This is a genomic window from Magnetococcales bacterium, assembly GCA_015231175.1.
In the GTDB taxonomy this organism is placed as follows: domain Bacteria; phylum Pseudomonadota; class Magnetococcia; order Magnetococcales; family DC0425bin3; genus HA3dbin3.
On the sequence record JADGBZ010000009.1, the window covers coordinates 1 to 85,326 of the forward strand.

General features: G+C 59.0%; 70 protein-coding genes and 5 tRNA genes. 35 read left to right on the forward strand and 40 right to left on the reverse strand.

The features are described from left to right. Window positions 1-553 precede the first annotated feature (553 nt). Window positions 554-1,237 carry a hypothetical protein gene (locus HQL63_03380; protein ID MBF0175879.1) on the forward strand — a complete coding sequence of 228 codons (684 nt, stop codon included), beginning with the start codon at window positions 554-556 and terminating at the stop codon, window positions 1,235-1,237. Here the strand turns inward: HQL63_03380 and HQL63_03385 are convergent. Genes HQL63_03385 through HQL63_03395 form a run of 3 tightly spaced genes read right to left on the reverse strand, consistent with a single transcriptional unit; the run spans window position 1,119 to window position 4,861 of the window. Beyond that, window positions 1,119-1,742, reverse strand: a complete 624-nt coding sequence (locus HQL63_03385) for a septation protein IspZ (protein MBF0175880.1) — start codon at window positions 1,740-1,742, stop codon at window positions 1,119-1,121. The genes HQL63_03380 and HQL63_03385 overlap by 119 nt on opposite strands. A gap of 12 nt (window positions 1,743-1,754) precedes the next feature. Then, window positions 1,755-3,677, reverse strand: coding sequence for a tetratricopeptide repeat protein (locus HQL63_03390; GenBank protein MBF0175881.1), 1,923 nt, complete (start codon window positions 3,675-3,677; stop codon window positions 1,755-1,757). 32 nt (window positions 3,678-3,709) lie between these two features. Next, window positions 3,710-4,861 (reverse strand): hypothetical protein, encoded by a 1,152-nt coding sequence (locus HQL63_03395; protein ID MBF0175882.1) that lies wholly within the window; start codon window positions 4,859-4,861, stop codon window positions 3,710-3,712. Between the two features lie 321 nt (window positions 4,862-5,182). On the opposite strand from HQL63_03395, the gene HQL63_03400 reads away from it, so the two are divergent. Beyond that, complete coding sequence (locus HQL63_03400; protein MBF0175883.1) at window positions 5,183-5,860, forward strand: PilZ domain-containing protein; 678 nt, start codon at window positions 5,183-5,185, stop codon at window positions 5,858-5,860. On the opposite strand, the gene HQL63_03405 is transcribed toward HQL63_03400, so the two are convergent. From HQL63_03405 to HQL63_03465, 13 genes are all read right to left on the reverse strand, one after another. After that, window positions 5,844-6,239 (reverse strand): hypothetical protein, encoded by a 396-nt coding sequence (locus HQL63_03405; protein ID MBF0175884.1) that lies wholly within the window; start codon window positions 6,237-6,239, stop codon window positions 5,844-5,846. The genes HQL63_03400 and HQL63_03405 overlap by 17 nt on opposite strands. Before the next feature lie 162 nt (window positions 6,240-6,401). Further along, window positions 6,402-6,833, reverse strand: coding sequence for a type II toxin-antitoxin system HicB family antitoxin (locus tag HQL63_03410; GenBank protein ID MBF0175885.1), 432 nt, complete (start codon window positions 6,831-6,833; stop codon window positions 6,402-6,404). Between the two features lie 12 nt (window positions 6,834-6,845). After that, window positions 6,846-7,007 (reverse strand): hypothetical protein, encoded by a 162-nt coding sequence (locus tag HQL63_03415; protein ID MBF0175886.1) that lies wholly within the window; start codon window positions 7,005-7,007, stop codon window positions 6,846-6,848. A gap of 231 nt (window positions 7,008-7,238) precedes the next feature. Next, window positions 7,239-7,314, reverse strand: a tRNA-Val gene (locus tag HQL63_03420). Between the two features lie 40 nt (window positions 7,315-7,354). Then, window positions 7,355-7,633, reverse strand: a complete 279-nt coding sequence (locus HQL63_03425) for an HU family DNA-binding protein (protein ID MBF0175887.1) — start codon at window positions 7,631-7,633, stop codon at window positions 7,355-7,357. 139 nt (window positions 7,634-7,772) lie between these two features. Then, on the reverse strand, window positions 7,773-10,253 hold the full coding sequence (lon, locus tag HQL63_03430) for an endopeptidase La (protein MBF0175888.1): 2,481 nt from the start codon (window positions 10,251-10,253) through the stop codon (window positions 7,773-7,775). Window positions 10,254-10,283: 30 nt separating this feature from the next. Beyond that, window positions 10,284-11,552 (reverse strand): ATP-dependent Clp protease ATP-binding subunit ClpX, encoded by a 1,269-nt coding sequence (gene clpX, locus HQL63_03435; protein ID MBF0175889.1) that lies wholly within the window; start codon window positions 11,550-11,552, stop codon window positions 10,284-10,286. Between the two features lie 97 nt (window positions 11,553-11,649). Next, the gene (gene clpP / locus HQL63_03440) at window positions 11,650-12,255 is read right to left on the reverse strand and encodes an ATP-dependent Clp endopeptidase proteolytic subunit ClpP (protein ID MBF0175890.1); all 606 of its coding nucleotides are present in this window, start codon (window positions 12,253-12,255) and stop codon (window positions 11,650-11,652) included. 199 nt (window positions 12,256-12,454) lie between these two features. Beyond that, window positions 12,455-13,774 (reverse strand): trigger factor, encoded by a 1,320-nt coding sequence (gene tig, locus HQL63_03445; protein ID MBF0175891.1) that lies wholly within the window; start codon window positions 13,772-13,774, stop codon window positions 12,455-12,457. A gap of 43 nt (window positions 13,775-13,817) precedes the next feature. Then, window positions 13,818-13,902: transfer RNA gene (locus HQL63_03450), tRNA-Leu, on the reverse strand. 93 nt (window positions 13,903-13,995) lie between these two features. Next, a tRNA-His gene (locus HQL63_03455) sits at window positions 13,996-14,071 on the reverse strand. A gap of 60 nt (window positions 14,072-14,131) precedes the next feature. Continuing rightward, a tRNA-Arg gene (locus tag HQL63_03460) sits at window positions 14,132-14,207 on the reverse strand. Window positions 14,208-14,283: 76 nt separating this feature from the next. Beyond that, window positions 14,284-14,360, reverse strand: a tRNA-Pro gene (locus HQL63_03465). Window positions 14,361-14,752: 392 nt separating this feature from the next. Between HQL63_03465 and HQL63_03470 the strand changes: the two genes are divergently transcribed. Together HQL63_03470 and HQL63_03475 are read left to right on the forward strand one after the other, a co-directional pair. Continuing rightward, window positions 14,753-15,442 (forward strand): hypothetical protein, encoded by a 690-nt coding sequence (locus tag HQL63_03470; GenBank protein MBF0175892.1) that lies wholly within the window; start codon window positions 14,753-14,755, stop codon window positions 15,440-15,442. 34 nt (window positions 15,443-15,476) lie between these two features. Beyond that, entirely contained in the window at window positions 15,477-15,761 is a 285-nt protein-coding gene (locus HQL63_03475) for a hypothetical protein (protein ID MBF0175893.1), read from the forward strand. A gap of 90 nt (window positions 15,762-15,851) precedes the next feature. On the opposite strand, the gene HQL63_03480 is transcribed toward HQL63_03475, so the two are convergent. Beyond that, complete coding sequence (locus HQL63_03480) at window positions 15,852-17,627, reverse strand: glycosyltransferase family protein (GenBank protein ID MBF0175894.1); 1,776 nt, start codon at window positions 17,625-17,627, stop codon at window positions 15,852-15,854. A 154-nt stretch (window positions 17,628-17,781) separates the two neighbouring features. Between HQL63_03480 and HQL63_03485 the strand changes: the two genes are divergently transcribed. After that, the gene (locus tag HQL63_03485) at window positions 17,782-17,982 is read left to right on the forward strand and encodes a hypothetical protein (GenBank protein MBF0175895.1); all 201 of its coding nucleotides are present in this window, start codon (window positions 17,782-17,784) and stop codon (window positions 17,980-17,982) included. Then, the gene (locus tag HQL63_03490; protein MBF0175896.1) at window positions 17,979-18,191 is read left to right on the forward strand and encodes a helix-turn-helix transcriptional regulator; all 213 of its coding nucleotides are present in this window, start codon (window positions 17,979-17,981) and stop codon (window positions 18,189-18,191) included. The genes HQL63_03485 and HQL63_03490 overlap by 4 nt, the downstream gene beginning before the upstream one ends. Window positions 18,192-18,508: 317 nt before the next feature. Here the strand turns inward: HQL63_03490 and HQL63_03495 are convergent, their stop codons facing one another. After that, window positions 18,509-20,440, reverse strand: coding sequence for a tetratricopeptide repeat protein (locus tag HQL63_03495; GenBank protein ID MBF0175897.1), 1,932 nt, complete (start codon window positions 20,438-20,440; stop codon window positions 18,509-18,511). A gap of 369 nt (window positions 20,441-20,809) precedes the next feature. Beyond that, window positions 20,810-21,709, reverse strand: coding sequence for a PstS family phosphate ABC transporter substrate-binding protein (locus tag HQL63_03500; GenBank protein ID MBF0175898.1), 900 nt, complete (start codon window positions 21,707-21,709; stop codon window positions 20,810-20,812). 102 nt (window positions 21,710-21,811) lie between these two features. On the opposite strand from HQL63_03500, the gene HQL63_03505 reads away from it, so the two are divergent. From HQL63_03505 to HQL63_03525, 5 genes are all read left to right on the forward strand, one after another. After that, entirely contained in the window at window positions 21,812-23,608 is a 1,797-nt protein-coding gene (locus tag HQL63_03505) for a hypothetical protein (GenBank protein ID MBF0175899.1), read from the forward strand. Between the two features lie 112 nt (window positions 23,609-23,720). Continuing rightward, entirely contained in the window at window positions 23,721-24,206 is a 486-nt protein-coding gene (locus HQL63_03510; GenBank protein MBF0175900.1) for a GNAT family N-acetyltransferase, read from the forward strand. 4 nt (window positions 24,207-24,210) lie between these two features. Continuing rightward, window positions 24,211-25,719: a RimK family protein gene (locus HQL63_03515; GenBank protein ID MBF0175901.1), complete on the forward strand. Its 1,509-nt coding sequence runs from the start codon at window positions 24,211-24,213 to the stop codon at window positions 25,717-25,719. Between the two features lie 46 nt (window positions 25,720-25,765). Further along, window positions 25,766-28,219 carry a tetratricopeptide repeat protein gene (locus tag HQL63_03520; GenBank protein MBF0175902.1) on the forward strand — a complete coding sequence of 818 codons (2,454 nt, stop codon included), beginning with the start codon at window positions 25,766-25,768 and terminating at the stop codon, window positions 28,217-28,219. 20 nt (window positions 28,220-28,239) lie between these two features. Then, entirely contained in the window at window positions 28,240-30,105 is a 1,866-nt protein-coding gene (locus HQL63_03525; protein MBF0175903.1) for a pyruvate kinase, read from the forward strand. On the opposite strand, the gene HQL63_03530 is transcribed toward HQL63_03525, so the two are convergent. From HQL63_03530 to HQL63_03580, 11 genes are all read right to left on the reverse strand, one after another. After that, on the reverse strand, window positions 30,071-31,573 hold the full coding sequence (locus tag HQL63_03530; protein MBF0175904.1) for an urea transporter: 1,503 nt from the start codon (window positions 31,571-31,573) through the stop codon (window positions 30,071-30,073). The two genes, HQL63_03525 and HQL63_03530, sit on opposite strands and share 35 nt — an antisense overlap. Before the next feature lie 237 nt (window positions 31,574-31,810). Further along, window positions 31,811-33,310: an asparagine synthetase B gene (locus tag HQL63_03535; protein ID MBF0175905.1), complete on the reverse strand. Its 1,500-nt coding sequence runs from the start codon at window positions 33,308-33,310 to the stop codon at window positions 31,811-31,813. A gap of 158 nt (window positions 33,311-33,468) precedes the next feature. After that, window positions 33,469-35,658: an urea transporter gene (locus HQL63_03540; protein MBF0175906.1), complete on the reverse strand. Its 2,190-nt coding sequence runs from the start codon at window positions 35,656-35,658 to the stop codon at window positions 33,469-33,471. Further along, window positions 35,655-37,028, reverse strand: coding sequence for an alanine racemase (locus tag HQL63_03545; protein MBF0175907.1), 1,374 nt, complete (start codon window positions 37,026-37,028; stop codon window positions 35,655-35,657). The genes HQL63_03540 and HQL63_03545 overlap by 4 nt, the downstream gene beginning before the upstream one ends. 204 nt (window positions 37,029-37,232) lie before the next feature. Next, window positions 37,233-38,339 (reverse strand): ATP-grasp domain-containing protein, encoded by a 1,107-nt coding sequence (locus HQL63_03550; protein MBF0175908.1) that lies wholly within the window; start codon window positions 38,337-38,339, stop codon window positions 37,233-37,235. After that, on the reverse strand, window positions 38,336-38,611 hold the full coding sequence (locus tag HQL63_03555; GenBank protein MBF0175909.1) for a PqqD family protein: 276 nt from the start codon (window positions 38,609-38,611) through the stop codon (window positions 38,336-38,338). The genes HQL63_03550 and HQL63_03555 overlap by 4 nt, the downstream gene beginning before the upstream one ends. Before the next feature lie 299 nt (window positions 38,612-38,910). Continuing rightward, window positions 38,911-40,947 carry a FecR domain-containing protein gene (locus HQL63_03560; GenBank protein MBF0175910.1) on the reverse strand — a complete coding sequence of 679 codons (2,037 nt, stop codon included), beginning with the start codon at window positions 40,945-40,947 and terminating at the stop codon, window positions 38,911-38,913. Beyond that, a complete protein-coding gene (locus HQL63_03565) occupies window positions 40,944-42,302 on the reverse strand; it encodes a DUF560 domain-containing protein (GenBank protein MBF0175911.1) in 1,359 nt (452 codons plus the stop codon). The genes HQL63_03560 and HQL63_03565 overlap by 4 nt, the downstream gene beginning before the upstream one ends. A gap of 243 nt (window positions 42,303-42,545) precedes the next feature. Continuing rightward, complete coding sequence (locus HQL63_03570; GenBank protein ID MBF0175912.1) at window positions 42,546-42,872, reverse strand: STAS domain-containing protein; 327 nt, start codon at window positions 42,870-42,872, stop codon at window positions 42,546-42,548. Between the two features lie 15 nt (window positions 42,873-42,887). Further along, window positions 42,888-44,432, reverse strand: coding sequence for an SDR family NAD(P)-dependent oxidoreductase (locus HQL63_03575; protein MBF0175913.1), 1,545 nt, complete (start codon window positions 44,430-44,432; stop codon window positions 42,888-42,890). Between the two features lie 254 nt (window positions 44,433-44,686). Beyond that, window positions 44,687-45,448 (reverse strand): methyltransferase, encoded by a 762-nt coding sequence (locus tag HQL63_03580; protein ID MBF0175914.1) that lies wholly within the window; start codon window positions 45,446-45,448, stop codon window positions 44,687-44,689. Window positions 45,449-45,756: 308 nt separating this feature from the next. Between HQL63_03580 and HQL63_03585 the strand changes: the two genes are divergently transcribed. The 3 genes from HQL63_03585 (at window position 45,757) to bluB (ending at window position 48,875) form a co-directional block, all read left to right on the forward strand. After that, complete coding sequence (locus tag HQL63_03585) at window positions 45,757-46,578, forward strand: 3'(2'),5'-bisphosphate nucleotidase CysQ (protein ID MBF0175915.1); 822 nt, start codon at window positions 45,757-45,759, stop codon at window positions 46,576-46,578. Between the two features lie 41 nt (window positions 46,579-46,619). Next, window positions 46,620-47,600, forward strand: a complete 981-nt coding sequence (locus tag HQL63_03590) for an adenosine kinase (protein MBF0175916.1) — start codon at window positions 46,620-46,622, stop codon at window positions 47,598-47,600. Window positions 47,601-48,089: 489 nt separating this feature from the next. Beyond that, complete coding sequence (bluB, locus tag HQL63_03595) at window positions 48,090-48,875, forward strand: 5,6-dimethylbenzimidazole synthase (GenBank protein MBF0175917.1); 786 nt, start codon at window positions 48,090-48,092, stop codon at window positions 48,873-48,875. A 222-nt stretch (window positions 48,876-49,097) separates the two neighbouring features. Here bluB and HQL63_03600 read toward each other — a convergent pair whose 3' ends face one another. The 7 genes from HQL63_03600 to HQL63_03630 form a co-directional block, all read right to left on the reverse strand. Next, the gene (locus HQL63_03600) at window positions 49,098-50,231 is read right to left on the reverse strand and encodes a SpoIIE family protein phosphatase (protein ID MBF0175918.1); all 1,134 of its coding nucleotides are present in this window, start codon (window positions 50,229-50,231) and stop codon (window positions 49,098-49,100) included. Further along, complete coding sequence (locus tag HQL63_03605; GenBank protein ID MBF0175919.1) at window positions 50,224-53,577, reverse strand: response regulator; 3,354 nt, start codon at window positions 53,575-53,577, stop codon at window positions 50,224-50,226. Before HQL63_03605 ends, HQL63_03600 begins: the two co-directional genes overlap by 8 nt. After that, window positions 53,574-55,730 (reverse strand): DctP family TRAP transporter solute-binding subunit, encoded by a 2,157-nt coding sequence (locus tag HQL63_03610; protein ID MBF0175920.1) that lies wholly within the window; start codon window positions 55,728-55,730, stop codon window positions 53,574-53,576. Before HQL63_03610 ends, HQL63_03605 begins: the two co-directional genes overlap by 4 nt. A gap of 45 nt (window positions 55,731-55,775) precedes the next feature. Continuing rightward, window positions 55,776-56,834 carry a cytochrome b/b6 domain-containing protein gene (locus HQL63_03615; GenBank protein MBF0175921.1) on the reverse strand — a complete coding sequence of 353 codons (1,059 nt, stop codon included), beginning with the start codon at window positions 56,832-56,834 and terminating at the stop codon, window positions 55,776-55,778. Between the two features lie 3 nt (window positions 56,835-56,837). Further along, complete coding sequence (locus tag HQL63_03620) at window positions 56,838-58,478, reverse strand: tetrathionate reductase family octaheme c-type cytochrome (protein MBF0175922.1); 1,641 nt, start codon at window positions 58,476-58,478, stop codon at window positions 56,838-56,840. A gap of 329 nt (window positions 58,479-58,807) precedes the next feature. Further along, window positions 58,808-59,452, reverse strand: coding sequence for a hypothetical protein (locus tag HQL63_03625; protein ID MBF0175923.1), 645 nt, complete (start codon window positions 59,450-59,452; stop codon window positions 58,808-58,810). A gap of 250 nt (window positions 59,453-59,702) precedes the next feature. Next, window positions 59,703-61,244, reverse strand: a complete 1,542-nt coding sequence (locus HQL63_03630; protein ID MBF0175924.1) for a hypothetical protein — start codon at window positions 61,242-61,244, stop codon at window positions 59,703-59,705. 577 nt (window positions 61,245-61,821) lie between these two features. On the opposite strand from HQL63_03630, the gene HQL63_03635 reads away from it, so the two are divergent. The 4 genes from HQL63_03635 to HQL63_03650 all read left to right on the forward strand — a co-directional run bounded on the left by HQL63_03635 (window position 61,822) and on the right by HQL63_03650 (window position 65,358). Continuing rightward, on the forward strand, window positions 61,822-62,127 hold the full coding sequence (locus tag HQL63_03635; protein MBF0175925.1) for an acyl carrier protein: 306 nt from the start codon (window positions 61,822-61,824) through the stop codon (window positions 62,125-62,127). 3 nt (window positions 62,128-62,130) lie between these two features. Next, window positions 62,131-63,807 (forward strand): HAD-IIIC family phosphatase, encoded by a 1,677-nt coding sequence (locus HQL63_03640; protein ID MBF0175926.1) that lies wholly within the window; start codon window positions 62,131-62,133, stop codon window positions 63,805-63,807. Further along, window positions 63,804-64,829 (forward strand): hypothetical protein, encoded by a 1,026-nt coding sequence (locus tag HQL63_03645; GenBank protein ID MBF0175927.1) that lies wholly within the window; start codon window positions 63,804-63,806, stop codon window positions 64,827-64,829. The genes HQL63_03640 and HQL63_03645 overlap by 4 nt, the downstream gene beginning before the upstream one ends. A gap of 235 nt (window positions 64,830-65,064) precedes the next feature. Then, entirely contained in the window at window positions 65,065-65,358 is a 294-nt protein-coding gene (locus HQL63_03650; GenBank protein MBF0175928.1) for a hypothetical protein, read from the forward strand. On the opposite strand, the gene HQL63_03655 is transcribed toward HQL63_03650, so the two are convergent. Both HQL63_03655 and HQL63_03660 read right to left on the reverse strand, forming a co-directional pair. Continuing rightward, window positions 65,348-65,902, reverse strand: coding sequence for a L,D-transpeptidase family protein (locus HQL63_03655; GenBank protein ID MBF0175929.1), 555 nt, complete (start codon window positions 65,900-65,902; stop codon window positions 65,348-65,350). The genes HQL63_03650 and HQL63_03655 overlap by 11 nt on opposite strands. Before the next feature lie 102 nt (window positions 65,903-66,004). After that, window positions 66,005-67,858, reverse strand: a complete 1,854-nt coding sequence (locus HQL63_03660; GenBank protein ID MBF0175930.1) for a SulP family inorganic anion transporter — start codon at window positions 67,856-67,858, stop codon at window positions 66,005-66,007. Window positions 67,859-68,003: 145 nt separating this feature from the next. Here HQL63_03660 and ruvB point away from each other — a divergent pair, with 145 nt between their 5' ends. From ruvB to tolR, 4 genes are all read left to right on the forward strand, one after another. After that, window positions 68,004-69,023: a Holliday junction branch migration DNA helicase RuvB gene (gene ruvB / locus HQL63_03665; GenBank protein ID MBF0175931.1), complete on the forward strand. Its 1,020-nt coding sequence runs from the start codon at window positions 68,004-68,006 to the stop codon at window positions 69,021-69,023. Further along, the gene (ybgC, locus tag HQL63_03670) at window positions 69,024-69,464 is read left to right on the forward strand and encodes a tol-pal system-associated acyl-CoA thioesterase (GenBank protein ID MBF0175932.1); all 441 of its coding nucleotides are present in this window, start codon (window positions 69,024-69,026) and stop codon (window positions 69,462-69,464) included. A gap of 209 nt (window positions 69,465-69,673) precedes the next feature. Then, complete coding sequence (tolQ, locus tag HQL63_03675; GenBank protein MBF0175933.1) at window positions 69,674-70,399, forward strand: protein TolQ; 726 nt, start codon at window positions 69,674-69,676, stop codon at window positions 70,397-70,399. Further along, a complete protein-coding gene (tolR, locus tag HQL63_03680; GenBank protein MBF0175934.1) occupies window positions 70,399-70,812 on the forward strand; it encodes a protein TolR in 414 nt (137 codons plus the stop codon). The genes tolQ and tolR overlap by 1 nt, the downstream gene beginning before the upstream one ends. 274 nt (window positions 70,813-71,086) lie before the next feature. On the opposite strand, the gene HQL63_03685 is transcribed toward tolR, so the two are convergent. After that, entirely contained in the window at window positions 71,087-71,671 is a 585-nt protein-coding gene (locus HQL63_03685; GenBank protein MBF0175935.1) for a hypothetical protein, read from the reverse strand. A 55-nt stretch (window positions 71,672-71,726) separates the two neighbouring features. Here HQL63_03685 and HQL63_03690 point away from each other — a divergent pair, with 55 nt between their 5' ends. From HQL63_03690 to pheS, 13 genes are all read left to right on the forward strand, one after another. After that, window positions 71,727-72,113 (forward strand): TonB C-terminal domain-containing protein, encoded by a 387-nt coding sequence (locus HQL63_03690; GenBank protein MBF0175936.1) that lies wholly within the window; start codon window positions 71,727-71,729, stop codon window positions 72,111-72,113. Window positions 72,114-72,374: 261 nt separating this feature from the next. Further along, complete coding sequence (tolB, locus tag HQL63_03695) at window positions 72,375-73,754, forward strand: Tol-Pal system protein TolB (protein MBF0175937.1); 1,380 nt, start codon at window positions 72,375-72,377, stop codon at window positions 73,752-73,754. Between the two features lie 46 nt (window positions 73,755-73,800). Then, complete coding sequence (gene pal / locus HQL63_03700) at window positions 73,801-74,403, forward strand: peptidoglycan-associated lipoprotein Pal (protein ID MBF0175938.1); 603 nt, start codon at window positions 73,801-73,803, stop codon at window positions 74,401-74,403. A gap of 54 nt (window positions 74,404-74,457) precedes the next feature. After that, complete coding sequence (gene ybgF, locus HQL63_03705) at window positions 74,458-75,408, forward strand: tol-pal system protein YbgF (protein MBF0175939.1); 951 nt, start codon at window positions 74,458-74,460, stop codon at window positions 75,406-75,408. 39 nt (window positions 75,409-75,447) lie between these two features. Beyond that, window positions 75,448-76,152 carry a 7-cyano-7-deazaguanine synthase QueC gene (gene queC / locus HQL63_03710; GenBank protein ID MBF0175940.1) on the forward strand — a complete coding sequence of 235 codons (705 nt, stop codon included), beginning with the start codon at window positions 75,448-75,450 and terminating at the stop codon, window positions 76,150-76,152. Continuing rightward, window positions 76,065-77,153, forward strand: coding sequence for a tRNA lysidine(34) synthetase TilS (gene tilS, locus HQL63_03715; GenBank protein ID MBF0175941.1), 1,089 nt, complete (start codon window positions 76,065-76,067; stop codon window positions 77,151-77,153). Before queC ends, tilS begins: the two co-directional genes overlap by 88 nt. 257 nt (window positions 77,154-77,410) lie before the next feature. Then, window positions 77,411-79,552 (forward strand): ATP-dependent zinc metalloprotease FtsH, encoded by a 2,142-nt coding sequence (gene ftsH, locus HQL63_03720; GenBank protein MBF0175942.1) that lies wholly within the window; start codon window positions 77,411-77,413, stop codon window positions 79,550-79,552. 185 nt (window positions 79,553-79,737) lie between these two features. Next, window positions 79,738-80,715, forward strand: coding sequence for a dihydropteroate synthase (gene folP / locus HQL63_03725; protein ID MBF0175943.1), 978 nt, complete (start codon window positions 79,738-79,740; stop codon window positions 80,713-80,715). Between the two features lie 235 nt (window positions 80,716-80,950). Then, window positions 80,951-82,333, forward strand: coding sequence for a phosphoglucosamine mutase (locus HQL63_03730; GenBank protein ID MBF0175944.1), 1,383 nt, complete (start codon window positions 80,951-80,953; stop codon window positions 82,331-82,333). A gap of 78 nt (window positions 82,334-82,411) precedes the next feature. After that, window positions 82,412-83,104: a translation initiation factor IF-3 gene (gene infC / locus HQL63_03735; protein ID MBF0175945.1), complete on the forward strand. Its 693-nt coding sequence runs from the start codon at window positions 82,412-82,414 to the stop codon at window positions 83,102-83,104. Window positions 83,105-83,137: 33 nt separating this feature from the next. Then, a complete protein-coding gene (gene rpmI, locus HQL63_03740) occupies window positions 83,138-83,338 on the forward strand; it encodes a 50S ribosomal protein L35 (protein MBF0175946.1) in 201 nt (66 codons plus the stop codon). 214 nt (window positions 83,339-83,552) lie between these two features. Continuing rightward, window positions 83,553-83,906, forward strand: coding sequence for a 50S ribosomal protein L20 (gene rplT, locus HQL63_03745; protein MBF0175947.1), 354 nt, complete (start codon window positions 83,553-83,555; stop codon window positions 83,904-83,906). Between the two features lie 235 nt (window positions 83,907-84,141). Next, on the forward strand, window positions 84,142-85,182 hold the full coding sequence (pheS, locus tag HQL63_03750; GenBank protein MBF0175948.1) for a phenylalanine--tRNA ligase subunit alpha: 1,041 nt from the start codon (window positions 84,142-84,144) through the stop codon (window positions 85,180-85,182). The last annotated feature ends 144 nt before the right edge of the window (window positions 85,183-85,326 follow it).

The window sequence follows — 85,326 nt, forward strand, 5'->3', positions numbered from 1 at the left end:
GTCAGCTCTACGGTCAACACCTCATTCGTTGAACGTCACAATGGGACAGATCGTCATCAGAATGCCCGTAAAGCTCGAAAAACATTAAAATTTTCTAAAGATTGGGATGTTCACAACGCATTGACGTATTTTGTCGGGTACAGCTACAATTTTTGCTGGCCGGTCCGAACACTGCGTGTCAAGGAACTGGGACGGTGGAAAGCCCGGACACCAGCTATGGCAGCAGGTTTTGCGGATCATGTATGGTCAACTGAAGAGTGGGTTTTGTTCCCGGCTAGACCAGTTAGGTCAACGTAGGACACCACCAAAAAAAAGCCTGGACAGGAAAGCCTTTGTCAGGGCTGCGCCTCGAACCCCACCAGGGCGCTGCCCTGGACCAAGACAGGGAGCCAGCCCCCTGGACCCCGATGCGTGGTCGGGTGTTGAATAGTGACTGATAGCCTTTGTCAGGACTTCGCCCCGAACCCCACCAGGGCGGCGTCCAAGGCCCTGACAAGAGGCCAGCCCCTGGATCCCGATTTGTTTTGCCCCGGCCAACGAGAGAACCCGACATATGCAACACACTTCATCCGGTCACACAACCCATCGCGCCCTGGCCGCCCTGCTGGGCGGCGGCTTCCTGCTGGGATGGGCGCTGGTCATGCACCTGATCGACGCCGCCGACCACCCGGGTGCGGAAGAAATCGCCTACCTTGCGCAGTTCGCCGTCACCGGGCTCGGCCTGGGCGGCGCCTGGCTCGTGTACCGCTGGATCCGGCACCTGGATCCGGAGGACGACCTCCACCACCCCGGCTGGCCGGATCTGGCCGCCCTATGGCTCCTGGAACGTTACGAACGCACCTTTCCCAAAGGGCCCGTCTACCCGGACCGGCCCCGCACCCGGCAGTATATCCATGCCGCCAACCGCGGATTTCACAGCTTCCTGACCGACTCCATCGTCGAACTCGAACGCCAACCGCCCCCCGCCAACAACGATGCAAACCCGTCTCATGACGCAACCCCCCTGAATATCCCCGGGTCTGCAACCCCCGACCCGGGAGCCCGCCCGCTCCCCCACTCCGCGACAACCACACCGCCCGACCAGCAGGATCCCCGCCCTGCACGAGCAACAGAAAACCTCAACGCCATGCGTCTGCGTCGTCGGCAGGCGATCTCTCCGGTCCAACCTGACGCGCCAGCCATATCCCCTGCACGAGCAGAAACACAAGCATCAAGCCCAACGAACCGAACATCTTGAAATGGACCCAGACCGACTCGTCATAACGCCAGGCTATCCAGAGGTTCAATCCGCCCGAAAAGATAAAAAAAACCACCCATGCCCGATTCAATACCTCCCACTGCGGGGGAAACAACGCCACCTGACCACCCAATAAACGCTGCACCAAAGGTGGCCGCCGACCCCAGGCGCTGAAAAAGAACACCAGCGCCAGAATCCAGTTCAACACGGTTGGCTTCAGCTTGATGAAATCCGGATCCCGCAAAATCAACGTGGCCCCGCCAAAGATCCACACCAGCAAAGTCATCCCACCCTGCACGGCGGATAGACGCCCCGTTTGCAACCACATGTATCCAGCATGGAACGTCATGCCGGCCATGAGAACCCCCGTGGCCGTGTAGATGCCATCCAGGCGATAGGCGACAAAAAACAACACCAGCGGCAACAGCTCCAGAATCAGCCGCAAGCCACTCCTGCGGACAGATGCCGTATGGACCACCACCCCTTGACCAACGTCAGCACCCACATCAGATCCCCTTTACCAATCTTTGGTCGCCTGGTGCATCTCCAAACCTGTCATGCCCCCATCACCGCGCAACCGGACCATGGCACGTTGTGCTGCACCCTCTTCGCTGTAAGGACCGACAAAAACACACGTCAACTGGCCACCGCGTACATGCACCCGGGTATAAAATCCTGGCAAGGCAAGCTGCTTGATCCGATCCCTGGCCTGGTGCAAAAATTCACTCTCACCAAAACAGCCCGTGGAGAGATAATACTCGTTCCGCCGTGGCATACGCCCCGAACCCTCTCCACCACCCATCCGACCCCGATCATCGTGGATCTCTCTCGACCCCTGGAGAGGCGCATGACTGCCTGGCGATCCCCTCGTATCGGGACTGTTTCTCCCTGTACCCTCCGGGATGACCCCGGAAGGGGTTGAGACGATCGACGCACGCGCTGGCCGTTCCAGGTTGGGTTTCTCGACCATGGCCGAGGTTGGGGGGGGCGCACCCCCCCCCTGATACGGCACCCCAGCCGACACCGGAAAGGCTGCCATCTGGTCGGAAACCTGTGTCACGGCAGAGATCGGCGCTTCGACCGCTGCATCGGACCCCTCCTGTAGCGGTGCATCGTCGATCTCGATATCCTCGGGCTCCCAAACGGGGTCATCCACCTCGCCGGACATCTCCTGCGCCTCTCCTGTGGGACCATCGACCCCCGATGCCGCCTCCCCCTGGACCACTTCCCGGGCGCCAGGCCTTGACGGCGCCCCCGCTGGACCCGTGGGAGAAACAGCACCGGCACCGCGTCCGGGCCTGTTCGACACGCCCGGCACCCGCATGGCGGCTCCGGAAGGCGGTGTGGAAACCGGCTTCCTCTCCCCCTCAGACCAGGTCTGAGGATCGCGTGCCGACTCCCCCTTGTGGGTGAAGACCACCCCCTTATGCAACGTTTCCAGGTTGCGCCGAATGGCCTTGATCAACCCATTGGCAGGGTCAGACCCATACTGCCTCCCGGCACTTGCCAGCGCCTCGTTCAACAGGAGCGATGCCTGGGCATAATCGCCGTTTTTGTAGTGCAGACGCCCCAGATTGCTCAACCACACAGCCAAACGGGCCGGCTCATTGCCATAAATGGCCCGGGCTTCGTTCAGGGCCTGCTCTCCAAGTTGGCGCGCCTGGGCCTCTCGACCGGTCCGCCAAAGCATGATCCCCAGCTGACCCCGGATCTGCGCCTTTTTCAAACGGCCCGCATCTCCCTCGATGCCAGGCCATTGCAAGGCACGTTCGTACCAGCTTTCGGCCTGGGCCATATCACCCCGCTCCGTGGCGATCTCCGCCAGGCCGATCATGGCATCCTCACGTTTGCCATCCGCCGGCGCATGGATGCGATCCAACAAGGCCAAAGCCTCCCGGAACAAGGTTTCCGCCCGATCCAACAACTTGAGTCGCTGGTAGAGACGGGCGCTGTTCCCCATGTAGTCGGCCAACAGGGGGTGTTCCCCTCCCAGGAGGCGCCGCCGCCCCTCCAACGTGGCCCGCAACACAGGCTCGGCGTCGTCCATCCGCTCATCGGCAATGTAAAAAGCCGCCAAGGCCTCCAACGCATCCACCGTTTTCAGGTGCTCCCGCCCATAAACCCGCTCCCGGATCGCCAACGACTCGCGCAACATCCCCTCGACCTTGTCCCACCGGTTATGAAGAAAATGAAGCTTGGCCGTCATGCTCAAAGCCTCGGCATGGTTGGGGTGGCCCTTGCCCCACTGGCGACGCGCCCAGGTCAAAAAATTTTCCGTGGCCTCCAGCACCTTGTTGACATCCTGCTCCTGGTGGAGAGCGTCGATCTCCGCCACCCGCTGATTCCAGGCCTCGCGATCCGACGCCGCCCATCCCGGAAGGGAACTTGCAGCCGTCCAGAGGGTCAACAATATGACCAACGATTTGGCTTTGACACTCATGACCACACTCCACCACCAAACCCGAATCCGGGCTAAACCGCGTTGCGGCCCAAAGATCGGCTCTCCGAGATCACCACAACCATGACCTGCACGACAAACCAGACCAACCCTACCACGGCCAGATAGACCGACCAACCCTCTCCCGCTGCCATCGCCACGCCCGACCCCAAAAAAATCAGGGTGCGCCACCGGCTGCCTCGGGCCAGAACCTGCCGATCCCGGGCATGAAAACCGGCGGAGCCATCCCCCTGCCGCAACCAGAGCGGCAGCAGATAACCCAACGCTCCCGTGACCAATGGAAACAGGAAAGCCATGAAAAACAGGGGAACCATCCGTGCCGGATCCATCCACCCCAAAGCGACGGGAAGCCCGGACAACATCAGAGAAAGATAACCCAGCAGCGCTCCGAACAAAGGAAAAAGCCCCCCCCCTTCAAACCAGATGCGTGGCCGGTGACGCAATACGGAGACCGCCAAATGTACAACAGGAATCAACCAACACGCCAAACCAACCAAGGAGAGAGGCCGAAACCACGCCGCCCCGACCGCAGCCCCCAGGGTACCCATCACAGCATATTTGTAATCCAGTTGCAAACGCCGCCCGGAATCAGCGTCGGTGTAGCCCCCAACCGTCGGCAGCAAAACCTGCAATGTACCCACCGCCGCCATCCCCAAAAATCCCAGCAAATTGCAATGCAGATGCACCCCGCGCAACACCAGCCAGCGCTCCGGCAGCTGTAAGCCAACCTCCATGGCCAACATGGCCACAACCAGAAACATGGCCGATCCCTGATACCAACGCAAACCCGGATGCACACCACCCAACGCCTGCCTGGCGCATTTATGCATCCAGGCAAGCAGGATCAACCCAATCAACAACCCCAATGGAGCCCCCACCAACCCGATGCGACGATCAAAACCCACGGTCAATACAGCCATAAGCCCCACTACCATGGCCAACACAGGCAACCAGGCCACCAAACCCTCGGCTTGCCGACTGCGCGTCAAAACAGATGTGAAATGGATCATCATGGCAGTCAAAAGCGGAAAAACGCCCACCCCAAGGACAATATGAACCACCAGCGCTACCGACCATGTCCCTGTCAAGGCGCCAACGCTCACAAAGCTCAACAAGGTCACAACCGCCAGAACCGCAAGGCGTTTGCCATGAACGACACCGTGCACCACTGCCGCACCTCCGCACCACTGGTTGTACCCACCCAGCCACCCCTGTCAAAAACCGTCGAACAGGCGAAGCTCTCCAGGCCAAAGCCTAAAACAAAGCCCTGGGCCTCAGCTCATTGACACCCATCACTTGCGCGGCAGTGGTCAGGCAAAACCTGGGCCATGTCTCCAGAGCGGCACGCATTGACTTTTCTTCCCGATTCAGGATCTTTATCGGCACGGGACATGCTAGCGAAGGCGAAGCTCCCCTGCTCCGCGCAGAGGAGCCTACCCTTCCCTCGTGGCGTTGGAAATACGTGACGGATCCAAGGCAGAATCATCATGGCGGAATCAGATGACGACGATGTCACCCTCGTGCATGCCCGGGGCGTCCACAGCCCCGATAAACAGGGTCAAGGAGAAGAAAGGCGGCGCTTTCCCCGGCCCCACTTCCGCTCCCCTTCGATCCTCAGCATGGCATCGGGCGCCATTCTGAAAGGAACAACGCAGGATGTCAGCTATCGTGGCATCCGCTTTCAGCCCGCCAGCAGCTCAAAACCCAGCCTCGCCGTAGCCAAGGGGGATCCAGGAGTTGTCCGCATCTCGCTCAACCCCCTGCTGCCCATCAACGCATGTTTCGTTGACATCCATTGCGTCGTCGTCCGTGCAGAAGAAGATTTTTTGGCCTTGCAAATCCAGCATGCCCCCGTCAAAACACCAACGGACCAATCTTTCCCGAAAGTCTTTGTGCGCCGCAGCAGCGGCACTCTTGAGCCAGGCTGGGAAATCCTCCCTCAGGACGCCACTCTCCCGGAAGATGTCCTCCGGCGCATGCGCAAACATGAGAAAAAATACGCCGAGCACGGCCCGGTCGCCGTGGTGTGCCGCAAACGCGGTGGCAAACCCGAAGATGACCTCTATAAATTGCACAATATTCAATATCTTAAGGAAATACAAGAGTTCGCCACCCGCGACCATGACCCCGCCAAGGTATACGACCCCCCTACCGGTTGGAGTTGACGGCTTCCAACAACGCCCCAACCGCCTGACGCACCCCCTCCGGCAGCCCCGCACAACCGGAACGCAGCTTCCCCAGCACACGCCCCTGGAGCATTTCCTCCTTCTCCCCTGACAAATTTTCCTCTGACAAAACCGGGGAGTGATTCCGGCTCGGATCCCTCTCCCCCTGGTCCACCACACCAAGACCTCTGCACCCCCTGTCGCGTTCCCACAGTACCAATCGCTCCGCACCCTGACGATTCCATGCCAGTTGGAGCGTCACGACCCGACCCTCCCCGTCCTCCCAGACGAACAGGTCAAAATCATCATCCTGAAACCAACGCCGCCAAAGCCCGCTCCCAGCTTCCTGCCAGCGACCCGATCTGATTTCCTGCAACATGATCCTCAGCCCACACACATCCCTTTCTGCGCCCTGACAAAGGCTTTCCTGTCCAAGCTTTTCTTGAAATGGTGGTGAATAGTTACGAAAACCCTCTATATGCCGCCAAATATACTGTCAAAAAAATAAGAGCAGTCGGACGTGAGTGACAATACCGCCCTATCACGCTGCATCCTGAATGGAAATCACCAATCGCTTGCCGAGCACAGCCAGGGCCTGCTCCAACTGATCCATCTTTGATTTGTGGCGGAGATCCAAAAGTCGAGATACCTGAGGCGGGTGCCACCCCAGCCTCCGTGCCAGTTCCGCCTGCGGCATTCCGGAGTTCTGCAAGGCCAGATACAACTCAACCTTGGCTGCACTGACCGCCGACAGGCTGACAGTCGGGCGGCGCTTCGCGGCAGATGGGTGCGGAATGGGGCGATTATCGGCCACAGCTGAGGATACCATTGTCTCCAATAGATCCTGCGCCATAATCAAGGCTTCATCTTCAGTGTCGCCGAAGGTCTCGGTGGCGTCCCAATCCGGGAAGATGGCGCGGATTGAACCGTCTTCTTCAATAAAATCAACTGGATAACTCAATCTGTTTTTCATTTCTTTCACCCCTCACAGATCTTTCGGATCGATACCGAGTCGACGGCATATCCTGCAGATAGTGCCGGTCGGAACACCTCTGTTGCCGTGCCTCGGGATGTGAGAAATTTTCCCATTCAGCATCACTTTAGCGTGCGAACCCTTACCATGGCTGACGTCGACCTCAACGCCCATTTTCTCCAGCTTCCGCAGGAGTTCGTTGCTGTTTATGCTGCAATATTAACAGAACTGTTAATGCCAGTCGACCACTTTCATTCGAAGGTATCTCCCATGGCTGCGGTGGAATGTCCCGTCAAAAGTACCGCCAAAGGATCTGGTTGCCAACAGACATCCCAGCACACGGCAGGATAAAAAAACCCCGTGTTTTTACGGGGTTTTTTTACATAGACCTGTAAAAATCATGACTGGTAGGCGGAACAGGGCTTGAACCTGTGACCTCCGGCTTGTAAGGCCGATGCTCTCCCAGCTGAGCTATCCGCCCCCTCCCCCCTCCCGGAGGAGTGAGGGCCTCGGGAAAAACCCTACTTGCCGTCCACGGCGTCCTTCAACCCCTTGCCGGGACGAAACTTGGGCAGACGTGCGGCAGCGATCTGAATTTCTGCCCCCGTGCGCGGATTACGCCCGGTCCGGGCCGCACGTTCGGAAATCGAAAACGTGCCGAAACCAATCAAGCTGACCGTCTCTCCCGCCTTCAGGCTGGAAGTAATACCACCCATCACGGCATCCACCGCCGACGCCGCATTGTCTTTGGTCAACCCAGCCGTTTTCGCCACATGGTCAATCAAATCTGTCTTGTTCAAGGTTCTCGCCTCCTCGGAAATGGATAAATCCAGTGATTTCAAACCGATTTTGCCTTATATCGGGTTACAACCCCTTCTGTCAAGCGGCAGTGCGGCCCTTCATACACTTTTCACAACGTGACACAACTCTGAGATCACTTCAATGGGTTATGGAGGGGGATTCGACAGGCGGCTCCGTTGGCTCCACCGCTGTCTGGACCACGCTCAGGGCATCGCCATCCTCCTCACCGGTCTCACCACCCTCACCCTCCGGTTCCTCCTCCGTCCCCTCCCGGGAAACATCCTTGGGCATATGAACCAAAGCCAAGGCCAAGACCTCATCCATGTGCCCCACAGGATGAATCTCCAGATCTTTCAAAATCGTCTGGGGAACCTCCTTGAGATCTTTGACATTTTCCTGGGGAATCAAGACATGACGAATCCCGCCCCGATGCGCGGCCAGAAGCTTCTCCTTCAGACCGCCGATGATCAGGACGCGCCCCTGCAACGTGATCTCCCCGGTCATGGCCACATCCTTGCGGATGGGAACGTTGGTCAGGGTACTGACAATGGCGGTACAAATGGCAATGCCCGCCGATGGGCCATCCTTGGGGGTGGCCCCTTCTGGAGCGTGGATATGAATATCCTTGGTTTGAAAGAAATTTTTCGGCAGCTTCCAATCTTTGGAGCGGGAACGTGCATAGCTCATGGCCGCCTGCACAGACTCCTGCATGACATCGCCAAGCTTGCCGGTGATGGTCAACTTCCCCTTGCCCGGCAATTGAATCCCCTCGATGGAGAGCAACTCACCGCCTACGCTGGTCCAGGCCAACCCCGTGGCCACGCCCACCAGATCCTTCTCTTCCGCCAAACCAAAACGGTAGGTCCGCACACCCAGGTATTTACCCAGATTGCTGGTTCCCACAGAAAAACGGGTCCGTTTTTTCTCGGTCAGAAGGGCTTTGGCCGCCTTGCGGCAAAGCGTGGCAATCTCCCGTTCCAGGTTCCGCACCCCTGCCTCACGGGTGTAATACCGGATGGTCTCCACCAATGCAGCATCCGAAAGGAGATACTCCCCTTTCTTCAGTCCATGCGCCTCCATCTGGCGCGGAACGAGATAACGCTTGGCAATATGGATCTTTTCATCTTCCGTGTAACCCGCCAGACGGATCACCTCCAGGCGGTCCAGCAAGGGACGCGGTACGGAAAGGCTGTTGGCCGTGGTGATGAACATGACCTTGGAGAGGTCAAACTCCACCTCCAGATAGTGGTCCGAAAAGGTGTTGTTCTGTTCCGGATCCAATACCTCCAGCAAGGCCGAGGACGGGTCACCACGAAAATCGGCACCCACCTTGTCGATCTCGTCCAACAGAAAGAGCGGATTGTTGCTGCCCGCCTTCTTCATGGATTGGATGATTTTGCCGGGCAGAGATCCGATATAAGTACGCCGATGACCACGAATCTCCGCCTCATCACGCACACCGCCCAGCGAGATCCGGACATAGTTGCGCCCGGAAGCATGGGCAATGGATTTGGCCAGAGAGGTCTTACCCACACCAGGAGGGCCCACCAGACACAGGATCGGCCCCTTGATCTTTTCAACCTTCTGTTGCACCGCCAAATGCTCGACGATACGCTCCTTGACCTTCTCCAGACCGTAGTGATCCTCCTCCAGGATGCGCTCCGCATCGCTCAGATCGTGTTTGAGCTCCGTGGTTTTGCTCCAGGGCAGACTCACCAGCCAGTCGATGTAGTTGCGCACCACCGTGGCTTCCGCCGACATTGGAGACATCTGCTTGAGTTTTTTCAGCTCCGAATCGGCCTTCTTTTTAGCCTCCTCGGACATTTGGGCCGCTTCGATCTTTTCCGCCAGATCGGTCATCTCATCCTTTTCGCCCTCATCCTCCCCCCGATCCCCCAACTCCTTCTGGATGGCCTTCATCTGCTCGTTGAGGTAATAGTCCCGGTGGCTCTTCTCCATTTGCCGCTTGACCCGGCCCCGGATACGCTTCTCCACCTGTAGGACATCGATCTCCTGCTCCAGGGCCACGAAGAGACGTTCCAGACGGGCCACTACGGAAGGCAGCTCCAGAAGCGCCTGCTTGTCCGCCACCTTGAGGTTCAGATGGGTCGCTGCGGTGTCCGCCAAACGCGAGGGATCCTCGATGGTCTGGAAGGTCATCAAGACTTCGGGAGGCACCTTCTTGTTCAGCTTGGCAAAAGCTTCGAATTGGCTGATCACCGACCGCATCAACGCTTCCGCTTCGTTCGGATTGTGAGCAGCATCCTCAAGCAACTGGGCTTCGGCGATGAAATGAGGTTCCTGCTGCAAAAGACGCTGGATCTGCACACGATGGGAACCTTCGACAAGAACCTTGATGGTTCCGTCCGGCAGTTTCAGCAACTGCAACACCGTCGCCAACACCCCGACCTGATAGATGTCCTCCTCCTCCGGATTGTCCGTGGAAGCATCCTTCTGCGATACCAGCAGGATGCGACGGTCGTCATCACGCCCCGAGACTGCCTCCAAGGCGCGGATGGACCGGTCCCGACCCACAAAAAGGGGGACGATCATGTGGGGAAAAACGACAATATCCCGCAAAGGCAGCAACGGCATGCGAAAAAGGGTGTCGAGGTCCATCTTTTTGGGATCCATTGCCAATCCTCCCTCTTATGCCTTGGCTTCCATGGGGGCATCCCCGTAAATCAAAAGGGGCTCCGCCTGATTTTCAATCGCCTCCCGATTGATGACCACCTCGGTCACACCGGTGGAAGAAGGTATGTCAAACATGACATCCAGAAGGACCGTCTCCAGGATGGCGCGCAAACCGCGTGCGCCGCTCTTGCGCTTGATGGCCTTGCTGGCCACGGAGCGCAGGGCATCATCCGTAAAGGTCAGTTTGACCCCCTCCATCTCCATGAGCTTCTGGTACTGTTTGATCAGGGCATTCTTGGGCTGTGTCAAAATGCGGACCAGGGCTTCCAGGTCCAGATCCTCCAGGGTGGCCACCACCGGCAGACGGCCTACAAACTCAGGAATCAAACCATATTGCAGCAAATCCTCCGGTTCCAACAATTTCAGCAGCTCATTGACCTTCCGGTCCGATCCACCCATCCGGACCTGCGCCCCAAAACCGATCCCATGGTAAAGGGCCGAACGACGCTCGATCACCTTCTCCAGTCCGTTGAACGCGCCACCACAAATCACCAGAATGTTGGTGGTGTCGACCTGTAGGTACTCCTGCTGGGGATGCTTGCGCCCACCCTGAGGAGGAACACTGGCAATGGTCCCTTCGATGATCTTCAACAGAGCCTGCTGCACCCCCTCCCCGGAAACATCGCGGGTGATGGATGGGTTGTCCGACTTGCGGGAGATCTTGTCGATTTCGTCAATGAAAACGATGCCGCGCTGGGCCTTCTCCACGTCGTTGTCGGCTGCCTGGAGCAGGCGCAGAATGATGTTCTCCACATCCTCGCCCACATAACCCGCCTCGGTGAGCGTGGTGGCATCGGCGATGGTGAAAGGCACTTCCAACAAGCGCGCCAAAGTCTGCGCCAGGAGCGTCTTGCCGGAACCCGTGGGACCAATCAACAAGACGTTGCTCTTGATGATCTCCACCTCGTCCTTGTCCACCTCCCGATTTTCCAGACGTTTGTAGTGGTTGTAAACCGCAACGGACAACACCCTCTTGGCATGATCCTGGCCAATGACGTACTCGTCCAACACCTTTTTGATTTGCGACGGGTTGGGAACGCCCACCCTCTTTTCGGCAAGCAGCGTCCCCTTGTCCTCGCGAATGATCTCCGTGCAAAGGTCCACGCACTCATCGCAAATGAACACGGACGGACCCGCAATCAGCTTGCGCGCCTCGTGCTGATTCTTGCCGCAGAAAGAACAGTGCAAAATGCTGCCCGACTCGGGGGGATTCTTGTTGCCCATGGATCTTTCTTCAAACCTGTGCCGATGGATGGATCCGATACCAGGCCGCCGTCATGGATGGCAGCAGCTCGCCGCCGTCATGGATGGCAGTGGCTCCTCAAGTCTCGGCGTTTTCGGGCAGCTCCCGCCGCATGATGACCCGATCCGCCAGACCGTACTGACAGCACTCCTCACTGGTCATGAAATAATCCCGCTCCACATCCTGAGCAATGCGCTCCAGAGGCTGGCCCGTATGGTCGGCCAGGATATGGTTCAGACGCTCCCGCATGCGCAACATCTCCCGGGCGTGGATCTCCACGTCCGTGGCCTGCCCCTGATACCCGCCCGAGGGTTGATGAATCATGACGCGGGAGTTCGACAAAACAAGACGCTTCCCCTTGGCGCCAGCCGCCAACAACAAGGCACCCATGCTGGCCGCCTGGCCAATGCACAGGGTACTGACATCGGGGCGAATGAACTGCATGGTGTCGTAGATGGCCATCCCCGCCGTGACGACGCCGCCAGGGCTGTTGATGTAGAGGTGGATATCCTTCTCCGGGTTCTCCGACTCCAAAAACAGCAGCTGCGCGACCACCAGATTGGCACTGGCGTCGTCAATCCCTCCGACGATGAAAACGACCCGCTCCTTCAACAACCGGGAGTAGATGTCGTAAGCCCGCTCGCCCCGGTTGGTGGTCTCTATGACCATGGGAACCAAATTCATCGGTGTGTCCCTTTCCTTGTGTCGCACCGCGTCCCTGAAACATCTCTAGCCGGTACAGTACGCTACACCCCCCGCAAGTTCAATGCCATGCTTGTCACACGCCAGCCCAAGCCCACCACAGCCGGCCTCCACATGTCAGAAACCATCGCCCAGGTGCAAACACTCAAACCAGCCAGGAACCATTAAGCATGTTCGGAATTCAATTGGCAACAGCTTTCTGCCGTTCCTTCAACTCCTCCAGGGTGCAAGGCTCCTCGGTGACCTCCCCATGTTCCACAAGCCAATCCAGAACCTTGTGTTCCAGCACGATGCCGACAATCTCCTCGCGCCGCTCCCGATTTTCTTCAAAATACTTGCGCATCTGCTGCGCATGCTCACCAAACTGGAGCACCATCTTGTCCAGATAGGCAGAGATGGAAGCTTCGTCGGCCTGGATGGACTCCTTCCGGGAGATGGCGCCCAACAACAGCCCCAGGGTAACCCGCCTCTCGGCGTCCGGGCGTTGCTGCTGGCGAACTTCCGCCTCGATGACCGCATCCCGTTCCGGCGACTGCCCGGTCTTGGCGCGTTGCACCAAACCCTCCAACTCCCGATCCACCAACTGGCTGGGCAACTCAATCTGGTTTTCGCGCACAAGGACATCCAAAACCTGCCGCCGAACGACCTGCTCCACCAGATCACGGGCAGATTCTTCCAGCTGGTTGCGCACATTCTGCCGCAACTGCGCCAACCCACCTTCCTTGACGCCGGCCTTGACGGCGATGTCGTCGTCCATGGGTGGCAGCTCCGGTCGCCGGACCTCCCGCACCTTGCAGGCAAACCTGGCTTCCTTCCCGGCCAGCTCGTGGTGGTGATACGTTTCGGGAAAAGTCACCGCAACCACCCGCTCCTCGTCCGCCACTGCGCCCAGCAACTGCTCCTCAAACCCCGGAATAAACCGGCCACTTCCCAGAACAAGGCTGAATCCTTCGGCTTGTCCCCCTGAAAACGGCTGGCCATCCACGCTGCCATCAAAGTCGAGCAAAAGCTGATCCCCGTCAACAGCCTGACGACCCGCCTCTGCATGATAAGTGGCAAGGCTCTCGCGCATCTGTTCCAGAATCCGGTCGACATCTGCGTCGGCCAATGTCACCCGAGGCCGTTGCACAGAAATCCGCTGATAATTTTTGGGTTCCACTTGGGGATAAACCTGCAACGTGGCGGTATAGACAAACGCCTCGCCGCGCTGAATGTTCCCCAGGTTGACTTTCGGCATATCCACCGGCAACAGCGACTCCTGCTCCAGGACTTTCAGGTAGGAGCCTTTGAAAAGCTGTTCAGCCACACCAGCCTTGACCTCCTGGCCAAAACGCGCCTCCAAAAGGTGCCGAGGAATCCGGCCAGGACGAAAGCCCGGCATGCGCACCGAGTGGGACAGACGGCCAAACTCGGCATCCAGCAAAGAAGTCACTTCGCTGTCTGGTATGCGAACAACAACCTGCCGATCAAAAACACCGCATTTCTCAACCGTAACTTCCATGTTCTCTCTCGCCGCAATGGTGAATGGTTGTGGCCGCAGGTGATGGTGCGAAAGGGGGGAGTTGAACCCCCACGCCTTACGGCACTGGATCCTAAGTCCAGCGCGTCTGCCAGTTCCGCCACTTTCGCAAGCCGGCGGGCAACACGGGAGTGGGCGCGGCCAAACAGAAAAAAACAGCCCGGTCCTGCCAAAAACGACCGGGCTTGCGCCTCAGAAAAACTTGGGGCGAACGACGAGGCTCGAACTCGCGACCGCCGGAGCCACAATCCGGAGCTCTACCAACTGAGCTACGTCCGCCATAATGCACAATCAAGGCCAAACCACACCATCCACCCGGTCTCGAACCACGATCCGCCGTGGCGCGCCCGGCAGGACTCGAACCTGCAACCTACGGCTTAGAAGGCCGTTGCTCTATCCGTTGAGCTACGAGCGCCTGGACCGCCGGATACCCCATCGCAACCCATGACCCGGGACCGAATCCCGCCGCACAAACGTCCATCGTCAAGCAATGGTCGGGGTGAGAGGATTCGAACCTCCGGCCCTCGGTTCCCAAAACCGATGCGCTACCAGACTGCGCTACACCCCGGGCAAACCCGCAAAGCCGATGCCTGTCCAGCCAAACGGGGAGGCAGCATACGCCATTTCCCCATCCCAGGCAAGGTGGCAGTCGGAAAATTGCTCATCGGATGTATGCAACCTCCTTGCCGTTTGGCCGCACCACCCCCGGCAACTCTTGCTCCATGGCGACCATGCAGCTCCCTTCCACCTCGATCACCCATCCGATCGACACCATTCCCGCAACTGGCATGTATATTGCGATCAAAAAAACAAATGCGGTGGAGAAGGTCACTCTCGCCAATCATCGACCACTCCCCCTTGCGCACGCCCGCGCCATGGACAACAAAAAAAATGGGGTCTGCCACCATGAAAAGCTCCGCCTCACGCCTACCTTCCGCTTCCCCCCCTGCATCCGCGGGCATGTCGCGCTACCTGAGAATGGTGGATACCGCCGACGACATGTCAGCCAAACCGTCCATCCGGGAAATCCTGCCGGACTGGACCATCGGCCATCTCCACTCCCGCAACATCCCGGACGCCGAGGTCGAACTGTTCGCCGATCTGATCCACCGCGCACGCACCAACACCACCCACAACAGCGCCCTGGGCTTTCTTGCGACCCTCTCCCGGCGGGAACTCCTCATCCTGACCAGGGTTCATGACCTGACCCAGCCTCTCCGAATCGAAACCCTGGACGAGGCCCAGGCCATGCACCTGCTGAACCCGTTCGCCGTGGCCCCGGGACAACTTCCCGCCACCACCTTCCCCCCTCCCAACGCCCCCGCTCCGGTCCATCGTGCCTGGTCCGAAGCCACAACGGGTCAAAACAGTCTGGAACTGCTCGACAGTATGGCCCCTTTCCTGGCGCAAAGCGCTGCCAACAACACCCTCTACGATGCACAAAACAACCCCATCGGTTGCATCTCTCCAGCCGATTCGAACTACTTCGATATCTACACCGAGGAGAGCTTCTCCTACCTGGACCAGATCACCTTCCTCATGGAAGCCCTGAAATTTTGCCGGCCATTCCTGGAACCCAACACCTACCTCAAACGCAGGGGATTCCTGCTCCACTATCGCCTGGCTCTGAGCGACGGACTCTACGTTTGATCCAATACGGCGTGAAAAAAAACAGGCGATCCCGATGGATATACAAACACCCCCCTCCCCATTCCTCAACCCGTCCGCCAACAGGTCGTATCAGGCAACACACGGCGGATTCCTGCCCCCGCCCGATACCCGCATCGACACGGCAACATCCGGAACCTTTGTCCGTGACAAGGTCACCCTCCACGCAGCAGATTCGGTACGCCAGGTTGCCGACCAACTGGCGGACCAGAGCCTGGCCAAGGTGCTGTTGACCAAAATTCCATCCGATGGCCACAGCATGCCCACGGGAATGCCACTTCATATCGATGTCATGGCCTGATACAAAATGCGAAAAATGAGTCTGGTCAGTACCCTTGCAAAAAAAGCCAGTACGTGGAGACTGTTCAGCACACTTTTCGCCTTTCCTTTCTCAGGCATGCTGTCGGGCTGGCACAAATGCCTGTAACGCTGCCCTGACCTCCTCCACCACATCCCCCCACACATGGCTGCGTTCCTGCCAAAAAAGCCGCATGACCCCTGGATACCAGGGGGAGTCGGGGCGCGGCTCCAACCAACGCCAATCCGTGCCAAAACAGGGCAGCATCACCCAGGCAGGCTTGCCCAGGGCCCCCGCCAGGTGCAGTACTGCCGTATCCACCCCGATCACCAAGTCAAGTTGTGCCACAATGGCCGCCGTATCGGCAAAATCCCGCACCTGCGCTCCCAAATCCACCACAGGTTGCCCAGGCAGATGCACACGCTCCGGTCGATCCGCCAAACCAGTCTGTAGACTGATCAACACCACACCCGGCACCTGCCACAGCGGCGCCAACGTCGCCAAACCTGGCAAGGAGCGGTGAGCATCGTTCAAATGCCCCGGATTTCCCTGCCATACCAGACCGACGCGACACCCCCCCTGCGGCATCCGCTCCGCCCACCAGGCCATCCGTTCCGGCGAAGGGTGCAGATAGGGCAACGTCGCCGGAAGATTGTCCAGCGTGATGCCAAGATGCAAAGGAATGCTAAGCAACAAGGTCCAGGCGTCATGCTGCGGCATCCCGTCAACATCCAGATCATCCTGTGTCAAAACCCGATCCACTGCCAACCCTTCAGCAAACAACGGCAACAAAGGTTTTTTGCATACCACGGTCAGATACTTGACACCCAACGCCTTGAGCAGGGGCAAGAAACGACAAAACTGTATCTCGTCGCCATAACCCTGTTCCTGCAACACCAGCAAGCTCTTGCCGTTAAGATCCTCGCCACGCCATTGCGGAAAAGGAAGATCGGGCAGAAGCAGAATCGGCTCCTTTTTTCCCACGTTGTAACGATTTTCATAAAGCGGCCACCCCTCGGCAAACCGGCCCTGGCTCAGCAAGGTGAGGCTCAAGAAGAACAAAGCATCGGCATCCTGGGGCCGCCGGCGCAAGGCCTCCAGGTAAGCCGTGATGGCCTCCGGATAGCGGCGCTGTTTGTCATACAATCCCCCCAGGTTGAGATAACCAACAACCTGCTCAGGTCGCATACATACCGCCTGTAGGAAACAGGTCTCAGCCTCATCATAACACTCTAGTTTCTCAAGTAAATTCCCATAATTATTACTGGCATCGACATCATCGGACCGCAAGCGCAAAGCCTGTTGCAACGCCGCCTCGGCCTCAACCAGACGCCCCTCGCCATGCAACAAACTGCCAAGATTGCTGTACGCCTCGACAAAATCCGGACGCAAACGCAATGCCTCCCGGTAGGCCTCCTCGGCCTCCCGGTACCTTTTGCGCGTCTGCAACAGGTTACCCAAATTTAAACAAGCCTCGGGATAGTCCGGTCGCAGGCGCAACGCCGTGCGAAAAAATGCCTCGCCTTCGTCAAAACGTTGTCGATCATGCAGCAAAATCCCCAGATTGTTGTGCATATCCGCCCCATCCGGAGCAAGCACCAAGGCCCGCCGCCAATACCCCTCCGCAGCAGCCAACTCCCCGGTGCGTACCGCACAAATGGCCGCCAGATTCAACAACGGTGCATGGTCAGGCTCTTGCGCCAATCCCAACCGAGCCGCTACCAGGGCCTCGGCTGCCTCTCCTGCCGACAGCAAGGCCGATACCTGGTCGAAGAAACAAGGCACAGGTTCCCATGGCAGGTCAGGTGGCTGCGATGAAGGTAGCTGCGGTGAAGATCGTTTTTTGTGGGTTGGCTTGAGAGAACTCATCTAAATCACACCTCAACGACCGAGATACAACGCCCATCTCCACAATGACCGACTCCTGACAAGAGCATCCAGAATCGGTGCCAAACCGTAAATCGTCAATGTTATGTCGATCTTGTGTCGATCCATGGTTTACTTGACGGATTGACGATGATAAATGGATGGTTCTGCGGCAAACGAAAAGGCGATTTCGTCATCGGTCACACCGTCTTCAAAAACCAGCAAAAAAATGAACTCTGAAGACAAGGAAAGGGTGCTGCGCGTCAAGGCCGAGTATGAAGGAAGGCAGAAAATAAAAAATCCTTTCATCGTGATGCTTTCATCCTCGATACCACCGAAAACATTTGCGTCCGCATGAAAGAAAATGGCATTACCAGGGCAGAACTTGCCGATCGTCTTGGGAAGAGTGAATCCTTTGTGTCCCAGGTGCTGAGCGGCCATCGCAACATGACCCTGGAAACCTTGGCTGATATCGCCTACACCCTGGACCTGAAAGTGAAAGTTGATTTCGGACGTGACGATTGGGTGGGCACTGAACCCTTGAAACACCCCGGTCAAACACTTTGACATGAAAGCCTTTGTCAGGGCTTCGACCCGAACCCTGTGAGAAAAGCCAGGATATGAAAGCCCTTGTCAGAGCTTCGCCCCGAACCCTGTGAGAAAAGCCAGGATATGAAAGCCTTTGTCAGGGCTTCGCCCCGAACCCCACCAGGGCGCTGCCCTGGACAAAGCCAGGGAGCCAGCACCCTGGACCCCGATGCGTGGCCCAGTACTCGAAAAATCAGGATATGAAAGCCTTTGTCAGGGCTTCGCCCCGAACCCCGCCAGGGCGCTGCCCTGGACAAAGCCAGGGAGCCAGCACCCTGGACCCCGATGCGTTATCGTCACACGATTGACCGTTTCCCCACATGCACGCCCGGTTCCGGTTGCCTCCAGCTTAAACCGTGCCGACGAAACAAAGTCTCCAGACTGCGACAGGTATGCAACACGGCCAAACCATTGCGCGGCGTATAGGCCGGAAAGACCAGAGCATTGGCCTCCTCGGGGGCCGCATCCAGGGCAAGCAAAAGCGTGCCTCCGGGCGCCAGAATGGCAGTCAACTCCTTGAGAAAAACGTCGGGCCAGGGGTGACGGTGCAAAGTATCGACCAAAACAATGACCCCAAAAGGCGCCAAATGGCTGACGAAAGGCAAAAGTTCCTGGAACGGTTCCCGACACAACAACTGCCAGCCCCCTCCCTTTTCGCTGCCCTCCCAAAATTCAATTACGCTGTCGATGACCAGAATTCGGTGAGCGTCCGGGCCAGGAGCCAACCAGGTTTGTAAAATGGTCCACAAGCGTTGCCGTGGATCGGCGCGACCCGGTGCGGCCAAAGTACGCAAGGGGTCAACGGCAGATTGATGCAGACGGGCAGGTTCCCACAGGTCAAAAAAGCGGGTCATCCGGCAACCACAGCGCGGACAGTGATAATAATCCACCGGCGTCCCGGCATGGGGCAGATGCAGGCCAACAGCATCGGCCTGGCAACGGGAAAAATCCACCGCTGCCGCCCAACGAGCGTGCGCCTTGCAACACCGACAGGCCATCTCTTCCTGCAAGGGGGGCTGGGGTGGAAAAAAAATACCGGTTGGCCAACGCCATGGCGAACCCTGCCGTAAGGGATCCCAGGCAGCAGGATCACGAGCGGAATGAGCCGACTGGACGGCAACAGTCATTGGGGTTGCCGTCCAAACCTCCCACGCCGCAACAACCCGATCCATCACCTCCGACCAATCATCCGGGGTCTGCTGGCGAAACAACCGCATGCTCGGATACCAGGGTGAATCCGTGCGCTCCAGCAACCAGCGCCAATCGGGTACCCGAGGCAACAGGGTCCAGACGGGTCGGCCCAACGCTCCGGCCAAATGGGCCGTGGCCGTATCCACCGTCACAATCAGGTCCAATGCCATCATGGCGGCTGCCGTGGCGGCAAAATCCACCAATACGTCACTGACCTCCAACACACCGGACTGAAGGATCTCCGGCGACGGTTTGGGAAGTTGCAACGATACCAGAGTCGCATCCGACAACCGGCATAAGCGGGAAAAAACCGGCCAGGGTATCGAACGCCGCCGATCATGCGCATGGGTCGGGCGACCTGCCCAAACCACCCCAACGGCCCAGCGTGTCGTCACCGCCTGGCGCCGCCAGGAGCGCCACCGCTCCACTTCAGCAGGGTCGGCCCACACATAAGGAACCGGCAGCGCAGCAAGCAGGGCCAGATCCGCACCCACCAATCCGGGCAAGTCGCTGACCGGAACCTGCCAATCAAATGGCCCTGCTGCAACCGGATTGCTGACCACCGGCGCCTCACCCGGCAAACTCAGCAACAAACGCTGCAAAGGGGGCGAACACCCTACCACAATCTTCCCCTCCCCCCTTGTCCGCAGCAAAGGAATGAAGCGGGCAAACTGAAGGGTATCGCCAAACCCCTGCTCACCAAACACCAACAGGGTTTTTCCAGCCAGGTCACCCCCCTGCCAATACGGTTGGGCCATCCCGGGAAGCAATTTCCTGGCATACTCCATCCGGTAACGCCAGGCATAGCGCGCCCACCCCTCCGCAAACCGGCCCAACAACAACAACAACTGTCCCAACATAAAGTTGGCTTCAGGTTGATCCGGCGCCACGCTGAGCAGGGTGGAGAGAACCTCCCGGGCACCATGAAAGGAGCCGTTCTCCCACAGATGCGCGGCAAGATCGTAACGCAACTGCAAATCCTGGGGCGCCCTGCTCAAAGCCGCTGTCAGGCGCCGTTGCTGATCGTCGTTGGACATTCGATTGAAAAACTGGGATGGAGGTCCAGGAGGAAGGGCTGCGCCCTTCCTCCTGGTGGGGTTCGGGGCGAAGCCCCGACAAAGGCTTTCATATCCTGGCTTTTCTTAAAAGAATACGTAACTATTCACCACCCGCCAACGAATCGGGGTTCAGGGGGCTGGCTCCCTGGCTTAGTCCAGGGCAGAGCCCTGGCTTTGTCCAGGGCAGCGCCCTGGTGGGGTTCGGGGCGAAGCCCTGACAAAGGCTTTCACATCCTGGCTTTTCCTGCAAGGGGGGCAAATAGTTACAAAAATACTGAAACAGTTACGGTTTCTCTTGCAAGGACGCCGAATGGTCAAACCATTTTTTTCCGGTGGCGCCGGGCTGTTTCACGGTCGGCTGACCGGATTGGGTTGAAAGCCAGCCAACTGTAGGAGCCGCTGCCCCGTCACCCCCATGACCCACTGGATGAAGGTCGCCACATCTCCCTTGGGTTTTCCGAGGGTATAGAGGAAAAGGGGGCGTGTCAGGGGATAGGTACGGGCATTCACCGTCTCTGGACTTGGCGCCAGGCAGGAACCGCCCGTCCCCTGCATGAGGCACAACGGCTTGACCTTGCCCCCAACAAATGCCATGGCCGTAAAACCGATCGAGCAGGGGTTGGAGGCCACATGCTGGACCAGATCCCGGCTGGTCATGAAAGTACCCAGTTCCCGGCCCATGCGCCGCTTGTCCCGCATCAGTAAATCCCGCATGAAGGCGTAGGTACCAGACTTGTTTTTCAAGCTGAGCAGGCCGAGGCGCTGGCCTACGCAACCGGGCACGGTCACTCCCAGGTCGGTCCAGCGCCGAATGTGCGGGTGTATCCCGAAAATGTCACCCAACTGCTCGACATGGACCCCCTTCAGGGGGTTGTCGGGATGAACGATGAGAACCACCGCATCCCAGCCAACAATCGTCTCCACCGGCTCGTCATGGCCCCGTTTGACAGCCAATTGCTTCTCCCGGATGCGAATGGGACGGGAGGAAGCCGCAATATCCACATGGCCATTGATCAGGCTGGCAACCCCGTTATCGGCGCCCCTCCCCTCGACGGACAGAAGCACGCCGGGATACTCGGCACGAAACCCTTCGGCCCATCCATAAAGCGCCTCGGCCATGGTCTCGGAACTTCGGATGCGTACCCGGGCAACGGTCTCATCCTCCCCGGCCCAGGCCCAGCCGCCCAAGCCACCCGACCCGAACGTCAATCCGGCCAAGAGAAGCAACCAGAGGTTTTTCACATCCATCCTCCGTAACCCGCCGTGGGCATTCCAGTGGTACAGGGAGAGACTGCTGGACGAAAATTCGGGACCAAGAGCCCATCACCGCCAGAATAGCACGATCCCGGGATGCGGAGCAACACGACGATCACCCACCGAACCCTGGGCCATGCATCCCATTGCAGAAATTCCTCTGGACAAACACACCGGCTAGCACGAGAATCAGGGGTTCGTCCTGGATCACCAGCATCAGCCCTGTCAGGATGCCAGACGGTGAAATCGGAACACACGGTCAACCACTTTCGCCAAATCATTCTCTGGCCCCTGCAATTGATGCCCCTGGCAGACAACGCCGGACAGCACCACTGGGAACTGCTGGAACAAAACCGAAGCGACAGCCCATGGCGCCGGGTCGAAAACAAATTCACCGGCAACAAACGCAGCGGCGGACCGGGATTTCAGGAGAGGTATTACAAAGAGTTTGTCACCTTCCCCCCTTACGTACAGCGCTTTCTCTATGGCGAAAGCCGCAGCCTGAACATGCCCCACACCGAGGATCCCCCGGGAGACTCCGCCTTAAAAATATTCCGAAGGCACGACGTGGCAGCCTTGCGTCTGACCTTGCATACGGACGCAGCCCCCATCCTGCTGGCAGTCCCCTTCGTTGGCCTCTATTTTTTTGACGACATCGATGTCGTCTTCCTCAAAGTCGAGGTGACGGCCAGCCACCTCCCTCTCACCACCGTCCGCGACATCATGTATCGTTTTGGACGCGCCTATCCAACAGGGTGGGACGATGTTGGCCAGGGGGTCCATAACGCGGCCAAAGTCGAGTGGCTCGCGACGGATGGCCATTGCATCGCCTCGTCCGATTTCGACAACCGGGATAAATTTCTCTCCTTCACCCGTTGGCATCGTGCGCCCTGTTCGTCATCCCATTGGGCCTTTCTGCTGCGCCCCCTGGCCCTGGATCCCTCCGAAGAGGTGGGCGAGATCCGTTACCGGCAGATCGAACACCACCGCATGCCACTGATGGCCTATGTCGCCGTCGATGACCCCCGCAGCATCTCCCGGGAAGAGTGGATCCGCCTTGGTCTCATCGCCACCCTGCACCCGGAAGAGCCCATTCCCATCCACGATTCGGACGTGACGGAATTCAACATCCGCTATTGCTACGACCGCTTCTGGACCAATACCGATACCGGCTCCAACACCCGCTACCTGTGCAGCGGACGCGCCCTCATCGTGGTCGGCGATGCCCGCGAAAGCTATTTTCTCAACAGCGATCGCGGCATCCTGGCCCATTTCCGGCACCAATACTTCATTCTCTTCCTGATTGCCCACCTGCATCGAGCCGCCCTGTTGATTTTTTCCGACCGCCTGGTCGACGCCATCCACGACATGGATATCAAACAAGCCAGCTCCGTCAACAAATTCCGGCAACGGATTCATTCCAGTTTCGATGCATTCCTGCGTTTTACCCATCGCTACTGGTTTCATGAAATCTCTGAACGCCCACACATGCAAAGCCTCTTTCGCCTCTGCTCCAACTGGCTGGGCAACGACGCCCTTTATGACGAGGTCAAGGAAGAGTTGCGCGATATGAGCCAATATCTCGACAGCGACGCGCAACGCCGCCAATCCACCACCGTGGTGCGCCTGACTGTCGTCACCACCATCAGCCTGGTCGGCACAGTGGCCACCGGCTTTCTGGGCATGAACATCATCGATGAAGCGAATGCACCCATCCTGCTGCGTTGGAGTTATTTTTTCCTCACCATCCTGGGAACGGTGGCATTTGTGTTGTTTTCCATCATGAAATCCAGGCGGCTCTCCGAACTCATGGATATCCTCTCCGACAACCGCACCCCTTTGCGCACACGCTTTGCCCTGATCGCCGCATCCTCCCGCCAACCTCGCCCATAGCCCCTCCTCCCAGGCCGGTGCATTTTCCTGCATGCAAACGCAAGCTCGCCGTGGACTGTTGGTTCAGGAAGGCCTATCTTTATCGCCCGGTGTGCGATGCGTAAGTCGTGACATGCTACCCATTCCCGATGACGGATCAACCATGGTCCAATTGCGTCCTGCCTGCGTGGCGGATATCCCCAACATGGAACAGATTGAAAGGGCCTGTTTTGCGACGGATCGCCTGGCCGGGAAACACTTCCGCCACTTGTTGACGCGTGGCCATGCCATCACTCTGATCGCCCTGTTGGCGACACGAATTCAGGGCTACGGCCTGCTGCTTCTGCGCCGCAACTCCCGCTCTGCCAGACTTTATTCCCTGGCGATCCATCCCGCTGAGCGCCGGGCGGGCCTTGGCCGAATCGTGCTGTCCGGTCTGGAAGAGATCGCCATCTCCCATCAACTGACAAGTATCCACTTGGAGGTTCGTGTCGACAATGCACCAGCCATCGCCTTCTACCACGGCCTGGGCTACCGCTCATGCGCGATCCTTGCCGGCTATTATGCCGACCACCAGGATGCCTACCGCATGAAAAAAAGGCTGGATGACAAACACTGAAACCATGGGCACTCCCACCAAACACCGTTACACCATCGTCGTTGACCGAAGCCCGGACTGGAAATGGAATCCCGAGGGTTTTCATATTCTGACAGCGGATGACTTCCTGGCCCAACCCCTGGTCCAGGCCAAATCCGCCGGCCCTGGCCGCATCATCAATCTATGCCGCGACTACCACTACATGAGCGGCGGTTATTACTGCTCGCTCCTGGCCGAGGCCCGGCGGCAACTCCCCATGCCAACCATGGCAGACATTCTGGATCTCTCCGGGAAAAAGCTCTACGCCTTCGCCCTGCCGGAGCTGGAAGCATCCTTGACCCGCATCCTGAAACGTCTGGCCGACCCGCCAAGCCAGGATTTCTCTCTGCATGTCTTTTTCGGTCATGTGGACGACGCCCGGTTCCGCATCCTCGGCGACAAGCTGTTCGATACCTTCCGTTTCCCCCTCATCAAAATACGCATCCGGCGCAAAACCAAACGTTGGGCCATCACCTCGATCCGTCCCCTGGGATTGCATCAAGTCTACACGGCGCAAAGGGCCTTCTTTGAAACCAGCCTGCGCAGCTATACCCGAGCCCCCGCCCGCCCCAAAGCCAATCGGGTGCCGGAGTTGTACAATCTGGCCATTCTGCATGACCCCCACGAAGCCCTTCCCCCTTCCAATCCCAAGGCCCTGGAGAGATTTATCCGTGTCTCACGCGCCCTGCGCATGGAAGTGGAACTCATCACCCGCAAGGATTATCACCGCATCCCCGAGTTCGACGCCCTGTTCATTCGCGAAACCACTGGCCTGAATCACCACACCTTCCACTTTGCCCGTAAAGCCGAACAGGAAGGACTGCCGGTCATCGACGACACCAGCTCCATCATCCGCTGCGCCAACAAGATATTTCTCTTTGAACTGCTCTCCAGCCATGGCCTGCCCACGCCAAAATCCATGTCCCTGGACCGGTTTTTCTTCAATCTGGAACGGATCACCGCCATGGAGGAGTGGCTCGGATATCCCATGGTCCTGAAAGTGCCGGATGGCTCCTTCTCACGCGGCATCCACAAAGCCAACAATCGCACCGAACTCGAAGAACACGCCGCCCGCCTGTTCGTGGAGTCGCGCCTGATCCTGGCCCAGGAGTACATGTATACGGCTTTCGACTGGCGCATTGGCATCCTCAACGGTCGACCGCTCTTCGCCAGTCAATACCACATGTCCCGCAACCATTGGCAGATCTATCGCCACCGGCCCGACGGCTCGGTGGCGGGAGGTGGTTTCCGCACCATGCCGGTCGAAGAGGCCCCAGCCGATGTCGTCGAAACCGCGCGCCGCGCCGCCACCCTGCTGGGAACCGGATTGTACGGCGTCGATCTCAAACACAACAACCGTGGCGTCCACGTCATCGAGGTCAACGATAACCCCAATATCGACCATGGCATCGAAGACAAGGCCATCAAAGATCTCCTGTATACCCGCATCCTGAAAGAGTTCATCGAACGCATTGAGGCTGGCCGACGAGGATAGTACCTGCACACGCCGGCTAAAAGATCGCTTCCGGAGAGCCTGACCCATGTCCGATCATCGCAAAGCTCGGCAAAGACATGTTCAGCACGCATCCACTTCGTCGCCAACACCCGTCCGACAATCGGCCTTCGACCTCTATGCCGAAGGCAAGCTGGCCGCAGCCTTGGCAACGGCGGAGATCGCCCTGCGTGCGCACAGACAGGATGTCGACCTGCTGAACCTCGCCGCCTATTGCCATGGGCAGTTGGGCAACCCGCAGCAGGCCTTGGACCTTTGGCAACAGGCCCTCCGGATCAAGCCAGATTATGCCGATGCCTATTTCAATATTGGCAATTTTTTGAAACAACTCGGCCTTGTCAAAGAAGCCGAAGCAGCCCTCCGCCAGGCCCTGCACTTCAAGCCCAACCATGCGGACTTCCACAACAATCTGGGCAACCTGCTGAAAGAACAGGGGCGTCTCGACGAGGCCGAGACCATCTACCGGCAGGCCCTGCACCACCAACCAGACCACGCCGATCTGCATGCCAACCTGGGGGTACTCCTCAAAAAACAGGCTCGCTTCGAGGCGTCCGAGCTGGCCCTGCGACAGGCCCTGCGCATCCGCCCGGATCACGCCAACGCCCTCTACAACCTGGGAAATCTTTTGCAGGAACAAAACCGCCTTGCCGAGTCGGCAGAGGCCTACCAACAGGCGCTGCACCACCACCCAAACCATGTGGATGCGCTGAACAATCTGGGCAGCGTTTTGCACAAACAGCACAATTTTGCCGCAGCCGAGACCACCTACCGGCAGGCCTTGCAGATCAGGCCGGAAGATGCAGATATCTGCAACAACCTCGCCAACCTCCTGAAAGAGATGCAGGCCTGGGAGGCCGCCGAGGCCCTCTACCGGCAGGCCCTGCGCAGCAGACCCAACCAGGCCGATCTGCACTCCAACCTGGGTGTCCTCCTGAAAAAACAGGCCCGCTACGCCGAGGCGGAACACGCCTTCCGGCAAGCCCTGGCCATCAGGCCGGATTTCGCCCATATCCACTACAATCTGGGCACGCTCCTGCAAGAGACCCAACGCTTTGCCGAAGCCGAGTCCGCCTATCGGCAAACCCTCCTGCACATGCCCGATCACGCCGATGCCCACAACAATCTGGGCAATATTCTGAAAATTTTCAAACGCTACGATGAGGCCGAGGCGGCCTACCGACAGGCCATGCTCTGCCGGAACAACTTTGCCGAAGCCCTCAGCAATCTGGGCTCCCTCCTCCAGGATATGCAACGTTTCGACGAGGCCGAAGCCGCCTATCGGCAGGCCCTGCACCTGCAACCCGACAACTCCGGCGCTCACAACAATCTGGGCGTTCTCCTCCTGGATGTGGGGCAACCCGATGCAGCCATCCTCTCCTTCCGCCAGGCCATTGCCATACAGCCGAATCTTGTAGCGGCCCACCGTCACCTCGCCTTCACCAAACGGTTCAAACAAAGCGACCCGGACCTGTTGGCCATCGAAAAACTGTTGTCACAAGAGGCCCTCTCCGATGGAGAGATGGCCCAGTTGCACTATGCGATCGCCAAAGCCAAAGCGGATCTCGGCACCTTCGATGAGGCCTTCTCGCACTACCTGCAAGGCGCCCGTTTGAAACGCAGGGAGTTCGATTATCATATCACGGAAATTCAAAGTTATTTCAATGCCATCACCCTCCGTTGCACGGCCAGGTGGATCGAAACGCATGCCAGGAAAGAGCGATCCGGTCCCATTCCGGTGTTCATCGTCGGCATGCCCAGGTCCGGCACCACCCTGGTCGAGCAGATTCTTGCCAGTCACCCCCTGGTCCACGCCTCGGGTGAACTGGAATTTTTTCGGAAGATGATCGATGAACACTACCTCCGCCCCGAACAAACCTGGCCCGACTGGCTGGAGAGTCTCTCCACGGAAGAGTTGGCGCAACTGGGCCAAAAATACCTGCAAGCCTTGACGCAGCCGGCACAAGGCAAAAAGTGGATCACCGACAAAATGCCAAGCAACTTTCAATATCTTGGCTTGATAGTGGCTGCCCTGCCCCAGGCACGCATCCTTCATGTCCAGCGGGATGCCGCCGACACCTGCCTCTCCTGTTTTACCAACTATTTTACCCATGGACAGGCCTTCTCTTATGACCTGACCGAACTGGGCATGCACTATCGCGCCTATGCCGGCCTGATGGACCATTGGCGCAGCGCCTTGCCACCCAACCGGATGTGGGAGATCCGGTACGAACAGTTGATCGCGAATCCAGAACCGATGATCCGCGACCTGCTGGCTTTCTGTGGATTGACGTGGCACCCGGCCTGCCGTGAATTTTATCACACCAAAAGGCCGATCCAGACCGCCAGCGCCTTGCAGGTGCGCCAACCTCTGTATCAAACCTCCGTGCAGCGCTGGCGCGTCTATCAGCAGCAACTGGCACCTTTGTTTGCGGCCCTGGGACCATGGGCCCCGCCGGAGTGGTCTCTGGCGCGCAAAGGGTAACCGTCGACAAGGAATTGTTCATGGACAGACCGGAAACTTTGCAAAAAATCCATCGTCTGATCGAGGCTGTCTCCACTCTGCGCCAGCGGTGCCTGCTTCACGAACAGGCCCACGCAGAGGCCGTCGCGGAGATTACACCGAATGATCGTCCAAGCGCACGAAATTTGCTGCACTATCTGGCGCTGCGTCAAAATGACCTCGGCACACTACAGGAGGCGCTCTCCTCACTCGGCCTCTCATCGCTTGGCCGACTCGAAGCCCATGCCATGGCAACCCTCAATGCCGTGCTGAAAACCTTGCACCGACTGGCCGAGCAACCGCCCCCGCACATCAACCCCGATGATGCCCCGGTCGATTTCACATCGGGGCCGCGACGGCTGCGCGAACACTCCAAGCAACTCCTGGGTCCAGAACCTGTCAACCACTCCGAACGCATCATGGTCACCCTGCCGACGGAAGCTGCACACTCCATGGATCTGCTCAGAAACCTGTTGGCAGTCGGCGTCAACATTGTCAGAATCAATTGTGCCCACGACGGACCCAAAGAGTGGGTTGCCATGGTCAACAATCTGCGTGCTGCGGAGCAATCCCTCGGTCGCTCCTGCCTCGTTCTCGCCGACCTCTCCGGGCCAAAACTGCGCACCGGCGCCATCCTCCTTCCGGATCCGGTCATCAAGATCAAACCGCGCCGAACCTACGATGGCGCCCTGGTTGCACCCGCACGCATCTGGATCACCCCGGCAAACGCACCCACGCCCCCCCCCGGGGGTAACCCTGATGGACAATTGTGGGTGGAGGGCCCATTGCTGGCCAACGCCCGGCCCGGCCACTTGATCGGTATCGAGGAGCGACGAGGCCGCAAACGAACCCTGACTGTCAGCGAGTGCAACCGAGGCTCGTGTTGGGCCCTCTCTGACTATACCCTCTATGTGGCAGAAGGGGCCGCCCTCACCCTGCGAGATGCGGATGGACACATCCTGGGCATGGGCCACGTCGTTGGCGTGCCACAGGTGCAGGAACCCCTGCTGCTCCAACGCAACGACACATTGATCCTGACGCGAGGGGAGGAACCAGGTCATCCGGCACGCAGGGACAGCGATGGAGAGATCCTGGAACCCGCCCGCATCTCATGTACCCTGGATGCCGTCTTCGAGTGCATTCGACCTGGAGAACAGGTGTGGTTGGATGACGGTACCATCGGCGGCATAACCCGGGCCGTCACCGAGGATGAGATCACCGTCGAGATCACCTACGCCAAGCCCAAAGGGTCCAAACTTCGGGCCGAAAAAGGCATCAACCTCCCCGACACCGAACTCCATGTTCCCGCCATGACCGAAAAGGATTTCGCGGACCTTGACGTGGTTTTCCCCTTGATCGACATGGTGAGCCTCTCCTTCGTACAAAGACCGGAAGATATCTACACCCTGGAACGACGCATCAAAGAGATGCATGGCAAACATATCGGCATTGTCATCAAAATTGAAAATGCCTCAGCCGTGGATCGTCTCCCGGCACTGTTGCTGGCCGCTTTGCGCTCACCGCCGGTCGGCGTCATGCTGGCGCGCGGCGATCTCGCCGTCGAGGTCGGTTTCGAGCGTCTGGCCCAGGTTCAGGAGCAGATTTTATGCCTCTGCGAAGCCGCCCATGTGCCGGTCATCTGGGCCACCCAGGTGCTGGAAGAGCTGACCAGAACAGGGCGGCCTTCACGATCCGAAGTCACCGATGCCGCCATGAGCGGACGCGCCGAATGCGTGATGCTCAACAAAGGCCCCTACATCGTCGATGCCATCAAATTTCTGGATGGAGTACTCGCCTACGTGGACAAACATCAGTCGAAAAAATCGTTCCTACTCAGACGGTTGGGCGTGTTTGATGTTGCAAAATGACGCATTTTTCGGGCGAAGATATCCACCTTTCCGCCACACCCCACATCAAACCGGCAACGTTGAACGAAAGCAGTGGCAACCAGTGGCCAACATGGTGCGCGGCGACCCAGACCACCACACTGAACAACGTCACCACCACAACCGCCACCCCTTTGAACAAACCGGAAACATGCCGGGATCGGCTGCACAGCAGGGCCGTCAGGGCCACTGTCTGCACATGCAGGTCGATCCACAACAATGAACCGGGACCAGCCAGGGCGACCACGATGGCCATGCCGATCCCGGTCAACAGCAAACTGATCCCACCAGCCAGCGGCAGAGAGACAAGCACCACACCGGCAATAACGGGAATGACCCCAACCCGCCAACCCATGAACTCCGCCAGCGCCTGCCATTCGCGAGGATCGACCACAATCCGCTCCCCGTGTACCAGCATCGCCCGATGCAGATCCGCAACAGCCTGGATCGCCGCACCCCCGGCGCTCTTCTGTGCCAAAAGCTCTCCCAGCGCCCTCTGACTCTCCGGCCAGCGCTGCGCCGCGAGCAGGGCGCGACCCAACCCCTCCCGGGCCAGTGCAGAGGTGGCATCCCTGGCCAACACATCCGAAAAAATGGCGAGGGCCTCCGCAACCTGTCGGGAACGGAGTGCAAGCCAACCCAAACCACTCCGGGTATCTTCCAGGTGCAGATTGGAGCGCAACGCCTGTTGAAACCGCGTTTGGGCCTCGACATCACTCCCGTGTTGGTACAAAACCCACCCCAGGCCATCCAGGGCATGAGCGTGGCAGGGATCGCGTTGCAGCGCCTGCCGGAAGGCCCGACCAGCGGCAGAATAGTTGGCCAGCTTGAACTCCGCCCACCCCAGACCGTTCCAGAACTCTACCTGTTCCGGGGCAGCGGTGACCAGCGCAAGAAACGCCTCCCTGGCCTGTGGATAGCCCCTCTCGCCATAAAGTTGCCACGCCTTGGTCAGCCGCTCGACCTGAACGGGCCTGGCATGCAACGATCCCTGCGGGAGAGGTAACGTGGCTGCCGGCGGCGTCATCTGATGGTACAAATGATCAACCCAGGCGATCCCCCGCTGCACAGGCAACACCGCCCAGGTCAGGCCCATGGCAACGAGCAGAAAAGGAATGGTCAGGGGCGACAAACCGATGGGTGCATCTCCCCAAGGATACACCATGCCATCCAACAACCAGGCCGCCAGCCAGGCCGCCAACACCGTCAACACCACAGCGCCCACCGGATGGGAAAAGTGCCATGCCACCAAAAAACCACACAAAGCACCATTGACCCCATACCACCCGGTCACCAACAAGCGGCGGTCACGCTGGCGCCAAAAGGGCCAGAGCGTCGCCACCCATGCCCCCAGAAAAGACAAACCGCACGCCGTCAAGGAAAAAGGGGCGATGCAAAGGGTCAACAACACCCCCGCCACTCCGTGGCGGCAAAGCGCCAGCTGGGCCATGCCCGTCAAAGTGGCCGAAGCGAATAACCGAAGGCTAGTGGACCAACCGACTTGATTTGAAGTGCTCACTTTTCGTGCCTATTCCGCACTCTTTCAAGAAAAGCTTGGAAATGAAAGCCTTTGTCAGGGCTTCGCCCCGAACCCCACCAGGGCGCTGCCCTGGACTAAGCCAGGGAGCCAGCCCCCTGGACCCCGATTCATGGCTTGCCTGCACATCAAATCAACACGGTTGAGCCACTAGCGGCGAAAGAGTGCAAGCAACGGCTCCCCATGGTAACCGGTAAAGTCATGGTATCTCCCGGCATCCGACCAGATGGCCTGGTTGGGGTTGGCCAGAGGAAAACAGGTCCGCCACCAGGGGAAAAATGCCCGGCTCTCCGGGTCATCTCCCCCCCAGCCGGCTGCATCCCCACCCCCAGCCGGCTGCATCCTGGCCAGATCGAATCCCGCAACACCGCTCCCCTCGACCAGAGGAAGCTTTTGCCGCCATTGGATCGCAGGTGGCAACAAGCCAGCCGCCGCCTCCCGCAAGACCCATTTGCTCACCCACTCCCCCCGATGACGGCGCAACCTGGCCTCCATGGGCAGGTTGAGCGCCCTCTCCGCCACAGCCTGATCCAGAAAGGGCACACGCAGTTCAAGGCCATGCGCCATGGTGACCCGATCGACTCGTTGCAGTTCCGTGCGGTGCAGGTTGTTGAAACCGTACTCCATGGCCTGCGGCCACTCCCGGGGCGGCAACCGGGCCAGATAGTCATATCCGGCGAACAGCTCGTCAGCTCCATCGCCACCCAGCACCACCTTGCAGGCCTGGCTCGCAACCTGCGACAATAAATAAAGTGGAATGGCATTGCGCACCATAGTTGGATTGAAGCTCTCCAAGGCGGCGATCACATCAGGCAAAACCGTGCGCACCTTCTCTTCCGTGACCCGTAAGACCTGATGGCGGATCCCCAGATGGGCCGCCACTTCGGCTGCCGGAACCTCATCGGGAGAACCCGGCAAAACCACACTGTAGGCCACGATATCTGGCCGGATCCGAGCAGCCAGGGCCGCTATGACACTGCTGTCGAGCCCGCCACTGAGAAAAACCCCGCAAGGGTCGCTCTCCGGCAGGTGGGAAGCAACGGCCTGCTCCAAAAGTTGCCGCAGGGATGGCCGACGCCACGTCGGGAAACGCCCGGGAAACCGATACCATCGTGCACCACCCCGCGCCGTGAGAAAATGCCCGGGGGGCAAAAATTGCGGCTGGCAGGAAAAAGAGGCAAATGCCTTCAGTTCCGAAGCCAACGCGACTCCCCCCGCCAACCGGGCATGATAGAGCGGTTTGATGCCATAGGGATCCCGTACCGCCACCCAATCCCCACCGGCCAGATCGGCCAGAATAAACGCATACATGCCGCGCAGGCGCTGCAATCCCGCCAACCCGTCCCGCGCCAGCAGGGGAAAGATGACCTCTCCATCGGACCTGGTCCGGAAGGGATAATCGGCAAATTCGCGGCGTAAGGCCTGGTGGTTGTAAATCTCGCCATTGAACGCCAACACCCAACGACCCTGGCCGCACAAAGGAAGAGGATCGCCCACCCGTCCGACAATCGCCAGACGGTGCATACCGATGTGGATCCCCTCGCCCTCGGCGCTGCCGCTCTCGTCAGGTCCGCGATGTCCAAGGGCGCCAAACAGGGTCGTAAAAGTGTCGGCATCCCGGATGCCGATGGTGGCGGCTATGCCACACATGACATAAACTCCAATCACAACGATTCAAAACCATTCCAAAAAAAACTTGGATATGAAAGCCTTTGTCAGGGCTTCGCCCCGAACCCCACCAGGACTCCGTCCTCGACCTGCCAGGGAGCCAGTTCCCTGGACCCCCATGCGTGGCCGGGTGCCGTCGTTCATATCGCCTCATCCCACCCCTCGACACCATTGTCGCTCTTGAAACCGACCCGGAGCAATCGGGCATCGACCCCAACCCCTTCCCCATGCAACGAAAAACCAACAACCCCAACCCCCTCACGGATGAAAGCCTCGCTCCGGCATCGCCACAAGGTCCGTCTGGAGAAAATCAGAGCATGCTCCCCCACCTGCCGCCAAGCCTTGCTCGTGCCATCCCATCCCCGCTGATAGCGGCTCTCGGCCACCACCAACCCTGGCAACAGCCAGGCCCATGCCTGAAGGCGCCGAGGCAGAGGAAGCAACGCCGTGGGCGGAGCATCCCGCCATTCGGCCTCAACCTCGATCAAGGGTGTCAGCCCCAAGGCCAGGACAAAGGCGTCGAAGGCCGTATCCGGAGTGCCAAAACGCTCGTAAAGTGCCAGGAGGTTGTCCGTCTCGACCAACAAAACACGCGCACCACTCTCCGCCACAAAGCCAAAATGGTTTGTCGGGTCGAGATCCACTTCCAAAACCATCTCGCGCTGACCGACAACATAGACCAAGCGGCGCCCGATCTGGATGTGCAAACTGCGTTTCAGGGCTGCGCCGACATGCGGTACAGTCACCTGATCCCCTTCCGTAGGGGTGCTGTCGAGGAGAAATTGCCGACCGATGCATACACCGCTCAAATGAAACGGTCGTGTCGGACTCCCCAGGTCATGACCGGTCTGCACATGCAGATGGATGTGCGGCTGGGGAGAACGGCCCGAATTGCCACACTGACCGATGACCTGACCAGGCACAACGTGCTCATACCAGGCAACCGTGATGCTGTTCTGGCGCAGGTGACCGATCAAAACATGATCATCCCCGCCGATGGCCAGCAAAACATAATTGCCCCAACAATTGACCGGATCCACCTCTCCGGGTGGCAAATCGGGCAGATCGGAACGTTGCGCCACCACCTGACCCCAGGCCGGAGAACGCACAACCTCGCCAAAACAGTAAAAATCCTCCAGGGCTGCACCATCACCACGATAAGCCTGGCCATGCACCAGACGATGGAAATCCAGTGCATGTCGCCAAGGCCCCTGGTGCGTATGGGCGCCTTGAAATCCCTGGTAGACATGCCATCGGCCCAAAAAAGGGGCCCGCAGGGCAACGCTGTGCCGCGATACCCCCCTGGCCTCGGCCTGACGGTTTCTCTCCAGGCTGCGCTCGGGCAGGGACTCGTCCATCCAATAACGAGCCCAGAGCGCACCCCGTTCAGGACGTAACGTCAACATCACCAGCCAAGTCACCGAGAGATAGGGCAGTGCCAATGGCAGCAAATACATGTAGTAGAAAACATTGAACAGCGCCATGCTGACGACACAGGCGCAAGCAGCGGCAAACAGGGCAACCGCCACGGCCCGCATCCCGGGCATGGCAAACAACCCCCCGGTCATGATGGCCGCCATCACAGCGGCACTCCCGGCGACACTCCCGGCCAGTCCCGACACGGGAATGGCAAAACCCATCAAGATCAACTGGGAAACGAGGTGGGCCAGAAGGGCCAGCATCGTCATGGTACGCGAAGAGAGCGCCAGTGCCGCCAGGACAAAGGCCCCCCCCTCGGGAGTACGCATCAGGTAGATGCCCCCCAGAGAGCGTAAAAACTCATGCAGTGGCACCGGCAACCATGGATGCGCAACCGGCAAAGGTGGCAAAGGGGCATACGGCAGAGCCGCAGCGCGCCCCATGGCCAGAAGAAGGGTTCCCACCACAACAAACGACCCCGACAACAATGGCAGGTTGCGACGGTGCAGAATTTCACCCATCCACGCCGAAACAAGGATGGCCAGGGGTCCGGCATACAGGGCCAAGGCCAGGGTCTTCCAGCCGGGCGCAAAAAAAAGGCCGACCAACAGGCCCGACAGAATGCCATTGACCACTTCCAACCCGCCGTGCGTCACGGCAGAGAGCCCCAACAAACGGCGACACGACAAAGTGGCCACACCACCCACCATGCCAAAAATACCCACCCAGGGCCGCATCATGGTGCAGGCAACCAGAAGCAGATTGGCTGCCGGGCGGGTAAAGAGCATGAACGAGCCATAACCATAGACCAGTTCATGCAAAAAGAGGCGGTATGGGTGATTTTCCACTGTCTGGAGAACAGACGTCACCAACCGGTGGCGCTCGGGGTGTTGACCCCGTGGTACCGTCATACCGGCGTCCGCAGGTGGGGTGGCAGCCGGTCGTGCCGGCACATGTCGTCCAACCCTTCGGCCTCCCGGATCACCGACACCTCGCCGGTCGTATGGATGAGAACCACGGCGGGCCGGTATTCAATGAATTGAAGCCATTGGGTATTGTTGTAAGCCCCGGCAGGGTTGAACACAAGCCGGTCCCCCACACTCAAGGGGGGCAGGTGAACCGTATGCCGCATGACATCGATGTTCATGCACAACGGGCCGTACAACACGGTATCGACCGGCTCCCCCGGCTTGGGTCTGGTGAGCTTGACCGGGTGGTGGTACCACAACGCCGTCAGCATGGTGTTGATACCAGCATCCAGGACAGCAGCGGCGCGGCCATCAGCCAGCCGCTTGGTTCCCACCACGGTGGTGGCCAAGGAGATGGCATCGTCCACCACGGCGCGGCCACTCTCGATGATCAAGGTCGGACGCGGGGCGGCACGGTCGGCAAGAGAGGCCTCCAACGCCGCACAGATCGTTGCGCCATACTCCTCCACAGCCGGTACCGCCTGTTCCGGGGGCAGATAGATGCCCTGCAGGGCATTGCGGGAAGGCACCCCCCCACCGATATCCAGGGTATCGATGACAATCTTGCCATCGGCTTCAATCGATTTCATAAAATCACACATCAACCGGACCTGCTCGGCAAAAGCGCGTGTCTCCAGGATGAAGGTGCCGATATGGCTGTGCAGGCCAGTCAGCCGCAAATGGGAGCTGCATTTGATCCGGGTCACGGCACTGTGCGCCTGACCCGACTCCAGGTTGAAACCAAAACGACTCCAGGGATCGGTATAGCCGGTGTTGAAATTGAGACGCAGGGTGACGGGCACCACCTTACCCCGCTCGCGGGCAATCCTTTCGATCAATTCCAACTCATCGAGGTGATCGATGTGCAGCCGCGCACCCTCGCTGATGGCACGTTCCAAAATGGCACGCGGCTTGTTCGGACCGTTGAATATGATGCGCTCGCCAGGCACGCCAAGAGAGCGGGCCTTTTCGTATTCAAAGGCCGAAACCACCTCGGCCCAGGATCCCTCCTGATGCACAATATTGCAAACGGCGCTGATATAGTTGGTCTTGTAGGACCAGCCATGGATCACGGGACTGTAGTGTCGCTCAAAAGCGCCCCGCACCCGGCGCACATTGTCCCGCAACCGCCGCTCGGAGGCGATGAACAGAGGCGAGCCGAAACGCGACAGCAGGTACTCCACATCGATGCCATCGATCTGCTGCCAACAATTATCCCGGGCAGCCCGACGGCCAAACTTGCTGTTGTCGTGCCGATGGGGAGTGATATAGGGAGGTTCCCAACCACGCGGGATATCGACATCTTTGGCCATACTCAACTTGCGCTCCCTGGTCGCTTCGGTGTCCGGTAACGAATCGGGGTCCAGGGGGCTGGCTCCCTGGCAAGACCAGGACGGCGTCCTGGTGGGGTTCGGGGCAAAGCCCCGACAAAAGCTTTCATGTCCAAGCCTTTCTTGAAAAGGTGCTGAATGGTGACCCGAATCGTCACTTGCAACGAGGCGTATCCCTGAAAACTTTCAGGCAACGCGGTTTTTATCACAGGGGGTCACCAGAACACCATTCACCATCATGGCCTGGAACTGTTCCAACGATGTGATCAACTCCTCGGCGTAACGAATGAACAGGGTACCGGGACGTGGCCGGGGCATATCGGTTGGCCGGTCATCAGCGAGCAGGCGCAGCACCACCTGTGGCAGGTTGCACCCAACTCCGTGGGTCAGATAGACCCAGGCAGGGAAGCGTGGATTGATTTCGATCAGATAGAGGCGGCCATCGGTCGCACGCAAGGCCTCCACCTCCAACGGACCACGCCAACGGAGGCCGGAGATGATGGTGCGGCCCAACTCTTCCAACTCCTGGTCATCGATGGAAATGCCAGCCCAGGCCTTGCCTTTGTCGGTCAACGCCCGCTTACGCATCATCACCGGACCGAGCATCTCCCCCCGACCGTCGCCAACGGCAGTCAAGTTGATCTCGTAGCCACCCACAAACTTCTGGACAAGAAGCGGATATCCCCACTTCAGTGCAATGCGATGAAACGCAGACTTGGCCTCCTCGGGGGTATCGGCGACCACAGCGTCATAATAGACACCCTTCACCACCAGGGGATATTCCCAACCCTCATCCCGACAACGATCAAAAAAGGCGACATCGGAGACTTTCTGTGTCTCGGGGGTGTCAAGACCCAGTTTGCGGCACAGAATACCCAGGTTATCCTTGGCCCGCTCCCGCAACTGCTCCAACGTGGGAAGCAGCATGCGCATGCCCGACGCAGCCAGTAGCGCTTCGTTGTGGGCAAAGGTGCTCAATTCAGCGTCCAGACAGGGGATGACCACATCCAGGCGTTCGGCGGCATGAATTTCCAGCAGACGCTCCAACTGCCCTTCACTGCCACAGGAGGGATAAGGGAGCAGATAACCAGCATCGAAGATGGCACCACTGTAAAGGCCAGGGTCCAAAACCTCATACCCCAAGCCAACCAGCCTCCCGGTAAACCCCATCACCTCGCGCAGGCACCTTCCGACCGCCAACCCGGGCCCCGGATTGTCGGGGCGGGCGTTCATTCCGGTGATGCCGATGGTCCAGCGGCGCCAGTCGGCATGACCCTTTTTGAAAGGTATCATGCCAGGTACCGGGCCAATTGCCGAATAAACACCTCAACAGCACCCAGGACCACATCACCCGGAACATCATACCTTTTGGCCAACTCGGCAACCGTGTTCTCCACACTGCCGTTCGCCAGCAACAACTCCACGGTGTCCACACCGGTATGATTGACGGTAAAGCTCTGCCCGGAGCGGGGGTCGAAGGCAAAACCATTGGCGCTGATGGCCAAGGCCGGCAGCCTCTCCTTGCCTATCAGATCCCGCAAAATATCACCCAATTCAGCAGACATGTTTCCAAAACTCCAAGGTATTTCCCATAACCAAACCGACACCGACAGCGACTGGTCATTGACCGAAGCCCATGATGAGCCAGGCAACGCGGGAGAAGAAGCACACCGCCCCACAAACCCCGACCAGCCACAAAAGGGGATGATACGCGCCTGAATGAGCATTTTCAATACCAGCCAAACCATCCATTTCCCACCCCCACGACAGAAGAGCAGTACACCGCATCCACAACCCCGCCAAGAAAAATCGGGAGCAGGATCGCCCCTGCTCCCGATACCGGAAAAGCCTTTTCCGCCTGATACTACCGATGCGGCACGATGAACGGCATCACATTGGTTGGTGGTGGCGGCGCCGCAAAATGCGGGAGCGTCGGCGGAACGACAGGTTGGACCAACGGCATCACCCTCGTGGTCGGGGGGGGTTGCACGGGAGTCGTAGCCGGGTTTGTCACCGTGGACACGGGCGGCAATCCGCCTGTTCCCGTCGGCGCCACTGGTGCAGTCATGACTGTCGGCGAGGTTGTCCCACTCGTGGTTGGCGCCTGCGTGCCACCACTGGTTGCCGGTTGCGTGCCACCACTGGTTGCCGGTTGCGTGCCACCACTGGTTGCCGGTTGCGTGCCACCACTGGTTATTGGCTGCGTGCCACCACTGGTTATTGGCTGCGTACTGCCACTGGTCGCCGGTTGCGTGCTACCACTGGTTATTGGCTGCGTACTGCCACTGGTCGCCGGTTGCGTACCAACACTGGTTATTGGCTGCGTGCCAACACCGATCGGTGCCTGCACCCCGCTACCCGTTGGCACCTGCGCACCACTACCGATTGGCGCCACCTGCACCCCGCCACCCGTCGGCGCCTGCGTGCTACCACCGACCGGCGTCGATATCCCACCACCCAAGGTTGGCGTCTGTTGCGTCCCACCCAAGAACGGAGATATCACGCCACCTCCACCTGGAGCCGTCACGCCACCAAAGGTCGGTCCCACAGAACCTGCCCCTGGTTGCGTCCCGCCTGCTGCCGGACCTTGGCCACCCGCTGTCGGCGCCTGGCCGCCTGCCGGACCTTGGCCACCCGCTGTCGGCGCCTGGCCACCTGCCGGACCTTGGCCACCTGCCGGACTTTGGCCACCCGCTGTCGGCACTTGGCCGCCCGCCAGACCCTGGCCACCCGGCTGCAACTGAGGCGGTAACTGCTTGATCACATCGTTGTGAATCTGGTTTTGCATCTGGCCCTGAGCCGGTGGTGGTGGCGCACTTGTCGCGGGAGGCGGAGCTGTCCCCCGAACACCGATGGAGAACCCTCCACCCAAAGGAAGGCCGAAGGGTATCCCGCCCGCGCCCATGGGTGACAGATTCGGTCCAGCCCCTCCCATAGGTCCGGAAGGTCCGATCGGACCGCCCGGCCCACCCATGGGTCCGGTTGGTCCACCCGGCAGACCCGCCGCTCCGGCAGGTCCGACAGGTCCACCTGCACCGACGGCTCCCCCCTGACCACCCGGTCCACCCGGTCCACCCGGTCCACCCTGGCCACCCGGTCCACCCTGGCCACCCTGATCACCGGGTCCAGCCCGGTCACCTGGGCCAGCCGGCCCACCCTGGTCACCCGGGCCGCCTTCTCTCTGCCCACCTCTCTCTCCAGCACCACCCGACCTGGCACTTTCACTCGATGATGCAGATTTGCCGTCCGCACCTCGCTGTCCTGCCGGTTGCAAAACCGCTGCCTGGCTGGTGAACTGCGGTCTTTGGGTAAAACCTGTCACCATGGCGTTCTGCCCCGGTCGCAACTGCAAAGCACCGGCGCCATTCGCCAGGGTCACGATCCCCTCCTGCACGGAAACGTGCAACCTCTGTCCAACATTGACAGAAAAGTTGGTGCCTCGTACCCCCAAAACAGCAAACCTGGTACGCAACTGATATTTCTTCTCTCCTTCCTTGCCTATGTGCCCGGTCAACGCACGAAACTGACCCGTGATCAGCTTGAGATATGACCGGTTGCCGGGTGCATCCTGCCCCGCATAGTGGTAATCCTCGATGGCAAAGGTGGAGTTGGCGTAGACGGAGATCAGACCGCCGTCGGAAAACCGCAACTGGGCCTGTCCATCCTTGGCCTCAATGATATCCCCGGAGAAAAGTTCACTGCCCTTTTGCAAGGGTTGGGATCGGTGATCGCTCTTGCGAATGGCCAGGATCTCACCTTGTACAGCCACAACCCTGGCGGAAACACCCCCCCCATCCGCCCCCCAGGAAGGATTTGACTGGAGCAAAACCAGGATCGGAACCAACAGAAAACCGATCATGGTGGACAAAAAACGCATGGAAACCGAACGAATCTGGGTCATTGGCCAAACCCCCACTGGAGAGCCACCGATGCAGAGACCCGATCGAAGGCATTGATGGGCACATTGGAATCACTGTGTATATACGAAACCTTGGGTAGCAGACTGAAAGATTTGTCGATCGTATAGGTCGCACTCAGGGTTGCCTGCACTTGATTGTCAGTCCGGCGTTGGTAGTAGAGATTCTCCATGTCTGGATGGTAGCGATACTCGTAACCGACATTGCCGGCAAAGGACCAGGTGGGGTCAAGATACATGGCCGTCCCCAACGTGAGCCCGGCAAAACGGAACCCCGCCTCGGGGGAAAGCGTGTCCTTGGCCATCTCCCTGCCGCCCGTCAAAAGCTGGTAATACGTGAACCGGCTCTCCGGAGCCTTGTAGGTGTGGGTAAGCCCCAGGGCAAGACGATTGGTATCCGCAGGATGGTAATCAGGAAAGGTGGTATCCAGAAATTGCACATAAGAGGCCAGGGACTGTTTCTCGTTGAGAGGCTTGGCCACGTTGACCTGCGCACCCCAATAACGCTGGAAGAGCGTATCCTCCAAAAAATAGTTCTGGACATACCCCACGGGCGTGACGGTCACGTCACCGAAGGTCAGCGCCACTCCGGCATAGGCGTTACCATACCCCTCTTCCTTGTCCTTGCGCTGCCAATCCTTGGTTTGATAAAGGCTCAACCCCCCGATCAGGGTTCTGGACGGATCCAGGGTGTGAGAAATGGCCAACACCCCGCTCAGGGAGTTGACCCAATCGGGGTGCGATTCGGCTTTGCCCAGAGAGATGGGATAGGTGCTGGAAATGGCCGGAATGATATAGACCCCATCGTTGGGGCCGGAGGTGATGTTGTTGTCCCGACCTATACTGGCCTGAATACTCCCCGAGACCTTGGTCTTGCTGGGTGCAGGAGCGGCAGCAGCAGCCGGCGCAGGAGCGATCATCTCCTGCCACTCCCGCGTCAACACCGGAGAGAGGCGGTCCAGATGCAAATTGGCAGCCTCGGCCAAGGCCCGGGTCGTCTCCCCGGACCGATACAGCGACATGGCCAATAACAAACGGGCAGTCTCGTTGCCGGGTTCATACATCAGGAGCCGCTCCAAAGGAAACATCGCCGCCCCATAATCCTTGAGGTGGTATTGCACCGACCCCAACACCAGGTCAAAAGCCGGATTCCCCACATGCTTCTCCTCCAGGGGAGTCAACACAACCAGGGCCTGGGCATACTCTCCGGCGTATAGATGGTCCAGGGCCGCTTGCCAGGGCAGCCCCCCTTTCCCCCCCGCCCGAAGTTGCCCCGGAAGAGCGACCAGAAAAGCGAAAACCATGACTCTCTTCGCCATCATCGTCTTGGTAAAAATCATGACACCCCCACCATTGCATGACAAACACCGGTACCGGTCACCTGCGGGCAACCAGCATCGATCAACCGACTTCGTCCGTTTGCGATTTCCATCCTTGGCCGAATCCTGTCGGAAAAGCCACGGAACAACCAAGTCCGGAATTGGACCCGACACCTAAACCATACCCCTGCAAAACGCAAGGTTTTTTGGTCAGGAAACTCACGCAAAGCTCACGACCACCTCCATGTAATACCGCTGGCAGATTCAAGCCCCAGGCCACCAACCCGACCCTCCTCCTCCATCAATGCTGAAATAGAGCTCAAACTTGGCCGTGGCCAATATTTTCCGCACAAACGGGCCACAGTTGACCAGATGAATCCTGGCCTTCTCCTCGCCGCAATGGTTGCGCAACATGAGGAGCATGCCCAAGGCCGAACTGTCAAACAATGACACATCCTGAAAATCAATAACATAAGTCAATCCGGGATCACGCTGTTGGTAACACTCCCGAAACGCATTACTCAGCCTGAAGTTAAACTCTGCCGGCAAGCGCAGCACCACTTGCTCTTTCGACTCCTCCACCACAATCACAACATCACCCCCCCCTCATCCTGTTGACACGGCGTCCTGTAGGGTGTGAGTCGGCATCGCATGCATCGCCTCGACCACCCGCAGCATCTCCGGCAATGGCGCTGCCACCGGACGTTGGATCAATCCCACCGTCTGGTCCGTCGCCAGACGCGGCAAGCGGCACGTCAAAATGCGCAAACCCGGCATATTCCGAGCCATATGCCGGCACAAAACCTCACCGGCGGCTTTTGCGATGATATACTCGACATGTTCGCGCGGCAGTTGCTCCACAAATATGCTTGATGGGTAGAATACACTCAGATCACCGGATATTTTTTTTCGCAACATCCCTACGAGCCGGACAAAATCTGTGACAAATATTTTGTTGAAACGCGCCAGGCGAAGCGGGTCAAACGTGCCCCCCCCCCCTCCGCCAACCGTGGGAGCGGCAAAATAGTAGAGATGGGTGGGTGAGACATGGGCCAACAAGTCAGTCATGGCTGCGTCCGGTTGCTCCACATCCAGCGCCACTATCCGCCCTCTTCCACCCCAGGTCAGGATCTCCTCGACCACACGCCTGGCATCAGCAAGACCCCGCGCATGGGTGACAATCACCTCGCCACCACCTGCCGCAATGATTTTTGCGGTCATCTCGCCAAGCCCACGCGAACCCCCCACAATCAAAGCCACCTGACCAGCAAAAGATCCGGGCGGCACCTGGGCAGCGACATCCCCCATCAACGCCTGTGCCACCGGGGCCGGACGCACAAAAGCCACCAACCGACCCGCCATGCCTCCCCCCCGGACAGCCATGTGCAACGGGGCCTGCGGCACACTGTGCCGCTCCACCTGCCAGGCGATGCCAGGTGATGTCTCCGCACCATCCAGGCGTATATCCACACCGGAAAACAGCGCATGCAACCCGGGACAAAACATCCCCACCAAACGCGAAAAACCCAACAGAGTGGCCACCACGTGCATCCCCAACACCCGACACGCATCCGGAAATGCACCCTGGATATCCCCAGGCAGGGCCAACAGCGGCAAATAACCGGTCGCACCCTTCAACTCGGCGAAAGCATGTTGCTCGGGCAAAGCCCGTTCTGGCCGCGCCGGAACAAAACCAACCTCCAGAGCGGCACTCTCCCCACAGGTCAGCAGAAGAGTCATGACGGTATCGTCACCCCGCTGGACTGCCAAACGCCTCTCCTGCCCCTCCGCCGTCTCCACCCTCAGGGCAAGATGCTCCCCGGTCAAAACCGGACGCGGAAAGGCCACCGCCATGGCGACAGGAGAAACTCCACCAGCCGCACACCAGACATCCAACGCCCAGGCCAAAAGATACATGCCATGGACAATCACCTCCCCGGTCAATAACCGGCGGGCGGCGACGGCATCCACATGAATCGGGTTCCAGTCGCCGGAAGCCGCCGCAAACCACATCAAATCTTCCGGGGCAAAATGGCGATGGGCCAGTGTCCCTGGCGGACAGATCGCCACAGAACCGGAACAAGGATCCGGGAGAAAAGAGTGCGCCTCGATCCCCGACGGGGTTTGGAGCTGAGACCTGTCAAAGTCCATCGTGTCGAACCTTTTGGCCAAGGAAGCTGAACAGCCCTGACAATTCCATCCTCCATGGATGAATCTGCCAGCGCTATCCCACCAAAAATCTGAGGAAAGAGGGCGCACTCCACAAGTGAAACGATACGGCTTCCAGCTCCAGAATTCAAGATGCACATGTTACACTCCATCCTCGCCATCAGGATGCTTGGCGGCTTGATACTGTCTCATGCAATCATCGTTGTGCTATAAAGGCCTCTCCGCTCCACCGAGGATCAGAATGGGAATAACCTTGTGGTGTCGCCCAAAGGCCTCCCGGCAAAGAGCTGCTGGGAAAGAGATTCTTCCCCGGAAGCACCATCCAGGAACAGGGGAGTGTCCAACAAGGGGGGAATGGTGTGGTGCGGCGTGGTTTTGCAGGCAGTGACCAGGATCAGGGCGACTGGATGGTTCGGACGCGGATGCACCCGAAACAAACGCCATGGGGTCAGGCCGTTGTGCGCCAACGTTGCTGCCATTTCGGCCCAGCGTTCCGGGCGATGCACCACATGACACTGACCGCCCGGACAAAGCAGATCCGCAGCACAGAGCACAAAATCCTGCAAGGTGGCCGTCATCTCGCAACGGGCCTGGGAACGCACCGGATCGGGGGAGAGCCGTCCCTCACCTGGCCGGAAGTAGGGAGGATTGAAAAAAACCTGGTGGTAGCTGCCGGAGGAAATAACCGGTGGTGGGCGCCGAACGTCGCCGGCCCAGGGCTGAATGGTTGCTGCAAGGTTGTTGCGCTGAATGTTTTCCCGGGCGAGTTGCACGAGAACAGGTTGCAGTTCCAGGGCATCCACCAGAACGCCCGGGGAGCGATCCGCCACCACAAGGGATGCCGCTGCGCAACCAGCCCCCAGCTCCGCCAGGCGTTCCCCAGGTGTGGCTTGAACCAGGGCCGCCAATAAACGGCTGTCAACCGATGCCCCGGTACGTCGGCACAGGTCGCCACGTATCGTCAGACGGCGGGTCAGATTCCAAACCTTCTCTGGCATGTTTTTCCTCTTTTTCGCATGACTGATGGATGACAAAACAGACCATGGCAGGTAGAGTGGCTCGCTGGCGCTCTCCTTGAAAAGGCTTTTCTTGAAAAGGCGCTGGCCCGTTTTTCAATCGTCTTTTGTAACTACTCACCACCCGGCCACGAATCGGGGTCCAGGGGGCTGGCTCCCTGGCAGGTCCAGGACAGAGTCCTGGTGGGGTTCGGGGCGAAGCCCTGACAAAGGCTTTTATGTCCAAGCTTTTCTTGCAAGAGTGGTGAATAGTTACCGTCTTTTTGGCAACTTGATCGGAAATGTGCCCCATGTCTGTCAGCGAGACCGAATTATCGCGCATGGTTGATGCAGCCTGCCAGGCGGGGAGCGCTGCCATGCGTTACTTTCGCCTGGGACAACGGGTCTCCCAGGCCGCCGACGTGCGGGATAAGGGGTTTGACAACCCCCTGACCAACGCCGATCTGGAGGCCAACCGCATTCTGCACGACCTGCTTATCGCGGGGCGCCCCGATTGGGGGTGGCTCTCCGAAGAGACCGTCGATGATGCCTCTCGCCTGCAACATGAACGGGTCTGGGTGGTGGACCCCATCGATGGCACCAAGGAGTTCATCGCCGGCTTTCCCCAGTTTGCCGTGTCGATTGGATTGGTGGTGGCCGGTCAACCCGTGGCAGCCTGCATCTATAATCCGGCCAGTACGGAGTTGTTCACGGCCCGCCGGGGCGCCGGCGCCTGCCTCAATGGCAAACCCGTCCGCACCAGCGACCGGGACCAACTCCTGGGAGCAACCTGCCTGGCCAGCCGTTCCGAGACCCAACGGGGGGAGTGGGCGCCCTTTGAGACCGAGTTTCGTCTGACCACAATGGGCTCCATTGCCTACAAATTGGCGCTCGTTGCGGCGGGCCGTTATGATGTCACCTTTACCCTCTCACCCAAAAATGAGTGGGATTTTTGCGCCGGGCTCTTGTTGGTCGAAGAGGCCGGGGGGCGTGTCACCACGCGCGAGGGGGGCGCGTTTTCGTTCAACCAGATCAAAAGCCGTACCAACTCCCTGCTTGCCAGCAATGGCCGGCTGCATGCGTCCTTGCTGGAACGGCTGGGTTCAGTGCCATTGGTACCGGATTGGCAGTGAAGCCGCTCCATCAATTCTTTTGCTCGGAAGGGATGACCACCATGACCCAGTATCACGTTTATGGCGTCGGACATGCGTTGGTTGACATGGAACTGGAGGTGGATAACCCGTTTTTGGCCCGCATGGGTTTGGAAAAGGGTACCATGACCCTGGTGAATGAAAAAAAACAGGAGGAACTTCTGTGCGCCCTGCCCAAAGCGCCGGTGCGGCGTTCGTGTGGAGGATCCGCCGCCAATACGGTGATCGGCGTGGCGCAGTTTGGCGGACGGGCTTTTCACTCCTGTCGGGTGGCCGGGGATGAGGCGGGCGCTTTCTATGCCCAGGATCTGCATGCCAACGGCGTGGACAACACCCTGGACCACACCGGTCCGGGTGCCACGGGTCGTTGTCTGGTCTTCATCACCCCGGATGCCGAACGAACCATGTGTACGCATCTGGGTATCTCCGAACAAATCACCCCAACATCCCTGGTTCCTGAGCGCCTGGCAGCCTCCGCCTTCCTCTACGTCGAAGGCTACCTGATCTCCTCCCCAACAGCCTTGCAAACAGCTTTGGCGGCCATCGCCCTGGCACGCCAACATGCAGTGCAGGTTGCCGTGACCTTTTCCGATGTCAGCATGGTGCGCTATTTCCGTCCCGGGGTGGAGGCCCTGCTCCAGGGAGGGGTTGATCTTATTTTTTGTAACGAAAACGAGGCTCTGGAATTTTCTGCGACAAGCGATGTCAACCAGGCTGCGCGGCAGTTGCGAAGTGTGACCCACTCGTTGGTCATCACCCGGGGTAGCCAGGGCGCCCTGATCGATGACGGTGACGGGCCCGTGTCGATACCAGGACGGGTCGTGCAGCCCGTCGATACCAATGGGGCAGGAGATCTTTTTGCCGGTGCCTACCTCTATGGCATCACGCAGGGGATGGCGGCTGCCGAGGCTGCCCGCCTCGCCTGCCATGCGGCTTCGGTTTTGGTGACCCACTTCGGGGCCCGACTGGCGCCGGGGCAAGCCCAGGATATATTGCGGATGTGAAACGGGTTTTTCTGAAACACCTGGAACACCCGTGGAGAATATCAACTCGATCGATGCTGGGAGAAAAAGTGGGTAGGAACCGTACAAGATTCCGTGCGGCAGCACTCTTTATGATTCTCGTGATTGCAGGAATTCTATTTCTCTACATCGATGGAAATATGGACGACGTTCTTTCCGAGGGTGATATACATATTTTCAAGACGTTTCCTCTTGATCATATCTGTCAAAATCACGATACATTTAATAATGAAATCAATTATCTAGAATGTATTCATGACAAAATAAATCTGCACCTTAACGATGTATGCAACACAGACGCTTTGTTGCAAAATAAAAATTTGCTTATACTTTACGGCATATATTCCAGACATGGCCATTTTTATTCGTCGATATTCAATATCTCTTCGGAATTTTCATGGCGGCAAATATTGTATAATTTTTAACAAACCATCCAACTCCGCTCAAAACTCTCCCTGGAGGGGTACTGACATGAAGAGGCCTCAACCAGCAGTCCAGGAAACACCCCATCTCTCCCTGGAGGATCGTCGGGGTCTTTATCGTACCATCCTTGGGCGAAGGGACGTGCGGGGGGAGTTTCTGCCCGATCCGATTCCCGATGCCGTGCTGAGCCGGATCCTGGTAGCGGCCCACCACGCCCCCTCGGTAGGATTCATGCAGCCATGGAACTTTCTTGTTATAACAGATCCTGCGGTCAAAAATCGCGTACATGAAGCCTTTCAAACCGCCCATGCCGAGGCAGCAAAGCTCTTTGCCGGTGAAAGGGGCGATCTTTATCGTTCCCTCAAGCTGGAAGGCATCCGTGAGGCTCCCGTCAATATTTGCGTCACCTGCGACCGTGACCGGGCCGGACCGGTGGTCATCGGACGCACCAACGACCGTCGCATGGATCTCTACAGCAGCGCTTGCTGCGTGCAAAACCTCTGGCTGGCAGCCCGGTCAGAAGGAGTCGGAGTCGGTTGGGTGAGCATCGTGCATCCCGAAGCGCTGCACGCTGCCCTGGGCATTCCTCCGGCTATCGTGCCCATCGCCTATCTTTGCCTCGGCTGGGTGGCCCGATTCTTCGCACGTCCGGAGTTGGAGAGCGCCGGATGGCTGCCGCGCCTGCCCCTGGATGAACTGATCAGCTTCAACCACTGGGATCGCAAGGCTGATCCCAGTGGTCACGCCCTCCTGGAACAGGTGCGGGAAGACATGGAGGCAGTCAAGAGTGGCGCATTCGTCCCCCGACGCCTGGACGCCAACGATGAAACATGACGACCAAGAAAGGCCTTGACATGAAAGGCCTTGACATGAAAGGCCTTGACATGAAAGGCCTTTGTCAGGGCTTCGCCCCGAACCCCACCAGGGCGCTGCCCTGGACCCGCCAGGGAGCCAGCCCCCTGGACCCCGATTCGTTGCCGGGCGCTCAATGGTTACTGTCATGGGGTGTCTGAACGATTACCCTGGCCCCCGGTTCCTGCCTGGTGTCGATGCTTTTCACACCCGCGCCTCGATGATGGTGATGTCATCCTCGTGGCTTGAGGAGCCAACATGGTCATTAAGCCGGACGAGCAGGTCATGCAGGGTGTGCCGACCCTGGGCCACACCGACCAGAAAGCTTTCCAGATTGTCCATGCCGAACACGTCGTCTTGGCTGTTTCTTGCCTCGATGACGCCATCGGAGAAAACATACAGGCAATCCTCCCCGGCCAGCGGGATGCCGACCGCGCCGGAAGCGATATCCAGTTGCCTGGAGATGCCCAGCGGCGGCAAAAGAGAGGGAAAATGGGACAGGACGGAACCTTGCCGAACCATGATGACGTCCGGCAGGCCGGCATTCCAGAGGGTGGCTTGGGTACGTTCGGGGGATATTTCCAGCAGGGTGACGGCAAAAAAAATGCCCGTTGGCAACCTCAGACAAAGTTGATCGTTGATCTCGTTGAGAATTTCTGCTCCAGAAACGTTGTTCCTGGCCAGTTTGTGAAAAATGTAGGTCACCAAAGGAGAACCAATGGCTGCGGGCAAGCCGTGGCCAGTGAAGTCTCCCAGCAAGACCAATTGGCGTGCATCGGGAGTGAAGGTGGCGAGCAGCATGTCCCCGGCGGTCATGTCCACAGGGCAGGTCAGGTGTTGCAGATGGCGCGTATCAAAGGTGTCCGCATGCCGCATTTTAAGGACGATCCCCTCGATGATCTCCTTCTCCTGTTGCAACAACCGGTTTTGTTCGTCCAGTTTCAGTTTGGCGGCCCGCAGGGCGAGGTGGGTTTTGACCCTGGCCTGCACGATGGGCGTACTGAAAGGCTTGGTGATGTAATCCACGGCGCCCAGAGTCAGTCCGGTGATTTCATCATCCACCTCCGCTTTGGCCGTGACGAAAATAACCGGAATATCCCGGGTGACCGGATCGTTCTGCAACCGTCGGCACACCTCGTAACCATCCATTTCCGGCATCATGATATCCAACAGGATCAAATCCGGCATGGGTTGGATCTTGACGACCTTCAAGGCAATCTGGCCTTTGATGGCAGGGCGAACCTGGTAGTTGGCGCTCAAAGCCTCCCTGAGCACATCGATGTTTTCCGGCGTGTCATCAACCACCAGGATGACAGGCTCGTGATTGGGGTCACGCATCGTGGGCCGTCAGGTCGATGTGCAGGGCTTGGGCGCAGGCCCGCAAGGTTTTTGCAGCATCTTCAAAGTCATATTGGCCAATTTGTTTCTCCAACCGGGTCGTCCAGGTCACCATCTCCCCAGATAACGCCGATGCGCCCAGGTTGGCCAGGGTCTCTCCAACGCTGGCATCATACATTTCCAGTTGAATGGCCATTTTCCTCAGCAAGGTATCACGAATGTGGGTGGATGCCACGCTCTCTTCCCCTGTGGGTTGCGAATGCTCCCGGGGCCGCACGGCGGAGAAGGCGTGTCGCAAGGCAGCGCATACCTGTTGCAGTTCATGGCCTGCGTCGCGCAGCAAACCGTCAACCTGTTCGGGAGTACACGTTGTTTTGAGGGCGGCTTCCAAGGCCCCGGCCTGGGCCGCCAGGGCGTTGGCGCCGATGGTGGCCGAAACCCCTTTCAAGGTGTGTGCCAGACGGATGGCCGTTGCCGCATCGTTGGCCGAGAGCGCTGCCTGTATGGCGACGGGACTCCCCCCCTGGTTGGTGCAAAACTTGGTCAACAGTTTCAAATACCCCTGGACATTCCCCCCCATGCGTTGCAGGCCCGCCCCGGTATCCACACCGGGTACCGTGGGCAAAACGCATGCGCTCTCTGCCGGATGGTCCGAATGGTCAGGATGCTCCAGATGGTCCGAATGGTCAGGATGGTCCGCATGGGTGGGCAGGGCAGGTTGAGGCTTGGGTTGGGAGGATCGGGGTTTGATCCATTGGGCCAGGGTTGCGTACATCTCATCCGGATCCACCGGTTTGGCAATGTGTCCCTGCATGCCCGCTTCCAAACACCGCTCCCGATCACCGGACATGGCGTTGGCCGTCATGGCAAGGATGGGCAGGTTGGCAAAACGGGCATCCCGACGAATCTCCCGGGTGGCCGTCAGACCGTCCATGACCGGCATTTGTACGTCCATCAGGACAATGTCCAGGGATTCCTTGCAAACCAGCTCGACGGCTTTCTGGCCATTTTCAGCCAACAGCACGGTGGCCTGGGCTTGTTCCAACAACTCTTGCGCCACTTGCTGGTTGATTTCATTGTCCTCGACCAGAAGGATTCTGGTCCCGGCCAGCGAGGCTTTGGCGTAACCAGGGGCGTTGTGATGGGACGCCGTGTACCGACCGTGGGTATCGGTCTGGCCGAAGGCCTCCATGATGGTTTCAAACAACAGGCTCGGATGGATGGGTTTGACGAGGAAACCGTTCACCTGAGCCTCTTGGACAGCTCTCCTGACGACATGTTCTTCCCCATAGGCAGAGGCCATGATGACCACAGGAAATCGGCTCAAGGTCAATTCGTGACGCATTTTGGCGACGGCGGTGATGCCATCCATCCCGGGCATCATGAAATCGGTGACGATCAGATCGAAGGGCTCTCCCGTCAAGTCGGCTTCCTGAACGGCGCCAATGGCTTCCTGGGCATTCCGGGCTTTGGTGACTTTGAACGTGAAGGATGTCAAATAATCCGCCATGACGTTGCGGGCACTCTCGTTGTCATCCACAGCCAGCACCTTCAGACCGCGCAGATCAAGGGTCGGGAGCAGGGATTTTTTTGTGGCCTGTCGGGAGATGCCCAATCGAACGTCGAAGATGAAACGGGATCCCTGACCGTATACGCTTTCCACGCGAATTTTTCCATCCATCCTGTCGATCAAAAGTTTGGCGATGATCAAACCCAGACCGGTTCCGCCATATTTGCGGGTGGTGGATGTATCCGCCTGGGTAAAGGCCTGGAACAGTCTGGCCTGTTGCTCCGGCGTCATGCCGATGCCCGTATCCCGCACAGTAAACCGCAGGCGGACAAAGTCGTCGCTTTTCTCGCCAAGCTCTACAATGACCGCGACCTCGCCTGTCTCCGTAAACTTGATGGCATTGTTGGCCAGGTTGATGAGCACCTGACTGAGCCGGAGGGGGTCACCGACCAGGCTCGGGGGGATGTCAGCCGCCGTTTCCAGGAGAAATTCCAGATGTTTTTCCTGTGCCTTCAGGGAAATCATGGTGGCCATGTTTCCCAGCACTTCCTCCAGAGTGAAGTCAACGGACTCCATATCCAGTTTACCCGCCTCGATTTTGGAAAAATCCAGAATGTCGTTGATGATGCGAAGCAGGGAAGTGGCGGCGTGATACACCTTGCGGATGTAATCCTTCTGGCGAACCGTCAGTTGGGTTTGCAGGCAGAGATGGCTGAGGCCGATGATGGCGTTCATGGGGGTACGAATTTCGTGGCTCATGTTGGCCAAAAATTCGGACTTGCCTTGATTGGCGATGTCGGCAGCCTGCCGGGCCTCGACCAGTTCGCGTGTTCGTTCCGCCACCCGTTGTTCCAACTCCTCCTGATGGGTGCGCAAGGCCCTGGTTTGTTGGTCAAAGGTTTGGGCGAGCATCTCCAGCTCATCGCCCGTACCGATCGGCGAGCAGGCCTCTTTGCCGTAACTGCGCACCCTTTGGCACAGAGTGAGAATGGGATGGGCCAGATTGTTGCCCATACGCACAGCGACCAGGCCAGCCAGAAAGACAAACAGCAACCCCAGGGATCCGAAACGAAGCAGGGCCCGGTGGATGGAGGCTTGATGGATGGACACGGGAACGCTTAATGCCAACGTCACCCCCATTTTTTCCAGCCAGGGCATCTCGCTGCCATCGGCCTCGACCTGGGCGGAAATCATGTGCTCCGGGTCTGCATTCTGGAGAGTGAAGAGTGTCTGCCGTGCGTCCGCTATCCGGTAGCTGACATTTTTTTCTCTCTGCAAAAGGCGTTGCACGATGCGGTACAAGTCAAATTCCACCACCACCGCGCCCTGGATGGTCTTGTAATATTCGATGGGAACGACCGCCATCAGGGTTTTGCCGGCGGTGATGAACAGGCTGGCGCGACCCATGGCCAAGGCCTGCCGGAGTTGCGGGAAACTGTTGTAATCGGGAGGTTCCCGGGCCTGGACAAAAACCGCCCGGCCATCAAAATCCACCAGAGCAAAGGAGAGAAGATCCCGGTTTTGGGCAAAATCTTCTGCCAATCTTGGCAAATGGGTCTGGCGGTTTTCGGCGTCGATCATGCCGTTGATGATCAGGTGGCTGCTGGTCAGCGCCTGGGTGGTTTCCATGAGATAAGCAACACGCTCCTCCAGGCGTTGCAGCTCCAAAAAGGCAATTCTGTGCAGGGTGTCGCGGCTCTCCTCCTCCAGCTGGATCTTGAACAACCCACCCACCGACAGTGCAGAGAGCCCCACAACCAGGACAAAAAGCAACCCGATTTGCCAGACGAGGCGCTTTCTGAGGCTTTTTCCCGAACCTGGCGGGGATGTGGTCATGGGGGGGCTCCGGAAAGCTGGGGTACGATGTGGCCGGAGGCGTCGAAGCGGGCCATGAAATAGTCGTTCCGGTCGAGAGCATCGTGCCTGTCGGAGGTGAATGGTGGATGATAGTCCTTGATCAACCCTTTGTAGTCGGCAATGTGTTCCAGGGCATCGCGTATGGCTTGACGGTTTGTGGTGCCAGCCTGGTGTATGGCGCGGGCCAGGAGGTGAACCAGATCGTAGGCCTGGGCGAAACCGGACAAGGGGAGAGTCATATCCTGAAACCCCGCGCCAAACAGATCCCCATACGACTTCTGTAGCGCTCGAAGGCGGGCCTCCTGGGCACGGGCCGGGGAAAAGGTTTGCAGAAAGGTCAGCTCCACCTTGTCGAGCGCATGCCGGGTTTTGGCAAAAAAATCGCCCCCGATGATGCCCCAGTGGGAGACGATGGGCAGGGTGGGTTTATGGATCGCCACAGCTTGCAACCACGACACACTCTCATCGGCATTGACCACCAAAACAACCACATCGGCGCCACTGTCCCGCATGGCCTGCATATGGGTGGTGAAATCATGTTCACCCCGGTTGATCCATGCCACCAGAACCGGGGTGATGTTGCGTTGTTTGCAATGGTTTTGCAAATGGGGAAGCATGTTGCGACCCCAGGCGGTCTCCTCCAAAACCAAAGCCACACGCGACCCTTTGGCCAGAGCGGCGTCAACCAGGAACGGACCGGCCAGACGATCATTGGCGGAGATGCGGAAGGAAAATGGGGAAAGACGGTCGGTATGTTCCACCACGCCAGCCGCAGCGGCCCTGGCCACGAGGAAGGGAATCTTGAGCTCATCGGCCAGCTCCGATTGGGCCAGAACGACCGGGCTGTTCGTGCCGCCCAGAATGGCCACCACGGCATCCTGTTTGGCCAGAAAGCGGAAATGATCCACACCTCGGGTGGGGATGGCCATGTCGTCAAAAGCCAGCAAGGCCAAAGGTCGCCCCAAAACGCCACCAGCCTGGTTGATCTCGTGCATGGCCAGCCTGGCGCCCTGTTTGATGGCCAGACCGGCACGGGCCCGTGTCTGGGAAAGCGCCGTATCCAATCCGACGACGATCTCGTTTCCCTTGCCCTGACGTGACTGCCAGTTGAAAAGCAACTCCTCGGTTTTGGAAATGATGTCACTGCCGATCACCTCCTCGAATTGCAGGGAAAGATGGCGCAATTTTCGGGTAAAGACGGCGCGTTCCTGTTCGGTCAGGCGGTTGATCCTGACCCCGGCTTGCCGGATTTGCTGGAGGAACTGCTCTTCCCTTCGGGCGGTCTCTTCGCGTTGAAAGGGTGTGATGGTTTTGGCTGTCTCCAACAACAAGGTTTGCTGTACATGCGGCAGGCGCGCAAGAAGGGTCTCACTGATGGCCAGGACATAGGCAAGATAGGCATGATCACTCAAAGTCAGGTGAGATTGCACCTGATGAATGCCCATGGCCGCGATGGCAGACAGGGGGTTTTCCTGGGCCTCCACCACCCCATCGGCCAGGGCCTGGCGGATTTCGCGAAACTCGATGGGAATGGGTTTGGCGCCCAGATCGGCGTATTGATCCATGATAAGGCGGCTTTGCATGACCCGCACCTTGAGATCATGAAAATCTTCCGGGGTATGAATGGATCGATTGGCAGTGAATTGCTTGAAACCGTTGCCCCAGAAGGTGGCGCCCACAAGACCGACGGCATGCAGTTTGGACAACAGCAATTGACCAGGTTCGCCATCCAACATGCGGTAGAGCATGTCCGGCGATGAAAAATAGAACGGCAGGTCCACATATTGGAGGGCAGGTAGCAGGATACTCATCTTGGCCGTGGGAATGAGGACGATATCCAACTCGCCATCGCGGGCCATTTCGGCCATTTTCAGATCGTTGCCCAGCTGGCCTTCAGGAAAAACATCCACACGCAACGCGCCATGGGTTTGCGACCCGATGGTCTGGGCAAAGCGTTCCGCAGCCACTCCCATGGCACTGTCTTGCGGCATGTTATGCCCAAACCGCAGGGCCGGTCGGGCTGTGTGGGAACTGTCGCCCGGTGGGGATGAGGAGGGATGGAAGGCCGGCCACCACGCCCAACCGATCAGCGCAAGAATGACAGACAGAGCAACGACGTGGGCATATCTCATGGGTGGGGACAGCTCGGCGCCTGACAACACATGGTTACTTTACTTTCATTCAAGCTGTTGTGCATGAGTATGAGAGTATTGGTGTCGTTCGCTGGCAAAACGGATGGCGCGCGCCAGCTTTTTGGCGTTCAGTTCGCTTTTGCCCAAAAAGTCTTGTGCACCCTCATGGACAGCCTGGGAACCCAGGGAACTCTCCTCCAGGCCTGTCAACACCAGAATGGGAACGTCGGAGAAGGAGTCGTGAAACCTCAGGAAAGTATCCAACCCCTGACTATCGGGAAGATTGAGGTCCAACAGGATGAGATCATAATTGTCCCGGCGCAAGGAGTAGAAGGCACTGGCCAGATCGACCACACAGTTGACGGAGAGTCCTGCCGGAAGCATGAACTCTTCCGGATTGCGGCGGGCGTTGCTCAACCAAGCGCGGACCAGGTGCGAAAAGTCGACATCATCATCCACCATGAGAATTTGGAACTGGCCCATCATGTCCATGTCCTCCTTGTGAATCTCCGCATAACCGGTGAGCATGGCCTTGATCTGGGCGGTGACCGGCCTGCCGGTAAAGGACATGTAGACATGGAGAATCAGAAAGCTGAGAAGAAGGTAAGCCATGGCTTCATGGATGCCGGCGATGACCCGCAAGGATAAAAACCCCAACCCTGTCTGTTCCCACTGGAAATAGTACATGTACAACAGGCCTGTTCCCCATATCGTTGGGGTCAGCAGGACATTCAGCAGAAGATAGGTAAAACGTTGCAGGGGGTTGTGTTTCAACCGGGGCGTTGTTCTGAACGGATGACGATGTTGCGTGGGGTTGAATATGCCTTTGGAGTAATAATGCACCATGGCACGCATCTTATGCCTGGTCGGAATGTATTGCTGCCACTCTCCGGTGACCAGAAACCAGAAAATGGTAAAAATCCACAACCAGATGAGGGTACGGGCAAAGATGATGTGCCAATGAGCGGCGAGGGCAAAATCCATGACCACGATCTGGCTGGAGGCGTTCAGGCCAGTTACCATCAGGCCGATCATCAGAATGGCCTGAGACCAGTGCCAGAACCGTTCATAGCGCGTGTAGAGCAACGCCTTGCGCGTGGTCAAGTCTTATCTCCGTTGCAGGCCGGGAAGGAGAATACGCAGCGCGCCATGAATGACCACGCTGACCAGAGTCAACAGAACCAACAGACCCCCGAGGCGACGAATCCAGGGGGAAGAGTCCCGACCCAGGAGGTAGAAGTCGGTCAAATCCTTCAAGCGGCTGTTGGGATCATGGCAATCCCGGCATTGCAGAGCGGACTCCTTGGGAGCCACCATGTGGGTCAGGGGAAAATACATGGTGGCATCCACGAAACCCACCTGCCCGCTGAAAGGTGGAGCGCCCGGACTCTTCATGCCGGCGGCAACGGAACGGGACCAGTCGAAAGAACGGTAGAAGGCCTCCTTGTCCTCCACGGAGTCGACAACGGCATGGTTGATGACCATGTTTTTATTGACCGGATCGTAGGGCATTTTGGATTTCATGACTTTGAAAGGCCAAATGCGGGACTTGCCATCTCCATGGCGTCCGGAAATGCGATTGAGCGGAACCGGAGAGGTGTCGTCGATTTTATCATGCAGCAGGGTGTAGTCCACCTGGCCGTCGAACCATGCGTACTGAGGAACAAGGTTCTCCCCCCAGGTGATGACGCCGTGCTGCCGGGAGTAGGTCGCGGGGTGGGTTGCGGCGACTTCGGCAGGTTCGGGGGGCAGTTTGTTGTCACGGGCGGGGCGACCGGCCTGACTCCAATCCCAGGAGGTTTTGGTTTTGACCCCGCCACGCGCATAGAGGGGAATATGGCAGGTCTGACACGCGATCCGATAGGTGTGGTCGTTCAGCAGGGGTTGCGACCGGTGCGACGTTGCGCCATGGCAGGATTCACAGGAGGAGAGCGTGTTGTCAACGTGGCCGGGCCGTTTGATCCCCCGGGTGTCGTGGGCTTTCATGGCGTAACGACTGCCGGCGATTTGGTGCTCCTGGGTTGTGTGGCACACGCTACAGTTGAAGTTCAAACCATCTTTGGCCATGTGAACATCGACGTTGCGACCGGGAGTCACCAGAGAGGAGTCCAGATCACCATGTTTGGCGCCATCACTGGCGCCACCATGGAAGTGACAGACACCACAATTGTGCCGGGTGGAGCGTGCAACGCTGTGGGCCATGGCCGGCAAGTCAGGGATGAGTATGGGCTCCCCCTTGGACATCAGGACAGCGTATCCATAGGGGTATTTGCGGTAGTTGCCGGTTTGCTCGTGACAGACCAGGCAATCCACCTGCTCCTCGGAGGATCCAACCACCTCTGGATCCTTCCATCCATACCCGACGTGACAGCGGGCGCAGAGCTTCCAATTGGATTGAACCGAACCGCAAAAAGCGTTGGTCACATGCTGCTTGCCGTAGGTGCGCCGGGCATCCTTGGGGGCATATTGCCAGGTCCAGTGGGTTGTCTTCATGACCTGGCTGGCCGCCTCGGTGTGGCAGTGCAGACAGGCCCGCGTGACCTCCTGTCCTGACGCAAAGGGGCCGTCAAGTTCCTTGAGTTTACTGTGCCTGGCGGTGGAGAAGGCCGCTTTATAGGGATCCTGCACCACCCCGGCTGCTGCCGTCGCACACCAGAATGACAGGAAGCACAAAACGACTCCCAAAAGGGTTCTCAGCCTGGGAGAGAGTGACATGCCTGCCCGCAAGCCAAAATTTTTTGTCACCATTCGGTACTCTTCAAAAAGCTCTCGGCACGGCAACCACTCGGCACCCTTTCAAGAAGATCCTTTGGCACGAAAGACTTGATCCGGGCTTCGCCCCGAACCCAACCGGGTTCAGGCCCGTGGTGGCGCCTTGCCGTTACAGGCAGGTCGCGTAAAACGAGGGCGGATTTCCCTTGGATGACGCGAAACGTGTCACGCAAAACCTGACGGCCACCCCTTCCGCCAAGGAACCACTCCAGATCGGATCCATTGAAGTTGGCATTGGGACAATAGTCAAGCAAATGTTTTTCAAAAAGCCTGGACACGAAAGCCCTGGTCAGGGCTTCGCGGCGTCACGGTCGCAAATGCCCGGGATTGCTGCGTGGCCGCTGTTTTTGCACCCCCGGAAACACCTCGTTGAAGTCGCGGAACAGAGATTTATAGTTTTCTGGATCCCGATAGGATTTTTTGACAAACCCCTCCGGCAATTCGGTCAGTTCCTGGACATCGGACCAGCCATTGGGCAAAGCATAGGCATAGTAGGGAAATTCGCCGGGTACGTTGTGGACCATGACCACGTTGATGAGACTCTCCAGACGCATCGCCGCATAGACCCGATGCATGCCATCATTGATCAGGGGGAGTTCCCGTCCATCGGGTTCCCGGGAGATCTCCACGACAGGCGGTGTCAGGGGGATGGGACCGATCTCCGTGTCGGGGTTTTCCGGATCCTTCATCCAGAACAGGATACCCCCATCCAGGCTGAAAATGTTCACACCCTGTTGGCGAAACGCTTCATGCAGTTCCAGAATGCGATCCAGATCATCGCGCAAAATGTAACGCTGCGCCGGGAAGAGGCTCAAGGGGTGAGTGCGTCGGGCCAGGGTCAGTTGGGCCTCTTCGTAGATCATGAGTTGCCCATGACCCTTCAGGCGCGTCCGTTGCAGGCGATACAGCAGTTCGTCCTCGGTGATGACTTCATGACGAGTGATGCGCATGGTTGTCGGGACTCCTTCTCAAGAAAAGCTTTTCCGCGAAAAATTTTGTCAGGGAAAAATTTTGTCAGGGTTGCGCTGCGAAGAAAGCCGGGACACAGGTCGCCTTCAACACCCTTGCAAGAAAAGCCTGGACATGAAAGCCTTTGTCAGGGCTTCGCCCCGAGCCCCACCAGGGCTCTGCCCTGAACCCGCCAGGGAGCCAGCCCCCTGGACCCCAATTCGTTGGCGGGTGGTGAATAGTTACCATTTTTTATCCATCGTCCTGCACGCGATCCACATGCCGCGCAATCTCCCTGCCCAGGTAGAGGGCGTGGGAGATATCCGCCACGGCCATGTCGCGTACCAGTTGCCGCTCCAGCTCCATGGGGGTGCGTCCCCGATACTCGGTCAGGCGTTGCCCCTCGAAAGAGTGTTGGAGAACGATCTCACGGGTGACCGGATCCGTCGTGATCTGGAACTCACCGTGCGGGTCGGGCCGCAGGCCGTGGGGGGCGGCCTCGGGATCCAGGCCACCGGCGTCGCTCCATGCTTTGGCCACCGCCTGGGCCCGCTCCATGGCCAGAGGATCGACGGAGATGGAGTGGCTGAAGATGGTCAAGGGTCCACAGGGCAGCGCCACCGCCTCGGCAATACGGGCCTGGATGGCCATGAGGCCATAACAGTTTTCCGGCCAGGCATCCATGGCGTTGTGGCTGCGGAAGGTGGCGGTCAGGTGCAAGGCGCCAGCAAATTTGCGCAAAAAAAGCGTGACCAGACAAGGGTGGCCGTGCGTCTCCGGCAACAAATCCCGGCTGTTGTCCCACAGGGAGATGTAGGCATTGCGGGTTTCCGGATCGGCGCGCAGGTGGGTGATGGCCAGTTCCAGCCCATCCAGGGGTGCGGCCTGCCCCTCTGCCGGGAACCCCCAGCCGGGGATCGCCGCGGCATCGGGATCGCCCGTATCGGCAAGGGTAGGTCGAAAGTATCCACGCAGGCGGTTGCCGTAGGTATAGGACTCCTCCTGCGGCGGCGTCGGGTCCATGATTCTTTTTTGGTAGGCGCGAAAACGGTCCAGGGAGAAGCCGTGCCGGGAGAGTGTCTCGGCGGTTTCCTCCACGGGACGCTTGACGATCACCTTGACGTTGGGGAGTTCGATACGCTCGCCCTTGCGCAGCCGTGTACGGTGCCCAAAGCGGACGATGCGAAAGATCAATTCACGCCAGGCCGCCATGGGTGTCAGGCCGACCACCGTATGCGCCAAAGGCTCCGATGGATGGTGTTGGACCGTGAGGACGGGCAGGGGAAAGTCAAGGCGTTCACCCTGCACGGGTTGCGGGGGGGGGAGATGGGCAAAAAAATGCGCGACCCCGGGCTGGGTTTCCGGATCACGCAGGGATCCCAACGGAGTCACGGCGATCCGCCCGCCAAACAGTTCCGGTGTGACCAGCCCATCAATCTTGCGTTGTGTACCCACGATGCGCCAGGTGGAGGTGCCCAGGAAGAGGGTCGTTTCCAGGCCGGCATGAAAAAAGGCGGTCAACTCCTCGCGGGATCCGGACAGGTTGCGACCCAGCACGAGCAGGTGGCGGATTTGCGGGTTCCAGGCCAGATTGCGCAACAGCTCGGGGAGACCGTTGCCGTAAAGATTGCCCATGACGGCAACTCGGGATGTCTCCGGTTGCAGGTCGACCGACCAGGCGACAAACTGTTGGCGAACCCTCTCCACGGGGGTCCACAAGGTCACCACCCCAACATCTCCCAGTGGGTTGATGGCCTGTAGGCGGTCCTTGAAGTAGAGGGGAAGAAATTCCATGGCGATAGATTGCAATGAATTTGCCAACAGGGCCATCGCATTTGAAAAAACGTGCCGCCGACCCCAATTTTTGCAAACCTGCAATATGTCTCGCAAACCTGCAATACGTCCGCCTTCTGGCGCAAAAAGACGCGCCAGAAGGCGGACCATGGCCCGTCGCCCCTTAAGCCTTTTTTGCAAACAACGCAAAAAAGGCCTGGGAGAAGGGGGGCGAACAACAACAAAACGGGGCGCTGCCCCGGACCCCGCAAGGGCGCTGCCCTTGACCCGCCAGGGAGCCAGCCCCCTGGACCCCAATTCCAAAAAACGATCATGGCTTTGGGTATGCCCACTTCAAATGCGATTGTCCTGGGGACAAGCCACCAAGGTGGCAGCGGTGTCAGAGGATATGATAGCCTGAGAAACCGTTCAGCGATCGGTAACGCATCGGGGTCCAGGGGGCTGGCTCCCTGGCAGGGCCTAAGACAGCGTCCTGGTGGGGTTCGGGACGAAGCCCTGACAAAGGCTTTCATATCCAGGCTTTTTTTGCAAGGGTGCCGGATGGTTACAAGCTGGATTCAACAAAAAGGAGTCGGTCATGCCACCAGGGGCGGAAGAGATCTTGGCAACAATCTACGGATGCGTCGATGAGATCAATCGGCAACTGCCAAAAAATGGACAACTGCAAAAGTCCCCCGCCAGCATCCTGATCGGTGCGGGCGGGGTTCTGGATTCGTTGGGACTCATCACGTTGTTGGTGGCCCTGGAGGATGCCCTGAAAAAAAAACTGGGCCTTGCCTGTTTTTTGCTGGACGAAAAAATTCTCGTCGATCCCCAGGGACCGTTTCATACGATAGATGGTCTGTTGCAATGGATCATCGCCAGCCAAAACAAGGGGGGGTGAGGTATGGCCGCGTTGGCGCTCGACCTGATCGCCGATTTCAATGCCGAACCCCTGGCGCGCTATCTGCGGCATGCGCAGAGTGCGCTGGACCTGACGGTCAGGGTGGCCCCTTATGGGCAGGTCTACCAGTCGCTGCAAAGTGATGCGGCGGCGGGGTGGGGTGGGATCATCTGGACCCTGCCGGAACGGGTGCTTCCCGGTTTTGCCAGAGCCATGCAGTTTGCCGAGAGCGACTGGTCACAATGCCTGGCCGAGGTGGACCATTTTGCCGCAGCGGTCCGGCATGCGGCGGGGCTGCGTCAACATCTTTTTGTGGCCAGTTGGGTGTTGCCCCCGGATTATCGTGGCTACGGCATGCTGGATTGGCGCCCCGGCATCGGCCTTGCCAATCTGTTGGCGCAGATGAACCTGCGCCTTGCCGAACGGTTGGCAGGAGAGGGGAATATCCATCTGCTCGATGCCGGGCGTTGGTTGTACGCCGCCCCCCGTCCCCACATCCCGAAATTGTGGTATGCGACCAAGGTGCCCTATGCCGGGCCGGTCTTCGAAAAGGCCGCCGGGGATATACGGGCAGCCATCCTGGCTGTGTCGGGGCGTGCCAAGAAATTGATTGTCCTGGATCTCGACCATACCCTGTGGGGCGGTGTGGTGGGGGAGACCGGCTGGGAAGGGATCCGTCTCGGGGGGCACGATTTTGTCGGCGAGGCCTTCTGCGATTTTCAGCGGGCCCTGCTGGCCCTTGCCGAACGGGGCATCCAACTGGCCATTGCCAGCAAGAATGACGAGGCCGTTGCCCTGGAGGCGATCGACCGGCATGACGCCATGATTTTGCGTCGCCACCATTTTGCCGGTTGGCGCATCGATTGGCACGACAAGGCCGAAAATATCGCCTCCCTGGTCGCCGAACTGAATTTTGGTCTGGAGGCGGTGGTCTTCATCGACGACAACCCGGCGGAACGGGCCCGGGTACAAGGCGCCCTGCCGGAGGTTTTGGTGCCGGAGTGGCCGGCGGATCCAACGGAATATGTCCAGGCGTTGTGGGCGTTGGACTGTTTTGATGTCGCGGCCCTCAGTCAGGAGGATCGGCAACGCACCGCCATGTATGTAGCGGAACGTGATCGCCGCGCAACGCGGAAAGAGGTCGACTCGCCCGAGGCGTGGTTGCAACAACTGGCCATGACGCTGCGTGTTGGCCGTGTTGACACATCCAACCTGGCCCGGGTGACGCAGCTTTTCAACAAAACCAACCAGCTCAACTTGAGTACGCGCCGCCTGGGAGAGAAGGAGGTGCTGGCCTGGGCGCTGGAGCCGCGCCACGCCCTGCTTGCCCTGTCGGTGACGGATCGGTTCGGGGATATGGGGTTGGTGGGGGTGGTCGGTATTTCGGTAAACGGAACCCGGGGAGAGGTGGTCGATTTTATCCTGAGTTGCCGGGCGATGGGCCGCCGGATCGAGGCGGTGATGCTGCACCTGGCCATGCAGGAGGCGCGGCGCCTGGGTGCGCAGGAGATCGATGTCAAATATGTGCCAACTGCCCGGAATCGCCCTACCCTGGACGTTTTGCGCCAGATCGGCCTGAAGGAGGTGACGGAACACCTTTTCCAGGCATCCTGTCAGGATGTTGTTCCCCTGCCGGAGGCCATCCAGGTTGTTGTCGATGCGCCGGCAGGATCGCCATGATCGAGATTCGTCGTTGCCGGGGGGACGAGGTGGATCGGGTCATGACCTTTATCGACCGGCATTGGCAGCGGGGCCATGTTCTGGCTGTCAGCCGCGCCCTGATGGATTGGCAACATGGCGCCGCAGATGGCAGCCATGACTACCTGATCGCCCAACAGGATGGCCAACTGTTGGGCATCCTGGGCTACATTGCGACACGCCGTTTCGATCCGCAATTGGCGGCGCACAATACGCTTTGGCTGGCACTGTGGAAAATTGTCGATGGTTGTGGTGTCGCCGGGTTGGGGTTGCGCATGTTGGGGGCCTTGCGGGAGGTTGAGCCGCATGTGGCCCTGGCGGTGAACGGCATCAACAAGACCCATCCCCCCATGTATCGTGCCCTGGGTTACCGTGTTGGCGAGTGGCAGCGTTTTTTCCTGGTCAATCCGCAGCGACCACGCCGCCTGATCCAGGCGCCTCCGGGGTGGAACCCACCCCTGCCCCGGGATGCAGGGGGTACGTTCATCGCCATGACGGAGGCTTCCCTGCGTGATCTGGATCCGGCCCGGGTGGCCTTCAGGGCGACCCCGGGCAAGACCCCTGTCTATTTCCTGCACCGTTTCTTACGGCACCCCTTTTACCGTTATCGGGTCTTTCTGGCCGAGGGTCCAGCGCATGGAGCGGCGCTGTATGCCGTGCGCGTGGCGGAACATGCAGGTGCGTTGGCGTTGCGTGTGGTGGATTTTGCCGGTGATGCCGCCGCCATCGCCTACAGCGGCGCACCCCTGGCCGGGCTCATGGAGAAGACACAGGCCGAGTTTTGCGATTTTGCCCACCTGGGTCTGCCGGAGGCCCCCTTTCTGGCAGCGGGATTCGCCCGGCTGGATCCGGATGGGCCGGTGATCGTGCCCCACTACTTTGAGCCTTTCCTGGCCAGCAACAGCCGGGTCTGGTGTGCAATTCGCACCGATGCCGCGGCGCCGACCGTCATCTGTCGTGCCGATGGGGATCAGGATAGGCCTAACTTGCTACCTTTCAGGTGAATATTTGGCAAATCCTCCCGTATGACCCGCGCCCTCCGTCTGACCCTGTTGGTCCCAGGGCATCGGACGCCTAGTGGCTCAACCGACATGATTTGAAGTGTTCACTTTTCTTGACTATTCCGCACTCTTTCAAGAAAAGCCTGGGCATGAAAGCCTTTGTCAGGGCTTCGCCCCGAACCCCACCAGGGCGCTGCCCTGGACAAAGCCAGGGAGCCAGCCCCCTGGACCCCGTTTCATGGTTGAGCTGTTCCCGGAGCATTGGAACATTTCTGCACATCAATTCAACACGATTGAGCCAGTAGACCTTCGACAAGTCTCCAGATACACCAAAACGCCGTTGAATGATGTCTGGCACAGCATACGCTGCAAGATTTTCCGAATCAGGCTTTTTGAAGAACCGCCCCTTATGCCCAACCTTGCAATGATGGTAATGGTATTCGATGGCAAACATGCAGAAGCAAAATGCGGATATGTGGAACCGGCCCGCGTGATTGAATTGTGGGGCACGACGCCTGTCTTTACTGAATGACCACCTCCATCACATGTTTGTCCTTGACCCAGGCGGCAATCTTTTCAATATCTTCCCGCGAGGGCACGGCGATGCACCCCAGAGTCCAGTTGGATAGACGCACGGTATCTTTGTAGCGATCCGGATCCTGGTGCGGCCCGTGAATGCCGATGGCCCCTCCGGAATACCCCTGTCTCTTCTGCTCGGGTGTCGGATATCCCACCGGAATGAAGGTATGAAAATAATCGGAAGGACGGCCAAGGCCAAGGTAGTAGCGACCGAGTGGGGTACGCGCATCCCCTTCGACACGCTTGTTGAGTCCTCCCCTCCCCAAGGCAACGCGGAAAGAGCCCTCTTCCCGGCCCGCGTGACAAAGACGCAGCCTGTAGGCCAAAGTGTCGACCTGCACGATCGATCTCTCCCTGGGGCAGGTGCGATACTCATCTCGCTCTTCCACCTGCAAAGGTGGAACCTCCTCAGGCGGCGGCTTGGGCGTGCAGGCCGTCAAAAAAGTGCTGCACAGGGTGACGCCAAACAAAAATTGTCGCAACAAACGCACGTGCATATCCGGTTCTCCCACTCCCTGCCAAAGATGGTGCGCAAGAGTGTGCCGGTAATGCATAAATCATACCATAATTGGGGTGGTTTTGCGTCGTTACACCGAAACTCACTCCTGCACCACACGGGGCAGATGCGTCCGGTCATAAGCCACGTCCGCCAGGGTTGGGGCCAAGCCAGCCCGCCGCAACCGACACTCCAGGAACACATCCTCCGTACACTCCCGACAAGCCTCCTGGTTCAGAAAGCGTGTGACAATCATGTGGATGGCCTCGAAGACGGAGTCAAAAATATGATCCTTACCAATAATTTCAAGACATCCTGAGCGCTGGATGGTCTCGCTGACCTGCTGGTGGACATCGAACAAAAACAGGCCTCCACCCCGCCCCCGGCGGCGCAACGCCTCATGAATGAGCATTTCGGCGCCCGTGACATCGACAAAATTGATGGCCGAACCCACCATGAGCAGGTTGACGGCCCGGGGGGCCTTGCTGTCCAGACAATTCAAGACCTCTTCGACATGGTTGACCGCGCCAAAAAAGAGCGACCCATCCACGCGGATGATGCGGAGCTGGGGACACTCCGGCAGGCGCTCCGCCACGACAAGGTGGTCATGTGTCCTGGGATTGGGCACGAGGCGGGTGATCACCGGATTGGCCCGGCCCCTGAGGTAATAGACCAGGGAAAAAATCACCCCCAGATAGATGGCAAAATCCAGCTTGATCAGCAAGGTCGCCAGAAAGGTGCCGATCATCACCAGGGTCTCGGCCCGGCTGGTGTGCATGATCAGCCTGATCTCGGAAAAATCAATCAGATTGAAGGCGACCAGAAGAATGACTCCAGCCATGGCGGGAATGGGCAGATAGGCCACCCAGGGGGCGACGACCAGAAGGATGATCACGAGAAAAACGCTGGAAAATATGGCCGCCAAAGGGGTCTTGGCCCCCGCGCGAAAATTGATGCCGGAACGGGTAAACGAACCGGAGGAAGCATAGGCGGAAAAAAAACTCCCCACGATATTGGAGAGCCCCTGGCCGATAAACTCCTGGTTGTTGTTGATCCGCTGCCGGCTGTGCATGGCCACGGAACGGGAAATGGAGACAGCCTGAATAAGGCAGATCAGGGCCGTGGCGAAGGCGCCATTGGCCAGTTGTTGCCACACATGCAGATCCCATTCGGGCGAGGACGGATGCGGCAGAGTGGCCGGAATGGCCCCCACCCGGGGAATCGTGCCCAGTCCAGGGTCCAACGCATACGCCATGATGCTGCCACCGACCAGGGCCAACAACATGCCTGGCCAACGCGGACGAAAAATTTGCAGGACAACAGCGATACCCAACGCCACCACCCCCACCAGCAGGTCGGGTATCTGCATCCAGGCGGCATGCTGGACCAACTCCTTGATGGCATGAATGAAACTGCTCCCCGGAGGCAGACGGATACCCAAAAGCGACCCGGATTGGCTGATGGCTACCAACAGGGCCGCTCCAGCCGTAAATCCCACCACCACCGAATTGGACACAAAATTGACCAGAGTGCCCATGCGCCCCAACCCCATCGCCAACTGCATGACTCCGGCCAGAAAGCTTAACGTCAGGCAATAGTTAATGTAGTCACTCCCCCCCGGAGTCACGATCGGCGCCAGGGTGGTGAACAGGATGATGGAAATCGGTGTGGTCGGTCCGGACACCAGATGGTGCGATGAACCAAACAATGCTGCTACAATGACGGGGACCATGGCACTGTAAAGCCCGTACTGCGGGGGGAGTCCAGCAATGGAGGCAAAGGCGATACCCTGCGGCAAAACCACCACAGCCCCCGTCAGGCCGGCCAGAAGGTCCGCCTTCAGGGTGGCCCGATTCATGGCGGACAGCCAATGCCGAAACGGAAACAGTTCGGCCCATGCCGTGTGGCAATGGACCTCTGCGGTTTCAGATTCCGTGGGCTGGGTTGGCTCCGGCATGAATGGCTCACCTCTTCCGCAGAGCCAGTTCCCTGGCCCCCGCTTTCGTTGACAGAGACACACCCATGCTAACATGGAACCAACTCGAAGAGAAAATTGATAACGATTCACCACACCCTTCATCCGGACAGGTACCCCACACAGCATGCATGCCGAACTCCCAGAACGCCTGATCTCCGCCCAACCCTCTCCCGAGGAGACAAACAGTGAGGCCACCCTGCGCCCGCGCCGGTTGGCAGAGTTTATCGGTCAGGAAAAATTGAAGAGCAATCTGGGCATTTTTTTGACTGCCGCACGCGAACGATCAGAGGCCCTGGATCACGTTTTGCTGTTTGGACCACCCGGCCTCGGCAAGACCACCCTGGCCCAGATCCTGGCCGCCGAAATGGGCGCCAACCTGCGCGCCACCTCCGGACCGGTGATCGTCAAGGCGGGTGATCTGGCAGCCCTGCTGACCAACCTGAACCCCGGGGATGTGCTGTTCGTGGATGAGATCCACCGCCTCAATCCGGCTGTGGAGGAGATCCTCTACCCTGCCATGGAAGATTTCCAATTGGATATCATGATCGGGGAGGGCCCCTCGGCACGTTCGGTCCGCATCGACCTGCCCCGCTTCACCCTGGCCGGCGCCACAACCCGCGCCGGCATGTTGACCAGCCCCTTGCGCGACCGCTTCGGCATTCTGGGACGCATGGAGTTCTACACCGCACAGGAATTGACGCTGATCGTGCAACGCGGCGCCAAAATTTTGGGGGTTCCCATCACTCTTGACGGCGCCGATGAGATCGCCCGTCGGGCCCGTGGCACACCACGTATCGCCCTGCGCCTGCTGCGCCGGGTACGGGATTTCGCCCAGGTTCTCGGCAGCGGCCACATCGATCATGCCATGGCCGACCGTGCCCTGTGGCGGCTGGAAGTGGATGCCCTGGGACTCGACGCCATGGATCGTAAACTCCTGCAAGCGATCATCACCAAATTTGCCGGCGGTCCCGTGGGGCTGGATACCCTCTCCGCCGCCATCGGCGAAGAACGGGATACCATCGAAGATATCATCGAACCCTACCTCCTCCAGGAGGGATTCCTGGACCGCACCCCCCGTGGCCGGCGGGCCACCCCGGTTGCCTATGCCCACCTGGGTCACCCCCATCAAGGGAGCCTGCTGTAGATGAATGTCACCCCCTTCCCCTGGCCTGTGCGGGTCTATTACGAAGATACCGACGCCGCCGGCGTGGTCTATCATGCCAACTACTTGAAATTCATGGAACGAGGCCGCACGGAGTGGCTGCGCGCCCAGGGCATCGATCAGCGACGGTTTTTCCAGGAAACCGGCCTCATGTTCGCCGTGGCCCACATGGAACTGACCTTCCTGGGACCGGCCCGCATGGATGATCTGCTGACCGTGACCACCCGCATGGAGGCCTTCCGCCGTGCCAGCATCCACCTGCACCAGGAGATCTTCCGCCCAACCGATCAGGCAACCCTGATCCGGGCTACGGTGCGCATCGCCTGCATCGACGCCCGCTTCCGCCCGCAACGCCTCCCCCAAGGCATCCTCTCCCCAGCGACAACACCTTGGCCCAACACCATGCCCCTCCCGACCGGGTAAGACCTCACAAGGTGTATCGCTTTCACCACCCCGGGTGCGCTAAGATGCGCCGCACGCCGAGAAGATGAATGAATGCGCTGCGGAACAAATTTGCGTAATCAATCTGGTATGAAAATTGCTCAAGTATAGCTTGCGTGTCGCAGGAAGTTGGCGCGAAAAAGCCTCAAGGAAGAAAAAACCACCACCATGGAAGGAAAACGTTTGCCATGATGAACGAAGCCCTGGCTACCCATAGTATTTGGGATCTGGTCGCACAGGCTGGATTGCTGGTCAAGCTGGTCATGCTGGGTCTTTTGGGGGCATCTCTCGTCTCCTGGGCCATGATTTTTGACAAGTGGCGCCGTTTCCGCCGCATCACCCGTGAATCGGACGAGTTTGAAGAGCGATTCTGGAGCGGCGGCAATGTCACGGCGTTTTACCAGACAGCATCGCAAGAGTGGCCGGAGTGTCCCATCGTCACCATGTTCACCACCGGTTTCCGGGAGTGGAAACGCTGGGAGAGCGGTGAGCGGACAGGCGGCACCACCGCCCCCCGGGACGGCAGTGAGACCGGGGATCTGGTCGCCAGTGTCCGGCGTGCCATGACGGTAGCCCTGAACCGGGAGATCGACCAACTGGAACGCGGTCTGACCTTTTTGGCAACTGTTGGCTCCACAAGTCCGTTTGTCGGCTTGTTTGGCACCGTGTGGGGTATCATGAATGCCTTCCGTGGCCTGGCCGGCGCCAAAACGACAACGCTGACCATGGTGGCCCCCGGCATCGCCGAAGCCCTGATTGCCACAGCCATGGGTCTGGTAGCCGCCATACCGGCGGTGATTGCCTTCAACAACTACTCCGCCGAGTTGCGCCGCCTGAACCAGAAGATGGACAACTTCGGCGCCGAATTTCTCAACATCATCGAACGGCGGGTCGCCCGCATGAGAAGGAGCGCCTGATGGGTATGGGATCCTCCATGGGATCTGGCCGCCATGGTCCCATGAGCGACATCAACGTCACCCCCATGGTTGACATCATGCTGGTGCTGTTGATCATCTTTATGGTGGCTGCCCCTCTGTTGAGCCAGGGCGTGGAAGTGGAACTGCCCAACGCCCAAGCCAACCCCATGAGCTCGGAGCAAGAGCCCCTGGTGGTCACGGTCACAGCCGGTGGAGTTCCCTCCATCGAGGGGAAGACTGTCAACATGGATCAGTTGTCTGTCCGTATCCGGGCCGTCAAGTTGGCCAACCCACGTCTGCCTATTTATGTCCGGGGCGACCAGAGAGCCAATTATGGAGACATCATGCGAGTCATGGCCGAGATCCAACAGGCTGGCGCCACCGAAATCGGTTTGATGACCGAACCCCGGTAGTCCGGATCCAATCCATGGTATCAAGAGACTCACTCCTGTGGTCCATCGCCGCCCATGTCGTGGCCGTTCTGCTTGTTGTTTTCATGCCGCAGTCCGCGCCACCCTTGATGGTGATCGAGAAACCCCTTACGGTCAATCTGATCCAGGCACCCAAGGTCAAACCGGAAACGCGCGTGACCAAGCCGGCGCAAAAAACCGCCCCGGAGCCACTTCAGCAGAGCGAACCTCTGCCGAACATGCCCGGCTTGCCACCGCCTCCACCTGAAGCGCCGATTCAGCCAAAACCAAAGCCGGAGCCACCGAAAAAAGAGCCGCCAAAACCGGAACCACCGAAAAAAGAGCCGCCAAAATCGGAACCACCGAAAAAAGAACCACCAAAACCGGAACCACCGAAACCGGAACCACCGAAAAAAGAGCCACCGAAGCCGGAACCACCGAAAAAAGAGCCACCGAAAAAAGAACCACCAAAACCGGAACCACCGAAAAAAGAACCACCGAAACCGGAACCACCGAAAAAAGAACCGCCGAAACCGGAACCACCGAAAAAAGAACCGCCGAAACCGGTCAAGATTGAAGAAACAACGAAAAAAGAACCCAAAAAAGAGCCTCCCAAAAAGGAAGAGCCTAAAAAAGAAGAGCCCAAGAAGGTAGAACCCAAGAAAATTGAACCTAAAAAAGAGCCTCCCAAAAAGGAAGAACCCATAAAAGCAGAACCCAAAGCGGAGGAGCACAAGAAAGAGCCCCTGAAGAAAGAGGAACCTGAAAGAGCCCCAGCAAAGACTGAAAAGACCGAAGAGGCAAAAAAGAAGGAGCCCAGAAAAACCGAAAAGAATGAATCGGAATGGTCCGATATCACCAAGATGATCCAGGAGGAGTACGCCGGTACCACAACCAGGGAGGCACCTCCGAGTCCCGTGCCGCCAGCACCAGAGCACAAGCCGGCTCAGACGCAGCCACAAGCCCGGGCCCAGGTGCAGGCACAAGCTCCCGTGCAAGGTCCGCAGGTCAGCCGTTTGCAGGTGGAGCTTTACAAGAAGAGCGTGGAGACGAAGGTACGCACCAGTTGGATCAAACCAACCGGCATGCTTGACGAAAGCCGCCTGGCCGTGACGGTCCGTGCCGATGTCGCCCCGGATGGACGCCTGTACAACCCGCAGATCATCCGCTCCTCGGGTGCGGAGGTGTTTGACCGCTCGGTGTTGTCAGCCATTCACAAGGCCATGGATCTGCCCCAGCCCCCACAGGGGTGCCAGGAGTGTCTCAAGATCGTTTTTGTCTTCCGGGCATCGGACTCCTTTTGATCATGTCCCATTTGATCATGTCCAATCGCTCCCGGGCCCGCGCCCTTTTTTACAAAACGATTGGATCACTATTCACCACCCTTGCAGGATAAGCTTGGACATGAAAACCTTTGTCAGGGCTTCGCCCCGAACCCCACCAGGACTCCGTCCAAGGCCCTGCCAGGGAGCCAGCCCTCTGGATCCCGATCGTAGCCGGGTGGTGAGTAGTTACACGATTTGCTGTGCCGGTCGCGGCACCGTGTCCATATCTGCGAGGTTGCCATGATGACCATGAACCCCCGTTGGCCAGTTGAACGACCCCCCGCCCTGTCGGTCCCGCATGCTTTTCATGCCGGATGGATGGTTGTCAAACGGGCATGTCTGGCATGGCTGCTCCTGCTGGCCATGGCCGTTCCCTCCCATGCCGAATTGGTCATCGACATCCGCGAAGCGGGCATCAAACGTCTCCCCATCGCTCTGCCTCCCTTTGTCGAAGTGGGCGGAGGAGGAGGCCAGATGGGGCAGCAGCTTGTCAGTGTGATCACCTCGGACCTGGAACGCTCGGGTCTGTTCCGCGCCATCGATCCCCGCGCATTCATGCAGGACTCCGCCTCCTTGTGGCAATCCGGGCCAGACTATCGGGTCTGGCGCCAACTTAACGCCGAGGCCATCGTCTCCGGGGCCGTCCAGCAAAGCGGCGACGAGTTGACAGCCTCCTTCTATCTTTACGACACCTTCCAGGGCAAGCTGATCGGCAAGGGCAAACGTTTCACGACCCCCCTCAAAGACATGCGCCGCCTGGCCCATCGCATTTCAGATGAAATCTACTCCCGGTTGACCGGCGAGTCGGGCTATTTCTCCTCCCGTATCGCCTTCATCGCCCAGAGAGGACGCCACAAATGGCTGGCCATGATGGACCAGGATGGCGCCAACCGGGTGGATCTGACCCGGGAAAACAACCATCTGGTCCTGACACCCCGATTCTCCCCCAATGGAGAAAACCTGTTCTACATCTCCTATGAGACCGATCAACCCCGCATCTTCCGCTGGATGATCTACCAAGGAAAACGTTTCCAACAGGGTGAATACCCTGGCCTCAACAGCGCCCCTTCCTGGTCCCCCGATGGCCGCCATATGGCCATGACTCTGACCAAGGATGGCAATGCCGAGATTTACGTCAAGGATCTCATGAGCAACGCTCTGCGGCGCCTGACCTTCAACTCGGGCATCGACACCTCCCCTTCGTGGTCCCCGGATGGACGCCAAATCGTCTTCAACTCGGATCGCGCCGGCTCGCCACAGCTCTACGTCATGAACGCCGATGGGGGCAACGTGCGCCGCATCACCTACGATGGCCGCTACAATTCAGCCCCCGCCTGGTCTCCACGCGGCGACCTGGTCGCCTTCGTCAAGGGAGGAGAGGGCCATTTCCGCATCGCGGTCACCGACCCCAACGGCAACCAGACCCGCACCCTGACCAACTCCTGGATGGATGAATCTCCCACCTGGTCCCCCAATGGCCGCGTCGTCCTCTTCTCCCGGCAAGCGGGCGATATGACGCGACTTTACACAATCGACCTGACAGGCCATAATGAGCAGGCAGTGCCCAACGGGGATAACCTGGGCGGATCAGACCCTTCCTGGTCCCCCTTGATACGCTAACTAACCACCCGCGAACATTGACAATTCTGTCAGGGAGAAACGTCGCATGAAGCACACTGGTATTCTGATCGCAGGTTTGGTGACACTCGGCCTTCTGACGGGGTGCGGATCAACGCCAAAAAATGGGCCGGAGTCCGGTCCCGGCGGCAGCAGCAGCAGCGACTTGGCTGGAGGGCCCGGCGGTATGGGCGGCGCGGGCGGCTCGGGCCTCGGCCTGGGCAGCGGCAGTGAATCGGACCTGGAACGCGGTGGCAGCGGTGGCGATGGCGGCTTCGGTGGCCGCGATGGCATGGGCGGTCGCGATGGCATGGGCGGCGGCGAACCTGAACATCGCGTCTACTTCGATTTCAACAGCGCCTCCCTCACGCCTGAAGGAAGTCGCACCATGGCATCGAATGCCCAGTGGATCAAATCCAAAAATCCCAAGGAGATCATCATCGAGGGACACTGTGACGAACGCGGCACCCGCGAATACAACCTGGCCCTGGGCCAAAAACGCGCCGATGCCGTCAAGCAGTTCCTCTCCACGCAAGGTGTGGATTGGTATCGCATCCGGACCGTCTCCTTCGGCAAGGAACGCCCCCTGGTCTACGGTCATGACGAGTTTGCCTGGGCCAAAAATCGGCGTGCCGAATTGCGTGCCCAATAATTGTCCAGTTCGGGGAGGGAGGGGGTCACCGTGGGCGAAATCAAACCTGGGAACATGACATTGTCATCAACCGGGATCCAACTTCCCCGGCGCCTCCTCCTCCTCCCCCTGCTCCTGCTGGCAGCATGCGGCGCCCCCCCGCCCGCATCGGGACCGGCCCCTGTCGTTCGCGGCGACGACCCCGTGCAGGAGCCCCCTCAGTTGGAGAGGGAGATCAAACGCCTCTCCAAGACTGTCTCCGGCCTGAGCCACACCGCCGAAAACAGTCGGGCCGGCACCACGGAAATGGTCAAGCGTCTCGACCTGATGGAAAAAGAGCTCAATACCCTGCGCGGCGACCTGGAGGTCGCCCGCCACGAAAATCGGCAGCTCAAAGGTCAGATCGTCAACCTGAACGAAAAAAGTGTCCAGGCGCCGCAGCCAGCACCACCACCGTTCGGGACAGGCTTTCCGGATGCTGCCGTCCAAGCCCCTCCCGTGACAACAGCTCCTGTCGCCCCGCCCAAGATCGAGCCACCCCAGTCGGCCCCTCCCCCGCCACCAGCCGCATCCCAGGTCGTGGCAGCCTCCCATCCGGTCTCCGCGGCCCCCGTCAAAACCGTCAGCGGACAAAAGCCGGCTTCCGCAGATCATGCCTACAACGATGCCAGCGTCAACCTGAAAAGCGGGCGGTATGTGCAGGCTGGTGCGGGTTTCCGCGATTTTCTCAAATGGTTCCCCGACGATCCCAGAGCACCTCGGGCCCAGTATTGGGTCGGCGAAACCTTCTATGTCCAAAGGCAGTTCCGCGAGGCGTTGCAGGAGTTCAACCAGATTCTCTTGCGTTGGCCCAAAGATGAAATGGTTCCGGGCTGCCTGCTCAAAATGGGGTTCTCCCTCTACGAACTGGATGAAAAGGCCAAATCCCGCGCCATCCTGAACCGCTTGGTCAAGGAGTTTCCCGATTCACCGGCCATCCATGAGGCCAAGAAACGCCTCAAAAAAATCGCCGAGGCCCAGCCCTAAAGAGCCATAGCGAGAGGAGCGTCGTTGTCGGGCTTGACCATGGGTTCCCCAAAAAAAGCGGTCGTCCTGTTCTCGGGTGGGCTTGATTCGACCACCTGCCTCTTCGCGGCCCAAAAAGGCGGTTACGCCGTACATGCCCTCACCTTGCGCTACGGCCAGCGGCATCTGGGAGAGGTGGGGGCCGCCCAGGATGTGGCCGCCCGGTTGCCCGTGCAGCAACACCTGGTTCTGGATGTCAACCTCGGAGCCATGGGCGGTTCGGCACTCACTTCCCAGGCGTTGACCGTACCCAAAAACGGTCTCCAGGCTGATATTCCGATCACCTATGTCCCCGCCCGCAACACCATTTTTTTGTCCCTCGCCCTGGGGTGGGCAGAAACGCTGGAGGCCCGGGACATCTTCATCGGCGTGAATGCCGTGGACTACTCCGGCTACCCGGATTGCCGTCCGGAGTTCATCGTCGCCTTCGAGCGTCTGGCCAACCTGGCCACCCGGGCCGGCGTTCACGGCACGACCTACCGCATTCATACGCCTCTGCTGCACCTCTCCAAGGTCGCCATCATTCGGCAGGGTTTGGCCCTGGGGGTGGATTTCGCCCGTACCCGCTCCTGTTATGACCCCGATGCGGAAGGGCGCGGCTGCCGGTTGTGCGACGCATGCCGCATTCGCCTGACGGCATTCCAGGAGGCGGGTATACCGGATCCGGCGCCCTACCAGGATCCCTTCCCAGCGCCCGGGCCGTGAGCATCGACCCTGTCTTGAGTCACCTGCGCAAGGCGATCACGCCTCTGTTGACCCCCGGGACCGCCTTGGTGGTGGCCGTCTCGGGAGGACCGGACTCCATGGCCCTCATGCACCTGCTCGTGCGTTCGGGCCTGACCAACCAGCACCCCACCGTGGTGGCCCATTTTGATCACGCCTTGCGCATCGACTCCGCAACCGATGCCGACTTTGTCATCCAACAGGCCAGGCAACTCCACCTGACAACCCATGTCGAACGGTGGCAACACCCCCCCACGACAGGCAACCTTCTGGAGCAGGCCCGGCAGGCGCGTTATCACTTTTTGCTGCGTATCGCCCGACATACGGACGCCACGGCCATATTGACCGGCCACCAACAAGATGACCAGGCCGAGACCTTTCTGGAGAGATTGTTGCGGGGCAGTGGTGTTCGGGGACTGGGCGCCATGGCCCCCGTGCGCCCCCTGGAACCTTTTGCCGATACTCCCATTCAACTGGTGCGGCCTCTGCTGGCCCTGCGCCGGGACCGCCTGCGCCACTGGTTGCAAACACACCACCTGCCGTGGCGGGAAGATCCCGGCAACCTGGATCAGCGCCGTTTGCGCAGCCGCCTGCGTCAACAAACCCTCCCCTCCCTGGCCACGCTCACCCCGGACGGGGATCCCGTTTCCCGGCTGGCCCAGACAGCAGAGCGTCTGCGGGACGCCGACAAGGCGCTGGCATGGAGCTGGCAACGGGTACGCCCCGAACTCGACCTGCTATCCCTGGAACCGGGTACCCTCTCCCTCTCCTTTCCCCACCTCATCACCCTGCCCGACGAAATCATCCGCCGCGCCTTGGTTCACTGTCATACCACCATCACCGGCGACCCCTTCCCTCCCGGCGCACGCGCCATGGCTGGATTTCTGCACCATCTCCACCTGAACCGACCAACATGGTCCATGCGTATGCGCGGCATGACTGTCCTGCGTCAACAAGAAAGGCTGATTTTTGTGGCAACGTAACCATTCACCACCCGGCCACGCATCGGGATCCAGGGAGTTGGCTCCCTGGAAGAGACTTGGAACACATCGGGGTCCAGAGGTCTGGCTCCCTGGCAGGGCCTGAGACAGAGTCCTGGTGGGTTCGGGGCAAAGCCCTGACAAAAAGGAACCATTGAACTTTTTTAGACAGATACTTATTCTGATCGCATCGGTGATGGGAGGGTTGCCGAGGTGCCCTCGATACACGTCCGGTCAGATATGACAACCAGGAGGTTTTTTTGAACGGGTTTTACAAGAGTCTCTCTCTCTGGCTGGTCATCGGCTTGCTGTTGATCATTCTATTCAATCTGTTCAATCAGCCGAAGAGTCGCGACCACCACATTCCCTATTCCGACTTTCTGACCCACCTGGACCAGGGACGTGTCACGGAGGTGACCATCCAGGGACAAAATCTGATGGGCGTCTTCGCCGACGGGGGGTATTTTGCCACCTTTACCCCGGAAGACCCGGACCTGATCCGCAAGCTGCGTGATAAAAGTGTCGCCATCACCTCCAAACCACCCGATGAAACCCCCGTCCTGCTGACCATTCTCATTTCGTGGTTCCCCATGCTGCTCCTGATCGGCGTGTGGATCTTTTTCATGCGCCAGATGCAGTCCGGCGGGGGACGTGGTGCCATGTCCTTCGGAAAATCCAAAGCCAAAATGATGTCGGACAAGCAGAACAAGGTGACTTTTACCGACGTGGCCGGCATCGACGAAGCCAAGGAAGAGCTGGAAGAGATCATTGAATTTCTAAAAAATCCACAAAAATTTCAACGCCTTGGCGGCAAGATCCCCAAGGGAGTGCTGCTGATTGGCCCCCCGGGAACCGGCAAGACCCTGTTGGCCCGTGCCATCGCCGGCGAGGCCAACGTACCGTTCTTCAATCTGTCTGGGTCCGATTTTGTGGAAATGTTCGTCGGCGTCGGCGCCGCCAGGGTGCGGGACATGTTTGAACAGGGCAAGAAAAATGCCCCCTGCATCATCTTTATCGACGAAATCGACGCCGTGGGCCGCCACCGGGGCGCCGGCCTGGGCGGCGGTCACGACGAGCGGGAACAAACCCTGAACCAACTGCTCGTGGAGATGGACGGCTTTGAATCAGCCGAAGGGGTGATCCTGGTCGCTGCCACCAACCGCCCCGATGTCCTGGATCCGGCCCTGCTGCGCCCGGGCCGGTTCGACCGTCAGGTCACCGTGCCCAATCCCGACATTCGCGGTCGCACGCAAATCCTCAATGTCCACATGGCCAAGGTGCCCGTGTCCGAATCGGTGGATCCGGAAGTGATCGCCCGGGGTACCCCCGGCTTCTCCGGCGCTGACCTGGCCAACCTGGTCAATGAGGCGGCCCTCGGCGCCGCCCGCACGGATAAAAAAGTGGTGGACATGGAGGACTTTGAGACCGCCAAAGACAAGGTGCTGATGGGCAAACCCCGCGCCTCGGCCATCATCTCCGAAAAAGAGCGCCGCACCACCGCCTACCACGAAAGCGGTCATGCCATCATCGCTGCCATGATTCCGGATACCGACCCGGTGCATAAGGTCACCATCATCCCCCGGGGACGCGCCCTGGGCCTGACCATGCAGCTCCCCACCGAAGATCGCCATACCTACTCCAAGCAACAATTGGAGGACAGTATTGCCGTGCTGATGGGAGGACGCCTGGCCGAGGAGACAGTGCTGAATCAACTGACCACCGGCGCCGGCAACGATATCATGCGCGCCACCGATATTGCCCGCAAAATGGTCTGCACCTACGGCATGAGTCCGCGCCTTGGTCCCCTGACGCTGGGAGAAAAAGAACAGGAGATCTTTCTGGGCCGCGAAATCACCCAACATAAAAATATTTCCGAACTCACGGCACAAGCCGTCGATGAGGAGGTTCACCGCATCATCAACGAAAATTACAACCGCGCCAAAGATATCCTGACGGAAAAGTTGGACGTCCTCCACGCCATGGCCGCCGCCCTCCTGGAGCGGGAAACCCTGGTGGCGGAAGATGTGGCCAAACTGATCAGGGGCGAACCCCTGGGAAAAATGAAAAAGCCGGTGCGCCTGAAAAAAAACAAGGCTGTCACAAAACCACCGGCCAACGATGGACAGAGCGACCTCGCCTCTCCACGACATGATCCAGAGGAGAAGTCCGCTTCCCCCGACGGTACGCCTCAGGCAGCGACCGAGCCCCCTTCGCCGGACGGGCAGGCAGCCGGCGAGACCTCCTCCCATGAAGAGAACGCCTCTCAGGAGAGTCTCAAGCCGGTCGGGGCGAAGATACGCAAAAAAAACCTGAAAAGTGATGCGGACATGGGTGAGACGGGCAGGGAAGATGCCGAGGTCGCCGGTCAGGCGGACAGTCAAAAACCGCGCAAGAAGACATGACGGTACGAACCATCTTGGAACCCTTGGCCGGCCATGGCCCGGACGGAAATCCAAGCGGCATTTTTGCTGATCCCCCGTTTGACCTGACCGATCTGGATTGCCCGTGGTCTGTCCGGCTGACCGGTTGGTCAACCGCATGGAACCCCCTCCTGCATCCAAAAATGGCCGTGCAGATCGACGCCGACATGTGTCATGCCACAGGCCGTCTGTTGCGTGGGGATCTGGAGGCATGGATCGAACGGTTGGCCTCATCCGAGGCTCGATCCGTTGCCCTCGCGCTGCATACCGCGCTGACCGCCCATGGGCAGTGCCGGCCCGTCCTGCGTTGGCATTGCGGGGGATACCGGATCCTGGACTGCTCACGACCCCTGATCATGGGGGTCATCAACGTCACGCCCGACTCTTTCTCCGATGGGGGGCGCCATGCCGATCCGGAAACCGCCGTGGCCCACGGCATCGCCATGGTCCATGCCGGCGCCCATATCCTGGACGTAGGCGGAGAGTCCACCCGCCCTGGCGCGCAGCCCGTCTCCGAGGCTGAAGAGATGCGCCGGGTCATTCCCGTGGTCCAGGCCCTGGCCAGTTCGGTCCATGTCCCCATCTCGATCGATACCTCGAAGGCCACCGTCATGTCCGCCGCCATGGAAGCCGGCGCCTCTTTGATCAACGATGTCACCGCCTTGCGGGGAGATCCGCATGCCGCGCGCGTGCTGGCCAACACCGCCCATCCCATCGTGCTCATGCACATGCAAGGCGCTCCCGGTACCATGCAGCACAATCCGAGTTACCGGCACGTCGTCGCCGAGGTCTACGACTTTTTTACCGAAAGAATCCATTTCTGCCAGGAACATGGCATCAAACCGGAGCGGTTGATCCTTGATCCGGGTATCGGTTTTGGCAAAACTACCCTGCACAATCTGGAGCTGATACGCCACTTGCGCGCTTTTTATGGATTGGGCCTCCCCCTGCTCCTGGGCGTCTCCCGCAAAACGATCGTGGGCGCCCTGACCGGTGAACGCGAACCAGCCGCACGCGATCCGGGCAGTCAGCTTCTGGCCGCCTTGGGCGCACTCTCCGGGGCACATATCTTGCGTGTCCATGACGTGGCCGGAACCCGCCAGTCTCTGGCCGTGGCACAGGGTTGGAGGCACAACATCTTCTGACCGCTGCGCCCTTGATTTGAACCATTCAGCCCCCGGTAACGCATCGGGGTCCAGGGGGCCGGCCCCCGGTCCGTGGCCGGGTGGTAAAGCGTGACCCACCTCCCGGCTTTCCTTGAAAGGGTGCTGAATCGTTACCTTTGACTTTGACATTCTGCACCAAGTGCATCATGTTGAGGGTCGTTTGTGTGCATTTCTTGAGGTGTTCGGCAAGCGCCGACAGGAGGCAACCCTGGTCATGAGCAGTTCCCCGGAACAGTCTGGCAACAAAAAATTGTTCGGTACCGATGGCATTCGCGGGTTGGCCAATGTCCACCCCATGACCCCGGAGTTGATGCTGCGCCTGGGCCGGGCCGCCGGCGTGGTGCTCAAACATGGCACACACCCCAAGCGGGTGATTCTCGGCAAGGATACCCGCCTGTCCGGTTACATGTTTGAATCCTGCCTGCGGGCCGGACTCACCTCCATGGGGATCAACTGCCTGCATGTCGGCTCGCTCCCCACGCCCGCCATCGCCTTCCTGACCCGCGCCCTGCGCGCCGATGCCGGCATCATGATCTCCGCTTCGCACAATCCGTTTCACGACAATGGCATCAAATTTTTTGACGCCAATGGCATGAAATTGCCCGATGAGATGGAACATGAAATCGAACGCATCATGTTCGAGGAGAATCTGGACTCCCATCTCCCCCTCTCGGCAGAGTTGGGCAAGGCGTTCAACATTGAAGACGCCCCGGGGCGGTATATTGAATTCTGCAAAAACACTTTTCCCAAATCCCTGCGCCTGAACAACCTGCGCGTCGTGGTGGATTGCGCTCACGGTGCATCCTACAAGGTGGCACCGACAGTCTTCTGGGAGCTGGGCGCCGAAGTGGTGCCCATCGGCAACGAACCCAATGGCCGCAACATCAACGACGGCTATGGCTCCCTCCATCCAAAAAAAATCCAGGCCAAGGTCCAGGAGGTGCGCGCCGACGTGGGCGTCGCCTTCGATGGGGACGCCGACCGACTCCTCGTGTGCGACGAAAATGGCAAAATTCTGGATGGCGACCACCTCCTGGCCATGTGTACCCAGGAGATGCACCGCAAGGGAACCCTGCGCGGCGGCGGTGTCGTGACAACGGTCATGTCCAACCTGGGCCTGGAACGTTTCGTCACCCAACTCGGCCTGCAAATGGTGCGCACCCAGGTGGGTGACCGCCATGTCCTGGAACATATGGTCAAACACGGCTTCAACCTGGGGGGTGAGCAGTCGGGACATGTCATCTTCCTGGATCACAACTCCACCGGCGACGGCCTGGTCTCGGCCATCAAGATTCTTGAGTTGATGGTCACCCGCCAACGCCCCCTCTCGGAACTCGCCGCCGACATGCACCTCGTGCCGCAAATCTTGAAAAATGTCCGGTTCATACCTGGATCCGATCCCCTCTCCGATCCACAGGTACAAAACGTGATCGCCCAGGTGGAACAAGAGCTGGCCGGCCATGGCCGCCTCCTGATCCGCAAATCCGGCACCGAACCCAAAATCCGCGTCATGCTGGAAGGAGATTCACAGGCCAAAATCGAATCCCTGGCCGAAGATATCTGCAAAACTATTCGTCATGCCGGGGATGCAACATGAATGAAACCCTGAATCACGCCCCCCCGTGCGTCAGGTGTTGTCCCATACGCGCCATGTCTTCATAATGGTCGGGTGTGGATGAGGTTGTATGGCAGAAAAAAGAGCAGTACAAGGCAAGTCACAAGGAACGTCGTATCGTTGCACCCCCTCAGGCGCTCACCTGCCGCGCCAACTCCCGGGGTGGTCACTTTTTCTCTGGAGGGAACAGCCATAAGCAAACAGCCAGTCAAGGATCGTGGACCCCAACTCACCGATACCACCCGCATCAATGAACAGATCCGGGTACCGGAGGTCCGACTGATCGATGAAAATTCGGAGCAGGTTGGAATCATCTCCCGCACGGAGGCCATGAGCCGCGCCTTCGAGGTCGGGCTTGATCTCGTGGAAGTGGCGCCAGAAGCAAGGCCCCCCGTCTGCAAGATCATGGATTACACCAAGTTCAAGTACCAAAAAGCGATTCGTGAGCGCCAGGCCCGCAAAAACCAAACCCGGATCGATACCAAAGAGGTCAAGTTCCGGCCCGGCACGGACATCCATGACTACGATGTCAAGCTCCGCAGCATTCGCAAATTTTTGGAGCAGGGCAACAAGGTTAAATGCACCCTGCGCTTCCGAGGACGGGAAATGGCCCACCAGGAGCTGGGAATGACCCTCCTGGGACGCCTGGAAATCGCCCTGGATGACTTGGCCAAGGTGGAACAAAGACCGCGCCTGATGGGACGCCAGATGACCATGGTGGTGGCTCCGACCGTTCCGGTCAAGAAAAAATAAAATCGCCGCACAAACAGTTCAACGGATAAAAACATGCCTAAAATCAAAACACACCGAGGCGCCGCCAAGCGGTTCAAGCTCACCGGTTCCGGAAAGTTCAAACGTAATAAGGCGTACAAACAACATATCTTGACCTCAAAAAGTCAAAAACGTAAACGCAACATGCGCCTGGCAGGTATGGTGGCCGATGTCGACATGGCCGCCGTCCACCGCATGCTGCCCAATCATTACTGACAAAATTCAGAGTCCAAGGGGCTGCTCCCCCGGCAACTCCAGGGGAGCGTCCCGGCAACGTTCGGAACGAAACCCCGACCGGGTTTCCATGGACCCTTGCAGTGCATGCGTGATCGGCTCATCATCCCCGGTCGCACAAAACAGTGCAACAAACCTCCGGGCAACCTGACACCGAGGAAAGCCCGAATCACCCGTTGATGAAAGGAACTCAAGGATGCCACGCGTTAAACGAGGTGTGCAGTCGCGCCAGCGCCGCAAAGGTGTGCTCAAACTGGCCAAAGGGTATCGGGATCGCCACGGCAGCTGTTTCACGATCGCCAAACAAAAAGTGGATAAAGGGTTGCAATATGCCTACCGCGACCGAAAAGTCCGCAAACGGGAGTTCCGGGCACTCTGGATCGTCCGCATCAATGCAGCCGTCCGGGAGTTCGGACTCTCCTACAGCCGCTTCATGAACGGACTGAAAAAAGCCGGCATCGAGCTGGACCGCAAAGTGCTCGCCGATCTGGCCATCACCCAGCCCGAAGGGTTTGCCCAACTGGCCGCCAGCGCCAAGGCCGCTCTGTAGGGTCGCCGCGTCAGGCTTGCCCGGCAAAAACCACAGCGTCACGGAAAGGGAGCGGTAACGATTCACCACCCTTGCAAAAAAAGCTTGGGGATGAAAGCCTTTGTCAGGGCTTCGCCCCGAACCCCGCCAGGACTTCGTCCTGGATCTGCCAGGGAGCCAACCCCCTGGACCCCGATGCGTGGCCGGGTGGTGAATCGTTACAGGCGCCCTTTGTTATTTCCGGGGTCAGAACACCATGCGTGAGCAACTGGAAAAGTTGGGTCAAACCGTGCAGGCCGAAGTGATGCAGGCCAGATCCCTGGCGGATCTCGACCAGGTGCGCGTCCGCTTTTTGGGCCGAAAAGGGAGTCTCACCCAGATTTTGCGCGGACTGGGCGAAGTACCCGCCACCGAACGTCCCCTCCTGGGCGATCTGGCCAACCGCATCAAAGAAACATTCAACCAGGCCTACTCCACCCGGCTGGAAACCCTGAAATCCCAGGAACTGGAAGGCAGACTGCAACAGGAGTCCGTGGATGTCACCCTGCCGGGCCGCATCCCCCCCCTGGGCGGTCTGCACCCGCTCACCCGGGCCATGAGTGAAATCAGCGCCTTTTTCCAGGGCGCAGGCTTCATCACCGCCACCGGGCCGGAGGTGGAGACCGATTGGCACAACTTCGAGGCCCTGAACATTCCCGCCGATCACCCCGCCCGGGAGATGCATGACACCTTTTACCTCCCCCCCGCTCCCGATGGCAGACGCCGGGTGCTGCGCACCCATACCTCGCCCGTCCAAATCCGCTACATGGAGGGCCGTCGCCCCCCGCTGCGCGTCATCGCCCCGGGTCGTGTCTACCGGTGCGACTCGGATCTGACGCACACCCCCATGTTTCACCAGGTGGAAGGGTTCATGGTGGATCAGGGGGTCGGTTTCGGCCATCTGAAAGGGTTGCTGGAGGCCTTCCTGCGCCACTTTTTCGCCCAGGATCTGCCCGTCCGCTTTCGGCCATCCTTCTTCCCCTTCACCGAACCCTCCGCCGAGGTGGATATGGGGTGCATCTTCTGCAACAGCCGCGGCTGCCGGGTCTGCAAAGGTACAGGGTGGATCGAAGTCCTGGGGTGCGGCATGATCCATCCGGTCGTGCTGAAAAATGTCGGCATCGATCGGGAAAAATATGCCGGCTTCGCCTTCGGCCTGGGCGTGGAGCGCATGGCCATGCTCAAATACCGCATCGATGATCTGCGTACCCTGTTCGACAACGATGTGCGCTTTCTGCAAAACCACGCCACCGTCTGAAGAACACATCGGGATCCAGGGGGCTGGCTCCCCCTGACAAGTCCAGGATAAAGTCCCGGTGGGGTCCGGAACAAACCCCTGACATAACCATTCACCACCCGGCAACGAAACGGGGTCCAGGGGGCTGGCTCCCTGGCAGGTCCA

What these genes read in the sequence shown, in the direction of transcription:
- rplT (MBF0175947.1), top strand. Translation starts at nt 83,553, where the DNA reads ATGCCACGCGTTAAACGAGGTGTGCAGTCGCGCCAGCGCCGCAAAGGT.
- HQL63_03380 (MBF0175879.1), top strand. Translation starts at nt 554, where the DNA reads ATGCAACACACTTCATCCGGTCACACAACCCATCGCGCCCTGGCCGCC.
- rpmI (MBF0175946.1), top strand. Translation starts at nt 83,138, where the DNA reads ATGCCTAAAATCAAAACACACCGAGGCGCCGCCAAGCGGTTCAAGCTC.
- HQL63_03560 (MBF0175910.1), bottom strand. Translation starts at nt 40,947, where the DNA reads ATGACCCAGATTCGTTCGGTTTCCATGCGTTTTTTGTCCACCATGATC.
- HQL63_03490 (MBF0175896.1), top strand. Translation starts at nt 17,979, where the DNA reads ATGAAAGAAAATGGCATTACCAGGGCAGAACTTGCCGATCGTCTTGGG.
- infC (MBF0175945.1), top strand. Translation starts at nt 82,412, where the DNA reads ATGAGGTTGTATGGCAGAAAAAAGAGCAGTACAAGGCAAGTCACAAGG.
- HQL63_03515 (MBF0175901.1), top strand. Translation starts at nt 24,211, where the DNA reads ATGGGCACTCCCACCAAACACCGTTACACCATCGTCGTTGACCGAAGC.
- HQL63_03415 (MBF0175886.1), bottom strand. Translation starts at nt 7,007, where the DNA reads ATGGGCGTTGAGGTCGACGTCAGCCATGGTAAGGGTTCGCACGCTAAA.
- HQL63_03500 (MBF0175898.1), bottom strand. Translation starts at nt 21,709, where the DNA reads ATGGATGTGAAAAACCTCTGGTTGCTTCTCTTGGCCGGATTGACGTTC.
- HQL63_03535 (MBF0175905.1), bottom strand. Translation starts at nt 33,310, where the DNA reads ATGTGTGGCATAGCCGCCACCATCGGCATCCGGGATGCCGACACTTTT.
- HQL63_03510 (MBF0175900.1), top strand. Translation starts at nt 23,721, where the DNA reads ATGCTACCCATTCCCGATGACGGATCAACCATGGTCCAATTGCGTCCT.
- clpX (MBF0175889.1), bottom strand. Translation starts at nt 11,552, where the DNA reads ATGGGCAACAAGAATCCCCCCGAGTCGGGCAGCATTTTGCACTGTTCT.
- HQL63_03650 (MBF0175928.1), top strand. Translation starts at nt 65,065, where the DNA reads ATGGTTGAGCTGTTCCCGGAGCATTGGAACATTTCTGCACATCAATTC.
- tolQ (MBF0175933.1), top strand. Translation starts at nt 69,674, where the DNA reads ATGAACGAAGCCCTGGCTACCCATAGTATTTGGGATCTGGTCGCACAG.
- clpP (MBF0175890.1), bottom strand. Translation starts at nt 12,255, where the DNA reads ATGAATTTGGTTCCCATGGTCATAGAGACCACCAACCGGGGCGAGCGG.
- HQL63_03540 (MBF0175906.1), bottom strand. Translation starts at nt 35,658, where the DNA reads ATGACGGTACCACGGGGTCAACACCCCGAGCGCCACCGGTTGGTGACG.
- HQL63_03530 (MBF0175904.1), bottom strand. Translation starts at nt 31,573, where the DNA reads ATGGCCCAGCTGGCGCTTTGCCGCCACGGAGTGGCGGGGGTGTTGTTG.
- HQL63_03730 (MBF0175944.1), top strand. Translation starts at nt 80,951, where the DNA reads ATGAGCAGTTCCCCGGAACAGTCTGGCAACAAAAAATTGTTCGGTACC.
- HQL63_03485 (MBF0175895.1), top strand. Translation starts at nt 17,782, where the DNA reads ATGGATGGTTCTGCGGCAAACGAAAAGGCGATTTCGTCATCGGTCACA.
- tolR (MBF0175934.1), top strand. Translation starts at nt 70,399, where the DNA reads ATGGGTATGGGATCCTCCATGGGATCTGGCCGCCATGGTCCCATGAGC.
- HQL63_03475 (MBF0175893.1), top strand. Translation starts at nt 15,477, where the DNA reads ATGGATATACAAACACCCCCCTCCCCATTCCTCAACCCGTCCGCCAAC.
- ybgF (MBF0175939.1), top strand. Translation starts at nt 74,458, where the DNA reads ATGACATTGTCATCAACCGGGATCCAACTTCCCCGGCGCCTCCTCCTC.
- HQL63_03400 (MBF0175883.1), top strand. Translation starts at nt 5,183, where the DNA reads ATGGCGGAATCAGATGACGACGATGTCACCCTCGTGCATGCCCGGGGC.
- queC (MBF0175940.1), top strand. Translation starts at nt 75,448, where the DNA reads ATGGGTTCCCCAAAAAAAGCGGTCGTCCTGTTCTCGGGTGGGCTTGAT.
- HQL63_03625 (MBF0175923.1), bottom strand. Translation starts at nt 59,452, where the DNA reads ATGCGCATCACTCGTCATGAAGTCATCACCGAGGACGAACTGCTGTAT.
- HQL63_03630 (MBF0175924.1), bottom strand. Translation starts at nt 61,244, where the DNA reads ATGGAATTTCTTCCCCTCTACTTCAAGGACCGCCTACAGGCCATCAAC.
- HQL63_03580 (MBF0175914.1), bottom strand. Translation starts at nt 45,448, where the DNA reads ATGCCAGAGAAGGTTTGGAATCTGACCCGCCGTCTGACGATACGTGGC.
- HQL63_03390 (MBF0175881.1), bottom strand. Translation starts at nt 3,677, where the DNA reads ATGAGTGTCAAAGCCAAATCGTTGGTCATATTGTTGACCCTCTGGACG.
- tig (MBF0175891.1), bottom strand. Translation starts at nt 13,774, where the DNA reads ATGGAAGTTACGGTTGAGAAATGCGGTGTTTTTGATCGGCAGGTTGTT.
- HQL63_03640 (MBF0175926.1), top strand. Translation starts at nt 62,131, where the DNA reads ATGGCCGCGTTGGCGCTCGACCTGATCGCCGATTTCAATGCCGAACCC.
- HQL63_03545 (MBF0175907.1), bottom strand. Translation starts at nt 37,028, where the DNA reads ATGGCCAAAGATGTCGATATCCCGCGTGGTTGGGAACCTCCCTATATC.
- HQL63_03660 (MBF0175930.1), bottom strand. Translation starts at nt 67,858, where the DNA reads ATGCCGGAGCCAACCCAGCCCACGGAATCTGAAACCGCAGAGGTCCAT.
- HQL63_03645 (MBF0175927.1), top strand. Translation starts at nt 63,804, where the DNA reads ATGATCGAGATTCGTCGTTGCCGGGGGGACGAGGTGGATCGGGTCATG.
- HQL63_03575 (MBF0175913.1), bottom strand. Translation starts at nt 44,432, where the DNA reads ATGGACTTTGACAGGTCTCAGCTCCAAACCCCGTCGGGGATCGAGGCG.
- HQL63_03635 (MBF0175925.1), top strand. Translation starts at nt 61,822, where the DNA reads ATGCCACCAGGGGCGGAAGAGATCTTGGCAACAATCTACGGATGCGTC.
- pal (MBF0175938.1), top strand. Translation starts at nt 73,801, where the DNA reads ATGAAGCACACTGGTATTCTGATCGCAGGTTTGGTGACACTCGGCCTT.
- HQL63_03605 (MBF0175919.1), bottom strand. Translation starts at nt 53,577, where the DNA reads ATGACCACATCCCCGCCAGGTTCGGGAAAAAGCCTCAGAAAGCGCCTC.
- HQL63_03600 (MBF0175918.1), bottom strand. Translation starts at nt 50,231, where the DNA reads ATGCGTGACCCCAATCACGAGCCTGTCATCCTGGTGGTTGATGACACG.
- HQL63_03590 (MBF0175916.1), top strand. Translation starts at nt 46,620, where the DNA reads ATGACCCAGTATCACGTTTATGGCGTCGGACATGCGTTGGTTGACATG.
- HQL63_03565 (MBF0175911.1), bottom strand. Translation starts at nt 42,302, where the DNA reads ATGATTTTTACCAAGACGATGATGGCGAAGAGAGTCATGGTTTTCGCT.
- lon (MBF0175888.1), bottom strand. Translation starts at nt 10,253, where the DNA reads ATGGACCTCGACACCCTTTTTCGCATGCCGTTGCTGCCTTTGCGGGAT.
- bluB (MBF0175917.1), top strand. Translation starts at nt 48,090, where the DNA reads ATGAAGAGGCCTCAACCAGCAGTCCAGGAAACACCCCATCTCTCCCTG.
- HQL63_03620 (MBF0175922.1), bottom strand. Translation starts at nt 58,478, where the DNA reads ATGGTGACAAAAAATTTTGGCTTGCGGGCAGGCATGTCACTCTCTCCC.
- ybgC (MBF0175932.1), top strand. Translation starts at nt 69,024, where the DNA reads ATGAATGTCACCCCCTTCCCCTGGCCTGTGCGGGTCTATTACGAAGAT.
- HQL63_03550 (MBF0175908.1), bottom strand. Translation starts at nt 38,339, where the DNA reads ATGATACCTTTCAAAAAGGGTCATGCCGACTGGCGCCGCTGGACCATC.
- HQL63_03495 (MBF0175897.1), bottom strand. Translation starts at nt 20,440, where the DNA reads ATGTCCAACGACGATCAGCAACGGCGCCTGACAGCGGCTTTGAGCAGG.
- folP (MBF0175943.1), top strand. Translation starts at nt 79,738, where the DNA reads ATGTGTCATGCCACAGGCCGTCTGTTGCGTGGGGATCTGGAGGCATGG.
- HQL63_03480 (MBF0175894.1), bottom strand. Translation starts at nt 17,627, where the DNA reads ATGAGTTCTCTCAAGCCAACCCACAAAAAACGATCTTCACCGCAGCTA.
- HQL63_03555 (MBF0175909.1), bottom strand. Translation starts at nt 38,611, where the DNA reads ATGTCTGCTGAATTGGGTGATATTTTGCGGGATCTGATAGGCAAGGAG.
- ruvB (MBF0175931.1), top strand. Translation starts at nt 68,004, where the DNA reads ATGCATGCCGAACTCCCAGAACGCCTGATCTCCGCCCAACCCTCTCCC.
- tolB (MBF0175937.1), top strand. Translation starts at nt 72,375, where the DNA reads ATGATGACCATGAACCCCCGTTGGCCAGTTGAACGACCCCCCGCCCTG.
- HQL63_03410 (MBF0175885.1), bottom strand. Translation starts at nt 6,833, where the DNA reads ATGAAAAACAGATTGAGTTATCCAGTTGATTTTATTGAAGAAGACGGT.
- HQL63_03655 (MBF0175929.1), bottom strand. Translation starts at nt 65,902, where the DNA reads ATGCACGTGCGTTTGTTGCGACAATTTTTGTTTGGCGTCACCCTGTGC.
- HQL63_03405 (MBF0175884.1), bottom strand. Translation starts at nt 6,239, where the DNA reads ATGTTGCAGGAAATCAGATCGGGTCGCTGGCAGGAAGCTGGGAGCGGG.
- HQL63_03525 (MBF0175903.1), top strand. Translation starts at nt 28,240, where the DNA reads ATGGACAGACCGGAAACTTTGCAAAAAATCCATCGTCTGATCGAGGCT.
- HQL63_03470 (MBF0175892.1), top strand. Translation starts at nt 14,753, where the DNA reads ATGTCGCGCTACCTGAGAATGGTGGATACCGCCGACGACATGTCAGCC.
- tilS (MBF0175941.1), top strand. Translation starts at nt 76,065, where the DNA reads ATGCCGCATTCGCCTGACGGCATTCCAGGAGGCGGGTATACCGGATCC.
- pheS (MBF0175948.1), top strand. Translation starts at nt 84,142, where the DNA reads ATGCGTGAGCAACTGGAAAAGTTGGGTCAAACCGTGCAGGCCGAAGTG.
- HQL63_03520 (MBF0175902.1), top strand. Translation starts at nt 25,766, where the DNA reads ATGTCCGATCATCGCAAAGCTCGGCAAAGACATGTTCAGCACGCATCC.
- HQL63_03585 (MBF0175915.1), top strand. Translation starts at nt 45,757, where the DNA reads ATGTCTGTCAGCGAGACCGAATTATCGCGCATGGTTGATGCAGCCTGC.
- HQL63_03610 (MBF0175920.1), bottom strand. Translation starts at nt 55,730, where the DNA reads ATGAGATATGCCCACGTCGTTGCTCTGTCTGTCATTCTTGCGCTGATC.
- HQL63_03505 (MBF0175899.1), top strand. Translation starts at nt 21,812, where the DNA reads ATGCGGAGCAACACGACGATCACCCACCGAACCCTGGGCCATGCATCC.